We start from the raw sequence: 115343 nt of genomic DNA, 5'->3' as shown, positions 1-115343 counted from the left end.
GGTAACGCCGCCAAACACTCCTCCGCTTGCCAGCCCCGTAAACGCATTATTTCTATCCTGCAAAGTCCACGTTGGATTAACCAGTTTAGGAAATAGTTTCGCCACAAAATCATCTTCCACAGCCTGTGCATTAACCTGCCAATGTTTAGCTGAAGACCATTTAGCGGGCACTTTAACCTGCACTTTACCGTCCGGATTAAATCGCCCAATAAATTGATAAGCCTTATCTTCTGAAACGATTGCATAACGATAATTGGCATGAAGTTCGAGCTGAATAAAGTCCAGCTGTTTCAGTTCTATATAACCATAATCAAGTTGAGTGACATTAAGTTGATATTCACGTCGCGTTTCCACATACCGAATCATCCCCGGCTCGCGCAGGTGTTTCAGCAGTTTAATGGCATTAAGATAGAGCGATGCAATATCCGTCAGTTGGTCATCCGCCGTAGCCTGTTTTACCTGACTCACTAAAGCTAATTCCGCATCGTTATCACCACCACTGCCATCCATCACAACCGGACTGCCTAAATAGTGGCTGGCGGTTTGAGATAACGCATCACTGTGATACGCATAGTCTGGCTTGTCCTGACCTTCACTGTGGCGGATAGCATGCAGGGCTTTCAGGGCGCGTTTAAGTCTTTTAACATCCGGTATTGCCCCATCACCCTCACCCGCACCGCAGCTACCGATACGCTGCCTTGCAATAATAAAATCCGTATGATTAAGTAAAGCCAGCATGTGATAAAAAAACACCCCCACCGTCTCATCCGGACGAAAAGCGGCTTGTTCATCAACCGGTTTGGCTTGTAGTCCTCGTTGCGGTAAAGCTTTTTGATTAATCAAACTTGCCATTGCCTCATCAAGCTCAATGGTAAACGGCGAATTACCTGACGCCAGCAGGCTCGACAATTCATCAACCCAGCTTTGGGCCCGTTGTTTAACCCGCAGTGGTTTATCACCACGCAGCGCCAAATCAACGCTTCCGCCTAAACCGCCTAAAACGATATGTACCTTCGGTAAAACCTGAGTGGGGGAAAACACCTCGCCATGTTTTAAAAAAATCTCGTCGGCGCTGGTTGGTGTGGTTGTGACGATATGGTTATTTGCTGCATCAAAGATTTGAATCTGCTCTGGCGGGTGATTGAGCAAATCCACCACCAACCAACTGTCATCCGGCTCAAAAGTCGGCTCTTTTTTAACTATTGGCATGGCTTTAATTGCGTCAGAATAAGATACCGTGCCACAATAGCCATTAATCACCGGCAACTGAACTAATACCACCCGTTCTTGATATAATGCGGTTTTTAACGTTTCCGAGACTTTAGCCGGGATTTTGTCATAATAACTTTGATAAGGCAGACCGACTTGCCGTAGGACAGGGTAAAAGTCTTTACAACTTTGGGGCTGATTAACCAGCTGGTTGACGATATCGTCATAACCACTGTCATAAAAATGCTTGATGCGTGTTGGTTTTGGCTGATAAGAGAAGGACTGTGACGCCTCATCTTCCTCCCACATTAACCACTGCTTTTTTAACATCAGTTGATAAAGATACATCGGCTTTGCTATTCCTTAGCGCGTTTATTATTAGAATGGTTGTTATGACTCTTTATACACGAATTCGGTTAGTTATAGCATGCCACTGTGTGAAGGGGCAAGAAAAAGATAGGCGCGGCTCTATTTTTACCTTAATTACATAAAACCATTTTATTTGATCTGCTCCGATTTTAACGGAGATTTTTAATAACTATGTAAATCTTACATCTGAATAAAATATCGTAACATTCTATTATCATCGTTTTATGAAATCACCTGCCAATGCCGTTAGGTTAAAGCGAAGATAAGGCTTGTTCCTTCAAGATTTGATATGTTACATATCCAGTAAAGATTATCAAAATAACTATGTTATACGCATCCATACAATTACAAACACAACTACTCAGCGCCAATTTGTGCTGTCATTTTAATTTGCCGATGTTCGCTAATCTCTAGATGACTTAATACGATTAACTGCGTGAAATGCCGCCGTAAAAAACGAGACAGCATCGGTCGTAATGTATGATTCGTCAATAACACCGGTGGTGCGCCTAATATATTTTGCTGTGCTAAGGCCTGTTGTGTTTGCTCAACAATCCGTTCAGCTAAACCGGGCTCTAATCCACTACCATTTTGCATTGCTTGTAATAGTATTCGTTCTAACCCCATGTTAATTCCGATTACCTGTATCTCATCTTTACCGGCAAACCACTGTTGAGTAATGGCGCGTCCTAAAGCCACACGCACAATGCTGATTAGCTCCGTCGGATCAGTTTGCTGAGGGGCATGTTCACAGAGCGTTTCAATAATGGTACGCATATCGCGAATCGAAACTTGTTCGGCAATTAAATTTTGTAACACTTTATGAAATACTGTTAATGTTACCACGGAAGGAATCAAATCTTCGACGAGTTTTGGTAGATCTTGTTTAATGCGATTAATTAATTCTTGCGCTTCCTGACGACCGAAAAGATCACCCGCATATTGTTGTAGTAAATGGTTTAGGTGAGTTGCTATCACGGTACTGCCATCTACAACGGTATAACCTAAAATCTGAGCATTTTCTTTATTATGACTATCAATCCAAATTGCCGGTAAACCAAAAGCCGGTTCGGTGGTGCTGATCCCCTCGATGGTTTCTGATACATGCCCAGGATTAATAGCTAACCACTTATTATTTTGAATTTCGCCGTTACCAATCTCCACCCCTTTCATTAAAAATTTATATTGATAAGGATTGAGTGATAAATTATCGCGAATATGTACCGACGGTGGTAAAAAACCAATCGTTTGCGCAAACTTCTTGCGTAGGCTACGAATACGCCCTAACAGTTCGCCATTTTGCGCTTGATCAACCATCGGAATCAATCCATAACCAACTTCCATCGCCAGTGCATCCTCAATAATTACATCTGACCAATTTGCTTCTACTGTGGAAGGAGTGGTTGCAGGTGGAGGAACCGGCTCATTTAATGCTGTTTGTGATTTTTTCTGGCGCGTTGTTACCCACCAAGCTAATGTTACTAATCCCCCCGTAAATAATAAGAAAACGATATTGGGCATACCAGGAATTAAGCCCAATAAACCAATCACTAATGCGGCTAAAATTAAAATTTGTGGGTTATTAAATAATTGCCCGAGCATCTGTTCACTAATATTCTGCTCTGAAGCCACCCGTGTTACAATAACGCCAGCCGCAGTAGAAATGATTAATGATGGAATCTGAGCCACCAACCCATCGCCAATAGTAAGTAATACATACGTTTTCGCAGCTTCACCAATTGCCAAACCATGTTGCGCAACCCCTACCAATAAACCACCAATAATGGTAATGGCCATAATCAGTAAACCAGCAATAGCATCACCGCGAACAAATTTACTCGCTCCGTCCATTGAACCGTAAAAATCCGCCTCTTGCGTGACTTCAGCACGGCGGATTTTCGCTTCATCTTCACCAATTAATCCAGCATTTAAATCAGCATCGATTGCCATTTGTTTACCCGGCATACCATCTAACGCAAAGCGTGCACCAACTTCTGCAATACGTCCAGCACCTTTGGTAATCACCATAAAATTGATAATGACCAGTATAATAAATACCACAATGCCAATGGCAAAATTTCCGCCAACTAAAAAATGTCCAAAGGCTTCAATTACTCGTCCCGCTGCATCACTACCAGTATGACCATGTAGTAAGACCACTCGCGTTGATGCTACATTTAACGACAGTCGTAATAATGTAGCAAACAGCAAAACCGTTGGAAATGCAGCAAAATCTAATACCTGACGGGTAAATAACGCCACAATCAAAATGATAATTGCTAAAGCAATATTAAATGTAAAAAATAAATCTAAAAGAAAAGGTGGTAACGGCAACACCATCATCGATAAAATTAGTAGGATTAATAAAGGTCCGGCCAATACCTGATAGTGAACATTTTTTAAGTTATGCTTAGCAAAAAAAGCAAATAATGGTGATTTATTCATGAGATTGGCGATGTCCTTTTTTGACTGCTGGATCAAGTGATGTCGGTACCGGTAAATGCTGCGGTTTTACCGGTGCTGTACCACCACGCTGGTGCCAACGTTTTAATTGATATACCCAAGCCAAAACTTGCGCAACCGCTGCATATAATTCAGCCGGGATTGTTTCACCGACTTCACTATGCCGATATAGCGCGCGTGCTAATGGTGGTGCTTCTAATTGAGGAATTTGATGTTCGCTAGCCAATTGCTTAATTTTAAGTGCGATTTTATCAACTCCTTTGGCAAGAACTTTAGGAGCATGCATGGTCTTTTCATCATACTGAAGAGCCACTGCATAATGAGTTGGGTTAGTAATAATCACATTGGCTTTATTCACATCGCCCATCATACGGCGCCTAGCGATACTTTGTTGCATTTGCCGTATGCGTCCTTTTAATTGTGGATCCCCCTCTTGCTCCTTAAATTCATCTTTAATTTCTTGCTTTGTCATCTTTAATTTTTTTAAATGGCTCCAAAATTGATAAAAAATATCAAAACCAACCATCGGTGCTAGTGATACCACAACTAACACCCCACAAAATAGAATCAAATTCATTGATTGACTTAATGCATGTACAAAAAATGTGTTCGGCAATGAAAGTATTGTCGGCAAGGTCGCCCATAAAAATCCCCCTGTCATCAAGGTAATTAATAACACTTTGAGTAAGCCTTTTAATAATTCAGCAATGATTTTACTGCTAAATATTCGCTTAAAACCGCTGACAGGGTTCAAACGTTTAAGATCAAATTGCATGGATTTACTACTAAATAATAAACCACCTATACACATCGGGGCGAATAATGCCACAATAACTAAAGCACATAGAATTGGTACGATTAACCAGAATCCTGTCTGCAATGAATGCATAAAATTGATCAGCATTAACTTTTCATCATTGCCAAACTGACTAACGACCATACCTTGCTGCATCATCATTGTTAAACTTGCGCTCATTTGCGATCCAAAAAAATATAATGATGCCAGCCCCACTAAAAGAATGATTACTGAGGTCAATTCCCGCGATCGGGGAATTTGCCCTTCTTCTTTGGCTTTTTTTAGTTTGCTATCGGTTGGCTGTTCACTTTTTTCTAAATCACTATCATTTGCCATAATGGCACGACTCTCGATGTGAATAACAATAAAGGTTATGCAGAGGGATCAGTATCGCGCTAAATCACGCACACTATTGGCAAGAAAAGACATCATTTTGTTACGTATTTTTAGCGTTTAACGAGGTTAACACCTCGCTAAGCAAGGTGTTGATTAAACTTTAGCGCGGGTAGTTGAAACCGTTTCTGTCGGTTGATAACCACCATTAGTATAAACGTTGGGATTATTTAATTTATTCAAAAAATCAATTGCTTGTTGCGCTTTATCCATACGATTTTGTAAAATTGCACCATTTTCACGGTTCATTTGCGCTAATAATGCCGTCGTTTCAACAATCGATACCCACTGACAGGATAATGATGGATTATCATGATAAGGTGATTCGATTTTCTGCTGTTTACCCATAGCAATACGCTGTTCATCAAGAATTTTTAAGCTAATCAATAATTGATTTTTTTCATCAATAATATTACTTAATTTATGCGCAGGATTACTTTCCAGTAAGATCATTTGTTCTGTATGAAGTATCTCTATTAATTGTTGTAATATTTCGACCATTTTGTTTAAAACATTATGGATTTCAACCATCATTATTCACCTTCAAAATCCATTTCATAGGTGATTTCTTCGAGAGAATTTTTGAGTAATGCATCAGCGATTTTAGCTGTATTAATGACTAAATCGCCGGCTTCAATTGCCTGTTTAATTTTAGCAATTTTTTCCATATTGATGTCATTGGTTGGTGAAACCAATAATGATGATGTCTCTTTTAAACTAACATTGGTACTGGCCGCTACAGCGTGTTCAGCTTGCAGCGGTTGACTTGGATGTTTTGGCTGAGCATTAATTAAATCTCGGTTCATCGTTCCGGTTATTGTTAAAACGGGTTTAGTTGACTCTATACTCATAACATTTCTCTTGATTATTGTTAGTTTAAACATTTGCTCAATATGATTATCGGCATTTTTTCGGATTTCATTAATTTTTTTTGTTGAAAACAGTAATGCCTTGATTGGTAACTGTTCCTAAAATAATTTTGCCACTTTGGGTACGCACATTAACGCTCTCCCCTAGTGCGGCATTGGTTAATGGTTTACCTTGGGTAATAATTTGGTAACCGTCCCCCGTAATCACTAATTGGACAAGTTGCCCAGCTTTAACTTGCCACGGTTTTCTAATCATCGTCGTTTTGATAGGTTGATCAACCACAATATTACGTAAAGCAATATGATTAATAACTTGATTTTTTTGTAAAATAACTGTTGATGGTAATTGATCTAACCGACCAGACTGTAAACGAACATGATCGGTTGAGATTAAACTTCCAGCAGCAATCGCTTGGTTAGCCACCACATAATTCCCCGCCACTGCAACATTCACAGGAATAAAAGCTTGCTTATTTGCACATTGGGCTTTTATCGTCACATTACCTGACATTTTATGTCGATTGAGCAAAGCTAATGTTGGTTTATCACAACTTAATTGTGGTCTTTGTTGCGAATAATGAATTGTAATATCATCAGCAATATCACGCCATTGTTCCGTAATAAATACTTCTATTTGTTGATCCAGTGAATTGGCAAACACGATATTGCCAGTCAACAAAAGGTAACTAGCAAAAAATAACATTTTAATTTTTATCATTATTTATCATCTAACTTATTAATCATTACAGCAATTTTACGCCATCAATAACATGCTTAAAGCAAAAAATAGGGACACTTTTTGTAGTTATTTATACGATGATTTTTTTTTGTGTCGCTTAAAATTCTTACCATACCAATAACAGAGTAGATACAATGCTTGATAAATTAGACACAATGATTGGATTTCACCGCCAGGCGCTCAATTTACGTGCCCAACGTCAACAGATCTTAGCCGCCAATATTGCCAATAGTGATACACCTAACTATCAGGCGCGTGATATCGATTTTAGAGTGGAATTAACCAAGGCTATCGAGCAACATCAAGTCAAGCGACAAACCGCGATCGGATTGCATGTTACATCTCCTCAACATATACAAGTTAACCTACCACAGCAATTTAGCCCAGATGCATTATATCGGATACCCTTTCAGGATTCGGCCGACGGCAACACCGTTGATATGGATCTAGAACGTATGGCATTCATGGATAACAGTGTGCACTATCAAGGTAGCTTAACGTTTTTAGGCGAACAATTTAAAAGCTTAATGTCAGTCTTGCAACAAGGATAATAATCATGAGTTTCTCCATTTTCAATATTGCTGGCTCAGCGCTTACTGCTCAAACGCAACGCCTGAATATCAGCGCCAGTAATCTGGCCAATGCTGATAGTATCACTAGCACGTCTGGCGAAGCTTATCGTGCTAAACAGGTCATTTTTCAGGTTGATGATCAAGGCACCGGTAGTGTGATTGGTGGAGTAAAAGTAGCGAAAGTTATCGAAGATCCATCGCCAATGAATCTGGTTTATGAACCGCATCACCCACTAGCGGATGCCCGTGGTTATATCCAAAAACCTAATGTCGACATCGTAAGCGAAATGGTCAACACCATCTCGGCCTCACGTAGTTACCAAGCAAATATTGAAGTGATAAATACTGCTAAAAACTTAATGTTAAAAACCCTCACCTTAGGACAATAACAAGGAATTATTATGGGCGTTTCGAGTATACCGGTTTCAGCAAATGCAATCGATCCGGCTAGTCGGTCAGTAAAAGCAACTCCATCTGATGGTAATAGCAGCCAAGAGTTACAAGATCATTTTTTAACCTTACTCATCGCACAGATGAAAAACCAAGATCCCACTAATCCAATGGATAACAGTCAGTTAACCTCTCAATTAGCCCAAATCAGTACCTTATCGGGTATTGAAAAACTTAATACCACTTTAGGTATAGTATCTGGGCAGATCGATAATAGTTTATCGGTTAATGCCAGTAATATGATTGGTCGTGGGGTAATGGTGCCAGGTGAAAAAATTTTGGTCGCCACGACGCCGGCTGAAGGTAGTACAGACAATGAAAACAATATGGAAACCATTACCACACCATTTGGTTTTGAATTATCAAGAGATGCGGATTCAGTTATCATTACGATCCGTGATGAAAATGGTAATGTTGTGCGGGAAGTCGATCTAGGTAAAGTGCCAGCAGGCGTCAGTTCATTTTCATGGGATGGTGAACTTAATGATGGCACAATCGCTGCTGATGGTAGTTATACATTTACCGTCAACGCTAGTTATGATGGTCAAAAAATACCCGCAACACCACTCTCATATTCTATGGTATATGGCGTCATTAACAGCCGCATTAATAACACCGTTTTACTTGATTTAGGTATATCGGGCACAGTAAGCATTCACGACGTACGTCAAATTCTTTAAGGATCATTTATTATGGGATTTTCTCAAGCAATCAGCGGTATGAACGCCGCCGCACAACAGTTAGATGTCATTGGTAATAATATTGCTAATTCGGCAACCGCTGGCTTTAAAAGTGCTAGTATCTCTTTTGCTGATATGTATGCCGGTTCAAAAGTCGGTATGGGCGTGAAAGTGGCATCGGTGATGCAAAACTTTAATGATGGCACCGTTACCAGTACTAATAATAGTTTAGATGTAGCAATTTCTGGTAATGGTTTTTTTCGCTTAGTGGATAGTTCTGGACAGGCCTACTATACACGTAATGGTCAGTTTCAAATGGATAGTGAACGAAACATCATCTCTGCTGATGGTTTATATTTATCCGGTTATCTGGCAACAGGTAATCCACCAACCATTCAGCAAGGCGCTACGCCACAACCATTGAGTATTCCACAAACCATGCTTAATGCATCAGCTACCACCAAAGCAGCACTACAAGTAAACCTTAATTCAAATCATAGTGTTCCGAGCAAATCTCCAATTAATGCGAGTGATGCTGATACGTTTAACTATTCAACCACGATTACCACTTATGACTCACTTGGTAATCCGCACAATGTGCAACTTTTCTATGTTAAAACAGCAGATAATCAATGGGATGTGCATTATCTCGATAGTAGTGATCCTGATGCTGAATTGACTAAAGCTGGTGTAATGGCCTTTGATACATCTGGTAAACTGATAAGTGAACCCGAGATGAGCATTAATATTAACGGTATCAAAGGAGCTGCGGCTAATAGCTTTACCTTATCCTTAGCTAACAGTAGTCAACAAAATTTAGATAAAGAAGCCGGTAGTGTAAAAACACCTATTGTTGATGGTTATGTTGCCGGCGAGCTAGTGGGTTACAGTATCAATGATGATGGATCAATTTATGGTATCTATTCTAATCAACAAACCATGTTATTAGGGCAAATCGCCATGGCTGACTTTGCCAATATTAACGGACTTGAATCCGCCGGAAATAACAACTGGCGGTCGACCAATCAATCAGGTGATGCTGTTATTGGTATAGCAGGTTCAGGAACATTTGGTTCTTTAACCAGCGGAGCGATTGAAAATTCAAATGTTGATATGAGTCAAGAATTGGTTAATATGATTGTTGCGCAACGTAACTATCAATCCAATTCTCAAACCATTAAAACTCAGGATCAAATTCTTAATACGTTAGTTAATTTACGTTAATTACATAAAAGGAATAAGTTAATGGATCGCGTTATTTATACTGCTATGTCGGCAGCCAGTCAGGCTCTTAACCAACAAGCAATTACTAGCCATAATTTAGCCAATGTCTCGACCACCGGATTTCGAGCACAACTTGCCACCATGAAAGCGGTTCCAATTCAAGGTAATAGTATGGCAACGCGAACATTAGTCACTACAACAACCCCACAATTTGACAATACAATGGGGACGTTAAATTATACTGGTCGTGAACTTGATATCGCATTAGCGCAAGATCATTGGCTGGCAATTCAATTACCTGATGGTAACGAAGCTTATACCCGTAACGGCGCAATTCAAGTAGACGAGAACGGCACCCTCACCGTTCAAGGCTACCCGTTACTGGGTGATAGCGGCGTGCTTACTATTCCTTTACAAGCTGAGGTGAGTATTAGCACTGATGGTACGCTTTCATCACTAGGCGCTGGCGACGATCCCACTACCATTGCCCAAGTGGGGAAAATTAAACGTGTTGCGCTACAACCGAACGAAATTGTACGAGGTGATGATGGCTTGTTTCATTTGACTGCCCAAACCAAAAATCAACGTGGCACGACCTTACCGGATAACCCAAACACCAAATTAATGTCTGGTGTATTAGAAGGCAGTAATGTCAATCCGGTTTCTGCCATGGTTGATTTGATCAGTCATTCGCGTAAATTTGAAATGCAGATGAAAAGTATCATGACCGCAGATGAAAATGCTCAAAAAGCTAACCAAATCTTATCATTAACTTAAATAGGATAAACAAATGATCAAATCATTATGGATTGCCAAAACAGGATTATCCGCTCAGCAGATGAATATGGATATTATCTCGAATAATCTTGCTAATGTCAGTACTACTGGATTTAAACGTCAAAGGGCCGTGTTTGAGGATCTACTTTATCAAACAATGCGGCAACCAGGTGCGCAATCTTCAGAACAAACGACCTTACCATCAGGATTACAGATTGGTACAGGAGTACGCCCTGTGGCAACCGAACGAATCCACAGTCAAGGTAATTTAGAATTGACAGATAACAGTAGTGATATTGCGATAAATGGTCAGGGTTTTTTCCAAGTATTGCTGCCCGACGGTACCCAAGCATATACCCGTAGCGGTGCATTTCAAGTCAATCAGAACGGTCAACTCGTCACCGCAAATGGGTATGAAATTCAACCTACTATTAATATCCCAAGCAATGCTACCAAAATGACCGTATCACGCGATGGTATTGTTAATGTCACACTGGCTAATCAATCCAGTCAAGTGCAAGTGGGACAGTTAACACTACATACCTTTATTAATGATGCTGGGTTAGAAAGTGTCGGTGAAAATCTTTATTTAGAAACTGAAAGTTCTGGAGCGCCAACTGAAAATACCCCAGGTTTAAATGGTGCCGGTTTGCTTTATCAAGGTTATACCGAAACATCGAATGTTAACGTAGCAGAAGAATTAGTTAATATGATCCAAGTACAACGTGCATACGAAATTAACAGCAAAGCCATTTCAGCATCAGATCAGATGCTACAACGGTTAAATCAACTTTAAGTTTAACCTATGGTCAACGTGATGAGATATGTTTGTATTATTACTGCTATGCTTGTAACTAGTTGTGCTCAGTTACCGAAAAAAGCATTGGTGGAAGGTGAAACCAGTGTAACGCCACAAGTCCCCACTATCACCAATTATAGTGGTTCAATTTACCAAGCAGCACAACCCAGTAGCTACGGTTATCAACCTATGTTTGAAGATCGTCGACCACGCCATATTGGTGATGTATTAACAATTGTGTTGCAAGAAAACGTTAGCGCCAGTAAAAGTTCTTCGATTACAGCCGGACGAAATGGTTCAACTAATCTAGGGGTGAAAGCAATCCCAACTTTTCTTGATGGAGCCTTAGGTCGCGGTAAAATCGATGCGGATATCACTGGTGGTAATGACTTTAAAGGTTCCGGCGGTGCCAATGCCAAAAACACCTTTAGTGGTACCATAACAGTCACCGTTCAGGACGTTATGATCAATGGTAATTTAAAAGTAGTTGGTGAAAAACAGATTGCGATTAATCAAGGTACTGAGTTTATTCGTTTTTCAGGCGTCGTTAATCCAAGAACAATTAGCGGTAATAACACGGTAATATCAACCCAAGTCGCCGATGCGCGCATTGAATATGTTGGTAATGGTTATATTGACGAAGCACAAACAATGGGTTGGTTACAACGATTATTTTTAAATCTTTCACCTTTTTAAAACGGTTTATTATGTTAAAAAAATTGCATTTATTCATTTATCCTATTTTGATTATGATCATGTTACTAAACGACTGTTATGCCGAGCGCATCCGCGATTTAGTTACTATTCAAGGGGTAAGAGAAAATGCCTTAGTTGGTTATGGTATTGTCGTAGGATTAGATGGTACTGGAGACCAAACATCACAAACCCCATTCACCATTCAAAGTATTACCAATATGTTGTCACAACTAGGCATTACAGTCCCAACTGGGAGTAATATGCAATTAAAAAATGTAGCAGCCGTCATGGTAACAGCAAAATTACCGCCTTTTCCACATATTGGTCAGCAAGTCGATGTAGTAGTATCATCACTGGGTAATGCGAAAAGTTTACGGGGTGGTACATTAATTATGACACCATTAAAAGGTGCAGATAATCAAGTCTATGCGATCGCACAAGGCAATTTACTGGTAGGAGGGGTCGGTGCCAGTTCTCAAGGGAGTAGTGTTAGTGTGAATCAATTAGCGGGTGCAACCATCCCGAAAGGTGCTACCATTGAGCGAGAACTCGTAAGTAGTTTCGAACAGCAAAATGTTATCCATTTACATTTGCATCAATTCGATTTCACCCGTGCTTTAACCATTTCTAACGCGATTAATCAATGGCAAAAAGATTCGGCTATCGCCTTAGATGGCAGTACTGTTGCTGTAAAAATTCCCTCTGAAAGCAGTGAACGGGTTAAATTTTTATCATACGTGCAGGATTTACCGGTCGCCAGTACACCGGTTAGTGCTAAAATCGTCGTCAATACTCGTACCGGTGTGGTCGTGATGAATCAAAATGTTATGTTAGACAACTGTGCAGTAGCTCAAGGTAATTTATCAGTTATCATCAATAATCAATTGAAAGTGAGTCAACCTAACACGCCATTAACGGAAGGCGATACCGTTGTTGTTCCCGAAACACAAATAGCCGTGCATCAAACAAATGGTTCGCTACATAATATATCTACCAGCACCAATCTCAACCAAGTGATTAACGCACTGAATGAATTAGGTGCCAAACCAAGCGAATTAATATCAATTTTAGAAGCATTGAAAACAGCAGGCTGTTTACATGCTAGTTTAGAAACCATGTAGTTGTGATATCGTTAATGATGAATAATATTAATCACTATTCTAACCGCTTAGCTTTTGATATGTCAGGTTTACACCACCTTAAACAGCAGGCAATAAATGGTTCAGCTGACAATATCAAACATGTTGCCCAACAATTTGAAACATTATTTATCAATATGATGATGCAAAGTATGCGTAAAGCAGTACCGGAAGGCGGATTGTTTAACAGCTCTGCAACACAGATGTTTACATCGATGTTTGATCAACAAGTTGCTCAACAAGCGGCCGGTAATGGTTTGGGTCTAGCCGATATGTTAACCAAGCAGTTGACGGCATCGACATCATCAGACACATCACAATCGAAATCTCCACATGCATTACAGATAACAGCCAATCAGGCACCAACATCATATTCTTTAGCCGAATCATTATTTACTGATTCGACAAATGTTTCCGTAAAAAATCTTGGACAAGTCTTATATCATAATCTAGCAAATCAACCATTTATCCAACCAACAGATAACTCACTTACGACAAGCTATTCCCCTGCGCAACACAATGATAATAATGTTGCACAATTTATTAATCAATGGCTAGATCCAGCGATCAAAGCAGCCAAGCAAACGGGTATTCCATATCAAGTCATTATTGCCCAAGCCGCACTAGAAACAGGCTGGGGGCAAAAACAGATTACAACTGATGATGGTAAACCGAGTTATAATTATTTTGCAATTAAAGCAGGTTCAACATGGCAAGGTAAAACAACGCAAATTACTACCTCAGAATATACAAAAGATGAAAAAATTAAAACCATACAGCATTTTCGTGTTTATGATAATCTTCGGCAAGCTGTCGAAGATTATGTCCGATTATTAAGTCAAAACCCACGTTATCAAATGGTGACCCAAGCGCCAACAGCCAAGGATGCAGCTATCGCATTACAACAAGCTAACTATGCCACCGACCCTAATTACGCTGACAAACTCATCCAGTTGATTGATAAGATCGAAGCAATGATAAAATCAATTCGCCTACCACAAGCAGCTGGATTTATGCCAATTAAAATCTAATTTTTAGTTTTATGGATGATGTAGGAAATGATTTTCTTACTCCATGGCGTTATTTCGGGCATTAATCACTACAGTACAAAAGTTAACGCCTACCTATGCCAAATTCATGGGCTGGCTTCCCACTCGCCATCGTGCGCTACAACACGCGAGCCGAGAGGTTGCGTTTAAAACCCTCGGCTCAGCTAAGTTCCAGTAACCATATATTGAGCGCGTTGCTATAAAGGCGAAACCAATAACAGGGTAAGCGAGCAACTGGCAGCTATAGTTAAAAATATTTCCTAATTATTCCCGGTAGCGGCTTTCATTGCGATTACAAAATCTGCTAATTTTTTCAGCATAACACTAGGATTTGTTTGATTTTCCGCGATAATTTTTACCGTTGCCGAACCCGCAATTGCTCCAGCCGCTCCAGTTTGTATCGCTTGACTGACTTGTTGTGGGGTTGAAATACCAAATCCTTGAATCGCCGGCGGCGCATTAAACTGTTTAAGTTTGCTGAGTAAATGCGTTAAGGGTTTATTAGCTTTATTTTCGGTACCCGTTACACCAGCACGCGATACTAAATAGGTATAGCCTTGACCATTTTCCGCAATCGCTTTTATTACGTTATCATCGGCATTCGGTGGACAAATAAATATCGGTGCAATACCATGTTTTAATGCAGCTTGTTTAAATGGTGTCGATTCAGAAAGTGGCACATCCGCAACCAATACCGAATCTACGCCAGCTTGAGCACAGCGAGCATAAAACTTATCGATACCACCTTTAAACACGAGATTAGCATAGAGCAATAAGCCGATTGGAATGGTTGGATGTTTTTGGCGAATTTGGCTTAAAATCTCAAAACATTTAGCAACATTGATACCACCAGCAAAAGCACGTAAATTGGCTTCTTGAATTGTCGGACCGTCAGCTAATGGGTCAGAAAATGGAATTCCTAGTTCTAATGCATCAGCGCCAGCATTCACTAAGGTATCAATAATTTGCAAGGAGAGTTCTGGAGTAGGATCACCGATCGCAACAAAAGGGACAAACGCACCGCGATTTTGCTTAGTCAATTCTGTAAATAAGTCTTGATAGCGATTAGATATGGTAACTTGGCTCATGCGATTTCCCCTCTTGCTTTTAAAATATCGTATACGGTGAAGATATCTTTATCTCCTCTACCGGAAAGATTTACGATAAGTAATTGTTCTTTTTCTGGATCTTGTTTAATTAATTTCATTGCATAAGCCAATGCATGTGATGATTCTAATGCAGGAATAATCCCTTCATGGCGTGATAAGGCTTTAAAAGCTTCTAAAGCTTCATCATCAGTGATCGAAACGTATTGTGCTCGTCCGATGCTATCAAGATAAGCGTGCTGAGGTCCCACTGACGGGAAATCGAGTCCAGCAGAAATGGAGTAGGACTCCTCAATTTGCCCCTCTTCAGTTTGCATCATAGGTGATTTCATACCAAAATAGATACCGAGTTTACCATGTTTTAATGACGCGCCATGATGACCCGTTTCAATACCGTGCCCACCGGGTTCGACGCCAATAAGTTGAACGTTAGCTTCATCAATGAAATTGGCAAACATACCAATCGCATTTGATCCACCGCCAACACAAGCGATTACGGCATCAGGTAAACGGCCTTCTTTTTCTTGTACTTGTTGTTTGGCTTCAGCACTAATCATTTGTTGGAATTCTCGCACAATAGTTGGGAAAGGGTGCGGACCTGCTGCAGTACCAAGCATATAATGTGCACGTTCATAACTGCCTGACCAGTCACGCAATGCTTCATTACAGGCATCTTTTAGCGTGGCACTTCCACTGGTAACTGGAATCACGGTTGCCCCCATTAAACGCATCCTAAAAACATTGGGAGCTTGGCGCTGAACATCTTTTTCACCCATATAGATGCGACATTTCAAACCAAGTAGAGCGCAGGCAAGTGCAGAAGCAACCCCATGTTGGCCGGCTCCTGTTTCAGCAATGATTTCAGTTTTACCCATACGCTTAGCTAGTAATGCTTGACCTAATACTTGATTAGTTTTATGTGCACCGCCATGCACTAAATCTTCACGTTTCAGATAAAGCTTGGTTTTACTACCGGCGGTTAAATTACGACAGAGCGTCAACGGTGTAGGACGACCAGCATAATTCTTCAACAAATCATGAAATTCTTGTTGAAATGACGGATCATCTTTAGCGGCTAAAAATGCTTGTTCAAGCTCATCAAGTACAGGAATGAGTATTTGAGGTACATATTGACCACCAAATTCACCAAAATAAGGATTTAATTTTGCCATTATGTTTTCCTTTTATGGTTATCGATAAGATAACTTAAAATTTTTTATTCATCATTATTGGGTTAAGCAAAAGGGTAGCATCTTAACCGTGCAAAGAGTGTGTGTAATTGTTGTGCATCTTTTTTCCCCGGCGAGACCTCAACGCCAGAATTAATATCAAGCCCCGTTACACCCGTTTGTATCGCAGTGACCGCATTGTCTGGATTGATTCCCCCAGCCAAAATGACATTATCAAGCTTTTGATTAGCCAGTAATTGCCAATCAAAAGTTTGCCCTGTTCCGCCTTGTCCTTGATCAAAAATATAACGCTGGATAGCCGAATGAGTGTGGTCGGGTATAACATCCTGAATACTAAGTGCTTGCCAAATTTGGCACCTTTTTGGTAATAACGTCGCTAAGTGTTGGATATAGTTTTGATCTTCACTGCCGTGTAACTGTACCGCATATAATTTAAGCTGTTTAGCTAATTGAGCAACCTGTTCAGGGGTTTCATTTCTAAACACACCGACCCAATTCAATTTAGCAGCCGACATCACTAGGCGGGCTTGTTGTGGTTCAATATAGCGTGGTGAATCTGTTACAAAGATTAATCCGCCATACACCGCCCCAGCTTGATAAGCGGCTAATGCATCTTGCTTGCGAGTTAAACCACAGATTTTATTTTCACCCAATATTACTTTGCGAACCGCTAGTTCAAGGTTATATTCTGACATTAAGGCACTTCCAATTAAGAATCCCTGCGCATAATGACTTAAATCTAGCACTTGAGCATGAGTATAAATACCTGATTCACTGATCACAATGCGATCTGTCGGAATTTTTGCTGATAACTGTTTAACACGATTAAGATCAACTGAAAGATCACGCAAATCACGATTATTAATGCCGATCACTTTAGCATTTAATGTAATTGCTCGTTCGACCTCTTGTTGGGTACTGGCTTCCGTCAGTACCCCCATATTTAACTGATGTGCCAGCTGACTTAATGCTAGGTATTGCGCATCACTCAGTATCGATAACATCAATAACACTGCATCAGCTTGATAATAACGTGCCAAATAGATTTGATATTCATCGATAATAAAGTCTTTACAGAGTATCGGTTGATGGGTGTGCTGTTTCACTATCGGTAAAAAATCAAAACTGCCCTGAAAATATTTTTCATCGGTTAATACCGAAATCACATTCGCATAAACGGCATACGTTTTAGCTATCATTTCTGGATCAAAATCATCACGAATTAATCCCTTAGATGGCGATGCTTTTTTACATTCTAAAATAAATACACTATGTTGATCTGTTAATGCCTGATAAAAATCACGATCACTTGGCGCTAATTGTTCTTTAAAAGAAGTTAACGGCTGAGTTTGTTTTCTTTGAGCAAGCCAAAGCGCTTTATCAGTCACAATTTTTTTTAGTACTGTCGCCATTGCGACATTATTTTGGAGTGATTCCATTGCCATAAAATTAACCTCGTTGTGCTAAAGCCGCTAACAACTGATAAGGTTTACCACTGCGCATCATCGCAATCGCTTGTGCCGCATTAGCTGGTAAATCGTTGTGATCAAAAAGTTTCATTAACATGGCCACATTAACGGCAATCGCAGCTTCATTAGCCGGTTTACCACGACCTTGTAATATATCGGTTAAACTATCCCGATTTTGCTCTGGGGTACCGCCTTCAATATCTTTTAAAGTGTAAGTTGGTAACCCAAAGTCTTGGGGTGAAACATCATAATAGGTAATATTACCGTCGATAACTTCTGCCACATTACTCGTACCATGAATTGCCACCTCATCCATACCTGAGCCATGCACCACAATAGCGTGCTGATAACCTAACATACACAAGGTTTGCGCAATCGGTTCTAGTAAATCTCGATGATACACGCCCAGTAATATTCGTTTCGGTTTAGCTGGATTAATTAATGGCCCTAATATATTAAAAATTGTTCGTGTTTTAAGCTGTTGACGAATTGGCGCGGCATGACGAAAACCAGAATGGTATTGCTGGGCAAACAAGAAACAAACACCTAAATCATCCAGCGCTTGTCGTGCGATATCGGCAGACATATTCAGCTTAATCCCCAACGCAGCTAATACATCTGATGATCCAGATTTACTTGATACTCCACGATTACCATGCTTCGCCACTTTGAAACCTAATGCTGCAGCAACAAACGTACTGGCTGTGGAAATATTAATACTATTTGAACCGTCGCCACCGGTACCAACGATATCGGCAAAATCATAATCTGGTGTAGTAAACGGATCAGCATGGCTTAATAAAGCTTTAGCTGCACCAGCGATTTCTTGCGGTGTTTCGCCACGAACTTTCATACTAATAATGGCGGTAGCAAGTTTAGTAGGCTCTAATTTACCTTGAATTATTTGACTAAATAGCGTTTCACTTTCTGTTTGTTCAAGGGGTTGACCTTGATACAATTTATTTAAAATCGGTTGAATCAACCGTTCACTGGTTTGAGCTGCTGTTTTTTCCGGTGTGACGGAATCGGTTAACAAAATTGGCGGCGGCGTTAAAGCACATTCAATGGTTTGATTTAATAATTGTGCACCATTAATGGTTAAGATAGATTCAGGATGAAACTGAAAACCATATACACGATCTCGATCATTTCTCACCGCCATGACAATATTATCAAACATGGCATTGATCGTTAATGATTCAGGAATATTCTCACCTTTTAATGAATGATAACGTGCTACAGGTAACGGATTAGGTAAATCTTTAAACATCAATTTACCATCATGTTTAATCAATGACGCTTTGCCATGCAATATATCACCTGCTGGCACAATGGTGCCACCATAGGATTCCACAATCGCTTGATGCCCCAAGCAAATACCAATAATCGGTAATTGACCTTTTAAACGTTTTAATAGTTCAGGCATGCAACCGGCTTGACTTGGTGTACCAGGCCCTGGCGATAAAAACAGAATCGGATTATCAAGTTGAGACAGTTTATCAATGATGACTTGTGCCGGTAGGGTGTTGCGGTAAATTGTCACTTGATGCCCACTATAGCGGAGTTGATCTACTAAGTTATAAGTAAACGAATCAATATTATCAAGAAATAGAATATTCGCCATTAGAATTCTCCTGTGACATGATGTGCTTGTGCAATAGCCTGAATTACCGCACGGGCTTTATTACGAGATTCGTCAGCTTCGGATTGTGGATTGGAGTCTAACACCACTCCCGCGCCTGCTTGCACAGTGGCAATACCGTTTTCAACATACGCACTACGAATAACAATACAGGTATCTAAATCGCCATTAGCAGTAAAATAACCGATTGCGCCACCATAACTGCCACGTTTAGTTTTTTCTGATTCTGCAATCAACTGCATGGCTCGTACTTTTGGAGCACCGGTTAAGGTACCCATATTCATGGTTGCCTGATAGGCATGTAAAGCATCCAAATCGGTACGTAATTGCCCAACAATACGAGAAACTAAATGCATTACACAAGAATAACGATCCACTTTTAATAATTCTTTAGTATAACGACTCCCTGGTTGGCAAATTCTCGCTAAATCATTACGCGCCAAATCCACTAACATTAGGTGTTCAGCTAATTCTTTCTTATCGGTTCGCATTTCCAACTCTAAACGACTATCTAAATCATAATCGATAGCGCCTTGGGCTCTAACGCCTCGTGGACGAGTACCGGCTATCGGATAAATTTCCACTTGATTGGTCGATTGGGTATATTTTAGTGCACTTTCAGGCGAGGCGCCAAAAATCGTAAAGTCAGGATCTTGCATGTAAAACATATAAGGACTAGGGTTATTCTGCTTTAAAGTATGATAAGCGGCTAAAGGTTGCGGACAAGGTAAAGTAAAGCGTCGTGATGGCACCACCTGAAAGATTTCGCCTTGCTGAATTGCATCCTGCATCTTTTTCACAATGGTATTAAAATCATCATCACTGAGATTACAATCAATATCAATGTTAGTTAAAGATTGTTGTTGAATGGGTTTTAAAGGCTGTGCTAATTGTTGGCTAAGTTGCAATAACCGTTGTGTTAAACGCTCTTCTTCAGCTTGGTTTGGTGTAAATATACTCGCTTTTAAGGTGCTAGTAATATTTTTATGATTAATTTCCAATAAGGTTTCCGCAAGGTAGAAACAATAGTCTTGACAACGCTGCTCAGTAGCAAGAATTGGTAAATTTTCGAATCCAGCAACTAAATCATACCCAAATAATCCACCTAGAAATATAGCATCATTAGTTGCATCTGACGGTAATTTGACTAATTTCATCAGGTTACGTAATACATCAAAAACAGATAATGATTTTAAGCGTGAATCTTCATCTTGCACTTCATCAATTGGTGTAAAATTGATCGTAAGTGTTTGGGTTTCGGTGGATAATTGTTTTGTAACGTTTGTATTAAATGATTGTGCTAGTAACGGGAGTAATGTCGCGCCATTTTTCGTTAATGCTGCGACTTGAACTTGATGATTTAATGCGGTAATCCGTAGTGCTGAATCGATAATCATCACACTTTTAATACCTTGTTTATTATCAATTTCGGCTGACTCTAAAAGTAGTGTAGCATCGCGTTTTTCACAAAGTTGATTGAATATTTGGGTTGGATCGTTATTATAATGAACGATTTTTTTTAGTTGTTGCAACGTTGGCATTGTAATCCACTCCTTATTTAGATGAATATGGCATAAAAAAACCCAGTTAACTGGGTCAGGTTTTATTGATTATCGATTAAATCACATACCTCACCCGCCAAGTCAGGTTTGCCAACATAACGATATGTTTGTTAAAAAAAATATGAATCGTAAACCATGCATTTTGTTATTCTCAAGATTATTTTGTACTACTATACTAGTTCAGTGGTTGTTGTCAAGCTGTAAATCTTAGCCAAAATACCTTATTTAACCTGAATGTAAACTAATATAATTAATATTAGTTTACATTCAGGCTATTTTTAGGCATCATATTGCGGTTCACTAAAAATAAGAAAGGTCATTATTATGAAAAATCAGTCAACATATTGTTCACCATTTATTGACACCCTCGTGTCATTAACATCTTGGCAACGTAAATTACTTACAACATCAGTTGCTACACTATTTTTAGGCATAGCAGCTAACATCAGTATTCCAGCTTATCCAGTACCTTTTACTTTGCAATCATTAGCGGTATTGTTGGTCGGTGCCTTCCTAGGTCGTAAACTAGCAGCATTGTCTTTAATGCAATATTTATTTGTCGGAGCCCTTGGTTTACCCGTATTTGCTAATGGTAGTGGCGGTTTAGCAGCATTAATGTCACCTTCAGCAGGTTATTTATATGGTTATATCTTTGCGGCATATGTAGCAGGCTATGCTGCTGAACGTGGCTATGATCGTAAATTGTTAAGTGGCATTATTACTTTTGCCATTGCACATCAAATTTTATTTATTTTTGGCGTAGTTTATTTGAAATTTTATTTCCAAATCAGTTTATTTGAAGCATTTGAAATGGGTTATTTACCTTTTGTTGGTATTGATGCATTAAAATTCATTATTGCGACATTGATTATGTTTAGCTTATGGCGTCAAAGTGCTAAAAAATAATTTCTGTGTAGGCTGCATTATTTTTCAAAGCCTTGATAACGAGGATGAGTTTAATCATGCAGTTAGCTGCTCCGGTGCAACATTAGATTCGGTTAATATTGCGCAGATAAACCATGTTGGTTTATATATCGGTAATGGGCAAATCATTGAAGCAACTCAAAAACAAGGGGTGATCATGCGCCCCTTGTCCGCCTTTCTTGATGACGCTAATGAAAATGTGATTACAACCATTAATGAACCATCACTGATTGCACCAGCCATAGCGCGTGCTAAATCTTACTTGGGATTACCCTATAATTTTAGTTTTCATCCAGATGATAAAGGATTATATTGTAGTCAATTAATTACCCATGCTTTTAAAACACATCAAGGTAACGATTATTTTCAATGTTATCCAATGAATTTTAGAGATACTACCACTCAACAAATTCTGCCATATTGGATTAACTATTATGACAAGTTAAAACAAATCATTCCACATGATTTACCCGGTTCCCACCCACAACAATTATTACGACAAAGTTCATGTTTTGCGTCCATAATTCACTTAAAAACTCATGAAATGCTAACATTTGCTTGAGTATTCGGATACTCATCATATTGGATATTTTTACAGATAACTAATCGCAATATGTTTGACATTAAATCCATCGATTAATCTTAATTATGTACATCCATCTACGTAAACTAAATAGAGAAATTGAGAGAGCTATAGCAAAATCAGTCATCGTTATGGCACAAGATCTATTGAATCGATATCTTAGACAGATGCTAACAATTTAGCCACATTTTCGGTATGATATGTGGCAGATATTTTTGATTTAATGTAGGTTCACTAATGAAAACAGCATCAACAGCCATTTTTCCGGGTACATTTGATCCTATAACTAATGGTCATATTGATTTAATTACCCGGACAGCGTTGTTATTTCCACGTTTAATTGTTGCCGTAGCAGAAAGTCCCAATAAAAAGACTCTATTTACCTTGAATGAACGGGTTGAATTGGCAGAAAATTCACTTGCACATTTAGCGAATGTCGAAGTCATTGGCTATGCTAATCTAATGGCTGATTTTGCTAAAGCACATCAAGCTACAGTATTGGTGCGAGGCGTACGTACTACTTATGATTTTGAATATGAGCGACAATTAGCAGAAATGAATCGCAGCTTAAAACCTGATTTAGATACTATCTTCTTGATGCCTTCACTGGTAACAGGATTTATTTCCTCAACCATTGTCAAAGAAGTGGCGCTTCATCATGGCGACATTAGTGGTTTAGTACCAATTCATGTCAAGCAGGCATTATTAAAACGTGTTAGTTAAGTAGAATTGCTATGGTTTTATTTTATTCACCACCTAAAAAAACAGTTTCATCCAAAACAATCGATGTGACAATTCATGCCCTTGATGCGTTTGGGCAAGGTATTGCTGATTATCATGGTAAAACAGTATTTGTCAAAAATGCATTACCTCAAGAACAAGTCAAAGCAAAATTGACCGAAGATAAAAAGCAGTTTGCAAAAGCTAGTGTTATACAATATCAACGTAAAAGTCCGCAACGTATAACACCGCAATGTAACCATTATCAAAGGTGCGGTGGCTGTGAAATGCAACATATTCCAGAGCAATTACAACACGATGTTAAAGCTCAAGCCTTAGCGAATCTACTAAAAAAAGAGGCCGATTACACACTGGAAACAACAAACATTAATGTTATTGCAGCAACGCCCTATCATTATCGTCGTCGTGCACGTTTAGCAGTAATGTGGCAAAAAAATCAGTTATGGATGGGATTTAGACAAGTTGAATCAAATCAAATTGTCGATATAAAAATGTGCCCAGTATTAGTGCCAGAATTAGAACATTTATTGATACCATTAAAAAATTGTTTAACCCATTTAAAGGATAAAAAAGCATTCGGACATATAGAACTGCTCCATACTGAAAGCGGAAGCATGATAATTTTGCGGCATATCAAACCATTTTCTGATCAAGATATCACCACCTTAGTCACCTTTGCCAAACAACATGCGCTTAGCTTGTATCTTTTGGGGGAATCATTAGTTCACTATAGCGGTCCTCAGATGCACTATTATGACATTGATGGCTTAACTTTGACATTTAGTCCGCTGGATTTTATTCAAGTTAATAGCGAAATCAATCGTCAGATGATAGCTCAAGCACTTAATTGGCTTGATCTACAGCCAACCGATCAGGTATTAGATCTCTTTTGTGGCATGGGTAATTTTTCATTACCGTTGGCGAAGCGTTGCCAAAAAGTCATTGGCGTAGAAGGCGTTCCGGCTCTAGTTGAAAAAGCTAAGCATAATGCTATATTAAATCAGCAAAGTTTATTAGCCGAGGTCGATTTTTTTGTCAGTAATTTAGATGAAGTAACTAACCAACCATCTTGGTTCACGGCTGACATTAATAAGATATTACTTGACCCTGCTCGTGCTGGCGCTTACCCGATAATGGATAAAATTATTGCACATCAACCAAGCCATATTGTTTATATATCCTGTAATCCGGCAACGCTAGTCAGAGACAGTAAAAAACTAATTGAAGCCGGTTATCAAATTATGAAAGCTTCAATTTTAGATATGTTTCCACAAACTAAGCATATTGAGTCGATGCTACTGTTCATAAAATAAGGAACACAACTAATGGTATCAATACGAGAAGCACATCAATACAGTAACGAGCTTATTGCGTTAGAACAATTTGATGTTGAGCAATGGGCTAAACAAATCTTATGTTTAACCAATTCAAAATCGTATATCAAGTTTAAGTCGATATGGGATTTTTGTTTTGAGCATAGTGCTGGCTCACCTGAGCAAAGTGCCTATTTTCAATATGCGATTGAGATGGTGGAAATTTTATCTAAGCTTAATATGGACATTGATAGCTTATGTGCCGCATTAGTTTTCCCTTTTTTAGATGCTAAAATCATTCGCCATGAAGATATCAATGAAGAGTTTGATCGTGAAATCTTACATTTAGTGACCAGTATTATTCGTATGAAAGGTATTCGCCAATTAAGTGCAATTCGTAATGGTACGGCAACACTTGAACAGATTGATAGCATCCGTCGCATGCTATTAGCAATGGTCAACGATTACCGTAGTGTGATTATTAAACTGGCAGAGCGTATTACCTATTTACGAAAATTGATTAATGAACCTCGCGAAAAACAAATTCTGGCAGCAAAAGAGTGTTTCAATATTTATGCGCCGTTAGCTAATCGCTTAGGTATCGGTCAATTAAAATGGGAAATTGAAGATTTTTGTTTCCGTTATTTACATCCCGATGATTATCGTACCATTGCGAAAAACTTAAAAGAAAAACGACTTGATCGTGAACGATATATTCATGATTTTGTGGCAAATTTACAAAACATGATGGATCAAGACCATATTCGTGCTGAAGTTTACGGTCGACCAAAACACATTTACAGTATTTGGCGTAAAATGGAACGTAAACACTTATCCTTTGAACAACTTTACGATATCCGAGCTGTAAGAATTATTTGTGATAGAGTTGAAGATTGTTACGCCGCATTAGGTATTGTTCATAGCCAATATAAACATATAGCTAAAGAATTTGATGATTATGTTGCCAATCCCAAACCAAATGGCTATCAATCAATTCATACTGTTATCTATGGACCGCAAGACAAAACCATTGAAATTCAAATTCGCACTGAGCAAATGCATAATGATGCCGAATTAGGTGTTGCTGCCCACTGGAAATATAAAGAAGGCAGTACCGATAAAATGACAGCTTATGACCAACGAATTACTTGGTTGCGAAAACTGTTGGCCTGGCAACAAGAGATGTCAGAAAACGGTGAAATTCAAGAGCAAATCCGCAGCCAGGTTTTCGATGATCGGGTATATGTTTTCACGCCAAAAGGCGATGTTGTCGATTTACCGACTGGATCAACACCACTTGATTTTGCGTACCATATTCATAGCGATGTTGGGCACCGTTGTATTGGTGCCAAAGTAGGTGGACGGATTGTGCCATTTACTTATCAATTGAAAATGGGGGATGAGATTGAAGTAATTACCCAAAAACACCCTAATCCAAGTCGTGACTGGTTAAACCCAAATACTGGTTTTGTCAACAGTAGCCGAGCCCGAGCTAAAATTCAAGCTTGGTTTAAAAAACAAGATCGCGAAAAAAATATTGCGACAGGTAAAGATATACTTGAATCAGAATTAATACCATTAGAGTTAAATTTGAAAGATGTCGATAAACTGCTAATAAATCGTTACAACGCTCACACTTTTGAAGAAGTGTTAGCCGGGATTGGCAGTGGCGATATTCGTATTAATCAATTAGTCAATTACATTAATGCGCAATTTAATAAACCAACTGCCGAAGAAGAAGATCAGGCTGCATTAAAACAAATCACACAAAAAACCAATAACCTAAATAAAAACAGTAAGAAAAACAACAGTGAAATTATTATTGAAGGTATAGGCAATTTAATGATTATTATGGCGAAATGTTGTCGACCTATTCCTGGTGATGAGATCGTTGGTTTTGTCACATTAGGTAGAGGGATTTCAATTCATCGTGCCGATTGTGAGCAATTAATTGATTTAAAACAACATGCACCAGAACGGATTGTTAATGCAACATGGAATAGCAATACATTTAGTAGCTATACCATGGTAGTGAGAGTGATTGCTAATGATCGTAGCGGTTTATTACGTGATATCACCACGATTGTTGCTAATGAAAAGGTGAATGTTTTAGGCTTTTCCAGCCGACTCGATGCAAAAGGACAAGTCGCAACAATGGATATTGATATGCAAGTCAATAATCAAGAAGCAATCACACGGGTATTAAATAAATTAGCACAACTGCCAGACGTCATTGAAGCCAAAAGACTTACTAGCTAACATTTTAATAACCGACCGTTATTATTAATGATTTTGTGCAGGTTATTCTCTCGCTTATCGCACTGTTTGTTTCACCTTATAAGCAACAGCGCAATACATACAAAGTTGCGCTCAGACTGCCGAAGGTTTTTAAACGACCCCCTTATGCTCCTGCGTTCTGCAGCGCAGGGGTCAGGTCAAGGTAGTTTTGCAACTTATTTTTAATTATTAATCAATTGGTTATATAATACTATTTAGCTTTCTCACTTGCGGACTACCTAGTACAGCGATTGTCATAGAGTATTCGGCATGAATGCTAAATAAACTGTAAGCATATAGGATATACGATACGCGGAGGTTGATTAGTAAAATCGCTGAACTGAAGGAAGTCACCTAAAGAACTCTTGGTCGTGGGCGCCAGCGGGGGTATTAAAGTGCTAGCTTGAGCCACTAACTCCGACATGGGTAACATGTTAAATATTGTATTTTTGCCATTAGAATGTGAAATATTTAACACTTTTTAAGAAATTTTTGTTCAATGTGTTACAATAGATAATAACCGATTGTTTCTACATAATTTCCTAAAAAAACTTATTTAACACATTGCCTGGTATCCCTTTTCGTTTCTTAATTATCCTCAAATCATGTTTTATGATATGATAGTCGCCAGAACAATGAATAGATTTTGTATGTGATGTTATGCCCGCTTCATTCAATCCAACCAGACGATTATTAGTAAAAGGTATCGCTGCCGTTTGTTTATTATCTGCCACGCGTGTTGGTTTTGCCGCTCCCGCACAAATGGTTGCTGTACGGGTATGGCCTTCATCAACATATACACGAGTGACATTAGAATCAAATACGGCGTTAACGTATAAGCAATATATGTTAACTAATCCCAAGCGTTTAGTTATTGATATTGATGATCTCAACCTTAATGCCACATTTCGCAATATTTCCACCTTGGTGAAAACAGATGATCCTTATATTAAATTGATACGTGTTGGTCAATTTGATGCTAAAACGGTAAGGTTAGTGATTGAATTAAAACAAGATATCAAACCTAATTTATTTACCTTAAAACCGATTTCAGAATTTAAAAATCGTCTGGTTATTGACCTTTACCCTGCTCAAAATAATACTGGAGATGATGATCCTTTATTAGCACTTTTAAATGAATTTAATAAAGGACAATTAGATGACAATGAGCCGCCGGTGACAACAACGATTCAAAAAGATAAAAATAAAATTATTGTGGTTTTAGATCCTGGTCATGGTGGCGAAGATCCTGGCGCAATAGGTTACTATAAAACCCGTGAAAAAGATGTCGTATTACAGATTGCTCGCCGATTACGTGATTTATTGAAAAAGGAAAAAAATATCGCTGTACATATGACCCGTAATGAAGATGTGTTTTTACCTTTAATTGTGCGGGTTGAAAAAGCACGCGCATTACGTGCTGATCTGTTTATTTCGATCCATGCTGATGCTTTTATTAAACGTAGTGTTCGCGGTTCTTCGGTTTTTGCTTTGTCAACTAAAGGCGCCAGTAGCTCGGCTGCTAATTATTTAGCTCAGACCCAGAATGAAGCTGATGAAATCGGTGGTGTAAGTCGTAGTGGTGATCACTATTTAGATCATACGATTTTAGATTTAGTGCAAACAATTACTAAAAGTAATAGCTTAATTTTGGGAAACGCTATATTAAGTAAAATGAAAAATGTTAGTACGTTACATAATAGTCGGGTTGAAAAAGCTGGATTTGCAGTATTGAAAGCCCCTGATGTGCCTTCAGTCTTAGTTGAAACGGCATTTATCAGTAATCTTAATGAAGAGAAAAAATTGAAAACAGCAACCTTCCAAAATCAAATGGCTAAGGCGATATTTGAAGGAATCAAAGAGTATATTAAATTACGAAAAAAATAATTTAGGTATTTTGGCAAATTTTACTGACCTTTCATTGCAAAATTAATCCAAGACAGTCTCAACTCACGCCGTGTTGTGTCATTAGTTATAGAAAATAACTATATCAAATAATAATTAAATAGAATTATTCAATAACAAATATATTTGTTATCTTTAATTAAAGACAAAAATTAATCAATTAATTAAGGAAATAAATATGGCTACATCTGTTATTGGTTATCCAAGAATCGGTAAATTACGAGAACTTAAATTTGCAATTGAAGGGTATTTTAAAGGTGATAAAAGTCAAAATGAATTACTTGATTTAGCACAATCATTACGTAAAACTCACTGGCAAGATCAAAAACAATCTAACATTCGTTATATTTCTTCTAATGATTTCTCTTTTTATGATGCGGTACTCGATACAGCATGTTTACTTAATATCATCCCGAAACGTTATCAACAATTAGGTTTAGCTGAACTCGATCAATATTTTGCCATGGCGCGTGGTTATCAAGGTGATAAAGGTGATGTGCATGCACTGGCTATGAAAAAATGGTTTAACACTAATTATCATTATTTAGTACCTGAAATCGAAGAAGACACCGAAATTAAATTAGTGGGTAAAAAACCGTTCAATGAATATTTAGAAGCCAAACAATTGGGAATTGACACTAAACCGGTAATTATTGGTCCACTCACTTTATTAAAATTAGCTAAACGACCAAAAGGGCAAACTTACCAAACTTATGTGGCAGCAGTTGTCAAAGCATATCAAGATATTTTACATAATTTCGCACAATTGGGTGCCAGTTTAGTCCAAATTGATGAACCGATTCTAGTGACTGATCTAACTCAACAAGATATCCAATGTTTTGAAAACATTTATCAAACACTTTTAGCTGATAAACAAGTTAAGGTGTTATTACAAACCTACTTTGGTGATATACGCGATTGTTATCAGCAAGTGATTAATTTACCGTTTGATGCCATTGGTTTAGATTTTGTCGAAGGTAAATTAACCTTAGATTTGGTAAAAAAACAGGGTTTTCCACAAGATAAACTGTTATTTGCCGGTGTAGTAAATGGTAAAAATATTTGGCGTAATAACTATGCAAAAACATTAGCACTGCTTGAGCAAATTCAATCTATTACACAAAACATTGTGATTAATACCTCATGTTCACTGTTACATGTACCTTACACGTTACAAAATGAAACAAAATTAACGATTGCACAAAAAGCTTATTTCACGTTTGCTCAAGAAAAACTGCAAGAATTGGCGGAATTAGGTGAATTAGTAACACAAAAAAATCCAAAACAGCATGCAAATTATCAATCTAATCAAACATTATTTACACGTGAAAGAGAAGGCACTAATCAAACAATCCGTGATAAAGTTGCCGCCTTAACAGCGCAAGATTTTGTTCGTTTGCCGGTGTTTACTGAACGTGAAGCACTACAAAAGCAAGCGTTAAAATTACCACTGTTACCAACAACAACTATCGGTTCATTTCCACAAACCAGTGATGTTCGTTTAAATCGTGCTAAATTTAAGAAAGGTGAAATTACACTTGAACAATACACGACGTTCAATCAACAAAAAATTGCTGATTGTATTACGTTACAAGAAAAAATTGGTTTAGATGTGTTAGTGCACGGTGAATTTGAACGGAATGATATGGTGGAATATTTTGGTGAAAGCTTAAATGGTTTTGTATTTACCGAAAAAGCTTGGGTACAATCTTATGGAACACGTTGTGTTAAACCTCCAATCATTTGGGGAGATATCTCACGTTCAAAACCAATAACAGTTGCTTATTCGCAATACGCACAAAGTTTGACAGATAAACCTGTAAAAGGCATGTTAACCGGTCCGGTCACCATTTTAAACTGGTCATTTCCACGTGAAGATATTTCTTATAAAGACTCGGTATTCCAAATTGGTTTAGCCATTGCCGATGAAGTACTTGATTTAGAAAAGGCGGGTATCAATATTATCCAAATTGATGAAGCGGCATTAAAAGAGAAGCTACCATTGCGTAAAGCTGACTGGCATAGTGAATATTTAGATTGGGCGATTCCAGCATTCCGTTTAGTTCACCGAAAAGTGAAACCGACCACACAAATTCATACCCATATGTGTTACAGCGAATTTGACGATATTATCAAAGAAATTGATGATATGGATGCAGATGTTATTTCGTTTGAAGCCTCACGTTCCAATTTATCATTAATTGATGTATTAAAAGCGAATCATTTCAAAACTGAAGTCGGACCTGGTGTATATGATATTCACTCACCACGAGTTCCCTCTGTTGACGAAATTCGTCAGGTAATTGAAAAACTGTTAGCAAAAATCGATAAGTCAAAGCTATGGATTAATCCAGATTGTGGTTTGAAAACCCGTGGTGAATCAGAAGTCATTGCGAGCTTAACTAATTTAGTAAAAGCCACTCAGGATGTGCGCTTGGAGTTATAAAAATGAAAGTTAATCAGTTATTCAAAGATAAAACTGTATTGTCGTTTGAGGTTTTTCCACCTAAGAAGACCTCACCACTCGCATCGATTTACGGTACACTGCGGGAATTGGGTCATCTTAAACCTGATTTTATCAGTGTAACATACGGTGCTGGGGGCAGCTTAAACGGCGAAACGACCATTAATATTGCCCATGCAGTTAAACATACTTATGGTATTGAAAGTGTAGCGCATTTACCAAGTATTAATTTTAGCAAAGAAGAAATGATAACACTCATTGAACAGCTGAAATTAGCCGGTATTGATAATATTTTGGCTTTACGGGGTGATATCACCCCGGATGTAAAACCAAAACAAGATTTCCGCTATGCCAGTGAATTAGTTTCATTTATTAAGCAACATGGCGATTTTAATATTATTGGTGCATGTTATCCGGAAGGCCACACTGAAGCCGTAACTGTAAAACAAGATTTAATTAATCTTAAAGAAAAAGTAGATGCGGGTACCGATCAATTGATATCACAGTTATTTTTCGATAATGATTATTTTTATGTCTTTCGTGACAAAGCTGCTGATATGGGAATTCATGTACCGATGGAAGCAGGGATTATGCCTGTCGTAAATAAAAAACAGATCGAAAGAATGATTGCTATTTGTGGCGTGAATTTACCGAAGAAGTTTAAACAAATGATGGAGAAATATGAACATCATCCCGAGGCATTCCGTGATGCTGGGATTGCCTATGCGATTGATCAAGTGGTAGACTTAGTCTCCCAAGATGTCGATGGCGTACACTTATACACCATGAATAATTCCTTGATCGCTCGACGAATCCATGAGGCTGTCGCTTCGTTATTTACAATTCCTAAACACCCCACTGTTAAAGTATCCGCTTAAGTTAGTTTAACAAAATAAGTATGGGTCATACCGACCCATTCCCAACAATTAAGTTGTTGATTTTAATACACTTTTAAAATATATTAAAGAAATATTATCTATGTTCAGTTTATATAACAATCAACGTATATTACTTAAAATAATATCAACATTTTATGGAGCATAAAAATTGGGATAGAGAATATAGACGTAATAAAGAAGAATTGGTTGCGGGGGCTGGATTTGAACCAACGACCTTCGGGTTATGAGCCCGACGAGCTACCAAGCTGCTCCACCCCGCGTCAAAGTTGCGACTATAATATAGTATTTTGAAAATATTGCAATATTTCTCTCTCATTTATTTCGTCTTTTTATAAAATTATTCGATTTTTTATCAGAAAAATCGATTAGTTGCCAAGTTAAATGATAATAAAAATAGGATATGTTAGACTGCTAAAGTCTAATTATTAATTTAATTTTCTAACGAGAAGTAATAAAATGAGTCTGAGAAGTTTTGGTACAGTATTAATATGTTTATTGTCTAGTCTGAGTTATTCGATCACTGCTGTTGCTGGCTCATCAATCCATCAACAACGATCATTATATAAAGAATGGCAAACTAAATACACCACTTGGAATGATTCAAAACAACTTGAACAGCTTGCAGCATTAAAAGATTATCCTCTTTATCCTTATGCACAATACCAATATCTTAAGGCTCATTTGAGTACGATATCATCTGATGAAATTCAGATGTTTATCAAAAAAAATCACGATTTTCCATTGTCATCATCCTTAATGCAATCCTATATTGAGATGCTAACCCAACAAAAAAAATGGCAAAAAATTATTGAATTACCGATCGATAAATCCTTGGCGTCAAATTGTCGTTATAAATATGCGCTTTCCCAGCTCAATCAGCCAGATAAAGCCTTCGTTAATGTACAGAGATTGTGGCTATCAGCTAATGATTTACCTTCAGCATGTGATCCTCTTTTCACTGAATGGGAAAAAACCGGTGCCAAAACGGCTAATCTTATTTTGCAGCGAATTGAGTTGGCACTTAGCAAAAACAATATTAAATTAGCATCTTATCTAACTGAGCAACTTCCAGATAATTACAATACATTAAAAAAGAATCTATTAGCAGTACTTAAAAATCCACAAAATCTTGCCGATTTTGCCAAAAATATTACTGCTACACCTTTTAGTAAAAAGGTTGTCATACTATCATTTGCAAGATTGGCTAATAATAATACAGACTTAGCAACATCACTACTACCCACAATAAAACAACAACAGAATTTATCAGAAGAACAGGTAATTCAATTACAAAAAAGCATCGCTTTGAATTATTTTAATGCATCAGCTATAGAAGAACAGATTAATTGGCGTGACCATTTTATTAGTTTACATGGTGATACGCAGTTAGTCGAAAAACGGATTCGACTTGCGTTAAAAAATAATCAGTTAGATCAAGTGGCATATTGGCTAAATCTTTTACCAGAAACAGATAAACAAAAAGATGAATGGCGTTATTGGCAAGCTGTTATTTTAACTAACAATAATCAAAATGACGAGGCAAAAAAGATTTTACAAGGTTTAGCTAAAGGGCGCGGTTTTTATGCAATGTATAGCGCCCAAAAACTAAAACAAAAATATCATTTTAACTTTGAATATCCGGTAATAGCTAATGCTTCGCCAAAAATAGAATTAGCACGCTTGGTCGATCAATATGCTAAATTACCAGTTATACAACGTATTGAGGAACTTCGTTATTGGGACAATCTCTCTGAAGCTATTGCCGAGTGGCGATATTTTCTTCAGGATAAAAGTAATTCAAAGCACTATGCTGCAATTGCTCGTTATGCTTATTTACGTGGATGGGGTGAACATAGTATTCAAGCAACCATTATTGGTAAATTATGGGATAATTGGCAAGAACGCTTTCCAATAGTTTATCGCAAATTGTTTCATAAATTTACGCAAGATAAAGCTATATCATTATCCTTTGCTTTAGCTATTGCGCGTCAGGAAAGTGCATTAGATCCAACCGTACAATCACCAAGTGGAGCCAAAGGATTGATGCAATTAATGCCGGCAACAGCTAAAGATAGTGCGAAAAAAGTGGCTTTGAAAGAATATAAAAATGCTACGCAACTTTATGATCCCCTGATCAATATTCAACTTGGTAGCTATTATTTAGATTATGTTTATCAATTGTTTAATAAAAATAGAATATTAGCTTCCGCAGCCTATAATGCTGGACCAAATCGTCTCAACCGTTGGTTACAGGAAATAGCTAATGATTTGGATGCAGTGGCTTTTATTGAAAGCATCCCTTTTACAGAAACACGAAATTATGTTAAAAATGTGTTGGTTTATGATTATATTTATCAATTAATTTTAAATCAAAAGCCGTCTGTAATATTGAATACTAATGAATTAACCCAAAATTACCATAATGCGATAAATAAATGATAGTTTACATGACTCATTAAATGCATTATTGAATAATTAATTCTTTTAATCATTCGGCCCATTATTAGACAGAGATTAAATCAAATGTTTATAGTAAATTTTTTTAATTTAATGATTTTTTAAGAGAGTAAAATGGAAAAAGACGATTGGCAAAAAACGGTAGATTTTTTACAGCAGGCTTTTAACAATAATTATCAATATGATGTATTAAAATTACTTTTAACCCCAGATGAACGAAATGCTTTAATTACCCGAGTAAAAATTATATATGCTTTACTTGATGGCTCTATTAACCAACGGCAGTTAAAAGATCAACTTGGTATTGGCATTGCCACAGTAACACGCGGATCCAATTCCCTTAAAGAGGTCTCCCCCAATTTTCGCGCTTGGATCGAAAAAAACCTTTTAGAACAGCGTTAATAATCAAGAAAAATTATTGACGCTAATCCAATAAAAAACAACGTTAGCAGCTATTAGGTATTCATTTTTCATTTATGCACAATGGGGATACAATAATCGCATTCTATAACGTTAATGTCAGTAATATTATCTAATTTGGTTAATTGATTGTGATTACTGTAAATTTCAATAATTTTTCCTCGGCGCAATTGGACATTTAATAGTGGTATAGCTGAAAAATAAATTTGCGATAGGAAATCAATAAAACCAGCTGGTGCGCCAATATATTTAAAACATAGATATAAGCCACCAGGACAGACTATGCGTTCAACATTTTCTGATGAAATACTTTGATCATCGATTGCTATGCTATATAGCAATTCTTGTTCATCTTGACGATCTTTATCTTTACTTTTGACTAAGCAACTAAGCGAATAAATTTTGTCCGGTATCACTTTCTTTTTACTTAGTGTTTTTGCTAAATAATCATTAAAAAATTGCTTGCGAAATGCCACATTTTCATTAATAAAGGTATTCAAATCACAATTATTCTTATAAGTAATACCCCAAAATTCTTGCTCGGGTAGCGTTAAAAAAGTTGGTTCTGGAATCGAAAGATGATTTTTCTGTAATTCAATTGGCGGGGTCAATCCGCTAGGATTCCATAAATCATTACGTCGATAAGTTGCTGGCGTAACATTAAATTGTTTTTTAAAAGAACGGGTAAAAGTTTGTTGCGAATCAAAACGATATTGCATGGCAATATCAAGTATTGGTTTACTCGTCAGACGTAATGCTAGTGCTGCATGAGTAAGACGACGATGACGAATATAGGTTCCTAAAATTTGCCCAGTCACCTTCTTAAACATTCTTTGCAAATGCCATTTTGAATAACCCGATTTTTCGGCCACATGGTCAATGGACAAAGGTTGTTCAAGATTTTTTTCAATCCATTTTATTAAATCAGTTATAATATTTATTTGATTCATAGTATTCCATTAATTATGCAGTAAATCTTTTGGATTATGCCGTAACTATTGGTATAAGAAAAGAAAAATATTTAATTAATTTATTAACAATAAGAATGACTACCAGCTTGGTGGTCAGTTAAATCCTGCACCCCTTTTATTTCTGCAAATTCAGTCATGATTTGTGCTTCAATGCCTTCTTTTAAAGTGATATCAACCATTGAACAACCATTACATCCGCCACCGAATTGAAGTACAACGTAATTATCTTCAGTGATTTCTACTAAATTAACATGCCCACCATGGCTAGCTAACTGCGGATTAATTTGTGATTGAATCAAGTAATTAACCCGTTCAATTAAGGGAGCATCATCCGCCACTTTGCGCATTTTTGAATTGGGAGCTTTCAAAGTAAGTTGAGAACCTAATTCATCTGTCACATAATCAATGACGGTTTCTTCAAGAAATGGCGCACTAATTTCATCAATATAAACGGAAAAACCATTAAATTTTTCTTCAATATCGGTATCTTCAATACTATCTGGTGGACAGTACGATACACCACATTCAGCGGTTGGTGTTCCTGGATTTATCACAAAAACCCGAATTTGAGTTCCTTCAGCCTGTTTGCTTAATAAATTTCTAAAATGCATTTGTGCTGCATCTTGTATTGTGATAATTGACATAAATTTTACCTGAGCGTTCACTATTACCACTGGCTATAACGTAATCAGCCAAACGACAATAAATAGTTGATATGTTTAATCAACTATTATAAGGGTTGTTTTTGCTTTTACAAGCTTGTGCGACACAAACAGATGATCTGTATATGTTGTACACCTTGTTGGCGTAATACCTTACATGCGGCACGGATGGTATGCCCCGTCGTAACAATATCATCAATAATTGCAATCGATTTACCTTGGAGCGATGTTTGACAACTAAATACATTAACAATATTATCTTTGCGTTGTTGTTTAGACAAAGTTTTCTGATCGTAGGTCTGTTTTTGACGTTTGATCAAATATGGTTGGAAGTGTTTATTTAACCAATGACTAATTATTTTAGCCAATAATTCTGATTGATTATAACCACGAGACCAATAACGGCGTTGATGAAGTGGTATGCAGGTAATAATATCAGGTTTACGTATTCCGGTTTCATTACGAGCAGCTAACCATGCTAACATCATCATTCGTGCCAAAGGGTAAGCCAATTCAGGATGATCATTAAGTTTAAATCGATAGATTAATTTAGTAAAAGGTGGTACAAAATCGGCAACAGCAATAAGATTATCCCAATTAGGTTTTAATTTATCACAATGATGACAAGGTTTCGTAACAGGAAAAAGCGGTAATCCACATCTATGACAAACCGAAATTAATTTTGGTAAATAATGATAACATTGACTACAAATACCCCAGCTCAATCTGAGCGGCAATTGACAAATTATACAACGCAAAGATACCTCTTTTTAATATTTTTATGGTTTTACTGTGAACTCATTGAAATCATTCTAGTCAAACGAATTGGGTATTGGTATTATATATAGTAAATTTGAGAACTTGGTGCGAATAATAATTTTTCAATTTTCTTAAAAAACTAATTTATCGTTAAACAAGTCTCTATAATATAAGAATCAATTGAAGGATGTGAAATTGTGAAAAAAATAAAAATAATTGTTTTATCAGCTGTAATATCACTACTTTCTGGTTTCGCTCTTGCTGATACCAAAGTGTTAATGCAAACGAGTATGGGCGATATTGAGATTGAGTTAGATAGTCAAAATGCACCACTCACAACGAAAAATTTCCTTGAATATGTTAATGAAAAATTTTATGACGGTTTAACCTTCCACCGAGTGATTCCTGGTTTTATGATCCAAGGTGGTGGTGCAGATAAAGAATTAAATTTTCCTCAACCACACGCTCCAATCAAAAATGAAGCGAACAACGGACTAAAAAATGATCGTGGTACTATCGCCATGGCGAGAACGAGTGCGATTGATAGTGCTGCAAACCAATTTTTTATTAATGTCGTAAATAATAATTATCTTAATTATCAGTCACCCGAAGTTTTTGGTTATGCTGTGTTTGGTAAAGTAATCAAAGGTATGGATGTTGTCGATCAGATCGTTAATGTTAAAACCACCCGTAAAGGTCCACATCAAAACGTCCCTGTTGAACCTGTTTACATTATTAAAATGACTGTTGTGGATGAATCTGTACCAGAAAATCCGACAGGATCTGAGCAGTAAACGGTTTTTTTAAATAGAATCCTCTTGGGCGAGTCATAATTAGCTCGCCATTTTCATTGTATGCTGGCGTTAATGCTTTACCATTAGCTGCTTTAGGTCTAATTTGTAGATATTGACCTTGGCGGGCAGTAATGCGTTCTATTTTACCTAGCACAATCATATCCATCAATTCCTGCCAGTCATTTTTGAGTTGTAATTCTTGCTTAGCAGTTGGTTGCCATAATATTGGCATCCCAATTCGACGTAAGGCTAAAGGAATCGCTCTTTCTCCTTCAACAGGAATCCATAATACTTTACTAAGTTTATTTTTAACATGACTTGTTTCCCATGTAATTCCATGATTGGCCACCAAAGGCGCAACACTTACAAATGTCGTCTCTAATGGATAGCCATAGCGATTAACCGGTAATGTTTTCAATTCAATACCTAAATGGGCAAAATCTTGTTCAGCTTTACTCCCAGCATTGGCCCCTAAATAACATTCAAGTAACATGCCAACCCAGCCCTTTTGTTTTTGTAAGTTTTGCGGCACCGTTAACGACATCCTATTGGCGACATCACTTAAATTATATCCCGCAATTAACCGTGCACGCTGCATCAATTCAAGTTCATTTTTAGGAGGAGACTGTATGTTCATAATATTATTTTATTTGAAATAATTTGCCCACAATGGCATCTAATATTGAGGTATTTTAGCGCATTAACTATTATAGCTAAAAGGTTCTTACATTAAATTATGGTAGCACGATTAATAACATTGAGCGATGACACTAAACTTTAAAAAATAATTTTTTGGTTTTACCATATCATGGTTGTGGTATCGGGAGTGAATACCCGATACGAAATTAATAATATCGGAATGGTTTTAGAAGTTCAGATATAATGAATTATGACAACCCATTAAGCCGTTTTTTGAACCCAAGCAGCATAAGCATCAATAAATTGTTGTAAAAAGCTTTTACTCTTATCAGCAATATTACCGTTTTCATCAAATACATTAGCTACACCGCCAAAATATGCTTCAGGCTGTTGCATTGTTGGCATATCCAAAAATACGAGTGATTGACGCAAATGGTGATTGGCACCAAATCCACCTATTGCACCAGGTGATACTGAAATAATGGCTGCTGGTTTTTTACCCCATACACTTTTACCATAAGGACGCGACCCCACATCAATGGCATTTTTGATAACAGCAGGTACAGAACGATTATATTCTGGGGTGACAAATATGACGCCTTGACATGTCATTAGTTCTTGCCTAAATCGTGTGTAACTAGCGGGTGGGTTATCAGTATCAATATCTTCATTATATAAAGGTAAATCACCAATTTGAATTATTTTAAGTGTAAGCGTACTTGGTGCTAAATGTTCTAATACCTTAGCTACTTTAAGATTATATGAATCTTTACGTAAACTACCAACAAGTACAGCGATGGTTTTATTCATATTCAATCTATCCTTCTATAAAATAAAACAGCCAAAAAAATCGCCACGTTAAGTGGCGATGAATAAATGTAATTAATGACCTGATGAATCCATCTTACGTCCAGTCTCAAATAAAAACCAAGCACGTTTTTCAGTTTGATCAATCCATTCTTCAATTAAGCTTGCTGTTGCAGTGTCATTATATTTATCGCAAATATCATGAGCGACACGCATACGGGCTGTTAATTTGATATTATCCTGACATAATTCCGCTAACATATCAGATGGTTCAACAAAATCTGCATTGTTGTCGGAAATACTTTGTAACTTCGAAATATGACCAATTGAACGCAACGTTGTGCCGCCCAATTTACGTACGCGTTCGGCAATAGGATCAGTCATCGCAAATAGCTCTTCACCATGATCATCTAACATTAAGTGATAATCACGGAAATGTGGTCCACTGACATGCCAATGAAAATTTTTGGTTTTTAAATAGAGTGCAAATACATCAGCTAAAACTGAATTCATCGCTGCAGATATCTCTTTAGATGCCTTTTCGCCAAGATCAGTTGGAAATAGAATTGAAGATTGCTGCAATTTTTTAGCTTTTTCAACTTTTGCAGGTGCTAATTTTTTTGCGGTGGACTTTGGTGCAGTTTTAGCTGCCGATTTTGTTGAAGATGCAGCTTTAGCCATAATAAATCTCCTTATTTAACCTTAATTTGCATTTGATAAAAAATCATTAATAACTAGAATGTTATTTATACTAAAATAGCAATGTTTATATGCTAATGTCCAGTAAAATAAGAATTTTTTTAACTATCACTGCTATTTGTATTTAAATTAAAAAGCTTAAAAAATGACTATAATTTTCAACGAGAAGTGATCAAATAACTTATTTAACATTAATATTCAACTCCTTAATTTTTCGAGTTAAGGTATTTCTTCCCCAACCCAATAATTTAGCTGCATCTTGTTTATGACCACGGGTAAATTCGAGCGCACATTCCAGTAAAATTTTTTCAATATTATAAGTTATATCTGGCAAAATATTGTCTTCTCCATTTTTGAAAGCCTGCTTTGTCCATTGGCGAAGGCATTGTTGCCATTCTGGTGTATTATTGCTAAGCACTAATGGTTGATCAGTAAGGGGATTACTTTGTGATTCTGAATTAGCAATAGTGGAATTTAATAACAAATCGTGGGGCAAATCTTGTGGTAACACTTCTTTGCTTGAAGCCATAACTGTTAACCAACGGCAAAGATTTTCCAGCTGTCGTACATTTCCCGGCCAATTGAGTTTTGCTAATATGGTTAATGTTTCTGGAGCTAGCACTTTGGCCTCAACGCCAAGTTCTTTGGCGATAATTTGTAAAAAGTGATGTGTAAGTGCAGGAATATCTTCTACCCGTTCCCTTAATGAAGGTAGCACAATGCGAATTACGTTTAATCGGTGAAATAAATCTTCTCGGAATTTACCTTCTTTTACGCGTGATTCTAGATTTTGATGTGTAGCAGCAATAATTCTCACGTCCACTTTAACCGGTGAATAGCCACCAATACGATAAAATTGACCATCTGCTAATACTCTTAACAGGCGAGTTTGTACATCTAACGGCATATCACCGATTTCATCCAAAAATAGCGTGCCACCATTAGCTTGTTCAAAGCGCCCTTGTCTGACTTGATTAGCACCGGTAAAAGCACCTTTTTCATGGCCAAATAATTCTGCTTCAATAAGATCTTTAGGGATTGCAGCCATATTTAGAGCAATAAAGGGAGCATGCGGACGTGGGCTGTGTGTATGTAAAGCTTTCGCGACCAATTCTTTACCACTCCCTGATTCACCATTGATCAGTACACTAATTGATGATTTTGATAAACGACCAATAATTCTAAATACATCTTGCATGGCGGGTGCTTCGCCAATAATACCCGTACTGGTTTTGCTGTTTAGGTGTTCTGCAGCCTGATTTTTTTGATTATGTACAATGGCACGTTGTACTAAATGCACAACCTCATCAACATCAAAAGGTTTGGGTATATAATCAAAAGCGCCTTTTTGATAAGCATTTACTGCAGCATCCAGATCAGAATGGGCTGTCATAATAATCACCGGCAAAGCTGAGTAATACTCTTTAATGTATTTAAGTAAGGTTAAACCATCAATCTCCGGCATTTTAATATCAGAAATTAATACTGCAGGTTTTTGCTGACTACTTTGCAAAGTATTTAAGGCAATTTTACCATTTTCAAAACTCGTACAATGAAAGCCTGCTTGATTAAGCGCTTTTTCAAGTACCCAACGAATTGATTTATCATCATCAATCACCCATACTTCTTTTTGTGATTGAGAAAATGCTGCCTCTTGCTGCGGATAATGAAGATTTTTGTTAATGTTGACTTGATAATTCATAACATAACTCCTTATTAACGTATAGGCAGATAGATAGAAAATTCGGTATGGGTTGGCCAACTGATAAAGTCAATTTTGCCATGATGTTGATCAATAATATTGCGAGCAATGGATAGTCCTAAACCAGAACCATTTTGTCGGCCACTGACTAAGGGGTAAAAAAGAGTATCTTGCAAATGGACCGGAACGCCAGGTCCGTTATCTTCAATATCAATACGTGCACATAACCGATAACGCGTTCCGTGGATGGTGACTTGAAAAGCAGTACGGGTACGAATAGTAATCATACCATTTGCTTGAGTATCTAACGATTGTAGGGCATTGCGTATGATATTGATAATAACTTGTTCAAGTTGTTCTGGATCGTGTGAAAGTTCAGGTAAGCTTGGGTCATAATCACGAATGATAGCAATATTATCAGGTTTTTCTAACTTTAATAATGCGTATGTTCTTTCCAGTGCTTGATGAATATTAAGTACCTTTTGTTGTAATAGTTGTTGTGGTCCTAATAATCTATCGACTAAGTTTCTTAAACGATCGGCTTGCTCAATAATAACCTGAGTATATTCTTGAAGTTCATTATTAGGTAATTCTCGAGATAATAATTGTGCGGCACCTCTTAATCCACCGAGCGGATTTTTGATTTCATGCGCAAGCCCACGAACTAAATCACGGGCTGCCGTTTGTTGGGCATGCTGTAATTGTTCTTGTGATAAGCGCTTATGATTATTTAACGGTGTCATTTCGATCAGAATTCTATCGTTTGCAAATGGTTGAGCAGTGAGTGACAAAACAGATAGCTGATCGTTAATCACAATATTGACTTCGTTATCAGTGAACCCTTGTCCTTGTGATAACGCAGTATTCATTAGTGAAATATCTAACGAAGTATAACTTAATAAATCAGGAAAATAACCACCATACAGTTTTTTAGTGCTTTGTGCTAAAAGCTGTTGTGCTGCAGTGTTAGCGTAAATAATATTTAGTTGATTATCTAGTAACAAAATATTAGTAAGTAATGTATTCAAGATGGCATCAGTTTCGGATAGACTTTCAACAACCAAAATTTGCCTCCCTAAATAACGATAACAAAAATTAATATCCGAATTGTGCGCAGTGATAACACACAATCGGATAAAGAATCACATCAAGTCAGAATTAAAGACTATAGTAAAGTTCAAATTCAACTGGATGCGGAGTCATACGAACACGATCAACTTCTTCTGTTTTTAGTTTTATATATGCATCGATCATATCATTACTAAATACATTACCTCGTGTTAAAAATTCGCGATCAGCATCTAATGCATTAAGCGCTTCTTCAAGCGATCCAGCAACTTGCGGAATCAACTTCGATTCTTCAGGAGGGAGATCATATAAGTTTTTATCCATTGCATCCCCTGGATGAATTTTATTAATAATTCCATCTAGACCTGCCATTAATTGTGCAGCAAAAGATAAGTATGGGTTACTGGTTGGATCAGGGAAACGCACTTCGATACGACGCGCTTTAGGGCTACTAACAACAGGAATACGAATTGATGCAGAACGGTTACGTGCCGAGTAAGCTAACATAACTGGTGCTTCATATCCTGGTACTAAACGCTTATAGGAGTTGGTTGTGGCATTAGCAAATGCATTTATCGCTTTAGCATGTTTAATGATACCGCCGATATAATAAAGCGCCATTTCAGACAATCCAGCATATTTATCACCAGCAAATAAGTTTACCCCATCTTTGGCTAAAGATTGGTGACAATGCATACCTGAACCATTGTCACCAAACATTGGTTTTGGCATAAAGGTAGCTGTTTTACCATAAGCATGAGCGACATTTTGCACCACATATTTATAGATTTGCACTTCATCGGCTTTCTTAGTTAAGGTATTAAAACGGCAAGCGATTTCATTTTGACCGGCGGTTGCCACTTCATGGTGATGTGCTTCAACAACTAATCCTAATTGCTCCATAATGATACACATTTGTGAACGTATATCTTGTGATGAATCAACCGGCGGAACGGGAAAATAACCACCCTTAACACCGGGACGATGACCTTTATTACCTTCTTCGTATTTTTTACCACTATTCCATGCAGCTTCGATATCATCAATATGAACAAAGCTACCTGACATTGGGGTACCAAAACGAACATCATCAAATAAGAAAAACTCTGGTTCAGGTCCAACAATTACGGTATCTGCAATACCTGATGATTTTAAAAACTCTTCTGCTCGTTTTGCGATTGAACGAGGATCGCGATCGTATCCTTGTAATGTCGCCGGTTCTAAAATATCACAGCGGACATTAATGGTGATATCTTCATAAAATGGATCAATAACTGCAGTTGAGGCATCTGGCATTAATACCATGTCTGATTCATTAATCCCTTTCCATCCAGCAATGGAAGAACCATCAAACATTTTACCGTCTTCAAAAAAATCAGCATCGATTTGACTAACTGGAATAGTGATATGCTGCTCTTTTCCTTTAGTGTCTGTAAAACGTAAATCAATGAATTTGACATCATTTTCTTTTATCATTGTTAAAACTTTTTCTATCGACATGTCGTTTCTCCATGATGGGAATGAATTATAAGGATTATTAACTAATCCCTTGTAATTAATATTGTTATTCATTAAGCAATAAATATGCCAATTTTATTGCCGGCTAAAATTAATATAACTCATTTAATTTTCTATATATTATGCTTTTTGTTGTGTAATGGAAAAGTTTATATCATCAAAACGCACATGAGCATGCACTATTTTTGCACTGAATTAAGAAAATTGCACCAATATAATGCAAATTTGTTATTCATAGAAAAATAAATGAATTATTAATGAAATTGATTCCAAAAATAAACAGATTTTGGCTAAATTTTTAAAAATGATATTACTATTGGGCTAATGCGTTATTTATGGCACAGGTAAAATCATATACTTTTCGATTCAATACTATATTTCAAGCAATAATATCGCTATAATTTGAACTTAAATTTAACTAATTCATAAAATAGTAGGTAACCGTATTAATATGGACTATATCGTAAATGAGATTTTCCCATTTTTTAAATTACATCCAATTTTAACGTTAGGATGGCTGGTACTATTTATCATGCTCATCAATATCAGTATCAAAATGAAATTATCTAAAGTAAAAAGCATTAGTAATTTGCTTGCTGTACAGATGATGAACAATCAAAATGCCGTCGTGGTCGATTTGCGTTCTGCAGATAATTTTCGTAAAGGTCATATCACTGATTCAATTAATATTTTACCCATTGACATTAAAAATGGCAGCATAAAAGAAATTGAAAAATTTAAAGCATCACCAATAATATTAGTTGATGATAATGGCATTAATACAACAGAATCAGGAGATATCTTGTCAAAACAAGGATTTAGTCAAATCTTTACGTTAAAAGACGGTATCGCAGGTTGGAATGGTGAAAATTTACCATTGGTCAAATAAATAAAATAACCACAGGAAATAAGGGATTTATTATGTCAGAGCAAAATAGTAACCAACAGCAAGAAAATGGTTTTTCCATTCAACGTATCTATATCAAAGATATATCCTTCGAAACACCAAATGTACCACAGATTTTTACTAAAGAATGGCAACCAGAAGTTAATATTGAACTAAACACATCTTCACAAGTAATTGTTGACAATGTTTATGAAGTCTCTTTACGTTTGACCGTTACCACCAAATCAGGCGATCAAGTTGCTTATATTTGTGAAGTCACTCAAGCGGGTATTTTTTCAATTTTAGGATTAAATGGGTCGCAATTACAGCATTGTTTAGCGGCATTTTGTCCAAATATTCTATTTCCTTATGCCAGAGAGATGATTTCAAGTTTAGTGAATAAGGGGTCATTCCTACCAATCAATTTAGATCCAGTCAATTTTGATGCGTTATATGCCAATTATTTACAACAGCAACAAACCGAACAAACACCGGTTACTGATTCACCAGAAAATCTACAATAAATATTGCACAGATAAATTATCAAAGTAGGTAAATATGACTCGTCATTTAAGTTCAACAACTTCATCAAGTATCAGTGTTATTGGTGCAGGTTCTTATGGCACAGCCTTAGCGATTTTATTAGCACGCAATGGTTATGAAACCCTATTATGGGGACATGATCAGGCTGAAATGCAAGCTCTTGAACAAGATCGACAAAACAAAAAGTTCCTACCAGATATTTTTTTCCCTGCTAATTTAGCTATTGAATATGATCTTCAAAGCGTTGTATCGTCTTCACCAATTTTATTAATTGTCGTACCGAGTCATGCTTTCGGTGAAGTACTAAGTAAAATAAAGCCTTTTCTGCGGCAAGATTCAAAAATTGTATGGGCTACCAAAGGACTTGAGGTGAATTCTGGTCGGTTATTACAAGATGTCGCAAAAGAGATTTTAGGGGATGCGATCCCCTTGGCTGTAATTTCTGGTCCGACCTTTGCCAAAGAGGTCGCATTAGGTTTACCTACAGCAGTCACCGTTGCATCTACTGATGAGGCTTTTTTGAATGAATTACAAACGCTTTTTCATTGTAGTAAAAGTTTCCGTGTATATAGCAGTAAAGATTTTATTGGTGTACAGCTTGGTGGTGCAATTAAAAATGTAATTGCCATTGGTGCTGGTTTGTCTGATGGGCTGGGTTTTGGTGCCAATGCACGTGTTGCATTGATTACCCGAGGTTTAGCAGAAATGATGCGTTTAGGGGCTGCATTGGGTGCTGATCCAATTACCTTCATGGGCATGGCTGGATTAGGTGATTTGGTCTTAACCTGTACAGATAACCAATCTCGTAATCGTCGCTTTGGTATGTTATTAGGGCAAAATAAATCGGTTGAAGAAGCAAAAGCCATTATTGCTCAAGTTGTCGAAGGTTGTCAAAATACCAAAGAAGTATGGACACTAGCGCAAAAATATCATGTAGATATGCCAATTACGGAACAAATTTATCAAATTCTGTACCGTAATAAAAATCCATTAGAAGCAGCAAAAACGCTGTTAGGTCGTACTCAAAAAGAAGAGTTAGCCAGTTCCAACACTAAATAAATGAGCATATTATTTATTGATAGGAGCATTATGTGAGTGTAGCAAAAAAAATAGTTAAGCCTGAACAATTGTGGACAACAATTCGTCTAGAGGCAACTGAATTAGTGAAATGTGAACCAATGTTGGCAAGTTATTTTCATGCTACCTTGCTTAATCATGACGATATTGCCAGTGCAATCAGCTATATTTTGGCAAATAAACTTGCTACTGAAGTAATGCCTGCAATAGATATACGAGAAGTGATTCGTCAAGCTTATCAAGCCGATCCACATATTATAAAATCAACGATAACCGATATTATCGCGGTTTATGTCCGAGATCCGGCCACCAATAAATATTCAACACCTTTACTATATTATAAGGGATTTTTAGCACTCCAAGCGTATCGGATCGGTCATTGGTTATGGAAACAAGAGCGAGAAGCATTAGCAATATTTTTGCAAAGTCAGATCGCTATTGTATTTGGGGTTGATATTCATCCCGCAGCTAAAATTGGTTGTGGTGTGATGTTTGATCATGCAACAGGTATTGTGATTGGGGAAACAGCAGTTATCGAAAATGATGTTTCAATTTTACAATCCGTGACACTCGGTGGAACGGGAAAACAAAACGGTGACCGACATCCTAAAATTAGGGAAGGCGTTATGATAGGTGCCCATGCGACTATCCTAGGCAATATTGAAATTGGTTGTGGCGCAAAAATTGGCGCAGGTTCGGTTGTGTTAGATCCCGTTCCGCCTCATACAACCGTTGCAGGGGTACCAGCTAAAATCGTTGGCTGCCCAGATTGCGATAAACCGGCACTGAATATGGATCAAGTTCTCTGATTGATAAAATTTTTTATAAAATAGGTTGGATACAATTCCTACTGTATATCAGTATCCAATAAATCTTATCTAATATTAATATCCATCGTTGGGAACGGAATATTAATATTATTATGATCCAAATCATTCTTTATATTTTCTAAAACTAAGGTTCTTACCGGCCCATAATTATCATTATCTGTCCAAACCATGACTAAAAAATTAATACTTGAAGTCGCTAGTTCATCAAGACGGATAATAATACCTAAATCTTTCATCACATTCGGAGTTCGTTCAACCGCTGATTGGAGTATCTGATAAACTTCTTTGATATCTGCCTTATAATCAATACCAATAGTTAAATCAATACGTCGATTAGGCTGACGGGTAAAGTTAATGATACTAGTCGCTAATACATGGCTGTTAGGAATTGTTACCGCTTCGCCTGTTGGGGTTAAAATCGTAGTCGAAAAAATTTGAATCGCATCAACTGTACCACGAATATTACTGACAATGACTAATTCACCCACTTTAAACGGACGAAATAAAATCAATAATACCCCTGCGGCGAAATTGGATAAAGATCCTTGTAAGGCTAAACCAATAGCTAAACCAGCGGCACCGATAATCGCTACGATAGAGCTCGTTTGTACACCAAGTTGACCTAATACTGCAACCAAGGTCAATCCCATAATGATATAACGGGAGGTAGAGCTGGTAAATTTGATTATAGTCGGTTCGACATTTTTGGCATTAAGAATTCTGCGTAATTGACTGCTAATAAACATAGCAATAAATCGTCCGACGATAAAAATCACAATTGCTAACCCAAAATGGATTACATAACCCAAAATGGCACTATCATATTTTTCAAAAAATTGTACGCTTCTGTTAATAATTTCCATGCTTAACCTTCTTATTGATTTTCAGGTTACCTGTTTAAATCTCAATTTAATCAGATATGGTGTAGCAACAAAAATGACTTAATATCGTCTTTTGTTACCTAAGCATTAACAAATTTTTGTTCTTCTTGTCGTTAATTGAATAATGAATATAATCTATTTTATAAATAAATCAAATAGTTAATTTCGATTAAAATGCAGTATTTTTTAATGAAGTTATAAATGCAGATGTTTAGAACAAACACCTGCTGATTTCAGTCATATTAATTGTTTACTAAGTAATGACCAGCGGATTTCAAAATCAGTTGTTGGTAGGAATTTGAAGCCAGAGCGCACATAGCGCGCCATCATTCCTTCACAAAACGCCAGTATTTGAGCTGATAATATTCGTTCATCGATAATAAAGCCACTTCCTTCACGAATCTTACGTTCACGAAGGATTTGTTTAAATTGCGTTTCAATACGATCAAATAATTGACTGACGCGATCTTGCAATTTTTCTTGCTCAAACATTAAAGCATGACTAGTCATTATTCGAGTTAAACCCGGATTTTTTTCCGAAAATCCTAAAATTAACGCCACAATTAATTTCAATCGGGTTTCAGTCTCTCTTTCTTCTTGTAAGATAAAATTAATTCGTGAAAGCAATGTATCTTCGATAAAGACAATTAAGCTTTCAAACATATTGGTTTTACTTGGAAAATGACGATAAAGCGCAGCTTCCGAAACCCCGACAGTTGCCGCTAATTTAGCTGTAGTAATCCGTTGAGAACCTTCGTTTGATTCAAGCATGGTAGCCAATGCTTGTAAAATGTCCTCTTTACGATTTTTGCGTTTGGTTGTCACGATTATTTCTTACCTGAATGACCAAAACCACCTTCACCACGAACTGACTCAGTGAATTCTTCTACAATATTAAACTCAGCCTGTACCACTGGTACAATAATTAGTTGAGCGATTCTGTCACCAATTTCAATGGTAAAAGGGTGTTGACTACGATTCCACAGAGGTACAAATAATTGACCTTGATAATCTGAATCGATAAGTCCAACTAAATTACCTAAGACAATACCATGTTTAGAACCTAATCCAGAACGTGGTAATACCAAAGCAGCTAGTTGCGGATCAGCAATGTGCATAGCAAGCCCCGTAGGGATTAAAATCGTCTCACCAGGTTTGATTTCAGTTGTTTTATCAAACATAGCACGCAAATCAATACCCGCTGACCCTGTTGTTGCATAGGTCGGTAAAGGAAATTCATGACCAAATCGTTTATCTAAAACTTTAATATCAATTTTTCTTTTCATTGTTATACTCATCATAATGTCTAATTATTTCATTAATAAGCTGTTGTGCTAACTTGGTTTTATTGGTTAATGGTAGCGATAATCTACCGGTTGACCAATATAAGGTAAGCGCATTATTATCACTGTTAAAGCCTTGTCCTTGTGAAGATACATCATTGGCACAAATCATATCCATGTGCTTGTGAGTAAGTTTTTTCAATGCATATTGTTCAACATTATTGGTTTCAGCAGCAAATCCAACCACAAAAGGACGATTGTGTTGTAAATTAGCGACATCAGCTACTATATCAGGATTTTTCACTAAGGTAATCGTTAATTCTTCACTACCTTCTTGTTTTTTTATTTTCTGATCAGCAATGCTTGCCGCCCGGTAATCGGCTACAGCTGCACAGGCAATAAAAATATCTGCAGTCTTTACCGACTCAAGAGTTTTTTGATGCATTTCTAGAGCTGTTTTAACATTATACCGATTAACATTTTGTGGGGTGCATAAATTTACCGGGCCACTAATTAAAGTAACCTTTGCTCCGAGCTCAGCGGCAGCCTGTGCAATCGCAAAGCCCATTTTACCCGAGCTATGATTAGAAATATATCGTACCGGATCTAAAGCTTCTTGCGTTGGTCCTGCAGTAATAACGATATTTAGATCTGTCAATTGCGCTGACAAAGCAAACTTTTCAACGATTTTAGTACATAGCTGTTGTGGTTCAAGCATACGACCTGGTCCGACATCGCCACAGGCTTGTTCACCTTGATCCGGTCCCCAAATAGAAATACCACGATGACTTAAATGTTGAAGATTATGTTGCGTAATTGTAGCAAGATACATATATTGATTCATCGCTGGAGCAATAGCAATTGGCGCCGTGGTTGCTAAGCATAAAGTCGTTAACAAATCATCGGCAATACCATGAGCTAATTTAGCAACCATGTTGGCAGTACATGGAGCAATAATTACTAAATCCGCCCATTTAGCTAACGCAATGTGCCCCATTGATAATTCCGCAGAGGAATCAAATAAATCGTAGGAAACATGATTACCCGACACAGCCTGAAGGGATAACGCTGAAACAAAATGTTTGGCTGATTCCGTCATGACAACTTGTACTTCAGCTCCCATTTTTTTCAATTGACGAACTAAATCCGGACATTTATAGGCCGCAATACCACCGGTAATCCCTAATAAAATATGTTTATTGGTTAAGTTCATATTGGTTATCTCTTACTCATAAAACGATAGTGTATCTTATCATAAATAAAATCAATAATTAAATGACTAACGTTGGTAAGATAATGTTAATCTTCAAAAGCTTAATTGATTAATAACAATATTAACTTATTAAAAGCTCTTTGGCATTTGCTAGGGTATTAGCAGTAATTTTATCGCCACCAAGTAAACGAGCTAACTCATTTAACCGCTGTTCACTATCCAATATTGTCATCCGCGTTTGAGTATGTTTACCGTCAGTCTGCTTAGCGACAAAATAATGATAATGAGCGTTACCGGCTACTTGAGGTAAATGGGTAACGGTTATAACTTGGGTTGATTGTCCCAATTGTCTTAATAATTTGCCAACTTTAGCAGCGGTTGGACCACTAATACCAACATCTATTTCATCAAATATTAGTGCTGGGGTTTCCATTTTCTGAGCGGTAAGCACTTGTAATGCTAATGCAATTCGTGACAATTCACCACCCGAAGCCACTTTTGCAATTGGCTGTAAGGGCTGTCCTGGATTGGTAGTCACTAAAAAGATCACTTGACTAAAACCAGACTCTGTTAACTTATTTTCATCTGCCTTAACATCGATATTAAAATGACCGTGTGGCATGGAGAGCTCACGAATACTTTTGGTAATTTTTTTTGATAATGTGGTTGCTACTTTTAGGCGTTTTTTATGTAATGTTTCCGCAATAGATAACGCTTGTTGATAATAAGTTTCAATGTCTTTTTTTAACTGTTCTCCATACTCGTCTTGAGAAGTTATCTGTTTAAGTTCATCAAGAAGTTGTTGATGTAAGTTTGGTAACTCTGCGGGTTTAACATGGTGTTTACGTGCCAAAGAGATTTGTTTTGATAAACGTTGTTCAAGTAACATCGACCTTGACGGATCAAGTTCTAAATTATCTGCATAATGATGCAGTTCATAACAGGCTTCTTTTATTTGAATATAGGCTTCTTCTAAAATAATAGCAACATTGTTGAGCTGATTATCCAGTTCTGTTACCTTATGCGCAATATTTTTAGCCTGATTGAGTTGGCTAAGGATATTAAATTCCGTATTTTCATCTAATAAATCAATTAATTGTTGATTGGTGTTGATTAATTGTTCACTGTTAGATAAACGCTTATATTCCTCATCAATTTGTTCATATTCCCCTTCGATCGGAGCGAATTCATTAAGCTCTTTCAGTTGATATTGTAACAACTGGATATGTGCTTCACGTTCATGACGAGACTTTTCATAGTTTTGATACTGATCTTTGGTATCTTTCCAGAGACGATAAGCCGCTTTCATCTTATCTAACAAATGATTATCAGCCAGATATTGATCCAAAATTAATTGTTGATGCTCAGTACGTAACAGTTGTTGGTGCTCATGTTGACCATGAATCTGGATTAACATTTGCCCCAGATCTTTTAGCTGACTTAGCGGAACAGCGCTACCATTAATAAAAGCTTTAGAACGACCGTCTTGACTGATAACCCTCCTTAAAATACATTCGTTATTATCATCCAATTGATTTTGGGTCAGCCATTTAAGCGCACTTGGTGTATCATCTAAAATAAAATGAGCAGAAATATCCAGACGATCACATCCATGACGGATGAATGAGACATCAGATCTTGCGCCTAAACAGAGGTTTAATGCATCGACTGATATTGATTTACCTGCGCCGGTTTCACCAGTAATCGCAGTCATTCCTGAATTAAGGTCGATAACCAAATGATCGACTATAGCAAAATTATTTACCGTTAATTGTGTCAGCATATTTTTATTATCAATAATGTTAGATTGATGAATATTATAGCAACAAAGACACTGTAAATAAATACAGTTTTAAATAAAAGTATGATGACTACCGCTAATGGCAATAGCTAAAATATCATACATAATCTATCATCTTAATTGATCCATAAACATAGCCAAGGCAATTTATCTAATGATATTAATAGATTATTTTATAGAACAAACAGTTAGTAATATTTGTATCAAGAATAAATAGTAGTGATATTTTATACGTATGTAAAAAAATAAAACGACATGGGTTAAAAATAAAAAACCACCTTAACGGTGGTTTTCTATCTACAGCCATTGATGAATAACAATTATTCATAGATGCCTAATTTTTTTTCTAAATAATGGATATTAGTGCCACCTTTTTGGAAGTTTTTATCTTCTAAAATAGCAAAATGTAAATCGATATTAGTTTTAATACCATCAATAACTAATTCTGATAACGCATTTTTCATACGAGCAATAGCAATTTCTCGTGTTTCACCATAAGCAATCAATTTACCAATCATTGAATCATAATGTGGTGGTACGGTGTAACCAGCATAAATATGTGATTCCCAGCGAATACCAAAACCACCCGGAGCATGAAAACGCGTAATTTTACCCGGTGATGGCATAAATGTTTTTGCATCTTCGGCATTGATCCGACATTCAATCGCATGACCTTTGATATGAATATCCTTCTGCTTAATTGATAACGGAAAACCTGACGCGATACGAATTTGCTCTCTAATCAAATCAACACCGGTGATCATTTCTGTTACTGGATGTTCTACTTGAATACGGGTATTCATTTCAATAAAATAAAACTGATCGTTTTCAAATAAAAATTCAAAGGTTCCTGCACCACGGTAGCCAATTTCAATACAAGCATTAACACAACGCTCACCAATAAACTGACGCATTTTACCGGTAATACCAACTGCTGGAGCTTCTTCCAACACTTTTTGATGACGGCGCTGCATTGAGCAGTCTCGTTCACCTAAATAAACAGCATGACCTTGCCCATCGGAAAGCACTTGAATTTCAATATGACGAGGATTTTCAAGGAATTTTTCCATATAAACCATATCATTATTGAAAGCTGTTTTCGCTTCCATTTTGGTCATTTTGATGGATTGTTCAAGATCTTTTTCGTTACGAACGATACGCATTCCACGACCACCACCACCGCCGGAAGCTTTGATTATTACCGGATAACCAATATTTTTAGCTATCTTTTTATTTAATTCTATATCGTTTCCTAACGGACCGTCAGAACCTGGTACACAAGGAACTCCAGCCGCTTTCATGGCATTGATGGCAGAAACTTTATCCCCCATCAAACGGATAGTATCCGGTTTTGGACCGATAAATATAAATCCAGAACTTTCCACTTGTTCAGCAAAATCGGCATTCTCTGATAAAAATCCATAACCAGGATGTATTGCCGATGCGCCAGTTACTTCTGCCGCAGCGATTAATTCTGGGATATTTAAATAACTTTTTGCTGATGGTGCAGGACCAATACAAACACTTTCATCGGCTAAAAGTACATGCTTAAGTTCTTTATCAGCTGTTGAATGTACTGCAACAGTTTTGATGCCAAGTTCTTTAGACGCTCTTAAGATGCGTAAAGCAATTTCGCCCCGATTAGCAATTAAAATTTTGTCAAGCATATCAAACCTCTAAGCAGCTATTTTAGTATTCATGTCATATAGAAGCATATTGAGAAGGACCAATATTATTCAATGACAAACAATGGTTGATCAAATTCAACCGGTTGACCATTATCAACTAAAATTGCTTTGATAGTTCCTGCTTTTTCAGATTCAATTTGATTCATCATTTTCATCGCTTCAACAATGCATAATACATCGCCGACATTAACTGTTTGGCCGACTTCAACAAATGCTTTAGAATCCGGGCTTGGAGTACGATAAAAAGTACCAACCATAGGCGATTTAATGGTATGACCTGTCATTGCACAAGCATCATTTTCACCTGTTGCAGGTTGAATGGTTTCATTAATTGGAGCACTAACCACTGCTGGTGCAGGTTGCGGTATATGAATATTTTGCACCGGATAGGCTACTTGAGAAACGGCACGACTAATTCTAACTGATTCTTCACCTTCAGAGATCTCTAATTCAGAAATGCCAGATTCTTCAACTAATTCAATTAATTTTTTTATTTTACGTATATCCATAAATAACACCGTATTTTCGTTTCATTGTCAAGATAAGGTTAATTTACTCTAAACCACCTGCTATCAACTCAATTGTGTTTATCATAAATAACTGATATGACTATTTTTGCCGAAATTAGCTGATAAATTGCTAAATTTTAAGACAATTATGTTCAGCGCGCAAGCATACACCTTTAATTTAAATTTGTCATTATATATCTCTTCCAATTGTGGATTTTACAAAAAAATTACAATAAAAATCCGATTAAATACAAAAATTCTAATTATTTGTAACTATGCGTTACTATATAAATAAGATACAATATCAGCCAATTTTTTGGATGCAACTAAATTAGGAATAACTTTTATTATGTTTAAAAAAATTCGTGGCATTTTTTCTAATGATCTCTCTATCGATTTAGGTACTGCAAATACGCTTATCTACGTTAAAGGACAGGGGATCGTCCTTAATGAGCCATCGGTTGTTGCTATTCGTCAAGATCGTAATGGTGCACCTAAAAGTGTTGCAGCCGTCGGTCACGCTGCTAAACAAATGTTGGGTAGAACACCTGGTAATATTGCAGCGATTCGCCCTATGAAAGATGGCGTTATTGCCGATTTTTCCGTTACGGAAAAAATGTTGCAATATTTTATTCGTCAGGTTCATAGCCACAGTTTTTTAAAACCAAGCCCACGAGTTTTAGTCTGCGTTCCTGTTGGTGCTACTCAAGTGGAAAGGCGCGCTATTCGTGAGTCAGCTTTAGGCGCTGGTGCTCGTGAAGTGTATCTCATCGAAGAACCTATGGCTGCTGCGATTGGTGCTGAATTACCTGTATCAGAGCCAACCGGATCTATGGTGGTCGATATTGGTGGTGGTACGACAGAAGTTGCGGTTATTTCATTAAATGGTGTGGTATATTCCGCTTCAGCAAGAATAGGCGGTGACCGCTTTGATGAAGCTATCATCAATTATGTTCGGCGTAATTTTGGCGCGTTAATTGGTGAAGCAACCGCTGAACGCATTAAACATGCTATCGGTAGTGCTTATCCAGGAGATGAGGTCTTAGAAATTGAAGTCAGAGGACGTAACCTTGCCGAAGGTGTGCCAAGAAGTTTTACCTTAAATTCCAATGAAATTTTAGAGGCTTTACAAGAACCATTAAGTGGTATTGTCAGTGCAGTTAAAGTCGCTTTAGAACAGTGCCCACCAGAGTTAGCTGCCGACATCTCTGAACATGGTATGGTTTTAACGGGTGGCGGTGCTCTGTTACGAAATATTGATAAATTGCTTTCAGCGGAAACGGGTATCCATGTTGTAATTGCAGAAGAACCATTGACTTGTGTTGCTCGTGGTGGTGGTAAAGCGCTTGATATGGTGGATTTGCACGGTGGTGATCTGTTTAGTGAAGAATAACTACTGTCCTTTTGCTCAAATCACTTTTTATTTTAGTAATAAAGGGTGGTTTGGCGAATGAAGCTGATTTTTTCTAAAAGTACGCCTTTGGGATTGCGTATTTTTTTGGCGTTGTCCTTTGCAATATCATTAATCATATGTGATATAAATTACCAACCTTTCACCGTTATAAGATATTATTTAGATACGGCTGTTTCCCCTTTATATTTTGTTTCTAACTCTCCATTATCAGCATTTAATACATTGAATAATTTATCCAAAACGCAACAAGAATTATTAAATGAAAACAAAACGTTAAGAAAACAATTACAAATGCAAGAAAGCGATTTGATTCGATTAAACGCCTTAAAGAAAGAAAATAATGAATTAAGAACATTATTAGGTTCACCATTACGTCATGATGAATATAAAAAGGTTGCCCAAGTTTTATTGGCTGATACTAACCCTTATGCCTATCAAGTTACCTTAGACAAAGGATCCCGGGAAGGTGTATTTGTTAAACAGCCTGTTGTTGATGAAAAAGGCGTCGTCGGTCAAATTTATAGCACTGCTTACAATACCAGTCGGGCTATTTTGATCTGTGATTCACAACATGCTATCCCAGTACAGGTTTTAAGAAATGGTTTAACCATGGTCGCTGTAGGTAATGGTTGTAATAATGACTTATTATTAGATTTTCTCCCGAATAATGTAGATATTCAAGTAGGTGACTTGCTGGTGACTTCAGGTTTGGGAGGGCGATTTCCACAAGGTTATCCGGTTGCTACAGTAAGTTCAGTTAAGGTTGATGAGCATGATTCAACACCAATTATTACTGCGGCACCAATCGCGGATTTAAAACGGTTACATTATCTTTTATTATTATGGAATGAAACTAATAAGCCTCAGGTAATAGCACCGGATCAAGAGACAAACACTAATGAATAATATTGCACATAATTATTGGGTGATTTGGGTAACAATTATTATTGGTCTGCTATTACAAATCATGCCATGGTCATCATCATTTTATATTTTTAAACCACATTGGTTAATGTTAATTCTTATTTATTGGATTGTTGCATTACCGCATCGAGTTGGCATTACAACTGCATTTTTGGTCGGTATAATTATTGATCTTTTCTTGGGTACCTTACTCGGTATACATGCGTTTATTTTTTCATTGATCGCTTACTTAGTACTATTTCGTTTTCAACTTATTAGAAATTTAGCGCTCTGGCAACAATCTTTCATTATTTTTGGTCTGTCAATTTGTTATGATTTATTACTATTATTATTCCAGATCATTCTTTATCGAGTGATTACCATTACACCATTAATTTTCTTTTCCAGTTTTGTCGACGGAATATTATGGGCATGGGTATTTTTACTCTTACGACAAATTAGACGTTGTTTTGCAATCGATTAAATGAGGAAATTATGTCAGTCGAATTGTTTATGAATATCACCCCTTCTGAAACACGAGTTGCTTACATTGAAGATGGTATTCTACAAGAAATTCACATTGATCGAGAATCGAAAAGGGGTATTGTTAGTAATATCTATAAAGGTAAAATTATTCGTATTTTACCGGGTATGCAGGCGGCATTCGTTGATATTGGCTTAGAAAGAGCCGCTTTTTTACATGCTTCAGACATTATGCCACATACGGAATGTGTATCAGATTCTGAACAAGAACAATTTCAAGTAAAAGATATTTCTGAATTAGTTCGCCAAGGTCAGGATATTATGGTGCAAGTGGTAAAAGACCCGATGGGCACGAAAGGAGCGAGATTAACCACAGATATCACATTACCGTCACGCTATCTGGTTTTTATGCCTGGACCAACTTCCGCTCATGTGGCCACTTCGCAACGTATTGAGAGTGAAGAAGAACGTCAACGTTTAAAAAATATTGTGGAAAAATATATTACTACAGAAGGGGGATTTATTGTCCGAACGGCAGCTGAAGGCGCAAGTGAACATGAAATTGCACAAGATATCCAGTTCTTACGACGTCTCTGGAAGAAAATTCAAGAAAGAATGTCACGCCCTGGTAGTAAAAATTTACTTTATGGTGAATTAGTCTTGTCGCAAAGAATACTACGTGATTTCGTTGGCGATCCAATTGAAAAAATTGTAGTCGATTCTAAAAGAACGTTTGATCTATTGTTTGAATTCACTAAAGAGTTTATGCCTGAGGTGACAAGTAAATTGGTGCATTATAAAGGTAATATGCCAATATTTGATCTTTATGATATTGAAAATGAGATACAACGCGCTTTAGATCGAAAAGTACAATTAAAATCAGGCGGTTATTTAATTATCGATCAAACTGAAGCTATGACAACTATCGATATTAATACCGGCGCTTTCGTTGGGCATCGTAATCTTGAAGAAACCATATTTAATACCAATATCGAAGCAACCATTGCCATTGCCAGACAATTACGACTACGTAATCTTGGTGGTATCGTTATTATTGATTTTATTGATATGCAACAAGCACTTCATCGAGAACGTGTATTACAATCATTACAGGAGTCGCTGAGTAAGGATCGTGCTAAAACCACCGTAAATTCATTTTCAGCATTAGGTTTGGTTGAAATGACACGTAAACGTACTCGCGAAAGTATTGAACATATTTTATGTGAAGAATGTCCTTCATGTCGTGGTCGTGGGATGGTTAAATCAGTCGAAACGATTTGTAATGAGATATTACGGGAAATTGTCCGGGTACATAAAGCTCACCGCAGTGAGTATCTGTTAGTTTATGCTTCTTCAGCGGTAGCAAATGCATTAACTGCTGATGAATCACATGCTTTAGCTGAGGTTGAAGTATTTGTCGGTAAACACGTAGAAGTGAAAGTCGAACCTTTTTATGTACAAGAACAGTATGATGTCGTATTAATGTAAGTAATTACTCACATTAACCATCTAATGTCATCTATGAGCAAGAGTTATTAATGATTAAATCGATTATAGGATATATATGATTTTAACAGAAGTTAGTGATCGCCTGCTTACGGCTAATAATCTTAAGCAAAATGATATCGCAAATTTATTGGATATCTTAGCCGGCAGGCAAATTGATTATAGTGATTTATATTTCTCATCCGGTTACTATGAAAGTTGGACATTGGAAGATAAGATTATTAAAAGCGCTAATTTTCATCAGGATCAAGGGGTGGGCGTACGAGCAATATCTGGTGAAAAAACCGGATTTGCTTACACAGATCAAATATCAATGGCAAAATTACAACAAAGTGCCATTGCAGCGCAAAGTATTACTAAAACGACAATCCCGTTACATGTAACCCCATTAAAATCGAGTAAAATTGTCCCAATTTATACCAACATAAATCCGATCAACAATACCAAACAAGAAGTAAAGATTGCATTACTCCAACATATCGATCGATTAGCTCGTTCCCTTGACCATCGTGTCATTGATGTGGTTGCCACCTTAGTGGGGAGTTACGAAGATGTGCTAATTGCGGCTACGGATGGCACCTTCGCAGCCGATACTCGTCCGTTAGTTCGATTATCAATTTCGGTGTTAGTCGAACAAGATAACATTCGCGAACGTGGCACAAGTGGCGGTGGCGGACGTTTTGGTTATGATTATTTCTTTTCAATCAACCCAAAAACAGGCGACAGTCAAGTTGATAGTTATACCAAAGAAGCCGTTAGATTAGCATTAATTGCTTTATCGGCTGAATCTGCACCGGCGGGCTCAATGCCAGTCGTATTGGGTGCTGGCTGGCCAGCAGTACTACTTCATGAAGCGGTTGGACACGGTCTAGAAGGTGATTTCAATCGTAAACAATCTTCGGTATTTAGTGGCAAAATTGGTCAACTTGTTACTTCAGAATTATGCACTATTGTAGATGATGCAACAATTAAAGATCGTCGTGGTTCATTAACAATTGATGATGAAGGTACCTTGGGTCAACGTACGGTATTAATTGAGAACGGCATATTAAAAGGTTATATGTTTGATAAACTTAATGCTAAATTGATGGAAACTTCATCGACAGGAAATGGTCGCCGTGAAGGCTATGCTTATTTACCAATGCCACGGATGACTAACACTTATATGCTTGGGGGTCAATCAAGCTTTGATGAAATTATTAACAGTGTTGATCGTGGTATATATGCGCCTGGTTTAGCGGGTGGGCAGGTTGATATTACTTCCGGTAAGTTCGTGTTTTCAACATCAGAAGCGTATTTGATCGAAAAAGGTAAAATAACTAAACCGATAAAAGGTGCAACATTAATTGGTTCAGGTATTGAAACGATGCAAAACATATCAATGGTTGGTAATGATATGACATTAGATATGGGGGTTGGCATGTGTGGTAAAGATGGACAAAGTGTTCCTGTCGGTGTCGGTCAACCGACGCTAAAAGTTGATCATTTGACAGTAGGTGGCACAATAAAGTAATAAAATTTATTTAGTATGTATTTTGGAGGGAAATAAAATTAATGGAAACAATCGTTACACTCTATAGTGCCTTTGTTAATTTGGACTATGCAACCCTATCTAATCCCAATGTGTTATGGATATTGTATGGTATGTTGTTTATGATCATTCTATTAGAAAATGGAATCTTACCAGCTGCTTTTTTACCCGGTGATAGTTTATTATTTTTAACCGGTGTATTAATTAGCCAAGATGTCTTTCATTTTGGTTTAATCAATGTGATTTTGATCTCTGGTGCAGCGTTTGGCACTTGGTTAGGTTACATTCAAGGTCGATGGCTAGGTAATACTAAAATCGTCAAAAGTTGGATGGAACATTTACCAGAAAAATATCATCAAAAATCAGAAGTTTTATTCCATAAATATGGCTTACAAGCATTATTTATTGGTCGCTTTATCGCATTTGTTAGAACTTTATTACCAATGATGGCAGGCTTATCCGGTTTACATAGTAAAAAGTTTCATATTTATAATTGGATCAGTGCAACGTTATGGATTTCATTAATTGTGACCCTTGGCTATCTATTTGGTAATTCACCTTTTTTCAAAGATTATGAAAAGCAAATTATGTCATTGCTGATGTTGATTCCAGTATTTTTATTAGTTATGGGATTAATATTCTCGGCTTGGATGGCATTGAAACGTTGGTTAGCCAATAAGAAATCGTCACAAACCAGTGTAAATAAAGATAAGAATTAAAAAGAAATCAACCGATAAGCCGGGTTCTGTCGAGGACAATCATTCATCTAGGCTAATGCTCACGCATTAGCTCAAGCAGTCTACCCGGATTCAACGCGGGCCGCGCCAATGAATCCCTATTTGACCTTGCTCCGAGTGGAGTTTACCATGCCACAACGGTTGCCCATTGTGCGGTGCGCTCTTACCGCACCCTTTCACCCTTACCTGATCTTAATTCAATAAGCCATCGGCGGTATACTCTCTGTTGCACTTGTCGTGAATTTTCGTTCACACAAAAATCCCCCAGGCGTTACCTGGCACTCTGCCCTATGGAGCCCGGACTTTCCTCCCCTTTATTTGTCTCCCCAAAAGGACAACAATAAAGCAGCGATTGTCTAGTTGATTTCCAAGGCAAGGATAACCGATTAATTCTGGGTTGTAAATGATTTTACCGATTATCCCAACTTGATTGTCGCATTTACCACTAATAAGCCATGAATTTTTTTGCTATTCTTCACGATTAAGTTTATCTGTTAATGCCTCACTTAAAGTAGAGTAGAATGCGAGTTTATTTTCTATTGGCAGTAATTTAGCACGGGCCAATGTTTTTAATGGCTGAAACTGTAGTTCAGCAATAGATAAATCAACATCAGCAGGTAATGCATCAATAAAATGCGTCAACGCATTGAGACCTCCAGCATCAAGTAATGGTACGGCATCCCACTGTAACACGATATGTTTATAACCATTAATACGATTATATAATTCTAAAAATATCTTTTCTGCGGCGGCAAAAAACAGTGGCCCATTGATACGTACAATTAACGTTTCTTCGGTACTTAATGGTGACTCGACTAATCTTGTCATGCGCGAAATACGACGCATAAATAGTAATGACGCTAACACAATTCCAAACGTGATAGCAATCACCATATCAAATAGCACTGTTAACGACATACAAATTAACATAATAATAATGTCATCTTTAGGTGCACGTTTTAAAATATAGACCATTCGTTTAGCTTCACTCATGTTCCAGGCCACAATTAATAACAATGCCGCCATCGCCGATAATGGCAAGTAGGATAAAATCGGGGCAAAGCTTATTAATGCTAATAATACAACAATCGCATGAAAACAAGATGAAAGTGGTGATGTGGCGCCAGCTTTCACATTTGCAGCAGAACGAGCAATAGCCGCTGTTGCAGAAATACCACCAAAAAACGGCGCAAGAATATTACCTATTCCCTGACCAATTAATTCACTATTTGAATTGTGCTTAGTATGCGTCATTTCATCTAGCACAACTGCACACAATAAGGATTCTATTGCACATAGCATTGCCATGGTTAAGCCAATAGGTACTAATGCCGAAAATACCGCCCAATCCCAATGTAATTCGGCTGATTGCCACGGTAAAATAAATTCAGGTAATACCGCTGGAATACCATGTCCAATAGTACCATCAGGAAGAGTATAACTAAAACGCGAACCAATGGTTTCTACTGATAAACCAAATTGCTGTAAAAAAAGCATGACAACGACACCAACTAAAATAGCCGGTAAATGACCAGGAAATTTGAGCCTCAATTTTGGCCAAATAATCAAAATTACTAAGGTTGATATACCGACAAGTAAATCTGTGAATTGTAAGGTGGGAAAAGCTGTAGCTATAGCTGTCACTTTGCCAATATAACTCTCCGGCATATGTTCAATGTTCAAACCAAACAGATCTTTAATCTGCATTGTGGCTATAGTTATACCAATTCCGCAGGTAAAACCTAGGACAACAGGTAACGGGATATATTCAATCAACCGCCCTAAGCGAATGATCCCCATTAAGATGAGAAATATGCCGGATAACAGTGTAGCAATTAATAATCCAGATAAATCATATTGCATTGCAACAGGATAAAGAATAACCACAAAAGCCGCAGTGGGACCTGAAATACTAAATCGTGATCCCCCCGTTAAGGCGATGACAATCCCAGCGATAATAGCGGTATACAGACCATGTTGTGGTGCAACACCACTTGCAATTGCGAGTGCCATTGATAAAGGAATCGCGATAATACCAACGGTAATACCAGCAATAATATCTTTTAATAAACGTTGTTTGTTATATGGGGTCGTGATACAGGCAGCTTTAACCGCACTGCCGATCTGAATGATACTAATATTATGCCACTTCATGTCAATTTATTCATCAAAATCAGAATGTTTGATTAAACGGCTCTTTATTTATGACAATTAAAGTTAAAGCGAGCAAGACTAATCAAACAATTGGTTAATTAAGTGATTAATAAGATACGCCTTTTACATAAAAATAAAAGAGAATCACCACTTCATTAACAAAAATATTTGTCACGAAGCCGTGTTATACATGAAAATGGTTAGATTTGTAACCAAAAAGTAACAGGACCATCATTAATGAGTGAAATTTGCATATCAGCGGCAAAAATTCCTGTTTGTGTCGGAATACGTAATTGACATAATGAAACAAAATACTCATATAAACGCTTCGCGTCTTCAGGCTTAGCACCTTTGGTAAAACTTGGTCGCATACCTTTTTTGGTATCAGCGGCTAATGTAAACTGAGAAACGACTAAAACACTGCCATTTACCTGTTGAATATTAAGATTCATTTTGCCGTTTTCATCACTAAAAATACGATAACCTAGCACCTTATCACATAATCGCTGTGTTGTTTCTTGATCATCGCCTTGTTCAACTCCGAGTAAGATTAATAAACCCTGTTCGATTTGGCCGACAGTTTGTCCAGCGACATCAACACTGGCTTGTTTTACACGTTGTATTAAAGCGATCATAATCTATCCTATTAATTATCTTCTTTTAATGCGAGATTGCTTTTACGATGATTATTATATTCTGCTAATGAAGCAGCAAATTCAGCACCAAACAAAATGATACACCATGAAAAGTAAATCCAAATCAATAACAGTGGTATTGACGATAACACACCATAAATTAACTGATAAGTTGGGAATGACGTTACATATAGGGTAAATGCCCGTTTACCTAACTCAAATAAGATCGCAGCTAACACTGCGCCACACACCGATTCAATAACCGGTACTGTTTCTGTCGGTACAATGCAATAAAGTAACCAGAAACCCACCACCGAAATAATGAAGGGAAGAGAATTAAGGAAAATTGAACTAACCGTTGAATCACTTAACCATTTTGTAGAAAAAATATATGAACTGATCGCAACACTAGCACCTATCAAAATTGGACCGAGTGTCAATACCGTCCAATACATGGTTAAGTTATACATAATTGAACGACGACGCTTGGTTCGCCAAATAAAATTTAATGCACTATCAATTGAACGGATTAATAATAAAGATGTAACGATTAAACCAATAATGCCAAATACCGTCATCCGATTAGTATTGGCAATAAATTGCTCAAAATAAGGAACCAATGTGTCACTAGCCGTAGGAGCTAAATTGTTATAAATATAAGTTTTAACATTGCCACTTACTTTATCAAAAATAGGAAAGGCAGAAAGTAATGAAAAGATAACGGTAATTAAAGGAATCAACGATAAAATGGTAGTATAAGCCAAACTTGCTGCTGAAGTGGTCAGTCGATCACGGATAATATGTTGTATTAAAATATTTATAAAGGTTTGAGCATCTTTGGTTGTATGACTTAAATTCAATTTAATCAGCTTCATTGATCTTCCTCAAGCAATTATTTTGGAGATAAAATACAGTCTGATATTCCATTACTTTCTAAACGCGTTTTAATACTTTCAGCTTCCGTTTTTGAATAGGATCCATCAACCATTACCCGATATAATTTATCGTTAACAATGGTTGCTGTCACACCAAACATCGCTAATTTTGCTTTTGCAGTTTCAGCATTGTCTTTATCTTTGAAAGCACCGCATTGTAAAATCCAATTATTTAACTGGGTTGCTGGGTTGGTTATCATATTAGCACTATCATTTATAAAATGATCGAGAATTTGCTGACGTTCTTGATTTTGTTGCTGTTTTATTTGTTGCTGTTGAATAGATAATTGATGATTTTCGGCTTTCTCTAACTCTTTCAAATAAGTCCAACGTTCTTCTGGTTTACTTGGTAAAGTGAATTGTGGTTTTTCAGTAATTTTTTTTATCGGGGGAGTCGGTTTATTACTGTTATTTGAGGAAACAAAATACAAAATAGCCACAAATAAAATGACCAAAAGAGAAACTAATACCACTAAAATATTAGGTATTTTACGTGATTTATTACTGGACTTAGCCTTACTTTTTTTTCTGGTACTTTTTTTGACATAATCACGTTGTGCCACAATTTTGCTCTCTTAATACGCTTCATTTAAATAGATTGTATAATGTACAAATAAAAAAAGTGGTTTACACCACTTTTATTTAGATTTAAACAAAATGTCTAAAAGCACAAAAATCTGTGCTTTTACGTCATTAACAGATTTAAGCTAATGCGCTGATCTGTTTTGTTAAGCTTGCTTTATGACGTGCAGCTTTATTCTTGTGGATTAAACCACGAGCCGCCTGACGATCAACAACAACTTGCATGTCTTTAAATGCTACTTGCGCTGATTCTTTATCACCAGCTGCGATAGCTGCGTATACTTTCTTGATATAAGTACGCATCATTGAACGACGACTTGCGTTGTGTTTACGGCGTTTTTCAGATTGAACTGCACGCTTCTTAGCTGATTTAATATTAGCCAAGGTCAACTCCCAAAATTAGTTTAACTAATTAAAACATAATTATCATTAAGGCGGAAAAATATGCCTTATTTAAGCTATTTTGTCAACAAGAAATTTTTGTTAAATCCATTTTTAATTTATCCTTAGTAAACTTTTTTATGATAAAATAGCGCACAGTTTTTTTGAATTATAAATTTTAGAAAGGGGAAGTTTCATGGCAATTATTAGAATGAAGGATCTTGATCTTAAAGGTAAACGTGTTTTTATCCGTTCTGACCTTAATGTCCCGGTAAAAGACGGTAAAGTCACTTCCGATGCACGTATCCGTGCATCACTGCCAACCATTGAAGACGCCATTAAACAAGGGGCGAAAGTGATGGTAACATCACACATTGGTCGCCCTACAGAAGGTGAATATAATCCTGAATTTTCACTTCAACCTGTTGTTGATTATCTAAAGGCTCACGTTAGTTTTCCTGTCCGCTTAGTAAAAGATTATCTTGATGGCGTAGATGTCAAAGAAGGTGAATTAGTTGTATTAGAAAACGTTCGTTTTAATAAAGGCGAAGGTAAAGACGATGAAGCACTATCTAAAAAATATGCAGCATTATGTGATATTTATGTTATGGACGCGTTTGGTACAGCTCACCGCGCTCAAGCATCCACTCATGGTGTAGGTCGCTTTGCTCCCGTATCTTGCGCGGGTCCATTACTTTCTGCTGAATTAGACGCGTTAGGTAAAGCATTAGATAATCCAGCGCGCCCAATGGTAGCGATTGTAGCGGGTTCTAAAGTATCAACTAAATTAACCGTACTTGATTCTTTATCAAAAATTGCTGACCAAATTATTGTTGGTGGTGGTATCGCCAATACTTTCATCGCTGCTGAAGGATATAATGTTGGTAAATCATTATATGAAGCCGATTTAATTCCTGAAGCAAAAAAACTTATGCAAAATTGCACTATCCCGGTTCCAACCGATGTTCGCGTTGCCACTGAATTTAGTGAAACAGCAACAGCAACATTAAAATCGGTAAAAGATGTGCAGAGTAATGAGCAAATTCTTGATATTGGTGATGCTTCTGCTGAAGAATTGGCTAAAATCATTAAAAATGCTAAAACAATCCTTTGGAATGGTCCTGTGGGTGTATTTGAGTTCCCTAACTTCCGTCGCGGTACTGAAATTGTTGCCAATGCGATTGCCGATAGTGCAGGTTTCTCTATTGCCGGCGGTGGTGATACATTAGCTGCGATCGATTTATTTGGTATCGAAGATAAAATCTCGTATATTTCTACTGGTGGCGGCGCTTTCCTTGAATTTGTGGAAGGTAAAAAATTACCAGCTGTTGCCATGTTGGAAGCAAGAGGAAAATAATTAACTTTAACATAGTTACCAAGGATGAGAAATGACTCATCCTTTACTTTTTATAAAATCTAAAGGTAAGAATAATGACAAAAATTTCAGATGTAGTAAAACCAGGTGTTATTACTGGTGATGACGTTCAGAAAGTGTTTCAAGTAGCACGAGAAAATAATTTTGCATTACCTGCTGTAAACTGTGTCAACACTGATACAATCAATGCTGTTATTGAAACTGCAGCTAAAGTTCGCTCTCCGGTTGTTGTACAATTTTCTAACGGTGGTGCACAATTTATGGCCGGTAAAGGATTAAAATTAGAAGGTCAAGAAAGTGCTGTATTAGGTGCAATTTCAGGTGCTAAGCATGTTCATTTGATCGCTGAAAAATACGGTGTACCTGTTTTAGTACATACTGACCATTGTGCTAAAAAATTACTACCTTGGGTTGATGGATTACTTGATGCTGGCGAAGCACATTTTGCCCGTACCGGTAAACCACTGTTTTCTTCGCATATGATCGATTTATCCGAAGAATCTTTAAAAGACAATATTGATCTATGCTGTCAATATCTTGCGCGCATGAAAGCAATCGGTATGACATTAGAACTTGAATTAGGTTGTACTGGTGGTGAAGAAGATGGTGTTGATAACAGCCATATGGATAGTTCTGCGCTTTATACCCAACCAGAAGATGTAGCATATGCTTACGAACGTTTAAATGAAATCAGTCCTCGTTTTACTATAGCTGCTGCATTTGGTAATGTTCATGGTGTTTACAAACCAGGTAATGTTAAATTAACACCAAAAATTCTCGATAACTCACAAAAATACGTATCAGAAAAATTCGACCTACCAGAAAAATCCTTGAACTTTGTATTCCATGGTGGTTCTGGCTCGACTCCAGAAGAAATTGCCGAAGCAGTTAAATATGGTGTAGTAAAAATGAATATTGATACAGATACACAATGGGCTAACTGGGAAGGTATTTTAAAATACTATAAAGCTAACGAAAGTTACTTACAAGGCCAATTAGGTAATCCAGAAGGTCCTGATTCACCAAACAAAAAATACTACGATCCACGTGTATGGTTACGTAAAGGTGAAGAATCTCTTATCGCTCGATTAGAATTAGCATTTAAAGAATTAAATGCAGTAGATGTTTTATAATCCACTAAGCATCTTGAGGCTACCAACCCACTATTATATAGTGGGTTTTTTTATGATAAAAATTTAATGATTTTGCTAGTTGAGTAATAATAAACAATGGTTATTTAGTCTGTTTACCAACCTTCAATCGGATCTACATCAATACTCCAACGGGTATTTTTGGCTTCTGGCAATTGTTCAATCATTAAAACCAATTCATTTAGCAGGATTTGTAATTTACTGCGTTGACTATGTTGTAGTAATAACTGCCAACGAAAATAACCGGCTTTTTTGGCTTGATTAGCTTGGTTTGGCCCCAGTAACCACAAATCAGGATCTGGGTAATGATCATTTAGCCACATGGCAACTTTTTGTAATAATTGTGGTGCATATTGATTATTGCGATCAGCGGCATGAATTAATACCTGATAGCTAAACGGTGGTAAAAATGTGTTTTTTCTTTCGACTAAGGTTTGCTTAGCAAAAGCGGGATAACCTTCATGTAATAAGATATTCAGTAACGGATGCTCAGGGTGATACGTCTGTAAAATCACCTCGCCAGTTTTATTTTCTCGTCCAGCACGTCCAGATACTTGGGTATAGATTTGCGCAAACCGTTCGGTAGCACGAAAATCACTGGAAAATAAAGCACCATCAACATCCACAATACCAACTAACGTTACATCAGGAAAATGATGACCTTTAGCGAGAATTTGGGTTCCCACTAAAATATGTCTTCCCCCTTGGTGAATAGCTTGCAGGTAATGATCCAAGCACCCTTTTTTACTAATTGAATCGCGATCAATGCGACTAACAGGAATACCAGGAAAGAGTATATTTAGTTGTTTCTCCAACTGTTCAGTACCAAATCCAATAGGAACCAAATGGGTTGAACCACATTTGGGACATTGATCTGGAATAGCTCGTGGTGTATCACAATAATGACAAATTAATTTATTTTGGTTCTGATGATAAGTAAAAGGTTTATCACACCGTGGGCACTCTGCAATCCAACCACAATCATGACATATCAACAATGGAGCAAATCCTCGGCGATTTAAAAAAAGCATCACTTGATTATCATTTGCTAAATGTTGATTAATTTTAGCAATAAGTGGTTGCGATAAGCCTGCCGCTAATACTAACCCTTTAATATCTAAAATGGTCTGCTTAGCCAGCTCTGCTTCACCGGCTCTTTCAGTCAATAATAAATGATGATATCGCTTACTTTCAGCATTATTTAATGTTTCTAAAGATGGGGTTGCCGAACCTAATACGATAGGTATATTCTCTATTTTGGCTCGTAATATCGCTAAATCACGCGCATGATAACGCCAACCCTCTTGTTGTTTAAAGGATGTGTCATGTTCTTCATCAACAATAATCATACCGAGATCACGAAATGGTGTGAATAACGCCGAACGCGTACCAATCACAATCGCAATATCACCACAACGACATTGCAGCCAGGCCGCTAAGCGCGCTTTTTCACTCATTGCCGAATGAAGCACTACCATCGGCACATTGAATCGTTGCTTAAAACGTTTTATTGTTTGGGGAGTAAGACCGATTTCCGGAACTAATACAAGTACTTGTTGTCCCTTACAAATCACTGATTGAATTGACTGTAAATAAACTTCAGTTTTCCCGGAACCAGTCACCCCTTCTAATAAATAAACGGCAAATTGAGTAAGATGTTGTTCGATACTCGCTATAGCATTAAGCTGCTGCGCATTGAGCTGAAAGGCTGGTTGTTGAGCTACAATATCCATATGCCAATGGTGTCTTACGGGTAATACTGCAACTTTTTCGATTAGTTTTTTTGCTTGTAATGCCTTAAAAATGGTCGGTGAAAAATCTGAATTATCGATTTTTCCACCAGATTGCATTAATTTCAATAAGGCTTGTTGTTTATGGGAACGTGTTAAATTACGATAATCAAATATTGTCCCTTTTTGGGTTAATTGCCATACCCATGTTTCTGCCAAAGTGGCAGGTCTCCCTTGACGAAGTAAAATGGGCAAAGCATGAAATAATACTTCCCCCAATGGATAATGGTAATAATCAGCGGCCCGCTTTAAGAATTGCCATAATTTGGCTGAATATAACGGTTGCTCATCAAGTAATAGATGAATTGATTTTAGTTTATCTGACGCAAATTGACTGTTATGACACAATTCAACGACGATACCAATTGCTTGCCGTCGACCAAAAGGCACTTGCACGCGTTGTCCAATACCAATGGTTTTCACCAGCACATCAGGCACAATATAGTCAAAAATCTGATGTAAACGAATGGGTAATACAACTTTGGCTATTAACATAACAATACAAGAAGAGAACGCAAAGCACTATATTACCACATTTATACTAATTTAGTTTGTTACCTATCATAAGTAAATGTGATTTTAACCAATCACACGAAATAATAATTTACCATAAATCATGATCCAAACGCTTCTACAAAAAACCGTTTATAAAATAGATAAAAGCTGTTTTATTAAGCTTATTTATCGGGTTTTGTTAATAGTACCACTTATTAAAATAATTATTTTACAGAAAAATAAACTTCTATTATTTTTTAATTTTGCAAAACCAAAACGCGCAAAAAATTATTATAATTTATAATGTTACATTAAAATTAAACGTGAGATAAATGAAAAATATGCTATAATTATTTCTAATAATCAGAAAGGGGAAATCTTACGATGAGTTGCTATAATAATATTTCTTTGAAGTATATATCGCATCGGCTTGGCCATTTTTGTACAAAAAAAACTGCCAATTTACGATCAAATCCATTTAAGTTTTTTGCAATTACACAAAGGGATTTTGTAACCTCTCGAAAGGATCATGTATTATCAACAACGTCTAAATTTTGCTTACTGTTTTTAATGGTATCTAGTTTAGCTGAAGCAGCACTTACGGCACAATCTGCCAATAGTATACAAGGTACAGCGCCTTATTTTACCTTTGATAAAGGAAAACATAAAATTACTACCACTGATGATTTGTTATGGATGAGTTTTAATCACGACGATCAAATGATTATCTATACAGGTGCCAACAACACATCATCGCTGGATGAACCAATTGAAGTACCACCATCAATTAGTACTTTTACTGATATTTTTTTACCCGTGCCGGTAGATGCTCCTTTTTCGAGAGACGGTAGTCAAACGATAAGTTTAGATGCGTTAGTGCGTCCTCCCTATTCCTATTGGGATGATGATGAAGGTGATGGTAAAAATAATGATGAAATTTCTGCACAAGGTAATTTGCGGCTTGAAATACGTGATGAAAATGGTTGGTTGATTAAACGGACAGACCCATTCGTCCCATGTAATTCAGATTATTATCGTATTATTTTAACCAATACCTCTGGCAAATTAATGACCAAATATGGCGTACCTAATTCCACTTCATTTATGATTAAACCGGTTACATTTTATATCCGTCATAAAGCGCAACCTTATGCTTGTTGGGCCGCACCCTACTTATTATCAAATGGTGGTCCTGCAAATAATAGTAATTATAATGGCCCAAGTAATCAATGGGATTTTAGCAAAGGATTTTTTCTCCAAGATTTGAATACCCCTTCTAGAAATTTTCCTACCATCGCGAGTAAAGGAAATTTTTTTACTTTAACAATGGCTGTATCGCAGGTAAGTGATATCTCATATAGCAAACAACCAAGTGATTCTAAATTAAGTTTAATTATTAGTAGTGCATCAGAAAGCCGTAATGTTGCAAAGATTGAAATCCTCGGACCAAGTGATGGTGCTACAGCTCAACAAGCTAAATTCACCCCTACGACTTTCACCATTTATGCCAATCAGGAACAAACTAAAGTTATTTATACATTTAAAATTAATAAGTGGTTTATTGTTAAGCCAGTAGAAAATACAGGCACGAGACCTATTCCTGGCATTTACTATTCTGAAGCGGAACAATACTGTAACGATTTAGGTTATCGTGTCCCTGGTGTATTAGAATTAACTAATGCGAATAATAGTTATGAACCCATCGAATGGAATAATGGACTTGCTGATCAACCTAATAATTATCAAAGAATCATTGGCGGTGGGTTATTAGCTGAATGGGGGAAAATGTTAAGCACCATATACACTAATGATGTGCTGGTAACTAAATTTTGGACCGCAGATTTTAAAAAAGATAATGATCAAATATTAAGATATACTGTTGGTACAAATACTGGTGATATCTACATATCTCAAGATAGCAATGATGCTCAAGGTATTTGTGTTTCACCATGATATATTGTTATATCATGGTTTGATATTTCATGGTTATCAATTTTTATAAAAGGGTATGAATGTGAGTGAATTAGCGCATCAACATTCATACCTATAAGTGTTAACAATTAATCATGATTAAGATCTAAACTTTTTGATTGCCATTGTTTAGACTTCCAACGCCAAGCATTAGCTAATCCTCGTAACCATTCGTCACAAGCAAAGCCGATCCAGATCCCAAGTAAACCCATTTGTAATGTAATACCTAAATAATAGCCAATTGGAATCGCAACACCCCACATAAAGATTAATGCCATATAAAACGGAAAACGCGCATCTCCCGTTGCTCTTAACGCATTAACCATAATAATATTTTGTGTTCGTCCTGGTTCCAAAAATAGCGATAAAATAAAGATTGGCAATAAAATTGTCATCACATCACTATTATTCGTAAAACCAGCAACAATGGTTTCCCTAAATAAGAAAAAGGGGATTACCACAATCGCCGTAACAATAATACCAAGTTTCAGGCTGCTAAAAGTTTGCTTATACGCTTGCTCAAATTTTCTTGCACCAACCAGATGGCCAACGATAATCTCATTACCCACACCGATTGCAATAGCAAACAGCATCATAAAATAGGCTAGCTGTAAATAAAGTGCTTGAGCAGCTAAAGTGGTTTCGCCCATTAACCCAATGAAAGCTGTCATAACAAGCACTTGTCCGGTCCATGACAAATTTTCACCAGCTGACGGTAAACCGATTTTTAGGATCTGTTTTAAAACAGTTTTATTCCAATGTATAAAGAGCCTCAATTCTGCTTTAATTTTTAAATGATATAAAATGATAAATGTGAGTAACAACACACCTATCACTCGTCCCACGACGGTCGACCAAGCAACCCCGACTAATCCCCATTGAGGAAATCCCCAATAACCATAAAGGACAAGAAAATTACCGGAGACCGTAATAATATTCATAATTAAAGAAACATACATCACGGCTTGAGAATAACCATATACTCGAATACACGAAGCCATAATAATGACAATTGCTTCAAAAAATAAGCAGACCCCTAAAATATGAAAATATTCAAAACTTAAATCTAAAATTGAGTTCGGAGTATTCATAGTTTTTAATACTTGATAACCGAACAGCGAAATAAATAGATAACAAAGTAAACCAATAATCAAATTGAATGCTATTGATAAATGAATAGCATGACGGGCTTGCTGATAATTTTTAGCTCCTAAATATTGAGCCACAACAACGCTACAACCAATACCAATAAAGTTGAAGATCGGAATAAAAATATCAAAAAATTGATTAGCGACCGTTGTTGCTGCCAACATCGCTATTGACACACGACTGATCATATAGGTATTAATTAACAACGTTGATAAATGTAAGAAAATATCAATAAAAATCGGCCAACTTAATGAAAAAAGAGATTGATCGACAACCGCACGATCTGCTTTCATAAAATCCTGCTATAAAATAAATAAATTATGATTTTATTTTACATTATTTAAACTAAGAGGCGATATATCACTCTAAAAGGTAATGAATAAAATCGGAAGGAAAATGCCACGTTATTTATCATATTAAATAGCGCGACATTATGATTAACTAAGCCAAAACGTTAACAATTGATTCACACAGTAAAGACATATTATCTAGTGTCATACCAGCCACATTGATTCGACCAGAATTAACGATATAAATACCATAATCATTTCTTAACGTTAGAACTTGCTGTTCTGTTAAGCCACTAAATGAAAACATGCCATTTTGTTTAGCAATAAAACTAAAATCTTGCTTGGTCCCTTTTTCTTGTAAAGTTTTGACAAACAATTGTCGCATACGGTGAATACGTTGACGCATAACCGTCAACTCGGTAATCCATTCTTCTTTTAATTCTGGATTGTTGAGTATATAAGCAACAACATTTCCACCATGAGAAGGTGGATTAGAATAATTTGCTCGAATAACCGTTTTAACTTGACTAAATGCTTTATCCGCTACTTCAGCATTTTCAGCAATGAGGGTTAATGCCCCAACCCGTTCATTATACAAACCAAAATTTTTTGAATAAGAACTCGCAATTAATAATTCTGGTAAACTATTGGCAAATAGTCTGACCCCCAAAACATCTTCTTCAATACCTTGTCCAAAACCTTGATAAGCTAAATCAAATAGCGGTAACCAACGTTTTTTTATCGCAATATCTAAAATGATTTGCCATTGTTCAAGTGTTGGATCAATGCCTGTAGGATTATGACAACAACCATGGAAAAGTACAGCATCACCTTGCGGAATACGATTTAAATCTGCAATAAAAGCATCAAAATTAATATCGTGATTCTTGGGATCGTAATAACGATATTCTTTAACTTTCAAACCGGCAGTCTGAAAAACATTACGATGATTAGGCCAAGTTGGATTACTTACCCATATGTGTTTAACTTTAATTTTACTGGCTAAGAATTCGGCCATGATTCTTAAAGCGGCTGTTCCTCCTGGTGCTTGTGCCGTTTTGACTCTATTTTCTTGAATTAGTTGGCTATCGTTGCCAAAAATTAGCTGTTGGGTTGCAAGATTAAATGTCGCTAAACCGTCGATAGGTAAATAGGTTTTGCTCTGTTCGTTTTTTAGTAAATAAGTTTCTGCTTTTTTAACGCTATTTAACACTGGTGTTAAGGTATTTTCATCTTTATAAATACCCACACTTAGATTAATTTTATTAATACGCTCATCTGCTCTAAAAATATCAGCTAATCCCAATATAGGATCGGCTGGTGCTTTGACTAAACTCTCGAACATGCGAACCTCAATAGTTATTTTTATATTGAGCTAATTATTATACGCTTGAAAAATCCAATTGAGCAATAGGTTTTAGCTGCGCTAAAAATTCAATTAAATTATCTGCTAGCAGCGTATTTTTATTATCAATTAATCTTTCCAATAAAATATTACCCGTTTGATTGTCGATAGATATAATTTCAGTATCATCATTCGTTGAAGCAATAAATACCGATGGTCGACGTTTAAGTTTTTTTTGCATAGTCAGATGAGCAATCAAGTGTTGTTCTAAACGAGCAAAATCCTCATCATTCCATACTTGAATTAAACTCAATGACACATCATTAAACACCGCTTGCATATCACCAGCATATTGCGTTTGATAAAAATAATGTGCGTCAGGATGTAACGTGATATTGATAACCTGCTCAACAATGGTTAATGACTTTCCTTCAGCTGCTACAGGGCGCCAAAATACCACCGAACCTTTTGTTTCAGTGATACAAGGTGATGGCATATCATATAGCGCCTCACTTTTAGGATCGTGTTGATAGGTAGCTTGCCATAGTTCAACGTAACGTTGCGTAAATTGCTCAAGTGCGGTTGATGGTTTTGTTATAATATTCATATTGACTAAATAATACCTTTAGTTTTAATGCTAAATTAGCTATGCTTAGTTAACTATAGATAGTGTAGCGAAAAATTACCAGCTTAAAATCATAATAAACGGTAGTAGCCATTTCAACACCAATTTGAATCAGAAAGAATAATTTTAAAATAAACGAGGTAGTTGTGATTACTCAAATTAGTCCTTTAGGATCCATGGATCTGTTGTCACAAATTGAAGTCAATACATTAAAACGTTCTGCCAGCAGTGAATTATATCAATTGTTTCGCAATTGTTCTTTGGCAACGCTTAATGCTGGAAGCAAAACAGATAATACTAAACAATTATTGGAACAGTTTTTATCATTCGAAATTAATGTCATTACTAATGAACGCGGAGTTAAACTCGAACTGATCGATCCTCCTCAAAGTGCATTTGTTGATAATAAAATTATTCGTTCCATTCAGGCTAATCTTTTTGCTGTATTACGTGATATTTTATTTGTTAACAGTCAAATTGTATCTATCAAAGGTTTATTACCTGACGAACTGAAAAAAGAGCATGATACTTATTACATTACCAACTTAGTTTTTGCTATTTTACGTAATGCCAATGCCCTTCATGTTGGTGAAGATCCTAATATGGTTGTCTGCTGGGGGGGACATTCCATTAACGAAACGGAATACTATTATGCGCGTCAAGTTGGTATGCAACTCGGTTTACGCGAGCTCAATATCTGTACTGGCTGTGGCCCAGGAATCATGGAGGCACCGATGAAAGGTGCCGCGGTGGGTCATGCGCAACAACGTTATAAAGACAGCCGATTTGTGGGTCTAACTGAACCGTCTATTATTGCCGCAGAACCACCAAATGCATTAGTCAATGAATTAATCATTATGCCAGATATTGAAAAACGCTTGGAAGCATTTGTACGTATGGCACATGGCATTGTGATATTTCCTGGTGGTCCAGGAACAGCTGAAGAATTATTATACATTTTGGGAATACTGTTAGATCCGGCTAACCAAACTCAAGCTTTACCGTTAGTTCTAACTGGACCGAAAGAATGCCGTGATTATTTTCAAGCTATTGATAGTTTTATTTATAATACATTAGGTGAACAAGCGACTAAACTTTATCAAATTGTGATTGATGCTCCTGAAGAAGTCGCTCGTATTATGAAAAGTGGTATTAAACAAGTAAAAGCGGCACGATTAGTTAGTGGTGATGCTTATGGTTTTAACTGGACATTAAAAGTAAATCAGGCCCTACAACATCCATTTGAACCAAGTCATCAAAACATGGCTGCACTTAATCTTCATAAAGACCAACCAATAGAACAATTAGCGGCAGATTTACGACGTGCTTTCTCAGGTATTGTTGCCGGTAATGTGAAAGAAGTTGGTATGCAAGAAATTGAAAAATATGGTCCATTTAAACTGCAAGGCGATCCGCAAATCATGCAACAATTGGATCAATTATTACGGCGCTTTGTTGCTCAAGATCGTATGAAATTACCCGGTGGTACTGCTTACAAACCATGTTATGAAATCTGTTTTTAAACTCATAACATCATGATTATTAAGGCAGACATCTCTTGATGTCTGTCAATCGTTTTAAATCAATTAATGATAAAAATCGCTATATTTATTAAGCCTGTATAGATATTGACTATAAAAATGATAGATTGAGGTAACCTCGAAAGTCGGTATACTTATCCTTTATAAACCAAAAATAACATAGATTAAATATGCTATTTCCTATAATGATTACAAAGGAGCAATAACTATGGCCTATACTCTTCCTCCCTTACCTTATGCCTACGATGCATTAGAACCTTATATTGATGCCGAAACAATGCATTTGCATCACGATAAACATCACCAAACTTATGTTACCAATGCTAATACGGTATTAGCCACATTATCAGCAGATTTACAAAAATTGGCTCCTGAAGCATTATTAAAAAACTTAGATAATGTTCCCGCTGACAAATTAACTGCCGTGCGTAATAACATTGGAGGACATGTTAATCACACTTTATTTTGGGAACTACTTAAAGTTGGAACTGAATTAAAAGGTGATTTAAAAGTCGCCATTGAAAGAAGTTTCGGTTCAGTTGATGCTTTTAAAGAAAAATTTGCAACTGCTGCCGCAACCCGTTTTGGCTCCGGTTGGGCATGGTTGGTGGTACAAAATGGTGAATTAGCAGTGGTATCTACTGCTAATCAAGATAACCCAATCATGGGTGAAAAATTATCAGGTACCTATGGTACGCCGATTCTAACCTTAGATGTGTGGGAACATGCATATTATTTAAAATATCAAAATCGACGAGTTGATTATATCGGCGCATTTTGGCATGTCGTTAACTGGGATAAAGTTGCAGAATTATACGCAGCAGCGCAATAATTTTCTAATTAATATACCTCATTTTTGGGCACGTTTTAACGTGCCATCTCTTTTTTATTGTTATTAGCTCACACTTTTATCTTATTTCCCATCAAAAAAATTGAATGATTTATTTTCGTCAATAAAATAAGATTGAGATCTTCATCACTATTTTGCTTTTTTATTGCTCGTTTCAGTGACTAAAATCACAAAATCAAATTAATTAATTTGTGACGTGAAATATGTTAGTTCATTATAAAACTATCGAAATATATAAGTTCATATTCCAATAACATTTGAATTTATTATATTTTCATTTATAGCTGATTTTTTAAGACAGCATTTTACTTATCTCTGCCTTTTAGGAAGCAATGAAAATGAATAATGATAACCAATTAGTATCAAAATCACTAAAGAAATACCCTTTTTTAAAACGTTCCACTGCTTTTATAGTAAGTTCGTTGTTACTGTTTGATACTGTGCCTGTATACGCTAACCATTTCTTAGAAGATGGATCCGTTACCGGAAATATTTTCTTCTGGAATCGAGACCGTGAAAGAAAAGATATCTCACAGGATCTAAATGGCAATAGGCAGTATCACGGTTATAAAAAGAATATTCGCCAATCCACTTTTAACGCTAATCTAGATGTAAAATCTGGTTTTATTGCTGATATACTAGCATTTGAAGTAGGTGGTTACGGCGCCTGGGAGGTGAGTAATGGCGGTAACGGTCATCCAAATGAAATTGGCTTCAGTGGTAAAAGAACTCGCTGGGATGAAAATTGGAAAAAAGATGTCAGTGGCGCCAGTGTTTATAAAGCATTAGTAAATTTAAAACTGGATGATAAATTTTGGCTTAAGGCCGGTTATATTCAACCATCCGGACAAACTTTGCTCGCGCCACATTGGAGTTTATTACCAGGTACTTACCGTGGTTTTGAAGCCGGTACAGTGTTTGATTTTCAAGACAATGGTGTATTATCCATGTCTTATATGTGGGCAGACAAATATAAAGCGCCATGGTATAAACGTGTTTACAATTTTCGCCAATGGGATAATAAAACTGAAATCAGTTATCTGCATTCCGCTGGTTTAAAGTATGATTTTAAAAATAATCTCGTACTTGAAGGGGCTTTTGGTCAGGCTCATAATTACATGAACCAATATTTTGCTAAAGCTTCCTATAAAATGGATGTATTAGATAATCCATTATCCATGAGCTATCAATTTTATGGCGCTAAAGATCAACATCACCGTGGCTTAGATGTATATGATGGATTAGCTTGGCTACAATCAGCAAGTTTACAATATCAAATAGGACCAGTAGGTTTACGAGCTGAAGGGGTTATTGTTAAAGCCGAAGGTAATCAAGGCTTCTTTTTACAACGTATGACACCAAGTTATGCATCATCTAACGGTCGTCTTGACGTATGGTGGAATTCACGTTCAGACTTCAATGCCGATGGCGAAAAAGCATTGTTTGCTGAAATCAGTTATGATTTAGGTCATTTATCTAATTACTTGGCTGGTTGGCGTACCGCGACTTCCTATGCCTATGGTTGGGACGCAAAACCTAATTCTTCAAAAAACCAAAGTGGTCAGCGTAATTTCAAATCGCAAAGATTGATCGAATCAGCTTGGAACATTGATTTATCTTACACTGTACAAGAAAGTTGGGCGAAAGATAGTTCCTTCCAACTCCATTATACTCGCTATAATAACCACTCAAATAACCCAAGCTGGAGTAATGGTTACGACAATATTTTTCAAGATGAACATGATATAAAATTTATTGTGACTTTACCTTTCACCATTTTTAGCCCGAATCAAAAATAGGAAAACCGTATTATGAAAAGCTTTAAAACGACCTTATTAAATGCATCTATTACCGCATTATTAACAACTTTGGGGTCATCAGCATTTGCGTCGCAAACCATTGTCGATACCCTTAGTCAACAATTAAAGGTAAATTATAAAGTGGTGGATAATCATGCAGCTAACCATGGCATTGATTGTTCAAACCTAGGTGGTGATTGGGGAGCATGTAACAAAGCAACGATTTCTTTAACTAATAAAGGACCAGCAATTCAGGATAAAGATTGGGCGATCTATTTCAGTAGTATTCGTATGATTTTAGCCGTCGAGAATGAACAATTTAAAATCACCCATCTTACAGGTGATTTGCATAAAATCGAACCTACTGATAAATTCAGAGCTTTTCCAGCAAATGGCACGATCACAATTCCAATCATTGGTGAATATTGGCAATTAAGTGAAACAGATGTGCTACCACGTTGGTATGTTACATCAACGAATGCTAAACCAAAGATTATAAAGAATACTGACACCGAAACATTAGCCAATATTGTTTCGCCAATTGGTGAGCAATGGCGACGAACACCTGATGATCATAATATTTTGATGACACCACAGAGCCGTTTTGAACGGAATGCTGATGTTAAAAAATTGGATGCTAGCGCATTACGAGGTCAGATTATACCTACTCCAACTAAATTTACGTTGGCAAATGCTAATATTACATTGGATAACAACGGTGTTGACTTACAATTAAACAATCTTAACACCGCAAGTCAATCAGTGTTAAAAGAACAATTTAAAAAATTAGGTATTCCTTTAACAAATAAAGGTTATAAGATTGAAGCTAACATTAATACCAATAAAGCCAATAACACTGTACCCGGTGCCTATCAACTCAATATCACACCTAAAAAGGCTACTATTATCGCTTATGATGAAAGTGGGATTTTTTATGGTGTTGAATCAGTCTTATCATTAATACCAGCCAAACAAAAACCCGTTATACCTGAAGTTAGCGTCGAAGATGCACCGCGTTTTCAATATCGAGGTATTATGCTTGATACTGGACGAAACTTCAAAAGTAAACAGGCTGTCTTACGGCTTTTAGATCAAATGGCGGCTTATAAACTTAATAAATTCCATTTCCATTTAAGCGATGATGAAGGTTGGCGAATTGAAATACCTGGTTTACCAGAATTAACAGAAGTAGGTAGTCAACGATGCCATGATCTCACCGAACAAAGCTGTTTATTACCACAACTTGGTTCAGGACCGAACAATGATAATTTGGGAAGTGGCTATTTTAGTCGTGATGATTATATCGAGATAGTCAAATATGCGAAAGCACGATTCATTGAAGTTATCCCTGAAATTGATATGCCAGCACATGCCAGAGCGGCGATCGTTGCGATGGAAGCTCGTTATAACCGTTTAATGGCAGAAGGTAAGGAACAACAAGCGAATGAATTCCGCTTAGTTGATCCAACCGATACTTCAAATACTACAACGGTGCAATTTTATGATCGTAAAAGTTATCTTAACCCATGTTTAGACTCTTCAAAACGCTTTGTCGATAAGATTATTACCGAAATAGCGCAAATGCATCAAGAAGCAGGACAACCGATTTCTGTTTGGCATTTTGGTGGTGATGAAGCTAAAAATATTCATTTAGGTAATGGTTACCAAGATATTAATGCCGCCGATAAAGTCACTTGGAAGGGAACCATTGATCAAAGTAAAGAAGATCATCCATGGGCAAAATCACAAGCTTGTCAAACCTTAGTTAAACAAGGTACGGTGAAAGATATTGAATATTTACCAAGTTATTTTGCAATAGAAGTAAGTAAAATCATCAAAAACCATGGTATTAATCACATGCAAGCATGGCAAGATGGTGTAAAACATGCCGAAAATGCTAAATCCTTCGCTGTCGATAAAGTGACGGTTAACTTCTGGGATGCACTATATTGGGGTGGATATGATTCGGCAAGTGAATGGACAAATAAAGGTTATCAAATGGTGATTTCAAACCCTGATTACGTTTACTTTGATTTCCCTTACGAAGTCAATCCAAAAGAAAGTGGTTACTATTGGGGAACGCGTTTTAATGATGAACGGAAAATTTTTAGCTTTGCCCCAAATAACTTACCACAAAATGCTGAAACATCAACCGATCGAGATGGCAATGTGTTTAGTGCCAAAGGTACAATGAATTGGTCAGGTAGTTATGGTTTATCCGCTCAATTATGGAATGAAATTGTCCGTACTGATAATCAAATGGAATACATGATGTATCCTAGATTGTTAGCTGTTGCAGAACGGGCATGGCATCAATCAGAGTGGGAAATACCTTATGTTAAAAACCGTGAATTTAAACAAGGTGAAACACATTATGTTGATCAAACAAAGCTATTAAGTGATTGGACGCGTTTTGCCAATATTGTTGGTCAACGTGAATTAGCGAAACTTGATTTAGCGGGCATTGATTACCGTTTACCACTACCTGGTGCTAAAATTGTCGCCGGAAAATTAATGGCTAATATCGCGCTTCCTGGATTAACCATAGAATATTCATTAAATAATGGTAAAACTTGGTTAACCTATAAAGAAGAAACTGCAATTACCAAAAAACAGACAAATATACTAGTACGTAGCCGTTCTCTAGATGGTAAACGAACTAGCCGTAGTGAAATTGTTCAGTAGTTAGTTTATAAACGCTCCATCGCTTAGTCGGTGGAGCGTTTTTTAACTTCAATCCGATTTGTTTAGCAAAGTTTATTCTCATATTTTCGATATGATAGTGAGTAATACCATTATCAGCATCACTAATAAGTGGAAAACTAAAAAATTACTGGATTATCGCTGGTAAATATAAGAAAAAGCCACTAGCTTGATGAGCAAGTGGCTTTTAATTGAGTTAACTTAAGCGTATATCAAAACAAAATTGTTATAACACCATTCTGACAATATCAATCTCACCAAGTTCTTTATAGAGACTTTCGATCTGCTGAATATGTGTTGCATTAATCGTAATAGACACCGAATGATAATTACCTTTACTACTTGGTTTTATCGATGGTGTATAATCGCCTGGCGCATGGCGTTGAATGACTGAAACCACCTTATCAACCAGCTCTGGTTTAGCTTCCCCCATCACTTTATAAGTGAAAGAACAAGGAAATTCAAGTAATTCATTGAGTTTGGTTGGTTGCATAATAATCTCTTTCGTTGTAATTAAGCTTATGATAAATATGGTGCTATATTTTTATTTATCAACTGTTTTTAACCCATTATAGTTAACTTTCACCTTTAGGATGTAAAATTAATCAAAAAAATAGCTAAACCACTGTCTAAATTTAAGTGCCACATAATCAACAGCCATACCAAAGAGTCCTGTTTCTTCGACCTTTTCTAATGTGACTAATGGTTTTTCTGCCACAACTTGATCATTAAGTAAAAATTGCATGGTACCTACTTTTACACCTTGCTCAATCGGTGCGGAAATGTAGTCAGAATCCATTTTATATTTAATCTGTAAATTAACAGCTTGACCTTTAGGTACAGTAACATAGATATCGTCCATTGAACCTAACTCAACCTTATCTTCTTTGCCATACCAGATAGTTTTGGTAACTTTAGATTCATTGGCTTTCACTGGTGTTGTCGTTTCAAAAGAACGGAATCCCCAAATCAATAACTGCTTACTTTTTGATTCACGCTCTTTATCAGATTTGGCTCCCATAACAACTGAAATCAAACGTGTATTACCATCAACAGCTGACGCTACCAGATTAAAACCGGCATTATTAGTATGCCCAGTTTTAATGCCATCAACATTCAAGGTTGTATCCCATAATAATCCATTACGATTTAACTGTGGTTTATTCAGATTATATTTAAACTCTTTTTGTTTATAAATCGCATATTCATTAGGTAAATTATTAATTAATGCCTGTCCTAAAAACGCCATATCATGAGCGGTTGTATACTGATCTGGAGCATCTAAACCATGGACAGTTTGGAAATGAGTATTTTCTAAACCCAATTGTTTGACGTAATTATTCATTAATCCAACAAATGAATCCTGACTACCTGCGACATGTTCTGCCATAGCGATACAAGCATCATTACCAGATTGAATAATAATACCTTTGTTAAGGTTCTCAACCGAAACTTGTTTACCCACTTCAAGGAACATTAACGACGAGCCTTTTAAGACGGGATTACCTGTAGCCCAAGCATCTTTACTAATTAAGACCATATCCGAATTACTGATTCGGCCTGATTTAATTGCTTCACCAATGACATAACTGGTCATCATTTTAGTTAAACTTGCTGGATCACGACGTTGATCAGCATTGTGTTGCGTTAAAATTTCACCTGACTTAGCATCAATTAGAATATAAGCACCAACATTTTGCAATTGTGGTGCATCTGGAATAGGAAAATTAATATCCGCCTGTACGCTGCTATAAGCCGATAATGCTAAAAGTGCCAAGGTACATTTAAAATGTGTAAAAAATTGTTGTTTTCTCATCATACAAATCCAACGATAATTGAAATTTCAATAAATTATATGTTCTTTGATAACATATATCGGTGAGTGTGGATTGACATAATAATGCCAAAACTAGCCATTAAGACGATCAGAGATGAACCACCATAACTAATTAAAGGTAATGGTACACCAACTACCGGTAAGATACCACTAACCATCCCAATATTAATAAAAACATAGATAAAAAAGACCAATACAAATCCACCTGCTAAAATACGCCCAAAGGTATTTTGTGCTTGGGTTGCAATTATTAATCCACGAATGATTAAGCATAAAAATAGTGATAATAGGATTACTGCACCAATATAACCAAGTTCTTCGGCAATCACTGAAAAAATAAAATCGGTATGTCGCTCCGGAATAAACTCGAGCTGTGATTGCGTACCTTGTAGCCAACCTTTACCCCATATTCCACCTGAACCAATCGCTGTTTTCGATTGTAAAATATGGTACCCTTTTCCAAGTGGATCACGTTCAGGATAAATTAACGTTAAAACTCGCTCTCTTTGATAATCATGCATTAAATATAACCACATGATTGGAATAAAAGCAGCAACCGCCGAAAAAGCACAGAATATAAATTTCCAACTGATTCCAGCAAGAAAAATGATAAACAGACCTGACATCGCAATTAAAATAGCTGTTCCTAAATCAGGTTGCATCGCAACTAATAATGTTGGTACAGCAATAATTAACAGTGTTTGGATAATTGTTAATAATGGCGGTGGACAGTCACTGCGTTTAATAAACTTTGCCACCATTAAAGGGACAGCAATTTTAGCAATTTCAGATGGTTGAAAACGAATGAACCCTAAATTCAGCCACCGTTGTGCACCTTTACTGGTATGACCAAATATATCGACTAAAAGTAAAACGATAATGCAACCAACATAAAGATAAGGGGCAATTTTTTCATAAAAACGTGGGGGGAATTGCGCTAAGGTAATCATAACCATCAACCCTAAGATAATTTGTATTATCTTGCGTTGAGTCATAGCGACATCTTGACCACTAGCACTCCATATAACGTATACACTATATCCGAGTAATAAAACAATAAATAATAAAAATAATGGGTCAAGATGTAATTTTGACCAAATCGACTTTTTTCTATGGTTTATCATTAATCATCTCGTCTTCTTAAAGAATCTGATTCGTTCAAATCAGTTGATTCATCACCCAATAAATAATAATTCAAAATGCGTTTAGCCACTGCGCCACCATTGGAGCTACCACCACCACCATTTTCTAACACTATCGCTAACACAATCTTTGGTTTATCAAAGGGAGCATAAGCAATAAATAACGCATGATCACGTAGGTGTTCTGGAATTCGGTCGGCATTATAAATTTCATCATTTCTTAAGCCATACACTTGTGCCGTACCGGATTTACCCGCTGCTTTAAATTGTGCATCGGCATAAACTTTACGTGCAGTACCTTTTGAGCCAAACATTACTTTATACATTCCTTCCTTAGCAATTTTCCAACTATTTTTATTGACTAAATTTGCTAGCGAAGCATCCTCAATAGGTAAGGTTTTATCCGGTTTTGATAGTGTATCATCCAGCAAATCTGATTTTTTTTGCAGTAGCAGGTGTGGTGTGTAAACAATACCTTCATTCACTAAAATAGTTAATGCTTTGGCCATTTGTAATGGCGTTGCCGTCCAATAGCCTTGGCCAATACCAACCGGAATGGTATCGCCTTGTAACCAATTTTGCTTATAACGGTTCTTTTTCCATTCTCGATTAGGTAGAACCGCTTTACTTTCTTCATTCTGTGAAATATCAATGCCACTACGTGAACCGTAACCAAATTTTTTCATCCAATCATTAATGCGGTCAATACCCATATCATAGGCTACTTGATAGTAAAAAGTATCCACCGATTCTTCAATGGATTTAACGGCATCAACTTTACCATGTCCCCAACGTAACCAGTCTCGATATCGTTTAGTTGTTCCAGGAAGCTGCCAGTAACCTGGATCATGTATTACGGTTTTTGGTGTGATGACTCCTTCACTCAAAGCGGAAACGGTTAAAAAAGGTTTAACGGTTGATGCTGGTGGATAGGAACCTAACATTGCCCGATTAAATAACGGTTTTTTCGGATCATTAAGTAATGATTTATATTTGTCAGAGGTAATACCATCTACAAATAAATTTGGATCATAGCTTGGACTCGAAACCAATGCTAACACTTCACCATTATTTGGATCTAAGGCCACGACGGCCGCACGTTTATCGGCTAATAATTGTTGAATATAAAGTTGTAAATTAAGATCAATGGTTAGATAAATATCATCACCGGCTTTAGGATCATGATGATTAAGCAACCGAACAATTCTTCCCCGATTATTAACCTCCACCTCTTCATAGCCGGGCTGACCATGTAATACGTCTTCATAGAAACGTTCTATCCCGATCTTACCGATATTATTAGTCCCCACATAATCAGTAAGTTTATTTTGTTCTTCTAAACGCGCTTTATCGACACTATTTATTTTCGATACATAGCCTAAAACATGGGTCAATGTTTGACCATAAGGATAATAACGATGTTGAGTCCCAGTAATGGTTATATAGGGATAAAGATGTTGATTGACGACAAATTGATTGATTTCTTTTGACGTTAAATTATATTTTAAGGGAACGGCACGATGTGATTTATAATTCAAACGCTCTTTTTGAAAATTCTCAATATCTTCATCGGTCAGATTCACCATAGGTTTAAGCTGTTCAAGTTGCTCATTTAAATTACTGATTTTATCCGGAATGATATTCAATTGATAGATAGTATTGTTTGTCGCTAACGCAATACCATTACGATCATAAATCATTCCGCGATTAGGCGGAATGGGGATGATTTCAATTCGGTTATTATTCGATTTGGTATTGTAATAGCCATAACTAAAAATTTGCAAATGCGCTAACATTACTAACAAAATAATCACCAAAATGATGATTACAGAAAAAGCAATTATCGCTCGACGCAAAAATAAATTGGCTTCGGCACTATGGTCACGGAATTTAGTGCGTTGATACCTTTTATACTGTTGTATAAGACGACTCCTTAGTATTAAGTTTATCTAGTTCACGCTGACGACGTTTTTCCGCTTGCCTAACTTGCTCCTCGGCATCCCATCTATCGTAAGCGTTTACAATTTTCGCTACAACAGGATGACGAACCACATCATCACTATGAAAATAGTTCAAACTAATATCATCGACTTCAGCTAAAACTTCAATGGCATGCTTCAGGCCTGATTTCTGATTACGGGGTAAATCTATTTGCGTAACATCGCCGGTAATAACCGCTTTTGAGTTAAAACCAATACGAGTTAAAAACATTTTCATCTGCTCAATGGTCGTATTTTGACCTTCATCCAAGATGATAAAGGCATCATTTAATGTCCGACCTCGCATATAAGCAAGTGGAGCAATTTCAATGACACTTTTTTCGATTAATTTTTCCACCTTTTCAAAACCTAGCATTTCGAATAAAGCATCATAAAGGGGACGTAAATAAGGATCTACTTTTTTACTTAAATCACCTGGCAAAAAACCCAGTTTTTCTCCTGCTTCAACAGCTGGTCTGGTTAATAAAACGCGACGAACTTCCTGCTTTTCTAAGGCATCGACCGCCATAGCAACCGCCAGATAAGATTTACCGGTCCCAGCTGGACCAATACCAAAACTAATATCATGATTGAGAATATTGGACAGATAATGAGCTTGATTTGGGGTTCGTGGCTTTATCACTCCCGCTTTCGTTTTAATGGTAAATTTACTATTTTTGTAAAAATCATCAACCATTGAATCTAGATCAACTTTGATTAAAGCTCCACTTTCTATGATGGCTAAATGTACATCTTCGGGCTTTATATCGATAACATAATTAAAAAAAAGCGTTTGTTGATATAATGATTGTAAGATTGAACATGTTGCGTTTACACAAATCTCATTTCCCGTGACAGTAAATTGATTATTTTGTTGATTGATTTCTACATTTAAACGACGTTCAATTTGTTTGATATTGTCATTATGCGGCCCACATAGACTGTTTAATCTTTGATTATTGGCAGGTTCTATAGCTATTTCACGTTGAATGTTATTCAAAAGATCACCTTTGTTTAGTAGAATGAAATTTAATCCGATCAAATTTTATGATTGTTATAATATATCTTTTTACTACATTACTTATCCCAACGACTTGGGAAGATAACAGAGCGATTTAATATCCACATTTAACAACTTCATCTGTGGATATTAATGCTAACTCAACAATATATATTTTTTAAGGATAATACATACCAACACCTAATGAATTCTCTTTTTGCGTTCGAGCAATAATATCACTCGGTGATTCATTAGTGCGTAATGTCATTTCATCTTCAGTACGAATAACTTTACCGCGTAACGAATTTGGGTAGACATCAGTAATCTCTACATCGACAAATTTACCTATCATATCGGCACAACCTTCAAAATTAACAATCCGATTATTTTCAGTACGCCCAGTAAACTCTAGCGTATCTTTTTTTGATGTACCTTCAACTAATACACGTTGTACCGTACCTAACATTTGTCGACTAAATTGCATAGCTTGTTGATTAATTCTTTCTTGTAGAATATATAAGCGTTGTTTTTTCTCTTCTTCGCTTACGGTGTCTTCCATATCAGCAGCAGGCGTACCAGGACGAGCTGAATAGATAAAACTATAACTCAAATCAAAATTGACATCAGCAATCAGTTTCATAGTCTGCTGAAAATCTTCTTGTGTTTCACCAGGAAAACCAACGATAAAATCGGAACTAATTTGAATATCTGGACGAATTTTTCGCAGTTTACGAATAATCGATTTATATTCTAAAGCGGTATGGGTTCGCCTCATAAGATTCAATATCCGATCGGAACCACTTTGCACAGGTAAATGTAAGAAACTGACTAATTCAGGAGTATCACGGTAAACATCTATAATATCATCAGTAAATTCGATAGGGTGACTCGTTGTGAAACGAATTCGATCAATACCATCTATTGAAGCAACTAAACGTAATAATTCAGCGAAGGTACAAATTCCGCCATCAAAGGTTGCTCCTCGATAAGCATTGACGTTTTGTCCTAATAAATTGACTTCCCTGACGCCTTGAGCAGCTAATTGTGCAATTTCATAAATTACATCGTCGCAAGGGCGGCTCACTTCTTCACCACGAGTATATGGAACCACACAATAAGTACAATACTTATTACATCCTTCCATAATGGAGACAAATGCAGTAGGACCTTCGCTACGAGGTTCAGGCAAACGGTCAAACTTTTCAATTTCTGGAAAACTCACATCAACCACATGGGCATTTTCCTGACTACTAACTTGATTAATCATCTCGGGTAGCCGATGAAATGTTTGTGGTCCAAAAATAATATCAACAAATGGCGCTCGTTTGCGAATATGTTCACCTTCCTGCGAAGCAACACATCCCCCAACACCAATGATCAAATTTGGATTATGTTTTTTTAAATTCTTCCAGCGCCCTAACTGATGGAAAACTTTTTCCTGCGCTTTTTCACGAATAGAACAGGTATTTAGTAATAATATATCTGCTTCTTCGGCATTTTCAGTTAGGACTAACCCATGGGTAGATTCAAGGAGATCTGCCATTTTTGATGAATCATATTCATTCATCTGGCAACCCCAAGTTTTGATATGTAATTTTTTGCTCATCAATTACTCAGCTAATTTAATTGTTGTTAAAATGAAAACGGTTTTAAATCCGCGATTTTAGCGTGTCATATTGTAATGCTTTGTTGTTGTTGAATCCAGTTAAAAAAACTATATTGTTCTGCTAAAAAAGAGTTAATAAGTCATAATGACTCATCATTTTTTATTTTTTGATTTAAGTTTATAGCGATTTGTATAAATTTTATAAATAAGCAATTTTAAATCTCAAATAAGAGTGACGTTGATCACACATCATACATTTTTATTTTTATAAATGAACGCTATTATTGAATATAACATTTGGGTATAATTGTCTCGCTTGATTATTATTTTTAGTAAAAATTATTATATTTAGCTTAATAAATTAGGAACTTTTAATGAATCAGTTGCGCTGCTTATTCGTAACCTTATTGTCTATTCTAGTATTTATGCATATCGCGTCTGCGCAAGAGCTTAACGTTACTGAAAATAATCCTACTAAAACAGAGGTGATAATCTCTGACCCTGCCATTTTAATCCCCGCATTACGTACCGCGGCCGAAAACGGTGAAATTGATGCACAATATTCACTGGGGAATATTTATCAACAAGGTTTAGGTGTTGATGTTAGTTATATAAAAGCGGCCTTTTGGTACAAAAAAGCAGCCGATCAAGGATCCGCCAAAGCACAAAACAACTTAGCTAATCTCTATTTAGATGGTTTAGGATTTAAACGTGATCCAGTAAAAGCGGTTGAATATTATAAAAAATCCGCAGCTCAAGGATTTGCCTTGGCACGTTTTAATCTAGGTTTAGCTTATAAAAATGGTAATGGCGTTAAAAAAGATATCACTCAAGCGATAGCTTATTTTACTCAAGCGGGTGATCAAGGGATATCCGATGCTTATCTCAATCTTGGCTTAATGTATTTTTTTGGCGATGAGGTAAAACAGAACAAAGCGACAGCAGCTGATTGGTTTAGTAAAGCTGCGAAAGATAAAAATAGTGAAGCTGAATATTATTTAGCCGTTATGTCAGAAAAAGGGGATGGTATTACGCAAGACTATATAGCGGCTATTTTCTTCTATACAGCAGCGGCTGAACATGGTCATGTTAATGCTATGTATAACTTAGGAATAATGTACGCAATGGGAATAGGTACTAAATCCGATAACCAAAAAGCTGCGCATTGGTTCACTGCAGCTGCGGAAGCAGGTAATGCTGAAGCCCAATATAATATAGGGGTTATGTACGATGTTGGTGGCGGTGTAGAACGTAACGCCGAAACAGCTGTGAAGTGGTATATTAAAGCAGCAGAACAAGGAAGTGTCGATGCTCAGTACAATTTAGCTGTTAAATATCTAGAGGGTGATGGTATTATGCAAAACAAAGGTCGTGCGATTTATTGGTTTACAAAAGCAGCCGTACAAGGCGATGAAGATGCTAAAGCAAGTTTAGCGCAACTATTAAAAGATGATAACTACACAGAAACCGTTAATTAACAGTGTTTGCAAACCATTTTAATGAACTTGATACTTATAAGTTGAAGTTTTTACAGTATGCGACAGTCCATCAGTCCTCAATTTAGACATTATTATGATGTTAAATATTGCATTTTGCCAATGAATACCGAAACAATCACTATTATTTAAGTAACAAATTTCTTATATTTCTTAATAACTAGCACGTTGATTTTAGCTAGCCTGCATTGGGGGATTAAATCGCCAAAATCTCATTTTTTAACTCGTCACCATTTATCATCTCGCGACTTAAATTGTGATTTATTTTCAATAGCAATTAACTTGCTATTGAAAATAAAATTTAAATAAATCAGTTAGAGTTGAGCAAACCATTGATCTAATTTTTGTTTAAGTATTTCAATTCCGGTTCGTTTCAATGAAGAAAATGTCGTCACTGAAATATCGCCTTGAAATGGTAAAATAGCTTCTTTGACCATATTTAGTTGTTTTTTTTGCGCTCCAGAAGCTAGTTTATCGGCTTTTGTCAGTAACAACATTACCGGTAATTGTGATTGCACCGCCCAGTCTATCATCTGTTGATCGAGATCTTTTAAAGGATGACGAATATCCATTAATATCACTAATCCTTTTAAACTTTCACGCTTATGCAGATATTCACCGAGTGATTTTTGCCATTTCCGTTTCACCTCTTCTGGTACTTGAGCAAAACCATAACCAGGTAAATCAACTAAGCGACAATTAGGTACAACTTCAAATAAATTGATTAATTGCGTTCGACCGGGTGTTTTACTGGTTCTAGCCAGATTTTTTTGATTGGTTAACGTATTTAATGCGCTTGATTTTCCAGCATTAGATCGCCCAGCAAAAGCAATTTCCACTCCCGTATCAGACGGCAAATGATGAATATCCGGTGCACTGGTCACGAATTGCGTTTTGGCGTAATTTAATGGTGTGATAGTCATTGTACAATGCCTTAAGTTGATAAATTAAATCGCTTGGTAGTAAGTTAAGGATAAGCTTAACAGCGTTAGTAATATTGTTTTATCATTTGAGTAAGTGAATGAACATGCATAATCACATCAAACAAACATAACAGGGAACATTTTATCAAAAAACTGTATTTTTAGATACAGCTTATAAACATTAGCATGTTATTTTCAAATAAATTAGAGGAATACTTTGATGACGGCTAAAAGATGAGTTTCTTAAACAAAGACGATTGTATAAGGCATTAATAATGAAATTGCAATGCTTAACATCTTTCAAATACCCGAATAATGAGCTAGATAACCCTCAATATATTTAAATTCCAAAACTACATCACACATAATATGCGACCTGAAGACTTTCGTAAAAAAAATTTAGTTATCAGGCTTAGTAGCGCTATATTACGTTGTTACTTTGAAAGCGAAACGGATAACACGATATATTAAAGATAATAAAACAATAACGACTATTCAAATCAATAACCAATAGCATTATGAATTAATATTCATTATTAATGAATAAATATTTACAGTGACCAATTTTCGTTTAAAATATTAACAAAAACCAATAAACATTTTAGGAAAGGCTTATGACTAAACAACAAAATCATGTTGTACGTGAACTCTTTGATAAAGTTATTCTTCCTGTCTATGCTCCAGCTCAGTTTATTCCAGTAAAAGGGAGTGGAAGTCGTGTTTGGGATCAAAACGGTGAGGAATATATTGATTTTGCTGGTGGTATTGCGGTTAATGCATTAGGTCATTGTCATCCTCATCTTGTTAAAGCTTTGCAAGAACAAAGCGAAAAACTTTGGCATGTTAGTAATGTATTTACCAATGAACCCGCTTTAAAATTAGCTCAACGACTGGTCGATAATACTTTCGCTGATCGGGTTTTCTTTGCTAATTCTGGCGCGGAGGCTAATGAAGCAGCACTAAAACTAGCTCGTCATTATGCTATTGAAAATTTTAATCCATATAAAACCAAAATAATATCATTTACTCATTCCTTTCATGGAAGAACTTTTTTTACCGTATCCGTTGGCGGACAGGCTAAATATTCTGATGGTTTCGGTCCAAAGCCGGCAGACATTGTTCATGTGCCATTTAATAATTTGGATGCGGTTAAAGCTGTTATCGATGACCATACCTGTGCTGTTATTTTAGAACCAGTACAAGGTGAAGGAGGACTGACATCGGCCACACCAGAATTTTTAGTCGGCGTTCGTCAATTATGTAAGCAATTTAATGCTTTACTCATTTTTGATGAAGTACAGTGTGGTATGGGAAGAACGGGTAGTTTATTTACTTATCAGCAATATGGCGTAATACCGGATATTTTAACCTCAGCCAAAGCACTCGGTGGTGGTTTTCCCATTAGTGCGATGCTCACTACTGAAGCAATTGCTTCAGTCATGTATCCTGGCGTACACGGCACAACCTATGGTGGCAACCCATTAGCATGTGCGGTTGGTTGTGAGGCTTTTGATATTATTAATTCTTCTGAGGTTTTAAATGGTATTCAGATAAAACGTAAACTATTTATTGAATTATTAGAAAAAATTAATCAACAATTTGCTATTTTTAGTGAATATCGAGGCAAAGGCTTATTACTTGGCGCACAACTTACAGAACCTTATCAAGGCCGGGCGAGTGAATTTTTGAATATGGCTACTGAATATAAAGTCATGCTTTTAAATGCCGGATCTTCAGTACTTAGATTTACACCTTCATTAGTGATCACCGAAGAAGAAATCATACAAGGTATGGAGCGTTTTGCAAAGGCAGTAGCTAAAATAGTGATTAACAAATAACGATGGTGTGCAAGTTGCTCTTTCGATTACCCTAATTGGCGTTGTACTTTTCAAGCAACAACGCAATATACGGTTAATGATGTTTAGGCGATCCAATAATTTTAAACGAAAAACATCACTCTCCTGCTTTCAGTTACGTAGGGCCGGCTAGGCCCACCAGCCCTCGATTCTGACATAGGTAGTGTGTTAAATATGGCATTTTGTCATTACTGCCTTACCTATCGCTCTTTACCTAATAAGCAACTAAGGCAAATAATGACAAGCAAACAAATAAATCCATAAAATGGCAGCTAAGAGAATTGATAACAATACCGCTGCTGAACCGTAATCTTTAGCTCTACCTGACAGTTCATGATGCTCAAAACTAATACGATCAACGACACATTCAATAGCACTGTTAATCAATTCTACAATCAGAATAAACCCTACTGAGCCAAGTAATATAATGCGTTCAAATATCGAAAAATCCGTTAACATCACGATTATATTGGCAACGATAAGCAGATAACATTCTTGGCGAAATGCAGTTTCATTGATAAATGCGGATTTTAATCCTTGAATCGAATATTTTCCTGCATTAATAATTCGTCTCATACCTTTTAGTTTTGTCATTATAATTATTCACTTATTTATTATTTATTATTATCTAACATAACCATAGTTCATTAAACGTTGGAAACGTCTCTCATGTAGAGCTGGTAATTCCATTTCAGTTAATTCATCAAGATCACTAATTAATCGTTGTTTTAATGATTGCGCTATTGCAATATAATCACGATGAGCACCCCCGAGCGGTTCTTCAACAATCGCATCAATAAGATTTAACTTCAATAATTTGTCAGATGTCATATTCATCGCTTCGGCGGCTAATGATGCTTTGTCAGCACTTTTCCATAAAATAGACGCACAGCCTTCAGGCGAAATAACTGAATAGGTACTATACTGTAACATATTCACTTTATCGCCGACACCTAATGCTAATGCACCTCCAGAACCACCCTCACCAATCACCGTACAAATTGTTGGTACTTTTAGGCGCGACATTTCACGTAAATTGCGGGCTATCGCTTCAGCTTGACCACGCTCTTCTGCACCAATTCCTGGATAAGCTCCTGGGGTATCGATAAATGTGATAATAGGGAGTTTGAAGCGTTCGGCAAGCTCCATTAATCTTAAAGCTTTACGATAACCTTCTGGAGCTGGCATTCCAAAATTTCGATAAATTTTTGCTTTAGTTTCACGCCCTTTTTGATGGCCAATAACCATAACCGGGCGTTCATCTATACGGGCAATGCCGCCGACAATCGCTTTATCATCAGCAAAAGCGCGATCACCATGCAATTCATCAAAATCGGTAAAAATCTCATTAATATAATCCAGTGTATAAGGTCGATTTGGATGACGTGCTAATTGAGCAATCTGCCATGGGGTTAAATTAGAAAAGATTTTTTTGGTTAATTCCTGATTTTTTTTATTAAGCTGTTTTATTTCTTCATCAAGATTGATATCCAGTTGTACTTCCTCTGAATTCATATTCTTTAAGGAATCAATTTTAGCTTCTAATTCAGCAATTGGTTTTTCAAAATCTAAAAAATTATTCATAATAGTCCAACTTATGGCCTCTTATTCAAGTTTATTCTTCAATAAGTTAATTTAAATAAAATAGTTAACATCATTGTACGATTAATAATATTAGCTGATTTGCATCAATAAACTAAATGGTAGTTATTAAAATTTCCGTTAATTCTACTATGTATTGGGTACAGATCGCTAGATATTTAATGATTAATCTTATTTTTTTACCAAATTTATTGTTTATATACCAATATGTTATCCTATAAAATAGGGTGCTTTTTAATTAATCAAACTCCAATTCCACGCGTTCATTACCGAGTAACGTTTTTAAACTAATCAGTAAATTATCAGTTGGTGTCACGCGCCAAGTTGTACCAAATTGGATACGTGCTCTGGCTTGATCGGTTTGATAATAGACATTAACTGGAATTGTGCCATTGCGATGTGGTTCAAATATTTTTTGTAACTGTTGTAAGAAAAATGGATTCACTTCAGTGTCTTGTAAAGAAAGACTAAGTCCTTTTACATATTTTTCACGTGCTTCGCTCAGTTCTACAATTTCTCTGGCTGTAAGCTTGAAGCCACCATTAAAATCATCAACACTGACTTGCCCGGATACTATCAAAATTTTATCTTGTACCAGATGATGTTCAAATTTTTCTAATGTTTCACCAAACACCATGACTTCAATACGACCTGAACGATCGTCTAAGGTAAATAAACCGATGCGATTGCCTTTTTTCGTTAACCGAATACGAGCCGAAATCACTAATCCAGCAAATGTTGCCATTTTTCCCCATCCGGTAGGATTTGCTTCACTGATCCGCGCACCATTGGTATAACGACTTAATTCTTTAAGGTATTGGGTGACAGGATGCCCAGTTAGATACAATCCTAAAGCTTCACGTTCCCCCTCAAGTAATACTTGTTCTGGCATTTGGGCAACACTACTATAAGCTCGTTCTACTTGTTCAGGTTCTTCGGCTAATACACCAAACATATCTTCCTGACCAATATCTTGTGCTTTAGCATGTTGATCAGCCGCCTGTATCGCATCATTAATACTGTGCAATATTGCTGCACGATGTGGGCCTATTTTATCAAATGCACCTGCCATAGTGAGTTTTTCTAATACCCGACGATTGAGCTTCTTAATATCAGTTTTGGCGCATAATTCAAATATATTTTTAAAGTAACCTTGCTTACCTTGGTTATTACGTGCTTCAACAATAGCTTCAATAGGACCTTCACCAACACCTTTAATTGCACCAATACCGTATACTATCTCACCTTTATCATTGACATGAAAGTGGTATAAACCACTATTAATATCGGGTGGATTAACTTTAATACCCATTCTTAAACATTCATCCACTAAGCCAACAATTTTATCAGTATTATCCATATCAGCCGTCATCACAGCTGCCATGAATTCGGCAGGATAATGGGTTTTAAGCCATAATGTTTGATAAGAGACTAAAGCATATGCTGCAGAATGCGATTTATTAAAGCCGTAACCAGCAAATTTTTCAACTAGATCAAAGATTTTCATTGATAATTCGCCATTTACTCCTTGTTTTTCAGCCCCTTCTTTGAATACCGAACGCTGTTTTGCCATTTCTTCCGGTTTCTTTTTACCCATGGCGCGGCGTAATAAATCTGCACCACCTAAGGTATAACCGGCTAACGTCTGAGCAATTTGCATTACTTGTTCTTGGTACAGAATTATGCCATAGGTTGGTTCTAAAATTGGTTTTAATGATTCATGCTGATATTGGCTGTCAGGATAAGAGACTTCTTCCCGTCCATGCTTACGATCTATAAAGTTATCTACCATGCCAGATTGTAGCGGACCCGGTCGAAACAGTGCCACTAACGCGATCATATCTTCAAAACAGTCTGGTTTTAAGCGACGAATAAGATCTTTCATACCGCGTGATTCTAACTGGAATACTGCTGTTGTTTCAGCTTTGAGTAATAATTCAAATGATGCTTGGTCATCTAACGAAATACGATTAATGTCAACTAACGGTTTACCCTCACGTTGCATACGCTCATTAATCATCGCTAATGCCCAATCAATAATCGTTAATGTTCTTAAACCTAAGAAGTCGAATTTAACTAGCCCAGCATATTCAACATCATTTTTATCGAATTGGGTAACCGGATGATGTCCCTCTGAATCACAATAAATCGGTGCAAAGTCAGTAATTTTAGTAGGTGAAATCACTACCCCTCCAGCATGCTTGCCGGCATTTCGCGTTACCCCTTCTAATTGGCGAGCAATGTCAATGAGTCCTTTAACATCTTCATTATCATTATAGAGTTCTTTTAAACGCGGTTCGGCGTCAAAAGCTTTAGCCAGTGTCATACCAGGATCCGGGGGAACTAATTTGGAAATGCGGTCAACAAAACCATAGGGATGACCCAATACTCGCCCCACATCACGGATTACTGCTTTCGCGGCCATGGTACCAAATGTAATAATTTGAGATACTGCATCACGACCGTACATTTCTGCTACATGCTCAATAACTAAATCACGTTTATCCATGCAAAAATCAACATCAAAATCTGGCATTGAAACACGTTCTGGATTTAAAAAACGTTCAAATAGTAAGTCAAATGCTAATGGATCAAGATCGGTAATTTTTAATGCATACGCCACTAATGAGCCGGCCCCCGATCCGCGTCCTGGACCAACTGGGACGGCGTTATCTTTCGACCATTGAATAAATTCCATCACAATCAAAAAGTAACCTGGGAATCCCATTTGATTGATAACAGATAATTCAATAGCTAACCGTTCATCATATTCTGGACGGCGTTCTTTACGAACTAGTGGATCTGGAAACAAAAAAGCTAACCGTTCTTCAAGACCTTGCTTGGCTTTATGTACCAGAAAATCTTCGGTACTCATTTCACCAGTAGGGAATTGGGGAAGAAAATATTCACCTAATCGAATTGAAACATTACAACGTTTAGCGATTTCAACACTATTAATTAAGGATTCTGGAATGTCAGAAAACAGTTCAATCATTTCAGCTTCACTACGGAAATATTGCTGCGCTGAATATTTTTTAGGACGCTTTGGATCATCTAAGGTGTCGCCATCATGAATAGCAACTCGAATTTCATGGGCTTCAAAATCGCTGGCAGAAATAAATCGAACATCATTACTTGCCACAACAGGTAAATCGTACTGTTCAGCCAATTTAAGTGCTTGTTTTATAAATAACTCTTCATTTTCTCTTCCGGTACGGATGAGTTCTAAATAACAAGCATCAGCAAAATGGCTTTGATAAAATTCGATTGCCCGAGTCACAATGGCTTGATTGGCACGAATTACACCAAAACCAATATCACTATGATAACTGACTAATAGAATTAAACCTGTTTTGTGATCAATAAGCCACTGTTTATCAACTACCGGACCATCATTGATATAGCCACGTTGGTAGGCTTTTGAAATTAATAATGTTAAGTTATGATAACCTTCATTATTGGCTGCTAATACCGTAATATCATAAAATTCATCCAACTCTTCATCACGAATTTTCAGATCAGCACCAATAATGGGTTTTAATCCTTTTGATAAAGCACTACCATAAAATTTAACTAATCCACATAGGTTAGAAAAATCAGTAATTGCAATCGCCGGCATATTCATCGCAACGGCTTGCTTGACTAAAACATCGATTTTAGCCATGCCATCAATCATGGAAAAATCACTATGAACATGGAGATGAATAAACTTAGGATCTGACATAACTTTGTATTATTAACCAATAAAAATTTATTTATTATAACATTAAATCCACACGGTTTGAGATAATCTTCTGCGGTTATTAATTTATCATTATAAGGATTTCTCCTAGGCAATAGTATGGAAACAAAACAACGACAGAGATGTTCTAAAAAAGCACTTTACCGAGCTTAAATTTATTAGTGATTACTCACATTTTATGGTGATAGCTAATCCTCCACGCGATGTTTCTCGATATTTAGCATTCATATCACGCCCTGTTTTGTACATGGTTTCAATTACTTTATCGAGCGAAACTTTCGCTGCAGTAGTACGACGTAACGCCATACGGGTAGCATTAATGGCTTTTACTGCAGCAATAGCATTGCGTTCAATGCACGGAACTTGTACTTGTCCGCCGACGGGATCACATGTTAGTCCTAAATTATGTTCCATGGCAATTTCTGCAGCGATACACACTTGCTCAGGATTACCACCAAGTAATTCGGCCAATCCTGCTGCTGCCATCGAGCAAGCCACCCCCACTTCCCCTTGACAGCCTACCTCAGCGCCAGAAATCGAAGCATTGGTTTGATAAAGTTGGCCAATTGCTCCACAAGTTAGAAAAAAACGCACATAACTATCTGGGGTTAATGGGGTCACAAATTTATCGTAATATGCCAAGATTGCAGGAATAATCCCACAGGCGCCATTGGTTGGTGCAGTAACTACCCGACCACCGGCAGCATTTTCTTCACTAACAGCTAACGCAAACATATTCACCCAATCAATCACTATCATAGGATCTGTGATCATCATTTGTGAGGAAGCGATTAACTGTCGGTATAATGCATATGCTCGACGTGGTACTTTTAATGAACCGGGTAATAAGCCTTCACGATGAATACCTCGCTCTATGCAGTCTTGCATAGTTTTACCTACCCGTAAAAAATAAGCTTCAATGTCAGCATAACAATGATAGCTGAGCTCATTTTTTAATACTATAGTGGAAATAGACAACGCATGTTCATGGCAATATTGCAATAACTTTTCCGCACTGGAAAAAGGATACGGTAACAGAGTTTTAGCCGACTCAACCCGGCCAAAATCCTGTTCAGCAACAATTTTTCCACCACCCACCGAATAATAAGTTTTTTGTAATAAGACGGCTGGCCCCTGATAAGCGGTTAATGTCATACCATTTTCATGTAATGGTAAAAATTCATTATGAAACCGCATACATTGTGTTAACGGAAAATCGATTTCATAGTCACCTTGATAAATCGGTAAACGACCACTGTTACTTACTTTTTCAATAAAGCTAGGGATTTCATCTATATCCACCGAATCAGGTTGATTACCGGCTAACCCCATAATAATTGCAATATCAGTTTGGTGACCTTTACCAGTTAGAGATAACGATCCATACACATCAGCAACAATAGTGGTTACTGTTGGTAGTAAATTAGTATCAATCAGTTGATCAATAAATAATTTACCCGCTTGCATTGGTCCAACAGTATGCGAACTCGATGGACCAATACCAATTTTAAATATTTCAAATATTGAGCTCAATACTCACTCCTTCACATATCGAACTATGATCTTTCGATAATCAATCTCAACTGTTTATCCAACACATGATCATGTTAAATTACATTAAACCATATAACGTGGCTGAAATTGCAATTAATCCTGTTATCACAATAAATAAGTTACTTAATCTTCCGCGATAGTTAGCTAATGCTGGTAATTTATGAATCGCATACATCGGTAAGATAAAGAGTAATATCGCTTGTACAGGACCACCAAGTGACTCAATCAAGGTTAAAATACTAGGATTAAACGTCGCAACAATCCAAGTTGTTAGAAACATAAAAATCGCGGTTATATTATTTAATCGTTTGGGCATAATACTAATGTTTTTGTATCGTAATGCTTTAGTAACAACCCCATTAAAGCCTTCTCTAGCACCTAAATAATGACCTAAAAATGATTTAGACATTGCCACTAAAGCTATAGGCGGAGCCACATATTCAATAAGCGGTGAATTAAATCGGTTGGCTAAATAAGATAATATTGAGATATTTTGCGCCTTGGCCTCCAATAGTTCAGCTGGTGTTAGACATAATACACAGCTAAACACAAAAAACATCACCGTCACCACCATCATCACATTACTCATAGCAATAATTCGTGTACATTTTGCTTCAGCAAATTGATCACCATATTCCTGACGTTTAGCCACGGCTAAAGATGAAATAATTGCCGAATGATTAAATGCAAAAACCATAACTGGAATCACTAACCATAAAGTTAGCCAAATACTCTGAGTTTGGTTAGTTACATTACCTGACCAAGAAAAATTATCAAATATTGCCATATTCCATTCCGGAATTAAAAATAATGCAAATGCCATTAATACAGTCAGAAAGGGAAATACCAAAACAGACATAACCTTAACAATTAAATTTTCGCCAAAGTGGACAATCGACATCAAAATTGCCAGTAGTATAAATGACAATAATATGCGTGGCGGTGATGAAAAACCCAATTGATGGACAATAAAGCTATCAACGGTATTGGTCACCCCAACACTGTAAACTAATAAAATGGGATATATCGCTAAAAAATAGAGTAGGGTAATTCCGTCGCCAATTGTTCGCCCAAACGCTTGTTCAACCACATCAGTAATATCACTATCATTATTTTTTCCCGACAATACAAATCGGCATAATGCTTGGTGAGCGAAGAAGGTCATTGGAAAAGCAAGCACCAACATTACCAGTAATGGAATTAAGCCCCCGACTCCAGCATTAATGGGAAGAAATAATACACCAGCCCCCACAGCAGTACCATATAGACTTAACATCCAAACAGTATCACTTGCTCGCCATCGAGGAAATTTATTATCAGTTGTACTCTGATAATTAACATTTTTTTGAGTTATCGTTTCGTTATTCATTGTAAATTAATTTTTGAATTGTCCTACTTATTTAAATGGGTAAGAATAATAACAAAATTTACTTATCATGACGTGATTTTTTTTAATTAAATAAATCGTTATTATTCAATTTGTTGAATATTATTTCATTTTTATATTGTATTGCGTATCACAATCATCGCTTTCTATTATGATGGAATCATTTATTTAAACATAAATACCGTAAAAGGTAACTCAGTCAAATTCTGATTAGATAAGCGTATTTTCAACTTGTCACATAGATAATTGCGATACTTTATAGGTAATCTTTTATTATCAATTAATAATAAAATTACTTTGGTGTTGTGCTAGCTACTGCTAAACTAGCTAGCATTTTATCATATTTATAAATCAATTTTTTGGGATAAATTCATGCGAACCAGTAAATATCTTCTTTCTACGCTAAAAGAAACCCCAGCAGATGCTGAAGTGGTTAGTCATCAATTAATGTTACGTGCCGGCATGATCCGTAAAGTTGCCGCCGGATTATATACTTGGCTACCCACTGGTTATCGTGTACTTAAAAAAGTTGAAAACATTGTTCGAGAAGAGATGAACAAAGCTGGAGCCATTGAAGTATTAATGCCTGTGGTTCAACCTGCTGATATTTGGCAAGAGAGCGGTCGTTGGGAACAATATGGTCCAGAATTATTGCGGATAAAAGATCGTGGCGATCGTGATTTTGTGTTAGGCCCAACACATGAGGAAGTCATTACTGATTTAATCCGCAATGAAGTGAGTTCATACAAACAATTACCCTTGAATTTTTACCAAATTCAAACAAAATTCCGTGATGAAGTTCGTCCTCGTTTTGGGGTAATGCGTTCACGTGAGTTTATTATGAAAGACGCTTACTCATTCCATACATCACAAGAATCATTGCAAACAACTTATGATGATATGTATGCTGCTTACAGTGCTATTTTTACCCGTATTGGTCTTGATTTCCGAGCAGTACGCGCCGATACCGGCTCTATTGGTGGCAGTTCATCACATGAATTTCAGGTGTTAGCCGATAGTGGTGAAGATGATATTGTATTTTCAACCGAATCCGATTACGCGGCAAATATCGAAATGGCACAAGCATTAGCACCGACACAAAGCCGCCCAAAACCGACTAAAGCTATGGAATTGGTTGATACACCAAACGCGAAAACTATCGAAGAATTAGTCGAACAATTTAATTTACCGGTTGAAAAAACAGTTAAAACATTAATCGTTAAAGCGAGCAAAGAAAGCGGACAACAATTAGTTGCCTTATTGGTTCGAGGTGATCATACTTTAAATGAAATAAAGGCCGAAAAATTAGATATTGTCGCTTCACCACTGGAATTTGCCACTGAAGAAGAAATTCGTGCTATGGTTAATGCAGGTCCTGGGTCATTAGGTCCAATTAACTTAACTATGCCAATTATTATCGATCGTGATGTTGCAGTAATGAGCGACTTTAGTGCCGGCGCCAATATCGATCATAAACATTATTTTAATATCAACTGGGAACGTGATACAGCGCTACCACGCATAGCTGATATTCGCAATGTTGTGGAAGGTGATATCAGCCCTGATAATAAAGGTACACTACAAATCAAACGTGGTATTGAAGTTGGTCATATTTTCCAACTTGGCACTAAATATTCACAAGCCATGAACGCAACTGTCCAAGGTGAAGACGGTAAAAATCATGTGATGATTATGGGGTGTTACGGTATTGGCGTAAGTCGTATTGTTGCCGCTGCAATCGAACAACGCCATGATGATCGCGGTATCATTTGGCCAGAGGCTATTGCACCATTTCATGTTGCCATTATTCCTATGAATATGCATAAATCTGAACAAGTACAACAAGTGGCAGAGCAACTTTATGCACAATTGCAAGCAGCAGGAATTGATGTACTATTTGATGATCGCAAAGAACGCCCAGGCGTGATGTTTGCTGATGCGGAATTGATTGGCATTCCACATACTATTGTGGTTGGTGAACGTAATTTAGTGAATGGTGAAGTAGAATATAAACACCGATCCAGTGATCAAAAAGAAATTATCAATATCACTAAAATTGTTGATTTTATCAAAACCAAATGTCGATAAAATAACTAGTGGGCATTATTGCCCACTTTCTAAATAACCTTACTTGTACTCTCTTTTGTTTGACAAATCATACTTACGCAAAATCAACCGAGAACATCGCAAATATAAAGACACACTTGTTTACATTTTCTGTCAGCAAATTAATTTGTATGAAACAATTTAAATCATTTTTTGATCGTGTATCTACTGGATATATAATTGGCGGATTTATGCATTATTCGTTTCTGAGTTCTGCTGCTTTTTCGCGTTGTTGAAAAAAGGGGTAAAGCGACTTTAATCTGTGATAAGTTATCAAGTATTGTTGAGTACAAACAAGACTATACAAAAGTAATTTCATGTGATGAAAATCGTATAGAAGAATCAGGTGTAAAAATCAGATGTAGTAAGTATTCTGCTCGTTACGATGACTATACATTACTAATTATTGACTGTGATCAGCGATATTACGAAGGTTCAGCTACAGATTAATTATTATTGTTTCTTCAAAGGCTATATTTCATGATATAGCCTTTTCTATATCAGAACTTATAACACTATAATATCCTAATACTGTTTAATCTTTTAGTTACTCTTTTTTTTGAAAAAAAAACATTATAATAGGTGATGTATACATAATGTTATGTATATGCGTTGTTAGCGCAATTTAACTATTAAAGAGTTCTTCACTCAAAAGGGGACTATGTATGTTACAAATAGGTCAATTAAACTTTCTACACTATAAGCAGAGAATGTGATTTGTATAGTAATTTATATCAACGAATGAGAAAAGTTATTGGTATAAGACGTGCAATTTATTTTAGATTGAATATTTCAAAATATTATAAATTGCCTGATTATGATCTTGTTTTTTGGCTATTGTTATTATTGAATTGCAAAATCCGAGATTACAAAGCAAATATAAAGATGATTATTTGTTTAAATTAAAACGAATTTCCGACTCTTTATCAAGTAAAGATCGTAATATTGTTTCGGATTATAATACAACTCTCATTTATGGTAGGGTATAATTTTCTGTATAACATATATAAGAAAAATTAGATAATTTTTCAAAAAAGTAACTATTTATTTATAAATAGTTACTTTTAATTTAAAGGAGTATTTTGTGAAAACTACTATCGTTAAACTTGCTGTTAATTTTAAAACAAAGTCGAAGTGGAGCAAAGAAGCAAAAAAGAACAACTTAACCCTGTCCAATTGGATTATTAACAAATTAAACTCAGATATTGAATTTGATTGCAATCAACATGTAGATTTACATAATGATATACCACCTTCTCATCGATATTTTATATCTATTACTGTTCCAATCGAGTATAAAGGCTATTGGGTTTTTTCTGCTAGAACTCAAGGAAAGAAACTACGGGTATGGATTGTTAATAAGTTAAATCATGGTATTGATTAGAATTTTGTGTTTATCTCTTTCTTTGTCTTTAATGCGCTATCAATTAAAGGATAGCACCCACAGCGTAACAATTTATAAAAATTGAATTTTGAAAACACTAATTATTGAATAATTGTTCACGCACCGCCATTAAAGCAAATCCTAATAAATTTTTTCCACGCCAAGTTAACGGATTGTCAATATTGTGACTATCCTCAGCTAAACCAATGCCCCAAATTTTATCTACTGGACTTGCCTCAACTAAAACTCTATTTTTAGTTGCTAATAAAAAATCGGCTAAGGATTGATTCTGCGAAAATTTAGCTAAATTACCGGCAATTACAATCGAAAAGCAGTTGTCTTGCCATATTTTTTCATTAAACCCCCTCACCTGACGACCTAATGCTTTAGCAGTACCTGGATCGTGGGTTTTCAGGATATCGTGTAATATTTTATTATCGTTAAAGAGTCTCGCTTTTGCAGCCATCATATAATGTTCAGCCGTTGCATAATAAATATCATCAACGATAAAAGTACTTGAATACCATTGGCTAAAACAGCATTTCGTTATCACTGAAGATGGTCGTTTTTGTTTATGTCCCCAAAAATAAAGATATTTAAACCGTTCACCCGTTCTATAACGTTGGCAAAGTTCTTTAATATCCATCATCATTCCTTATTAGCTGCATTGTTATATTTTAAATTTATAATAATTTTGGCAACATCATATACATCAAAAAGATGAAGATTATCTATTAACAAAATATATAAAAACACGCTTAACGTTTGGTTTCTAGACGAGTCATTTTTTTCATTTTCTGTTCAATGCGCTGCCGTTTTAATGGCGATAAATAATCAACAAAAAGTTTACCTATAAGATGATCCATTTCATGTTGAATACAAATTGCTAAAATACCATCAGCATCAATTATATATTCTTCACCATTACGATCAAGCGCTTTGATCTTTATCTTCTCAGCTCGAGGCACAAAACCACGACATTCAGGTACTGATAAACATCCTTCTTCAATACCGGTTTCACCCTCTTTACTGATCACTTCGGGATTAATAATGACATATACATGATCACGCTCTTCTGATACATCTATCACAATAATCCGCTGATGAACGTCAACCTGAGTCGCGGCTAAGCCAATGCCTTCTTCGGCGTACATGGTCTCAATCATATCATCGATAATTTTTTGTATTTCAGGGGTAACCGTATCAACCGGTTTAGCCACTTTGCGCAGCTTTTCATCAGGAAAACGTAATACAGGTAAAATAGCCATAAATTTTTCGATCTGCCTCTCAGTCAAGGGATTTAAATTTGGTATAGTTTAAACACTATTTAAACTAATGCATAGGGTATAAATATCTATTACTAAAATAGTATGTTATGAATAAATATGAATTATTAATCCGTTTTTCAATGCTAGAACATAAAAAACCTTCAAAATTAAAAAAATATATTAACACATCAGTTAATGATATTGATGATGAATTAATATTACGGCAGTGCCAACTCAGCAAAGAACAGATCCAACAATTTTATCAATTCAATGTTCAACCAATATTAGATTGGTTAAATCAGGATAATCATCATTTAATTAGCTACTATGATCCAGCCTATCCAGAACAGCTAAAACAAATTAACAACGCGCCACTTTTTTTATTTATCATAGGCGATCCTTTGCTATTAGCCACTGCCCAGCTCGCGATGGTTGGTAGCCGACAATTTACCGATTATGGCGCACAATGGGCTCGCTATTTTGCTGCAGAATTAGCTATAAATGGATTAACAATTACCAGTGGTTTGGCATTAGGGATTGATGCTATCAGCCACCGTGGGGCATTAGATGTAAAAGGTAAAACCATCGCCGTACTAGGTAGTGGATTAAATCATATCGCGCCAAAAACAAATTATTACTTAGCCCGCGATATTTTAGCTAATCAAGGCGCAATCATTTCTGAATTTTTACCTAATATTCAAGCTCGTTCAGAATATTATCCACGCCGTAATCGCATCATCAGTGGGTTAAGTTTAGGAACTTTTGTCGTTGAAGCATCACCCAATAGTGGATCTTTAATCACAGCACGCTATGCATTAGAACAAAATCGTGATGTGTTTGCATTACCGGGTGAAATAGATCATCTTAATAGTGGCGGTAGTCATTGGTTAATAAAACAAGGAGCATATTTGGTCACTAAACCTAGTGATATATTAGAACATTATACTAATCATTTAAACTGGTTAAAAAAGCAGACACAATTATATGCAACATCATCGTTACTCCACAATGATATTTTAGCAGTAATTAATCATCATGCTATGCCCATTGATATCATTGCTGATAAAACCGGACAAACTGTAACCGATGTTGCAATAAAACTAGTAGAACTAGAATTAGAAGGGTTAGTTAAAACAGTATCAGGTGGTTATATAAAAAATGGTGCGTTAGCTATTGATAATTGATGGTATAAAAATGAAATTAATGATGTAACTTGATGAAGTATATCATTAGCCTTAAAATGTTCTATCGTTAACTATTATTTGTTCGTTAAAACTATGACAGCACTAACCCTTACTGAATCTTGTCAGCGTTTAATCACTGGAGAAGTCATCGCTTATCCGACCGAGGCAGTATTTGGCTTAGGCTGTGACCCCGATAATCAATCAGCTATTTTAAAATTATTATCTTTAAAACAACGATCACCAGAAAAAGGATTGATATTAATTGGTGCTAATCTAGCACAATTAAAACCTTATTTTGATAAAACTCTTTTAACCAAACAACAATTACAATTAATTAATCAGCCATCCGATCAAGCTATCACATGGTTAGTGCCGAAAAATTCCGATACCCCACCTTGGTTAACCGGGCAATTCGATTCGATTGCCATTCGGATTTGTCATCATCCTTTGGCTCACCAACTTTGTTTAGCGTTTGCTAAACCAATTGTTTCAACGAGTGCTAACCTTTCAGGTTATCTACCATGCCGAACACTGACTGAAGTTGAAACACAATTTGGCTGTTCATTTCCTGTATTAAATGGCGAAACCGGTCACCGATGTAATCCATCGCAAATTCGTGATATTTTCACCGGTGATATCATTCGACAAGGATAACGATTATGCAATCCACTCTTTATATTGGCGTCATGTCTGGTACCAGTTTAGACGGTATCGATATTGCTTTAGTCGATATTTCAGTTGATAACATCACATTTATTAGTGGCGAATGTTATCCGTTACCAAGCTCATTAAAAGCCAATTTATTACAGTTATGTCAACAACAGCAATGTACATTACTTAAATTAGGTGAGCTCGATCATCAATTAGGTCAATTATACGCGCATTGCATTAATAAGTTTATTCAAACCCATCATTTAGATAGAACACAAATTAATGCCATTGGTTGTCATGGGCAAACTATTTTTCATTCACCTAATGGCTGCTATCCCTTTACAATGCAAATAGGTGATGCAAATATCATTGCTGCAAAAACAGCCATCACAACCATTGCTGATTTTCGCCGTAAAGACATGGCATATGGTGGTCAGGGTGCACCTTTGGTACCTGCTTTTCATCAGGCAATATTTAGTGATCCCAATAAAAATCGCATTATTTTAAATATTGGCGGCATAAGTAATATCACAGTGTTATCCCCTAATCATCCACTTATTGGTTTTGACACAGGTCCAGGTAATGTATTACTCGATAGTTGGATTGCTAAACAATTAGCACTTCCTTACGATAAAGATGCTAAATGGGCAAAAACAGGTAGCGTAAATCAACCCTTGTTACAACACTTATTAAATGATGAATATTTTCGATTACCCTATCCGAAAAGCACTGGACGTGAACGATTTAATCTTAATTGGTTACTCGATAAATTGACCGGCTTTTCTCTCGCACCACAAGATATTCAAGCAACACTTATCGAACTTACGGTAATAGTAACAACTACAGCTATAATAAATCAAATATCACTGAATAAACAATTACCAAATGAATTATTAATCTGTGGTGGCGGTGCTAAAAATCCATTGCTTATGGCGCGGTTTGCAGCATGGTTACCCAATTGGTCAGTAAAAACGACTGATGAGTTAGGTACTAGTAGTGATTATATGGAAGCTATTGCTTTTGCTTGGTTAGCTTATTGCCGAATCCATAATTTATCGAGTAATATTCCAACAGTAACTGGTGCAACAAAAGCCATAAGTTTAGGCGTGATTTATCCTAAATAATAAAAAATATAAAATAATAAGATATAAAACTAACTCATGAATTAATTTCAACTTAAGTATGTTTATAAACCAATAAAATACAGTGCTAATTAAATCAAACCCGCACGTTGTAAGCCTTTTACAATTCCATCATGATTATTATCATCAGTGATAAATTCAGCGAGTTGTTTTAACGGTGTGACTGCATTAGCCATTGCGATTGGATGATCAACTATCTCAAACATCTCAATATCATTAAAGCCATCACCAAATGCATAAGTTGGAATATTTTGTAATGGGGCTTTTTGTAATAATTTTTTAATCCCAAAAGCCTTAGAACTTTCTGCATTAATCACATCGACACAATAAGGTGTATTACGTACAAAGCTCAGCTCTGGGAAAACATCACGATAAATTTCTTCGCCACTTTCACATAAAAGCAATAACATTTGAATCGGTTCTTGATAATGAATCTTATCATCAACCGGTGGAATAGTTTGTTGTAAATAGTGATAAAATTTCGTTGCTGGTTCGCCGAGTTCAGAAATACGCATAATATAATCATTATAAAAAGCGATAGGAATACCCGTTTCTGAATGAGAAAATTGCAATATACGATCTATTATCTGAGGGTCAATATCATTTGAAAAAATTGGTTTTCCCTCAAAAATAACTGATTGACCATTCATACTCACAATAGAATTAATGCCTGTATGCTGCATAATATGCTCAATTTCAAATAATGATCGACCCGTTGCAATTATGGGTAATATGTTATTTTCTCGCAACTTTTTAACTGCTTTAACCGTACTATCAGCCACTTTAATATCACGAGTTAGTAAGGTTCCATCTAAATCGAAAAAAACTATTGCTTTAGCATTATTCTTCACGTTTCCCCTCCATAACGTTATAAATTAACTATGGCTTTAATAAAAGGAATGGTTAACTTTCTTTGTTCGGTGATAGTGGCTTTATCTAATTTATCTAATAAATTAAATAATGAACGCATATCACGATCGACCCGTTTTAATAAGAATAGTCCGACGTCAGTAGACAACTCAAAACCACGCAATTTAGCACGTAATTGCAAAGCATTTAATTTATCGCCATCGCTGAGTTCTTTTAATTGATAAACTTGTCCCCACTCTAATCGAGACACTAAATCAGGTAAACTAAAAGGAATTTGCTTTGGTGAATGATTACCAGTAATTAATAATTTTGCTTGTGAATTTTCTAATAACCGATTAAATAGATCAAAGATAGCTTCTTCCCATTGCTTATTACCGGCAATATGATCGATATTATCTAAACACACCAAATCATAATTTTCTAATCCAACTAAAATATCCGGGGTTAACAATAAATATTGCTCAAGTGGAATATAGCTAATTAATTTATGGGAAAGTGACATATCATGACATGCTGCATGTAACAAATGCGTTCTTCCCGAAGATGCGTTAGCCCAAAAATAGAGAGAGTGAAAACCCGTCTTATTTAAAAACGCTTTCAAATAATTGATTAATAATTCATTATAACCGGTATAAAAACTAGCAAACGTTTCAGTATCCGGTAATGAAACTGGTAGCACCAACTGATGGGAATGAATCGCTAATACCTCGCTCTATTTTATGACCCATGTAGTATAAATTCTGAAACCTAAAAAGCAATATGAAGACAAAAAAGAAAAATTCAACACAGTTTTATCATCATCATTAATAAAATAAATATTCGATATTATTGAATAAATTAATTAAATTGAGATGCTAAGATAAATAACATTTATCTTAGCAAAATTTTATTTATGCGGTAAAATCAGATTCAATACAATAGCGGCGATACCACATAAACTAATACCTTGTAAAACATAATTACCAAAATCAAACACCATTCCACCAATACCAAATACCAGAACTAATGCTGTGATACACATATTACGTGAAATAGAGAGATCAACTTTATGTTTAACTAATATATTGACTCCAACAGAAGCAATAGAACCAAATAATAATACCATAATCCCCCCCATAACAACGGAAGGAATAGATGCTAGAAATGCTCCCACTTTACCAACAAATGACATAACAATAGCCCATATTGCCGCCCATGTCATCACGCGCGTTTTAAAGTTACGTGTTAATGTCACAGCACCAATGACTTCAGCATAAGTAATACAAGGTGGCCCACCTAAAAAACCGGCTACTGATGTTGCTAATCCATCACCAAACAATGTTCTTTGTAACCCAGGATTTTTGGTATAATCTTTGCCTGTTACACTACTAATTGCCATAATATCACCAACATGTTCAATTGTCGGAGCAATGACAATCGGAATCATATAGAGTATAGCCTGCCATTGAAATTCTGGATAAGAAAAATGCGGTAATGAGAACCAAGGAGCACTAATAATCGGCTGAAAATTGACTAACCCAAACCAAATTGACAAACTATACCCAACGATAATACCGGAAATAATCGGTACCAATTTAACAAAACCTTTTGCCCAAATTGCAACAATTAGTGTCGTTATTAAAGAAGCCATTGAAATAATAATTAACTGGTATTTCGGTAAACTTGTTTCGATATCGCTCCCCATTGCCATCTTGACAGCAACAGGCGCTAAAGATAAACCAATTACCATAATAATCGGACCGGTCACCACTGGCGGTAAAATGCGTTCAATAATATTCGCACCATTAATTTTCACTAAAAAGGCAAACAACATAAACACTAAACCAGCTGCAACTAATCCACCTAATGTCGAAGCAACTCCCCACATTTCAACACCATAAGAAATAGGGGCAATAAAAGCAAAAGATGATGCTAAAAATACCGGCACTTTACCACGCGTTGCGATTTGAAAAAGTAATGTCCCTACGCCAGCAGTAAATAATGCTACATTAGGATCAAGTCGAGTCAGAAGCGGAACTAAAACTAATGCGCCAAAAGCAACAAACAACATCTGAGCACCAGTGATAATATCTAACAATGTATGCTTAGAAAGGTGTTGAGAAATATTTTTAGAAACCATTATTGTTATTCCTCTTTAAATTTAATAAATTACAGACAGAAAAAAACCGGCTATCGCCGGTTTAAAAATTGATTTATTTGGTACCAAAAATTTTATCTCCCGCATCACCAAGACCAGGGAGAATATATCCTTTATCATTTAATTTTTCATCAATTGATGCCGTATATAATTCAACATCTGGATGCGCTTGTTCTAAAACTTTGATCCCTTCTGGAGCCGCAACTAAAACTAAAACTTTAATATTTTGACAACCAGCTTGCTTTAAAAGATCGATTGTTGCAACCATCGATCCACCTGTAGCTAACATTGGATCGACCACTAAAGCTATACGATCTTCAATATCAGATGTTAATTTCTGGAAATAAGGTACTGGCTCAAGGGTTTCTTCATTACGATAAAAACCAACCACACTAATTCTAGCACTTGGGATATGTTCTAAAACGCCATCCATCATACCTAAACCTGCCCGTAAAATCGGTACTACTGTGATTTTTTTACCTTTAATACGTTCAACTTCGATTGGACCACACCAACCTTGAATTGTTACTTTTTCTGTTGGCAGATCCGCCGTGGCTTCATAGGTTAATAAACTACCGACTTCGCTGGCAAGCGCTCTAAAATCTTTAGTTGAAATATCATGCTCA

The 115343-nt window shown here is 36.5% G+C and carries 98 protein-coding genes, 1 tRNA gene and 1 other RNA gene (2 of these 100 running past the window's edge); 44 read left to right on the top strand and 56 right to left on the bottom strand.

The window, feature by feature from the left end; genetic code table 11:
- From FcAc13_RS11805 to flgA, 6 genes are all read right to left on the bottom strand, one after another.
- Nucleotides 1-1557 carry the 5' portion of a CdiA family toxin C-terminal domain-containing protein gene (locus FcAc13_RS11805; RefSeq protein WP_187756412.1) on the bottom strand. Its footprint begins 984 nt before the window's first position, so 1557 of the gene's 2541 nt are visible here — the first part of the coding sequence; it begins with the start codon at nt 1555-1557; its stop codon lies beyond the left edge, outside the window.
- Nucleotides 1558-1935: 378 nt separating this feature from the next.
- Nucleotides 1936-4023, bottom strand: a complete 2088-nt coding sequence (gene flhA / locus FcAc13_RS11800; RefSeq protein WP_187756411.1) for a flagellar biosynthesis protein FlhA — start codon at nt 4021-4023, stop codon at nt 1936-1938.
- The gene (flhB, locus tag FcAc13_RS11795) at nt 4016-5173 is read right to left on the bottom strand and encodes a flagellar biosynthesis protein FlhB (protein ID WP_187756410.1); all 1158 of its coding nucleotides are present in this window, start codon (nt 5171-5173) and stop codon (nt 4016-4018) included. The genes flhA and flhB overlap by 8 nt, the downstream gene beginning before the upstream one ends.
- A gap of 153 nt (nt 5174-5326) precedes the next feature.
- Nucleotides 5327-5764, bottom strand: a complete 438-nt coding sequence (locus tag FcAc13_RS11790) for a flagella synthesis protein FlgN (RefSeq protein ID WP_187756409.1) — start codon at nt 5762-5764, stop codon at nt 5327-5329.
- A complete protein-coding gene (flgM, locus tag FcAc13_RS11785; protein ID WP_187756408.1) occupies nt 5764-6081 on the bottom strand; it encodes a flagellar biosynthesis anti-sigma factor FlgM in 318 nt (105 codons plus the stop codon). Before flgM ends, FcAc13_RS11790 begins: the two co-directional genes overlap by 1 nt.
- A gap of 70 nt (nt 6082-6151) precedes the next feature.
- Nucleotides 6152-6817, bottom strand: a complete 666-nt coding sequence (gene flgA / locus FcAc13_RS11780; RefSeq protein ID WP_187756407.1) for a flagellar basal body P-ring formation chaperone FlgA — start codon at nt 6815-6817, stop codon at nt 6152-6154.
- Nucleotides 6818-6972: 155 nt separating this feature from the next.
- Between flgA and flgB the strand changes: the two genes are divergently transcribed.
- From flgB to flgJ, 9 genes are read left to right on the top strand one after another with little or no spacing between them, the layout of a single operon-like run.
- Nucleotides 6973-7389, top strand: coding sequence for a flagellar basal body rod protein FlgB (flgB, locus tag FcAc13_RS11775; RefSeq protein ID WP_187756406.1), 417 nt, complete (start codon nt 6973-6975; stop codon nt 7387-7389).
- 5 nt (nt 7390-7394) lie between these two features.
- Nucleotides 7395-7799, top strand: coding sequence for a flagellar basal body rod protein FlgC (gene flgC, locus FcAc13_RS11770; RefSeq protein WP_223064601.1), 405 nt, complete (start codon nt 7395-7397; stop codon nt 7797-7799).
- A gap of 27 nt (nt 7800-7826) precedes the next feature.
- Nucleotides 7827-8540 carry a flagellar hook assembly protein FlgD gene (gene flgD / locus FcAc13_RS11765; protein WP_425499473.1) on the top strand — a complete coding sequence of 238 codons (714 nt, stop codon included), beginning with the start codon at nt 7827-7829 and terminating at the stop codon, nt 8538-8540.
- 12 nt (nt 8541-8552) lie between these two features.
- Nucleotides 8553-9764: a flagellar hook protein FlgE gene (flgE, locus tag FcAc13_RS11760; RefSeq protein ID WP_187756404.1), complete on the top strand. Its 1212-nt coding sequence runs from the start codon at nt 8553-8555 to the stop codon at nt 9762-9764.
- 21 nt (nt 9765-9785) lie between these two features.
- The gene (locus tag FcAc13_RS11755) at nt 9786-10541 is read left to right on the top strand and encodes a flagellar basal body rod protein FlgF (protein ID WP_187756403.1); all 756 of its coding nucleotides are present in this window, start codon (nt 9786-9788) and stop codon (nt 10539-10541) included.
- A gap of 13 nt (nt 10542-10554) precedes the next feature.
- Nucleotides 10555-11337 carry a flagellar basal-body rod protein FlgG gene (flgG, locus tag FcAc13_RS11750; protein WP_187756402.1) on the top strand — a complete coding sequence of 261 codons (783 nt, stop codon included), beginning with the start codon at nt 10555-10557 and terminating at the stop codon, nt 11335-11337.
- Nucleotides 11338-11358: 21 nt separating this feature from the next.
- Nucleotides 11359-12036, top strand: a complete 678-nt coding sequence (locus tag FcAc13_RS11745) for a flagellar basal body L-ring protein FlgH (RefSeq protein ID WP_187756436.1) — start codon at nt 11359-11361, stop codon at nt 12034-12036.
- 11 nt (nt 12037-12047) lie between these two features.
- Nucleotides 12048-13157 carry a flagellar basal body P-ring protein FlgI gene (locus tag FcAc13_RS11740; RefSeq protein WP_187756401.1) on the top strand — a complete coding sequence of 370 codons (1110 nt, stop codon included), beginning with the start codon at nt 12048-12050 and terminating at the stop codon, nt 13155-13157.
- Nucleotides 13158-13171: 14 nt separating this feature from the next.
- Nucleotides 13172-14206, top strand: a complete 1035-nt coding sequence (flgJ, locus tag FcAc13_RS11735; RefSeq protein ID WP_187756400.1) for a flagellar assembly peptidoglycan hydrolase FlgJ — start codon at nt 13172-13174, stop codon at nt 14204-14206.
- Nucleotides 14207-14484: 278 nt separating this feature from the next.
- Here flgJ and trpA read toward each other — a convergent pair whose 3' ends face one another.
- The 5 genes from trpA to FcAc13_RS11710 all read right to left on the bottom strand — a co-directional run bounded on the left by trpA (nt 14485) and on the right by FcAc13_RS11710 (nt 21172).
- Nucleotides 14485-15312 (bottom strand): tryptophan synthase subunit alpha, encoded by an 828-nt coding sequence (gene trpA, locus FcAc13_RS11730; RefSeq protein ID WP_187756399.1) that lies wholly within the window; start codon nt 15310-15312, stop codon nt 14485-14487.
- Nucleotides 15309-16502: a tryptophan synthase subunit beta gene (trpB, locus tag FcAc13_RS11725; protein WP_187756398.1), complete on the bottom strand. Its 1194-nt coding sequence runs from the start codon at nt 16500-16502 to the stop codon at nt 15309-15311. The genes trpA and trpB overlap by 4 nt, the downstream gene beginning before the upstream one ends.
- A gap of 62 nt (nt 16503-16564) precedes the next feature.
- On the bottom strand, nt 16565-17932 hold the full coding sequence (gene trpCF / locus FcAc13_RS11720) for a bifunctional indole-3-glycerol-phosphate synthase TrpC/phosphoribosylanthranilate isomerase TrpF (RefSeq protein ID WP_187756435.1): 1368 nt from the start codon (nt 17930-17932) through the stop codon (nt 16565-16567).
- Between the two features lie 37 nt (nt 17933-17969).
- Complete coding sequence (gene trpD / locus FcAc13_RS11715; RefSeq protein WP_187756397.1) at nt 17970-19613, bottom strand: bifunctional anthranilate synthase glutamate amidotransferase component TrpG/anthranilate phosphoribosyltransferase TrpD; 1644 nt, start codon at nt 19611-19613, stop codon at nt 17970-17972.
- Entirely contained in the window at nt 19613-21172 is a 1560-nt protein-coding gene (locus FcAc13_RS11710; RefSeq protein ID WP_187756396.1) for an anthranilate synthase component 1, read from the bottom strand. Before FcAc13_RS11710 ends, trpD begins: the two co-directional genes overlap by 1 nt.
- 345 nt (nt 21173-21517) lie before the next feature.
- Here FcAc13_RS11710 and FcAc13_RS11705 point away from each other — a divergent pair, with 345 nt between their 5' ends.
- From FcAc13_RS11705 to metF, 8 genes are all read left to right on the top strand, one after another.
- The gene (locus tag FcAc13_RS11705; RefSeq protein ID WP_187756395.1) at nt 21518-22099 is read left to right on the top strand and encodes a biotin transporter BioY; all 582 of its coding nucleotides are present in this window, start codon (nt 21518-21520) and stop codon (nt 22097-22099) included.
- A complete protein-coding gene (locus tag FcAc13_RS11700) occupies nt 22086-22679 on the top strand; it encodes a YiiX/YebB-like N1pC/P60 family cysteine hydrolase (RefSeq protein WP_187756394.1) in 594 nt (197 codons plus the stop codon). Before FcAc13_RS11705 ends, FcAc13_RS11700 begins: the two co-directional genes overlap by 14 nt.
- A gap of 258 nt (nt 22680-22937) precedes the next feature.
- Entirely contained in the window at nt 22938-23423 is a 486-nt protein-coding gene (gene coaD, locus FcAc13_RS11695; protein ID WP_187756393.1) for a pantetheine-phosphate adenylyltransferase, read from the top strand.
- 11 nt (nt 23424-23434) lie between these two features.
- A complete protein-coding gene (gene rlmD, locus FcAc13_RS11690; RefSeq protein WP_187756392.1) occupies nt 23435-24754 on the top strand; it encodes a 23S rRNA (uracil(1939)-C(5))-methyltransferase RlmD in 1320 nt (439 codons plus the stop codon).
- A gap of 12 nt (nt 24755-24766) precedes the next feature.
- A complete protein-coding gene (gene relA, locus FcAc13_RS11685) occupies nt 24767-27013 on the top strand; it encodes a GTP diphosphokinase (RefSeq protein ID WP_187756391.1) in 2247 nt (748 codons plus the stop codon).
- A 678-nt stretch (nt 27014-27691) separates the two neighbouring features.
- A complete protein-coding gene (locus FcAc13_RS11680) occupies nt 27692-28918 on the top strand; it encodes an N-acetylmuramoyl-L-alanine amidase (RefSeq protein ID WP_187756390.1) in 1227 nt (408 codons plus the stop codon).
- A gap of 196 nt (nt 28919-29114) precedes the next feature.
- A complete protein-coding gene (gene metE, locus FcAc13_RS11675) occupies nt 29115-31382 on the top strand; it encodes a 5-methyltetrahydropteroyltriglutamate--homocysteine S-methyltransferase (RefSeq protein WP_187756389.1) in 2268 nt (755 codons plus the stop codon).
- 2 nt (nt 31383-31384) lie between these two features.
- Nucleotides 31385-32278 carry a methylenetetrahydrofolate reductase [NAD(P)H] gene (metF, locus tag FcAc13_RS11670; RefSeq protein WP_187756388.1) on the top strand — a complete coding sequence of 298 codons (894 nt, stop codon included), beginning with the start codon at nt 31385-31387 and terminating at the stop codon, nt 32276-32278.
- A 204-nt stretch (nt 32279-32482) separates the two neighbouring features.
- Here the strand turns inward: metF and FcAc13_RS11665 are convergent.
- Nucleotides 32483-32559: transfer RNA gene (locus tag FcAc13_RS11665), tRNA-Met, on the bottom strand.
- A gap of 196 nt (nt 32560-32755) precedes the next feature.
- Here FcAc13_RS11665 and sltY point away from each other — a divergent pair.
- Both sltY and trpR read left to right on the top strand, forming a co-directional pair.
- Nucleotides 32756-34738, top strand: coding sequence for a murein transglycosylase (sltY, locus tag FcAc13_RS11660; protein WP_187756387.1), 1983 nt, complete (start codon nt 32756-32758; stop codon nt 34736-34738).
- A gap of 132 nt (nt 34739-34870) precedes the next feature.
- Nucleotides 34871-35158, top strand: a complete 288-nt coding sequence (trpR, locus tag FcAc13_RS11655) for a trp operon repressor (protein ID WP_187756386.1) — start codon at nt 34871-34873, stop codon at nt 35156-35158.
- Between the two features lie 68 nt (nt 35159-35226).
- Here the strand turns inward: trpR and robA are convergent, their stop codons facing one another.
- The 3 genes from robA to FcAc13_RS11640 form a co-directional block, all read right to left on the bottom strand.
- On the bottom strand, nt 35227-36126 hold the full coding sequence (gene robA / locus FcAc13_RS11650) for an MDR efflux pump AcrAB transcriptional activator RobA (RefSeq protein ID WP_187756385.1): 900 nt from the start codon (nt 36124-36126) through the stop codon (nt 35227-35229).
- Between the two features lie 83 nt (nt 36127-36209).
- On the bottom strand, nt 36210-36785 hold the full coding sequence (nfuA, locus tag FcAc13_RS11645; protein ID WP_343066791.1) for a Fe-S biogenesis protein NfuA: 576 nt from the start codon (nt 36783-36785) through the stop codon (nt 36210-36212).
- A 113-nt stretch (nt 36786-36898) separates the two neighbouring features.
- Nucleotides 36899-37567, bottom strand: a complete 669-nt coding sequence (locus tag FcAc13_RS11640) for a phosphoribosyltransferase family protein (RefSeq protein ID WP_187756383.1) — start codon at nt 37565-37567, stop codon at nt 36899-36901.
- Between the two features lie 195 nt (nt 37568-37762).
- Here FcAc13_RS11640 and FcAc13_RS11635 point away from each other — a divergent pair, with 195 nt between their 5' ends.
- A complete protein-coding gene (locus tag FcAc13_RS11635) occupies nt 37763-38362 on the top strand; it encodes a peptidylprolyl isomerase (RefSeq protein WP_370633703.1) in 600 nt (199 codons plus the stop codon).
- Here FcAc13_RS11635 and mutH read toward each other — a convergent pair.
- The 6 genes from mutH to glnA all read right to left on the bottom strand — a co-directional run bounded on the left by mutH (nt 38304) and on the right by glnA (nt 44777).
- The gene (mutH, locus tag FcAc13_RS11630) at nt 38304-38999 is read right to left on the bottom strand and encodes a DNA mismatch repair endonuclease MutH (RefSeq protein WP_187756382.1); all 696 of its coding nucleotides are present in this window, start codon (nt 38997-38999) and stop codon (nt 38304-38306) included. The genes FcAc13_RS11635 and mutH overlap by 59 nt on opposite strands.
- A gap of 263 nt (nt 39000-39262) precedes the next feature.
- The gene (locus FcAc13_RS11625; RefSeq protein ID WP_281382633.1) at nt 39263-39811 is read right to left on the bottom strand and encodes an NADPH-dependent FMN reductase; all 549 of its coding nucleotides are present in this window, start codon (nt 39809-39811) and stop codon (nt 39263-39265) included.
- A gap of 72 nt (nt 39812-39883) precedes the next feature.
- Nucleotides 39884-40489, bottom strand: a complete 606-nt coding sequence (locus FcAc13_RS11620) for a Dps family protein (RefSeq protein ID WP_187756380.1) — start codon at nt 40487-40489, stop codon at nt 39884-39886.
- Nucleotides 40490-40688: 199 nt separating this feature from the next.
- A complete protein-coding gene (glnG, locus tag FcAc13_RS11615; protein WP_187756379.1) occupies nt 40689-42209 on the bottom strand; it encodes a nitrogen regulation protein NR(I) in 1521 nt (506 codons plus the stop codon).
- Nucleotides 42210-42223: 14 nt separating this feature from the next.
- A complete protein-coding gene (gene glnL, locus FcAc13_RS11610; RefSeq protein WP_187756378.1) occupies nt 42224-43273 on the bottom strand; it encodes a nitrogen regulation protein NR(II) in 1050 nt (349 codons plus the stop codon).
- 94 nt (nt 43274-43367) lie between these two features.
- Entirely contained in the window at nt 43368-44777 is a 1410-nt protein-coding gene (gene glnA / locus FcAc13_RS11605; RefSeq protein WP_187756377.1) for a glutamate--ammonia ligase, read from the bottom strand.
- 469 nt (nt 44778-45246) lie between these two features.
- Here glnA and FcAc13_RS11600 point away from each other — a divergent pair, with 469 nt between their 5' ends.
- From FcAc13_RS11600 to cysE, 4 genes are read left to right on the top strand one after another with little or no spacing between them, the layout of a single operon-like run.
- Nucleotides 45247-45684 carry a rhodanese-like domain-containing protein gene (locus tag FcAc13_RS11600; protein WP_187756376.1) on the top strand — a complete coding sequence of 146 codons (438 nt, stop codon included), beginning with the start codon at nt 45247-45249 and terminating at the stop codon, nt 45682-45684.
- A gap of 32 nt (nt 45685-45716) precedes the next feature.
- Nucleotides 45717-46205 carry a protein-export chaperone SecB gene (secB, locus tag FcAc13_RS11595; protein WP_187756375.1) on the top strand — a complete coding sequence of 163 codons (489 nt, stop codon included), beginning with the start codon at nt 45717-45719 and terminating at the stop codon, nt 46203-46205.
- Nucleotides 46206-46239: 34 nt separating this feature from the next.
- Complete coding sequence (gene gpsA, locus FcAc13_RS11590; protein WP_187756374.1) at nt 46240-47283, top strand: NAD(P)H-dependent glycerol-3-phosphate dehydrogenase; 1044 nt, start codon at nt 46240-46242, stop codon at nt 47281-47283.
- A gap of 50 nt (nt 47284-47333) precedes the next feature.
- Nucleotides 47334-48110 (top strand): serine O-acetyltransferase, encoded by a 777-nt coding sequence (gene cysE, locus FcAc13_RS11585; RefSeq protein ID WP_187756433.1) that lies wholly within the window; start codon nt 47334-47336, stop codon nt 48108-48110.
- Between the two features lie 65 nt (nt 48111-48175).
- On the opposite strand, the gene FcAc13_RS11580 is transcribed toward cysE, so the two are convergent.
- The 7 genes from FcAc13_RS11580 to accB all read right to left on the bottom strand — a co-directional run bounded on the left by FcAc13_RS11580 (nt 48176) and on the right by accB (nt 55506).
- Complete coding sequence (locus tag FcAc13_RS11580; RefSeq protein ID WP_187756373.1) at nt 48176-48994, bottom strand: mechanosensitive ion channel domain-containing protein; 819 nt, start codon at nt 48992-48994, stop codon at nt 48176-48178.
- Between the two features lie 255 nt (nt 48995-49249).
- On the bottom strand, nt 49250-49837 hold the full coding sequence (gene slmA / locus FcAc13_RS11575; protein ID WP_370633699.1) for a nucleoid occlusion factor SlmA: 588 nt from the start codon (nt 49835-49837) through the stop codon (nt 49250-49252).
- Nucleotides 49838-49839: 2 nt separating this feature from the next.
- Complete coding sequence (gene dut, locus FcAc13_RS11570; RefSeq protein ID WP_187756372.1) at nt 49840-50298, bottom strand: dUTP diphosphatase; 459 nt, start codon at nt 50296-50298, stop codon at nt 49840-49842.
- Nucleotides 50282-51508, bottom strand: a complete 1227-nt coding sequence (coaBC, locus tag FcAc13_RS11565; protein ID WP_187756371.1) for a bifunctional phosphopantothenoylcysteine decarboxylase/phosphopantothenate--cysteine ligase CoaBC — start codon at nt 51506-51508, stop codon at nt 50282-50284. The genes dut and coaBC overlap by 17 nt, the downstream gene beginning before the upstream one ends.
- Nucleotides 51509-51629: 121 nt before the next feature.
- Nucleotides 51630-53291 carry a DNA repair protein RecN gene (gene recN, locus FcAc13_RS11560; RefSeq protein ID WP_187756370.1) on the bottom strand — a complete coding sequence of 554 codons (1662 nt, stop codon included), beginning with the start codon at nt 53289-53291 and terminating at the stop codon, nt 51630-51632.
- 338 nt (nt 53292-53629) lie between these two features.
- Nucleotides 53630-54976: an acetyl-CoA carboxylase biotin carboxylase subunit gene (accC, locus tag FcAc13_RS11555; RefSeq protein ID WP_187756369.1), complete on the bottom strand. Its 1347-nt coding sequence runs from the start codon at nt 54974-54976 to the stop codon at nt 53630-53632.
- Nucleotides 54977-55041: 65 nt separating this feature from the next.
- A complete protein-coding gene (gene accB, locus FcAc13_RS11550; RefSeq protein ID WP_187756368.1) occupies nt 55042-55506 on the bottom strand; it encodes an acetyl-CoA carboxylase biotin carboxyl carrier protein in 465 nt (154 codons plus the stop codon).
- A 349-nt stretch (nt 55507-55855) separates the two neighbouring features.
- Between accB and FcAc13_RS11545 the strand changes: the two genes are divergently transcribed.
- From FcAc13_RS11545 to FcAc13_RS11520, 6 genes are all read left to right on the top strand, one after another.
- Nucleotides 55856-56899 (top strand): rod shape-determining protein, encoded by a 1044-nt coding sequence (locus tag FcAc13_RS11545; RefSeq protein ID WP_187756367.1) that lies wholly within the window; start codon nt 55856-55858, stop codon nt 56897-56899.
- A gap of 57 nt (nt 56900-56956) precedes the next feature.
- Entirely contained in the window at nt 56957-57826 is an 870-nt protein-coding gene (gene mreC, locus FcAc13_RS11540) for a rod shape-determining protein MreC (protein ID WP_187756366.1), read from the top strand.
- Entirely contained in the window at nt 57819-58307 is a 489-nt protein-coding gene (gene mreD, locus FcAc13_RS11535; RefSeq protein WP_187756365.1) for a rod shape-determining protein MreD, read from the top strand. Before mreC ends, mreD begins: the two co-directional genes overlap by 8 nt.
- A gap of 11 nt (nt 58308-58318) precedes the next feature.
- Nucleotides 58319-59794, top strand: a complete 1476-nt coding sequence (gene rng / locus FcAc13_RS11530; protein ID WP_187756364.1) for a ribonuclease G — start codon at nt 58319-58321, stop codon at nt 59792-59794.
- A 76-nt stretch (nt 59795-59870) separates the two neighbouring features.
- Nucleotides 59871-61325 (top strand): metalloprotease TldD, encoded by a 1455-nt coding sequence (tldD, locus tag FcAc13_RS11525; RefSeq protein ID WP_187756363.1) that lies wholly within the window; start codon nt 59871-59873, stop codon nt 61323-61325.
- Between the two features lie 41 nt (nt 61326-61366).
- Nucleotides 61367-62062, top strand: coding sequence for a DedA family protein (locus FcAc13_RS11520; protein WP_187756362.1), 696 nt, complete (start codon nt 61367-61369; stop codon nt 62060-62062).
- Here the strand turns inward: FcAc13_RS11520 and rnpB are convergent.
- From rnpB to rpsT, 6 genes are all read right to left on the bottom strand, one after another.
- An RNA gene (gene rnpB / locus FcAc13_RS11515) (RNase P RNA component class A) lies at nt 62062-62448 on the bottom strand. The two genes, FcAc13_RS11520 and rnpB, sit on opposite strands and share 1 nt — an antisense overlap.
- Nucleotides 62449-62548: 100 nt before the next feature.
- Nucleotides 62549-64234, bottom strand: a complete 1686-nt coding sequence (gene dauA, locus FcAc13_RS11510) for a C4-dicarboxylic acid transporter DauA (RefSeq protein ID WP_187756361.1) — start codon at nt 64232-64234, stop codon at nt 62549-62551.
- Nucleotides 64235-64434: 200 nt separating this feature from the next.
- Nucleotides 64435-64869 carry a D-aminoacyl-tRNA deacylase gene (gene dtd / locus FcAc13_RS11505; RefSeq protein WP_187756360.1) on the bottom strand — a complete coding sequence of 145 codons (435 nt, stop codon included), beginning with the start codon at nt 64867-64869 and terminating at the stop codon, nt 64435-64437.
- Nucleotides 64870-64880: 11 nt separating this feature from the next.
- A complete protein-coding gene (locus FcAc13_RS11500) occupies nt 64881-65744 on the bottom strand; it encodes a virulence factor BrkB family protein (protein WP_187756359.1) in 864 nt (287 codons plus the stop codon).
- A gap of 17 nt (nt 65745-65761) precedes the next feature.
- Complete coding sequence (locus tag FcAc13_RS12460; RefSeq protein WP_187756358.1) at nt 65762-66367, bottom strand: SPOR domain-containing protein; 606 nt, start codon at nt 66365-66367, stop codon at nt 65762-65764.
- Nucleotides 66368-66506: 139 nt separating this feature from the next.
- The gene (gene rpsT, locus FcAc13_RS11490; protein WP_187756357.1) at nt 66507-66770 is read right to left on the bottom strand and encodes a 30S ribosomal protein S20; all 264 of its coding nucleotides are present in this window, start codon (nt 66768-66770) and stop codon (nt 66507-66509) included.
- Between the two features lie 193 nt (nt 66771-66963).
- Here rpsT and pgk point away from each other — a divergent pair, with 193 nt between their 5' ends.
- Both pgk and fbaA read left to right on the top strand, forming a co-directional pair.
- A complete protein-coding gene (pgk, locus tag FcAc13_RS11485; RefSeq protein ID WP_187756356.1) occupies nt 66964-68124 on the top strand; it encodes a phosphoglycerate kinase in 1161 nt (386 codons plus the stop codon).
- Nucleotides 68125-68198: 74 nt separating this feature from the next.
- Nucleotides 68199-69275 carry a class II fructose-bisphosphate aldolase gene (gene fbaA / locus FcAc13_RS11480; protein ID WP_187756355.1) on the top strand — a complete coding sequence of 359 codons (1077 nt, stop codon included), beginning with the start codon at nt 68199-68201 and terminating at the stop codon, nt 69273-69275.
- A gap of 113 nt (nt 69276-69388) precedes the next feature.
- Here fbaA and priA read toward each other — a convergent pair whose 3' ends face one another.
- Nucleotides 69389-71578 (bottom strand): primosomal protein N', encoded by a 2190-nt coding sequence (priA, locus tag FcAc13_RS11475; RefSeq protein ID WP_187756354.1) that lies wholly within the window; start codon nt 71576-71578, stop codon nt 69389-69391.
- Nucleotides 71579-72148: 570 nt separating this feature from the next.
- Here priA and FcAc13_RS11470 point away from each other — a divergent pair.
- The gene (locus FcAc13_RS11470) at nt 72149-73531 is read left to right on the top strand and encodes a hypothetical protein (protein ID WP_187756353.1); all 1383 of its coding nucleotides are present in this window, start codon (nt 72149-72151) and stop codon (nt 73529-73531) included.
- Nucleotides 73532-73638: 107 nt separating this feature from the next.
- On the opposite strand, the gene FcAc13_RS11465 is transcribed toward FcAc13_RS11470, so the two are convergent.
- The 3 genes from FcAc13_RS11465 to syd form a co-directional block, all read right to left on the bottom strand.
- Entirely contained in the window at nt 73639-74991 is a 1353-nt protein-coding gene (locus tag FcAc13_RS11465; RefSeq protein WP_187756352.1) for an MATE family efflux transporter, read from the bottom strand.
- Between the two features lie 148 nt (nt 74992-75139).
- The gene (locus FcAc13_RS11460; RefSeq protein WP_187756351.1) at nt 75140-76333 is read right to left on the bottom strand and encodes an amino acid aminotransferase; all 1194 of its coding nucleotides are present in this window, start codon (nt 76331-76333) and stop codon (nt 75140-75142) included.
- A 37-nt stretch (nt 76334-76370) separates the two neighbouring features.
- The gene (gene syd / locus FcAc13_RS11455) at nt 76371-76940 is read right to left on the bottom strand and encodes a SecY-interacting protein (protein ID WP_187756350.1); all 570 of its coding nucleotides are present in this window, start codon (nt 76938-76940) and stop codon (nt 76371-76373) included.
- A 164-nt stretch (nt 76941-77104) separates the two neighbouring features.
- Between syd and ppnN the strand changes: the two genes are divergently transcribed.
- The 4 genes from ppnN to FcAc13_RS11435 all read left to right on the top strand — a co-directional run bounded on the left by ppnN (nt 77105) and on the right by FcAc13_RS11435 (nt 83833).
- Entirely contained in the window at nt 77105-78481 is a 1377-nt protein-coding gene (gene ppnN / locus FcAc13_RS11450; RefSeq protein WP_187756349.1) for a nucleotide 5'-monophosphate nucleosidase PpnN, read from the top strand.
- 226 nt (nt 78482-78707) lie between these two features.
- Complete coding sequence (locus FcAc13_RS11445) at nt 78708-79331, top strand: Fe-Mn family superoxide dismutase (protein WP_187756348.1); 624 nt, start codon at nt 78708-78710, stop codon at nt 79329-79331.
- A 356-nt stretch (nt 79332-79687) separates the two neighbouring features.
- Nucleotides 79688-81148: an OprD family porin gene (locus FcAc13_RS11440; RefSeq protein ID WP_187756347.1), complete on the top strand. Its 1461-nt coding sequence runs from the start codon at nt 79688-79690 to the stop codon at nt 81146-81148.
- 12 nt (nt 81149-81160) lie between these two features.
- Complete coding sequence (locus tag FcAc13_RS11435) at nt 81161-83833, top strand: beta-N-acetylhexosaminidase (RefSeq protein WP_187756346.1); 2673 nt, start codon at nt 81161-81163, stop codon at nt 83831-83833.
- A 244-nt stretch (nt 83834-84077) separates the two neighbouring features.
- On the opposite strand, the gene ybeD is transcribed toward FcAc13_RS11435, so the two are convergent.
- The 6 genes from ybeD to miaB form a co-directional block, all read right to left on the bottom strand.
- Nucleotides 84078-84344, bottom strand: a complete 267-nt coding sequence (gene ybeD, locus FcAc13_RS11430; RefSeq protein ID WP_187756345.1) for a DUF493 family protein YbeD — start codon at nt 84342-84344, stop codon at nt 84078-84080.
- 108 nt (nt 84345-84452) lie between these two features.
- Nucleotides 84453-85667: a serine hydrolase gene (locus FcAc13_RS11425; RefSeq protein ID WP_187756431.1), complete on the bottom strand. Its 1215-nt coding sequence runs from the start codon at nt 85665-85667 to the stop codon at nt 84453-84455.
- A 35-nt stretch (nt 85668-85702) separates the two neighbouring features.
- Nucleotides 85703-86812, bottom strand: a complete 1110-nt coding sequence (gene mrdB, locus FcAc13_RS11420) for a peptidoglycan glycosyltransferase MrdB (protein ID WP_187756344.1) — start codon at nt 86810-86812, stop codon at nt 85703-85705.
- Nucleotides 86812-88752 (bottom strand): penicillin-binding protein 2, encoded by a 1941-nt coding sequence (gene mrdA, locus FcAc13_RS11415; RefSeq protein WP_187756430.1) that lies wholly within the window; start codon nt 88750-88752, stop codon nt 86812-86814. The genes mrdB and mrdA overlap by 1 nt, the downstream gene beginning before the upstream one ends.
- Nucleotides 88739-89809, bottom strand: a complete 1071-nt coding sequence (locus FcAc13_RS11410; RefSeq protein WP_187756343.1) for a PhoH family protein — start codon at nt 89807-89809, stop codon at nt 88739-88741. Before FcAc13_RS11410 ends, mrdA begins: the two co-directional genes overlap by 14 nt.
- A gap of 178 nt (nt 89810-89987) precedes the next feature.
- Nucleotides 89988-91415, bottom strand: coding sequence for a tRNA (N6-isopentenyl adenosine(37)-C2)-methylthiotransferase MiaB (gene miaB, locus FcAc13_RS11405; RefSeq protein WP_187756342.1), 1428 nt, complete (start codon nt 91413-91415; stop codon nt 89988-89990).
- Nucleotides 91416-91789: 374 nt separating this feature from the next.
- Between miaB and FcAc13_RS11400 the strand changes: the two genes are divergently transcribed.
- Nucleotides 91790-92893, top strand: a complete 1104-nt coding sequence (locus tag FcAc13_RS11400; RefSeq protein ID WP_187756341.1) for an SEL1-like repeat protein — start codon at nt 91790-91792, stop codon at nt 92891-92893.
- A 332-nt stretch (nt 92894-93225) separates the two neighbouring features.
- Here FcAc13_RS11400 and yihA read toward each other — a convergent pair whose 3' ends face one another.
- Complete coding sequence (yihA, locus tag FcAc13_RS11395) at nt 93226-93828, bottom strand: ribosome biogenesis GTP-binding protein YihA/YsxC (RefSeq protein WP_187756429.1); 603 nt, start codon at nt 93826-93828, stop codon at nt 93226-93228.
- A gap of 620 nt (nt 93829-94448) precedes the next feature.
- On the opposite strand from yihA, the gene FcAc13_RS11390 reads away from it, so the two are divergent.
- Nucleotides 94449-95672 carry an aspartate aminotransferase family protein gene (locus tag FcAc13_RS11390; RefSeq protein WP_187756340.1) on the top strand — a complete coding sequence of 408 codons (1224 nt, stop codon included), beginning with the start codon at nt 94449-94451 and terminating at the stop codon, nt 95670-95672.
- 243 nt (nt 95673-95915) lie between these two features.
- Here FcAc13_RS11390 and FcAc13_RS11385 read toward each other — a convergent pair whose 3' ends face one another.
- The 5 genes from FcAc13_RS11385 to FcAc13_RS11365 form a co-directional block, all read right to left on the bottom strand.
- A complete protein-coding gene (locus tag FcAc13_RS11385) occupies nt 95916-96284 on the bottom strand; it encodes a diacylglycerol kinase (protein WP_187756339.1) in 369 nt (122 codons plus the stop codon).
- A gap of 30 nt (nt 96285-96314) precedes the next feature.
- On the bottom strand, nt 96315-97274 hold the full coding sequence (gene accA, locus FcAc13_RS11380) for an acetyl-CoA carboxylase carboxyl transferase subunit alpha (RefSeq protein WP_187756338.1): 960 nt from the start codon (nt 97272-97274) through the stop codon (nt 96315-96317).
- 256 nt (nt 97275-97530) lie between these two features.
- A complete protein-coding gene (gene dnaE / locus FcAc13_RS11375) occupies nt 97531-101016 on the bottom strand; it encodes a DNA polymerase III subunit alpha (RefSeq protein ID WP_187756337.1) in 3486 nt (1161 codons plus the stop codon).
- A gap of 183 nt (nt 101017-101199) precedes the next feature.
- Nucleotides 101200-102567 carry an L-serine ammonia-lyase gene (locus FcAc13_RS11370; RefSeq protein WP_187756336.1) on the bottom strand — a complete coding sequence of 456 codons (1368 nt, stop codon included), beginning with the start codon at nt 102565-102567 and terminating at the stop codon, nt 101200-101202.
- Between the two features lie 79 nt (nt 102568-102646).
- The gene (locus FcAc13_RS11365; RefSeq protein WP_187756335.1) at nt 102647-103957 is read right to left on the bottom strand and encodes a serine/threonine transporter; all 1311 of its coding nucleotides are present in this window, start codon (nt 103955-103957) and stop codon (nt 102647-102649) included.
- A 390-nt stretch (nt 103958-104347) separates the two neighbouring features.
- On the opposite strand from FcAc13_RS11365, the gene proS reads away from it, so the two are divergent.
- Together proS and FcAc13_RS11355 are read left to right on the top strand one after the other, a co-directional pair.
- On the top strand, nt 104348-106063 hold the full coding sequence (gene proS / locus FcAc13_RS11360) for a proline--tRNA ligase (RefSeq protein WP_187756334.1): 1716 nt from the start codon (nt 104348-104350) through the stop codon (nt 106061-106063).
- Between the two features lie 1102 nt (nt 106064-107165).
- On the top strand, nt 107166-107465 hold the full coding sequence (locus tag FcAc13_RS11355; RefSeq protein WP_187756333.1) for a hypothetical protein: 300 nt from the start codon (nt 107166-107168) through the stop codon (nt 107463-107465).
- 97 nt (nt 107466-107562) lie between these two features.
- Here the strand turns inward: FcAc13_RS11355 and ybiA are convergent, their stop codons facing one another.
- Nucleotides 107563-108111, bottom strand: coding sequence for a riboflavin biosynthesis intermediates N-glycosidase (gene ybiA / locus FcAc13_RS11350; protein ID WP_223064597.1), 549 nt, complete (start codon nt 108109-108111; stop codon nt 107563-107565).
- Between the two features lie 112 nt (nt 108112-108223).
- Nucleotides 108224-108733: a peptide deformylase gene (gene def / locus FcAc13_RS11345; protein ID WP_187756331.1), complete on the bottom strand. Its 510-nt coding sequence runs from the start codon at nt 108731-108733 to the stop codon at nt 108224-108226.
- Nucleotides 108734-108840: 107 nt separating this feature from the next.
- Between def and dprA the strand changes: the two genes are divergently transcribed.
- The 3 genes from dprA to FcAc13_RS11330 all read left to right on the top strand — a co-directional run bounded on the left by dprA (nt 108841) and on the right by FcAc13_RS11330 (nt 111692).
- The gene (dprA, locus tag FcAc13_RS11340) at nt 108841-109917 is read left to right on the top strand and encodes a DNA-processing protein DprA (RefSeq protein ID WP_223064596.1); all 1077 of its coding nucleotides are present in this window, start codon (nt 108841-108843) and stop codon (nt 109915-109917) included.
- A 93-nt stretch (nt 109918-110010) separates the two neighbouring features.
- Nucleotides 110011-110571, top strand: a complete 561-nt coding sequence (gene tsaC, locus FcAc13_RS11335; RefSeq protein ID WP_187756330.1) for an L-threonylcarbamoyladenylate synthase type 1 TsaC — start codon at nt 110011-110013, stop codon at nt 110569-110571.
- Nucleotides 110572-110576: 5 nt separating this feature from the next.
- The gene (locus FcAc13_RS11330; protein WP_187756329.1) at nt 110577-111692 is read left to right on the top strand and encodes an anhydro-N-acetylmuramic acid kinase; all 1116 of its coding nucleotides are present in this window, start codon (nt 110577-110579) and stop codon (nt 111690-111692) included.
- 89 nt (nt 111693-111781) lie between these two features.
- Here the strand turns inward: FcAc13_RS11330 and FcAc13_RS11325 are convergent, their stop codons facing one another.
- From FcAc13_RS11325 to upp, 4 genes are all read right to left on the bottom strand, one after another.
- Nucleotides 111782-112561 (bottom strand): Cof-type HAD-IIB family hydrolase, encoded by a 780-nt coding sequence (locus tag FcAc13_RS11325; protein WP_187756328.1) that lies wholly within the window; start codon nt 112559-112561, stop codon nt 111782-111784.
- Between the two features lie 17 nt (nt 112562-112578).
- Entirely contained in the window at nt 112579-113277 is a 699-nt protein-coding gene (gene hda / locus FcAc13_RS11320) for a DnaA inactivator Hda (RefSeq protein WP_187756427.1), read from the bottom strand.
- A gap of 189 nt (nt 113278-113466) precedes the next feature.
- The gene (locus tag FcAc13_RS11315; RefSeq protein WP_187756327.1) at nt 113467-114699 is read right to left on the bottom strand and encodes a uracil-xanthine permease family protein; all 1233 of its coding nucleotides are present in this window, start codon (nt 114697-114699) and stop codon (nt 113467-113469) included.
- Between the two features lie 73 nt (nt 114700-114772).
- Nucleotides 114773-115343, bottom strand: partial view of a uracil phosphoribosyltransferase gene (upp, locus tag FcAc13_RS11310; RefSeq protein ID WP_187756326.1) — the 3' portion only. 56 nt of this gene lie beyond the right edge of the window; 571 of the gene's 627 nt are visible here — the last part of the coding sequence; its start codon lies beyond the right edge, outside the window; the stop codon is at nt 114773-114775.

Origin of the sequence: Frischella japonica (genome assembly GCF_014489845.1) — a bacterium.
GTDB classification, from domain to species: domain Bacteria; phylum Pseudomonadota; class Gammaproteobacteria; order Enterobacterales; family Orbaceae; genus Frischella; species Frischella japonica.
The sequence above is the reverse complement of the archived record's forward strand: the minus strand, read 5'-3'. Positions and strand labels throughout refer to the sequence as shown.

Excerpts from the sequence above, each read along its gene's own strand:
- flhA (WP_187756411.1), bottom strand. The coding sequence starts at position 4,023 with ATGAATAAATCACCATTATTTGCTTTTTTTGCTAAGCATAACTTAAAA.
- flhB (WP_187756410.1), bottom strand. The coding sequence starts at position 5,173 with ATGGCAAATGATAGTGATTTAGAAAAAAGTGAACAGCCAACCGATAGC.
- FcAc13_RS11790 (WP_187756409.1), bottom strand. The coding sequence starts at position 5,764 with ATGATGGTTGAAATCCATAATGTTTTAAACAAAATGGTCGAAATATTA.
- flgM (WP_187756408.1), bottom strand. The coding sequence starts at position 6,081 with ATGAGTATAGAGTCAACTAAACCCGTTTTAACAATAACCGGAACGATG.
- flgA (WP_187756407.1), bottom strand. The coding sequence starts at position 6,817 with ATGATAAAAATTAAAATGTTATTTTTTGCTAGTTACCTTTTGTTGACT.
- flgB (WP_187756406.1), top strand. The coding sequence starts at position 6,973 with ATGCTTGATAAATTAGACACAATGATTGGATTTCACCGCCAGGCGCTC.
- flgC (WP_223064601.1), top strand. The coding sequence starts at position 7,395 with ATGAGTTTCTCCATTTTCAATATTGCTGGCTCAGCGCTTACTGCTCAA.
- flgE (WP_187756404.1), top strand. The coding sequence starts at position 8,553 with ATGGGATTTTCTCAAGCAATCAGCGGTATGAACGCCGCCGCACAACAG.
- FcAc13_RS11755 (WP_187756403.1), top strand. The coding sequence starts at position 9,786 with ATGGATCGCGTTATTTATACTGCTATGTCGGCAGCCAGTCAGGCTCTT.
- flgG (WP_187756402.1), top strand. The coding sequence starts at position 10,555 with ATGATCAAATCATTATGGATTGCCAAAACAGGATTATCCGCTCAGCAG.
- FcAc13_RS11745 (WP_187756436.1), top strand. The coding sequence starts at position 11,359 with ATGAGATATGTTTGTATTATTACTGCTATGCTTGTAACTAGTTGTGCT.
- FcAc13_RS11740 (WP_187756401.1), top strand. The coding sequence starts at position 12,048 with ATGTTAAAAAAATTGCATTTATTCATTTATCCTATTTTGATTATGATC.
- flgJ (WP_187756400.1), top strand. The coding sequence starts at position 13,172 with ATGATGAATAATATTAATCACTATTCTAACCGCTTAGCTTTTGATATG.
- trpA (WP_187756399.1), bottom strand. The coding sequence starts at position 15,312 with ATGAGCCAAGTTACCATATCTAATCGCTATCAAGACTTATTTACAGAA.
- trpB (WP_187756398.1), bottom strand. The coding sequence starts at position 16,502 with ATGGCAAAATTAAATCCTTATTTTGGTGAATTTGGTGGTCAATATGTA.
- trpCF (WP_187756435.1), bottom strand. The coding sequence starts at position 17,932 with ATGGCGACAGTACTAAAAAAAATTGTGACTGATAAAGCGCTTTGGCTT.
- trpD (WP_187756397.1), bottom strand. The coding sequence starts at position 19,613 with ATGGCGAATATTCTATTTCTTGATAATATTGATTCGTTTACTTATAAC.
- FcAc13_RS11710 (WP_187756396.1), bottom strand. The coding sequence starts at position 21,172 with ATGCCAACGTTGCAACAACTAAAAAAAATCGTTCATTATAATAACGAT.
- FcAc13_RS11705 (WP_187756395.1), top strand. The coding sequence starts at position 21,518 with ATGAAAAATCAGTCAACATATTGTTCACCATTTATTGACACCCTCGTG.
- coaD (WP_187756393.1), top strand. The coding sequence starts at position 22,938 with ATGAAAACAGCATCAACAGCCATTTTTCCGGGTACATTTGATCCTATA.
- rlmD (WP_187756392.1), top strand. The coding sequence starts at position 23,435 with ATGGTTTTATTTTATTCACCACCTAAAAAAACAGTTTCATCCAAAACA.
- relA (WP_187756391.1), top strand. The coding sequence starts at position 24,767 with ATGGTATCAATACGAGAAGCACATCAATACAGTAACGAGCTTATTGCG.
- FcAc13_RS11680 (WP_187756390.1), top strand. The coding sequence starts at position 27,692 with ATGCCCGCTTCATTCAATCCAACCAGACGATTATTAGTAAAAGGTATC.
- metE (WP_187756389.1), top strand. The coding sequence starts at position 29,115 with ATGGCTACATCTGTTATTGGTTATCCAAGAATCGGTAAATTACGAGAA.
- metF (WP_187756388.1), top strand. The coding sequence starts at position 31,385 with ATGAAAGTTAATCAGTTATTCAAAGATAAAACTGTATTGTCGTTTGAG.
- sltY (WP_187756387.1), top strand. The coding sequence starts at position 32,756 with ATGAGTCTGAGAAGTTTTGGTACAGTATTAATATGTTTATTGTCTAGT.
- trpR (WP_187756386.1), top strand. The coding sequence starts at position 34,871 with ATGGAAAAAGACGATTGGCAAAAAACGGTAGATTTTTTACAGCAGGCT.
- robA (WP_187756385.1), bottom strand. The coding sequence starts at position 36,126 with ATGAATCAAATAAATATTATAACTGATTTAATAAAATGGATTGAAAAA.
- mutH (WP_187756382.1), bottom strand. The coding sequence starts at position 38,999 with ATGAACATACAGTCTCCTCCTAAAAATGAACTTGAATTGATGCAGCGT.
- FcAc13_RS11625 (WP_281382633.1), bottom strand. The coding sequence starts at position 39,811 with ATGAATAAAACCATCGCTGTACTTGTTGGTAGTTTACGTAAAGATTCA.
- FcAc13_RS11620 (WP_187756380.1), bottom strand. The coding sequence starts at position 40,489 with ATGGCTAAAGCTGCATCTTCAACAAAATCGGCAGCTAAAACTGCACCA.
- glnG (WP_187756379.1), bottom strand. The coding sequence starts at position 42,209 with ATGAATTATCAAGTCAACATTAACAAAAATCTTCATTATCCGCAGCAA.
- glnA (WP_187756377.1), bottom strand. The coding sequence starts at position 44,777 with ATGTCGATAGAAAAAGTTTTAACAATGATAAAAGAAAATGATGTCAAA.
- FcAc13_RS11600 (WP_187756376.1), top strand. The coding sequence starts at position 45,247 with ATGGACTATATCGTAAATGAGATTTTCCCATTTTTTAAATTACATCCA.
- secB (WP_187756375.1), top strand. The coding sequence starts at position 45,717 with ATGTCAGAGCAAAATAGTAACCAACAGCAAGAAAATGGTTTTTCCATT.
- gpsA (WP_187756374.1), top strand. The coding sequence starts at position 46,240 with ATGACTCGTCATTTAAGTTCAACAACTTCATCAAGTATCAGTGTTATT.
- FcAc13_RS11580 (WP_187756373.1), bottom strand. The coding sequence starts at position 48,994 with ATGGAAATTATTAACAGAAGCGTACAATTTTTTGAAAAATATGATAGT.
- dut (WP_187756372.1), bottom strand. The coding sequence starts at position 50,298 with ATGAAAAGAAAAATTGATATTAAAGTTTTAGATAAACGATTTGGTCAT.
- coaBC (WP_187756371.1), bottom strand. The coding sequence starts at position 51,508 with ATGAACTTAACCAATAAACATATTTTATTAGGGATTACCGGTGGTATT.
- recN (WP_187756370.1), bottom strand. The coding sequence starts at position 53,291 with ATGCTGACACAATTAACGGTAAATAATTTTGCTATAGTCGATCATTTG.
- accC (WP_187756369.1), bottom strand. The coding sequence starts at position 54,976 with ATGCTTGACAAAATTTTAATTGCTAATCGGGGCGAAATTGCTTTACGC.
- accB (WP_187756368.1), bottom strand. The coding sequence starts at position 55,506 with ATGGATATACGTAAAATAAAAAAATTAATTGAATTAGTTGAAGAATCT.
- FcAc13_RS11545 (WP_187756367.1), top strand. The coding sequence starts at position 55,856 with ATGTTTAAAAAAATTCGTGGCATTTTTTCTAATGATCTCTCTATCGAT.
- mreC (WP_187756366.1), top strand. The coding sequence starts at position 56,957 with ATGAAGCTGATTTTTTCTAAAAGTACGCCTTTGGGATTGCGTATTTTT.
- mreD (WP_187756365.1), top strand. The coding sequence starts at position 57,819 with ATGAATAATATTGCACATAATTATTGGGTGATTTGGGTAACAATTATT.
- rng (WP_187756364.1), top strand. The coding sequence starts at position 58,319 with ATGTCAGTCGAATTGTTTATGAATATCACCCCTTCTGAAACACGAGTT.
- tldD (WP_187756363.1), top strand. The coding sequence starts at position 59,871 with ATGATTTTAACAGAAGTTAGTGATCGCCTGCTTACGGCTAATAATCTT.
- FcAc13_RS11520 (WP_187756362.1), top strand. The coding sequence starts at position 61,367 with ATGGAAACAATCGTTACACTCTATAGTGCCTTTGTTAATTTGGACTAT.
- dauA (WP_187756361.1), bottom strand. The coding sequence starts at position 64,234 with ATGAAGTGGCATAATATTAGTATCATTCAGATCGGCAGTGCGGTTAAA.
- dtd (WP_187756360.1), bottom strand. The coding sequence starts at position 64,869 with ATGATCGCTTTAATACAACGTGTAAAACAAGCCAGTGTTGATGTCGCT.
- FcAc13_RS11500 (WP_187756359.1), bottom strand. The coding sequence starts at position 65,744 with ATGAAGCTGATTAAATTGAATTTAAGTCATACAACCAAAGATGCTCAA.
- pgk (WP_187756356.1), top strand. The coding sequence starts at position 66,964 with ATGGCAATTATTAGAATGAAGGATCTTGATCTTAAAGGTAAACGTGTT.
- fbaA (WP_187756355.1), top strand. The coding sequence starts at position 68,199 with ATGACAAAAATTTCAGATGTAGTAAAACCAGGTGTTATTACTGGTGAT.
- priA (WP_187756354.1), bottom strand. The coding sequence starts at position 71,578 with ATGTTAATAGCCAAAGTTGTATTACCCATTCGTTTACATCAGATTTTT.
- FcAc13_RS11470 (WP_187756353.1), top strand. The coding sequence starts at position 72,149 with ATGGTATCTAGTTTAGCTGAAGCAGCACTTACGGCACAATCTGCCAAT.
- FcAc13_RS11465 (WP_187756352.1), bottom strand. The coding sequence starts at position 74,991 with ATGAAAGCAGATCGTGCGGTTGTCGATCAATCTCTTTTTTCATTAAGT.
- FcAc13_RS11460 (WP_187756351.1), bottom strand. The coding sequence starts at position 76,333 with ATGTTCGAGAGTTTAGTCAAAGCACCAGCCGATCCTATATTGGGATTA.
- syd (WP_187756350.1), bottom strand. The coding sequence starts at position 76,940 with ATGAATATTATAACAAAACCATCAACCGCACTTGAGCAATTTACGCAA.
- FcAc13_RS11445 (WP_187756348.1), top strand. The coding sequence starts at position 78,708 with ATGGCCTATACTCTTCCTCCCTTACCTTATGCCTACGATGCATTAGAA.
- FcAc13_RS11440 (WP_187756347.1), top strand. The coding sequence starts at position 79,688 with ATGAATAATGATAACCAATTAGTATCAAAATCACTAAAGAAATACCCT.
- FcAc13_RS11435 (WP_187756346.1), top strand. The coding sequence starts at position 81,161 with ATGAAAAGCTTTAAAACGACCTTATTAAATGCATCTATTACCGCATTA.
- ybeD (WP_187756345.1), bottom strand. The coding sequence starts at position 84,344 with ATGCAACCAACCAAACTCAATGAATTACTTGAATTTCCTTGTTCTTTC.
- FcAc13_RS11425 (WP_187756431.1), bottom strand. The coding sequence starts at position 85,667 with ATGAGAAAACAACAATTTTTTACACATTTTAAATGTACCTTGGCACTT.
- mrdB (WP_187756344.1), bottom strand. The coding sequence starts at position 86,812 with ATGATAAACCATAGAAAAAAGTCGATTTGGTCAAAATTACATCTTGAC.
- miaB (WP_187756342.1), bottom strand. The coding sequence starts at position 91,415 with ATGAGCAAAAAATTACATATCAAAACTTGGGGTTGCCAGATGAATGAA.
- FcAc13_RS11400 (WP_187756341.1), top strand. The coding sequence starts at position 91,790 with ATGAATCAGTTGCGCTGCTTATTCGTAACCTTATTGTCTATTCTAGTA.
- FcAc13_RS11390 (WP_187756340.1), top strand. The coding sequence starts at position 94,449 with ATGACTAAACAACAAAATCATGTTGTACGTGAACTCTTTGATAAAGTT.
- FcAc13_RS11385 (WP_187756339.1), bottom strand. The coding sequence starts at position 96,284 with ATGACAAAACTAAAAGGTATGAGACGAATTATTAATGCAGGAAAATAT.
- accA (WP_187756338.1), bottom strand. The coding sequence starts at position 97,274 with ATGAATAATTTTTTAGATTTTGAAAAACCAATTGCTGAATTAGAAGCT.
- dnaE (WP_187756337.1), bottom strand. The coding sequence starts at position 101,016 with ATGTCAGATCCTAAGTTTATTCATCTCCATGTTCATAGTGATTTTTCC.
- FcAc13_RS11365 (WP_187756335.1), bottom strand. The coding sequence starts at position 103,957 with ATGAATAACGAAACGATAACTCAAAAAAATGTTAATTATCAGAGTACA.
- proS (WP_187756334.1), top strand. The coding sequence starts at position 104,348 with ATGCGAACCAGTAAATATCTTCTTTCTACGCTAAAAGAAACCCCAGCA.
- ybiA (WP_223064597.1), bottom strand. The coding sequence starts at position 108,111 with ATGGATATTAAAGAACTTTGCCAACGTTATAGAACGGGTGAACGGTTT.
- def (WP_187756331.1), bottom strand. The coding sequence starts at position 108,733 with ATGGCTATTTTACCTGTATTACGTTTTCCTGATGAAAAGCTGCGCAAA.
- dprA (WP_223064596.1), top strand. The coding sequence starts at position 108,841 with ATGAATAAATATGAATTATTAATCCGTTTTTCAATGCTAGAACATAAA.
- tsaC (WP_187756330.1), top strand. The coding sequence starts at position 110,011 with ATGACAGCACTAACCCTTACTGAATCTTGTCAGCGTTTAATCACTGGA.
- FcAc13_RS11330 (WP_187756329.1), top strand. The coding sequence starts at position 110,577 with ATGCAATCCACTCTTTATATTGGCGTCATGTCTGGTACCAGTTTAGAC.
- FcAc13_RS11315 (WP_187756327.1), bottom strand. The coding sequence starts at position 114,699 with ATGGTTTCTAAAAATATTTCTCAACACCTTTCTAAGCATACATTGTTA.